Source organism: Streptomyces sp. LaBMicrA B280 (assembly GCF_049222185.1).
Lineage (GTDB): Bacteria > Actinomycetota > Actinomycetes > Streptomycetales > Streptomycetaceae > Streptomyces > Streptomyces murinus.
This window is the reverse complement of the sequence record NZ_JBMJCT010000015.1, coordinates 55,637-170,563: the sequence shown is the minus strand read 5'-3', so window position 1 is coordinate 170,563 and position 114,927 is coordinate 55,637. Positions and strand designations below refer to the sequence as shown.

The following is a 114,927-nucleotide window of genomic DNA, read 5'->3' as shown; positions in this document are numbered from 1 at the left end:
CGTCGAACACGACCGTGTTGACCGCGTCCACCGAGGCGGCGGTCTCGCTGATCTCGTCCAGCAGCGGGATGACCGCCCGCTTCAGCGGCATGGTCAGCGACAGCCCCGCCCACTCGGGCCCGAGCTTCTCGAAGAAGCCGGGCAGCTCCGCCTCGTCGACCTCGAACCGGTCGTACGACCAGCCGGTGAGGCCGAGTTCGGCGTAGGCGGCCCGGTGCAGCACCGGGGAGAACGAGTGGGCGATGGGCTTTCCGAGCACGGCGGCCCGGCGGGCGTCAGTTGCCCGAGCTGGCATTGAACTTGTCCTTGAGTTGCTGGAATTCTTCGTATGTCTTGGCGAATTCGGTATTGGTCGTACCGTCGGTCGCCACGAAATAGATCCAGCCGTCGTGGGTCGGATTCAGCGCCGCCTTGATCGCGTCCTCGCCGGGGTTTCCGATCGGACCGGGCGGCAAGCCCTTGTGGGTGTACGTGTTGTACGGGCTCTGGTTGCTGTTGATCTCCTTCTCGGAGATATGGATGTTGCTGGTGCCCTTGGCGTAGTTGTACGTCGAGTCGAACTGGAGCAGCTGGTTCGTCTCGGTGTTGGTGGGCTTCAGGCGGTTGTAGACCACCTCGGCCATCTTGCGGAAGTCCTCGTGCGTCTTGCCCTCGGCCTGGACCAGGCTCGCGACCGTGACCAGCTCGAACGCGTCATGCAGACCAAGGGACTTGGCCTTCGCGTCCAGCCCGTAGGCGGCGTACCGCTCCTTGGCCTGGGCCACCATCTGCCTGAGGATCGCGTCCGGCTTCATACCCTTGGCCGCCGGGTAGGTGCCCGGGAAGAGGAAGCCCTCCAGCGGGTCCTTCATCTCGGAGCTCTTCTGCGCCCAGGCCGGGATCCCGAGGCTGCTGTAATCCTTCTTCGCGATCTTCTCGGTGCTGCCGGCGGGCATTTCAAGCTTCTTGTCGATGATCTGGTAGACGGCGGAATTACGCTCGCCCGGCGTCACCATCACATTGTTCTGGCTCTTCGGGTCGAGCATCATGCGCACCGCGCTCGCGGCGGACATCTCCTTTTTCAGGAGATAGGCGCCGGCCTGGATCGAGTCACCGCCCGGTGTCGTGCCCTGGGCGTGCACGAACGCGTCGGCGCTCTTGACGACACCGGCCTCTTTCAGCCGCCGTCCGATGTCCCAGCCGCCCGCGCCCTTGGGGATCTCGACGGTCACCGTCACGCCGGTGCCGTCGCCCGCGTAGTCCGGGGCCGGGGCGAAACGATTTTGGTAGAACTTGTAGCCGTAGTACCCGACTCCGCCGAGGCCGCCGCCGAAGACCAGGACGACGACCATGCAGGCGCAGCCGGTGCGGCGTTTCTTGCTCTTGACGGGTTTTCTGCCTTTGCCGCCGCGCCGCTCCCTGCGGCCGGCCAGTTCGTGCTCCTCGCCGTCCTCGTCGTCGTCCCCGCCGCCCGCGAAGAAGGCGTGTTCCTCCTCCTCGTCGTCGGCGGGGGCCCCCGGATCGGGTTCGGCCTCGGGGCGCCTGCGGCCGGGGGGCTCCGGCGGGGGGTAGGCGTCCTCGGTGCCGTAGAGGTCGGGCTGTTCGGCGCCGTACGCCACGGGCTGCTGCCCGTAGGGGTCGCCGGGGTCGGCCGCGTAGGGCACCTGGCCGTGGGTGCCGGTCGCATCCCAGCCGCCCTGGTGAGGGCCGGGCTGCTGCGGGTGCTGCGGATACTGGCCCTGGTACTGGGGGTCGTACTGGGGATGGCCCTGGTCACCGTAGTACGGGTACTGCTGGCCGTCGTACCCGGGCTGGTGACCCTGGGTCCACTCACCGCCGTACTGCTGCTGCGGCTGCTGCGGGTACTGCTGCTGCGACAGGCCGCCGTAGGCAGCCTGATGCCCGGCGTACGCCTGCTGCCCTTCCCATCCGCCGTCCCCGTACAACGGGTCCTGCGGATGCCACGGTTCGGAGCCTGGGCCCCGGCCATACTCAGTCATCGATCCCCTAGAGCCGCGAGGCCGACGGTCACGCGGCCGGGGGCCGGCTTCCGCTCCGCCTCTTGCTGTGCGGCGGCTGTTCGAACGCCGCCGCATCGCGCGGAACGTTACCGTATCGCGATCAGATGACCACTTCGACGCCCTCGCCGGGTGGCTTACCTGACACCCGTTCGGATTCGAGGGCCTGCTGGAGGATGATCACGGCCGCGGCCTGGTCGATGACGGACCGGCCCTTCTTGGACTTCACACCCGAGGCGCGCAGTCCCTGCGAGGCCGTCACCGTGGTCATCCGCTCGTCCACGAGGCGGACCGGCACCGGCTTGATGCCCTTGGCCAGCTCCTGGGTGAAGACGCGGACCTTGACGGCGGCCGGCCCCTCGCCCCCCTTGAGGGAGCGAGGGAGACCGACGACTACCTCGATCGGCTCATACTCCGCCACCAGTTGACGCAACCGGCGGTGGGCGGCGGGGATGTCCCGGCCGGGGACCGTCTCCACCGGGGTGGCGAGGATCCCGTCGGGGTCGCACGAGGCGACCCCGATCCGGGCGTCCCCGACGTCGATCGAAAGCCGACGTCCTCTGCGCATTTCCGACCGTTTCCTTACTCGGATATCACTTGGCGGTCTCGGTGACGAGACGCTCGACGGCCTCGACGGCCTCGCCGACGGCGGCCGGGTTCTGACCGCCGCCCTGGGCGACGTCCGGCTTGCCGCCACCGCCGCCACCGAGGGTCTTGGCGGCCGTGCGCACCAGGTCACCGGCCTTCAGACCACGCTCGCGGGCGGCCTCGTTGGTGGCGATGACGGTCAGCGGCTTGCCGTTGTTCACCGTGAACAGGGCGACCACGGCGGCCCGGCCGCCCTGGATGCGGCCGCGCACATCGAGGACCAGCTTGCGCAGGTCGTCCGGTGTGGTGCCGTCCGGGACCTGCCCGGCGACCAGGGCGATGCCCCGCACGTCCTTGGCCGAGTCGGCGAGACCACCGGCGGCCTGGAGCACCTTCTCGGCGCGGAACTTCTCGATCTCCTTCTCGGCGTCCTTCAGCTTGCCGAGCATGGCGGAGACCTTCTCCGGCAGCTCCTCGGAGCGGCCCTTGAGCAGCTCGGTCAGCTGGTTGACGACCGTGTGCTCACGGGCGAGGAAGTTGTAGGCGTCCACGCCGACCAGGGCCTCGATCCGGCGCACACCGGAGCCGATGGAGGACTCGCCGAGCAGCTTCACCAGACCCAGCTGGGCAGTGTTGTGCACATGCGTGCCGCCGCACAGCTCCTTGGAGAAGTCGCCGATGGTGACCACGCGGACCCGCTCACCGTACTTCTCGCCGAACTCGGCGATGGCACCCTGCTTCTTGGCCTCGTCGATGCCCATGACCTCGGCGTGCACATCGAGGTCGCGGGCGAGGACCTCGTTGATCTTCTGCTCGACGTCGGTCATCACGGCCGTCGGCACGGCGGACGGCGAGCCGAAGTCGAAGCGGAAGCGGCCGGGCTGGTTCTCGGAACCGGCCTGGGCGGCCGTCGGACCGAGGGCGTCGCGCAGGGCCTGGTGGGTGAGGTGGGTGGCCGAGTGGGCGCGGGCGATGGCCTTGCGGCGGCGCACGTCGATGGTGGCCTGGGCCTTGGCGCCGACGGTCACCTCGCCGACCTGGACGACGCCCTTGTGCACGTACACACCCGGGACCGGCTTCTGGCAGTCGCGGATCTCGATCACGGCACCGGAGTCGGCCTTGATCCGGCCGGTGTCGCCGATCTGGCCGCCGCCCTCGGCGTAGAACGGGGTGCGGTCCAGGACGACCTCGACCTCGTCGCCCTCGGAGGCGGCGGGCGAGGAGACGCCGTCGACCAGGAGGCCCACGATGGTGGACTCGCCCTCGGTGTCGGCGTACCCGATGAAGTCGGTGGCGCCGGCGCTGTCGGCGATCTCGCGGTAGGCACCGAGGTCGGCGTGGCCGGTCTTCTTGGCCTGGGCGTCGGCCTTGGCGCGCTCCCGCTGCTCCTTCATCAGGCGGCGGAAGCCCTCTTCGTCCACGGCGAGGCCCTGTTCGGCGGCCATCTCCAGGGTGAGGTCGATCGGGAAGCCCCAGGTGTCGTGGAGCAGGAAGGCCTTCTCGCCGGACAGGACGCCGCCGCCGGACTGCTTGGTCTCGGTGACGGCGGTGTCCAGGATGTTGGTGCCGGCCTTCAGCGTCTTGAGGAAGGCGTTCTCCTCGGCGACGGCGACCTTCTCGATGCGCTCGCGGTCGGCGACCAGCTCCGGGTACTGCTGGCCCATCATGGCGATCACGGTGTCGACCAGGTTCTTGACAACCGGTCCGGTGGCGCCCAGCAGCCGCATGTTGCGGATGGCGCGGCGCATGATGCGGCGCAGCACATAGCCGCGGCCCTCGTTGCCCGGGGTGACGCCGTCGCCGATGAGCATCACGGACGTGCGCATGTGGTCGGTGACCACGCGCAGGGAGACGTCCGAGTCGTGGGCGTCGCCGTAGCGGACACCGGTCAGCTCGGTGGCCTTCTCGATGACGGCCATCGAGGTGTCGATCTCGTACATGTTCTGCACGCCCTGCAGAATCATGGCGAGGCGTTCGAGACCGAGGCCGGTGTCGATGTTCTTGCTGGGCAGGTCGCCGAGGATCTCGAAGTCGTCCTTGCCGGTGCCCTCGCCCCGCTCGTACTGCATGAAGACGAGGTTCCAGATCTCCACGTACCGCTCGTCGTTGACGGCCGGGCCGCCCTCGACGCCGAACTCGGGGCCGCGGTCGTAGTTGATCTCCGAGCAGGGGCCGCAGGGTCCGGGGACGCCCATGGACCAGAAGTTGTCCTTCTTGCCCAGGCGCTGGATGCGCTCCTTGGGCACGCCGACGACCTCGTGCCAGATCCGCTCGGCCTCGTCGTCGTCCAGGTAGACGGTGATCCACAGGCGCTCGGGGTCGAGGCCGTAACCGCCCTTGTCCTGGGGGCTGGTGAGCAGCTCCCAGGCGTACTTGATGGCGCCTTCCTTGAAGTAGTCGCCGAAGGAGAAGTTGCCGCACATCTGGAAGAACGTGCCGTGGCGGGTGGTCTTGCCGACCTCTTCGATGTCGGGCGTGCGCACGCACTTCTGCACGCTGGTGGCGCGCTGGAAGGGCGGCTTGACCTCACCCAGGAAGTAGGGCTTGAAGGGCACCATGCCGGCGGGGACGAGGAGCAGAGTCGGGTCGTCCGCGATGAGCGACGCCGAAGGGACGACGGTGTGACCGCGCTCCTCGTAGAAGCTCAGCCAGCGGCGGCGAATCTCGGCCGACTCCATCAGTGGTCCTCATTCCGGTTGTACGAGTGCATCGGGGATTCGATGTACTTCGGGTTGGTGCGGTTGGTGTTCGGGGTGTACTCGATGGCGGTGAGCCGCCGGGGCGCCGGGAGCGCGTCGTCCTGGATGCCGAGGGCCTCCTGGAGCTCGTCCTCCCGCTGGGCCATGTTGTCGCGGACGTCGAGCGCGAAGCCGACCGCGCGGTCCTTCAGGCGCTGACCCGTCTCCAGGGCCTTGTTGGCCGCGGTCGCGGCCAGGCTCTCGGGGGTCAGCTGCCGCAGCTTGCGGTTGACCTTGGTGGTGGCCCAGACACCGGCGGCGACGCCGGTGCCGAACCAGAAGGTACGACGGAACATGGCTCGGTCTCAGTCCCTCTTCCCGCGGAGGTTGCGCTTGCGTCGTGCGGCGGGGACCGTGCGGCCCACGATCACGGTACGCCGGGCCGAATTCCCGGGCACGTCCTCCTCCTTGCGGCCGCCGAGCGCCCTGCGGACGCCGTAGCCGAAGGCCGCGACCTTGACCAGCGGGCCGCCGAAGGTGGAGGCGACGGTGGTGGACAGGGCGGAGGCGTTGGAGGTGACCTCCTGGACGTCGGTGGCGATCGCGTCGACCCGGTCGATCTGGGTCTGCGCGGAGCGCACCGCCTGGGAGGCGTCCGCGAGCAGCGGCACCGCCTGGTCGGTCACGTCCGCCACGAGCTTGGTGGTCGCCTTGAGCGTCTGGGCCACCCTCGCGAGCGCCACCGCGAGGAAGGAGACCAGGATCGCCCAGAAGACGGCCACCAGGATCCCGGCCACCTCGCCACCGGACACTGTGCGCACCCGCTCCCTGAAACGTGCCTGAGCATCGGAAAAGTCGTGTCCCGAGCCTATCGCGCCGGGGCGGACGCTCCGTACCGGATTACCGGCGGGAACGGTGGAGTTACGGCAAGCGATTGTACGGAATGAACACGGTTCAGTACGCTCCGTGTCCCATGCGAGGTCCTCAGTGCCCAGAACCTTTCGCCGACGGCGAGCCGCCCCTTGGCCTGACCGGATTCGTCGGACGCACGGCGGAGACGGCGGGGCTCGCCGCGGCGTTGCGGTCGGCCCGGCTGGTGACGGTGACCGGGGCCGGCGGGGTGGGCAAGTCCCGGCTGGCCGCGCGGGTCGTGGCGGAGTGGGAGACGGCGCACGGCTGGGTGGAGCTGGCACCGGCGCACGACCCGGAGTTCGTGGAGTACGAGGTGGCGGAGGCTCTCGGGCTGACCGATCACACCACCCGGACGCCCCGCGAGACGATGCTGGAGCAGCTGGCCGCGCGCCCCACGCTGCTGGTCCTCGACGGGTTCGAGCATCTGGTGGCGGCCACCGCCGAGCTGGTCGCGCAGCTCCTGCGCGAGCTTCCCCAGCTGCGGGTGCTGGCGGTGGGCCGGCGCCCGCTGGGCCTCGCGGGCGAGCTGCTGTTCCCGCTGGCGCCGCTCGGCGCGGACGAGGCGGTGCGGCTGCTCGTGGACCGGGCCCGGGAGCAGGGGATCACGGTGTCCGACGAGCCCGAGGTGCGGGAGCTGTGCGCACGGCTCGACGGCATCCCGCTGGCGCTGGAGCTGGCGGCGGCGCGCCTGCGGGCGCTGTCCCCGGCGCAGCTGCTGGACCGGCTGGACGACCGGTTCCGGCTGCTGACCGGCGGCCGCCGCGACGCGCTCCCCCGCCATCGGACGCTGCGCACGGCGATCGGCTGGAGCCATGAGCTGTGCACCCCGCCGGAGCGGCTGCTGTGGGCGCGGCTCACGGTGTTCGCGGGGACCTTCGACCTGGAGGCGGTCGAGTACGTGTGCAGCGGGGACGGGCTGCCCGACACGGACGTCCTCGATGTGCTCTCGGAGCTGCTGGCCCAGTCGGTGATCGCCCGCGAGGAGACCGCGGCCGGGCCGCGCTACCGGATGCTGGACACCGTGCGGGCCTACGGCGCCGGCTGGCTGGAGGCGACCGGGGAGGCTGCGCGGCTGCGGCGGCGGCACCGGGACTGGTACGTGGGCCTGGCGACCTGGTGCGAACTGGAGTGGTTCTCGCCCCGGCAGCGGGAGGTGGCCGCACGGGTGGCGGTGGAGCTGCCCAGCCTGCGGGCCGCGCTGGAGTTCTGCCTCGGCGAGCCCATGGAGGCACATCTGGGGCAGTACCTGGCGGGGTCGCTGTGGTTCTGCTGGGTGGGCTGCGGGCGGCTGGCGGAGGGGCGGCGCTGGCTGGAGCGGAGCGTGGCGCTGGAGTCGGGCTACGAGCGGTCCCGGCTGAAGGCGCTGTGGGTGCTCGGGTACGTGGCGGTGCTCCAGGGCGACAGCGGGCCCGCCCGGCAGGCGTTGCGCGCGTGCCGGGAGCGGGCGGAGCGGTCGGCGGACGCGTCGGCGCTGGCGTACGCGGAGCACCGCACCGGCTGTCTGGCGCTGGTCACGGACGATCTGCCGCGTGCAGAAACGCTGCTGCGCTCGGCGCTGGCGCGCTATGCGGAGATCGGCGAGCTGAACAGCAATGTGCTCATGGGGCGCGTCGAGCTGGCGATGGCCCGCGCCTTCCGGGGGGATCTGCCGGAGGCGGTACGGCTGTGCGAGGACGTGCGCCGGGTGTGCGAGGAGCACGGGGAGCGCTGGGCGCGGTCGTACGCGCTGTACGTGCTGGCGTACGCCGCCTGGCGGGAGGGCGCGCCGGGGCGGGCTCGGGAGCTGCTGACCGAGTGCCTGCGCAACGCCCATGCCTTCGACGATCTGCTCGGCTCGGTGCTGACCCTCGAACTGCTCGCCCTGGTGACGGCGACCGAGGGCGATCCCGCGGAAGCGGCCGTCCTGCAGGGCGCGGCCGCCCGGCTGTGGCCCTCGGTGGGCCTGCCCCTCTTCGGTTCGGCGCACTACAACGCGCCGCACGTCCAGTGCGAGTCGGCCGCCCGCGGGGCGCTCGGGGACACCCGTTACGAGGAGTGCGTACGACGCGGGGGGCGCCTGGACCGGGAGGCCGCGGTCAGCCGGGCGCTGGGCCAAAAGGGGAGCCCGTCGTCGCAGGCTGCGGTACCGGCGCCGCGCGGGGCCGCACGGTGGGACGCGGTGCGCGCCCGCGGGGGCTGCGAGGCGAGGAAGGGCCGGTAGGGCGGGTGGCACCGCGTCCCCGCGTGCCGCCCTGGAAACGCGGAACCGCCGCCTCCCCCGCCCGGACAGGGCGGGGAAGACGGCGGGCCGGAGTGCGGTGCTGCGCCGGGGCTGGGATCAGCGGGCGTAGTACTCGACGACGAGCTGCTCGTCGCAGATCACCGGGATCTCCTTGCGGTTCGGCTCACGGTCCAGGCGGAACGCCAGGGCCTTGAGGTTCACCTGGAGGTAGCGCGGGGTCTCGCCGTCCGCGGCGAAGCCACCCTCACGGGAGATCTGGAAGAGCGTCTTGTCCTTGGAGCGGTCGCGGACCTGCACGACGTCGTCCGGACGGACACGGAAGGACGGCTTGTCGACCTTCTGGCCGTTGACCTGGATGTGGCCGTGGACGACCATCTGGCGGGCCTGGTAGATCGTGCGGGCGAGACCCGAGCGCAGGACCAGCGCGTCGAGGCGGCGCTCCAGCTCCACGATCAGGGCCTCACCGGTCTTGCCCTGGACCTTGGAGGCACGCTCGTAGGCGCGGACCAGCTGGCGCTCGGAGATGTCGTACTGAGCGCGCAGGCGCTGCTTCTCCAGCAGACGGACCTTGTAGTCCGAGTTCTGCTTGCGACCGCGGCCGTGCTCGCCCGGCGGGTAGGGGCGGGCCTCGAAGTACTTGACGGCCTTCGGGGTCAGCGCGATGCCGAGGGCACGCGACTTCTTGACCTTGGGGCGGGACTGGTTCGCCACTGTCTCAATCTCGTTTCGTAGTGTTCGGCTTGCCAGAGGTTTCGGGAGGTCGCATCCGCAGCCGGGAAGACCCGCCGGTCCACTGGGGACCCGCTGGGCAGCCGCTTCCCTGATCTGGGCACATACGTGCAGCACGCGAGTGGCCCACCGACCGCTCCGGGACTCCGGGTGATGGTGGGCTGCCCGCGACACCGTTCGACGGTGCGCGACGCTCCTGGAGTCCGTCCCCGGGGGGACAGGGTCTCCGGCCCGTTGTCCCGCTCTGACGGCACGGGACTGGGCGCTTCGGAGCATTCTACAGGCTGCTCAGGACCGTCGGCGACCGAGGTGCCTGCGGGTCCAGTCGACCGCGTCCGCGTAGCGCGCCTCGGCGCCGTGCCGGGTCGGCGTGTAGTACTCGCGGTCCTTGACCGTGTCCGGGGCGTACTGCTGCTCGGCGATGCCCTCGGGCAGGTCGTGCGGATACACGTATCCCTGCGCGTGGCCGAGTTTGGCGGCGCCCTTGTAGTGGCCGTCGCGCAGATGCGGCGGCACCGCGCCGGACAGGCCCTTGCGGACGTCGTCCAGGGCGGCGCCTATCGCGGTCGTCGCGGAGTTGGACTTCGGGGCGAGCGCGAGGGCGATGGTGGCGTGGCTGAGGGTGAGGGCCGCCTCGGGGAAGCCGATCATGGCGACGGCCTGGGCGGCGGCGACCGCGATGGGCAGCGCGTTCGGGTCGGCCAGGCCGATGTCCTCACTGGCGGAGATCATCAGGCGCCGGGCGATGAACCGGGGGTCCTCGCCGGCCTCGACCATGCGGGCGAGGTAGTGCAGGGCCGCGTCCACGTCGGAGCCGCGGATGGACTTGATGAGGGCGCTGGCGACGTCGTAGTGCTGGTCGCCGTCGCGGTCGTACGTGACCGCCGCGCGGTCCACGGTCTGCTCCAGGGTGGCGAGGGAGATCTCGCCCTCGCCCTGGTCGAGGGCGGCCCCGGCGGCGGCCTCCAGGGCGGTCAGGGCGCGCCGGGCGTCGCCGCCCGCGATGCGCAGCAGGTGCTCCTCGGTGTCCTCGGGGAGGGTGACCGCGCCCTTCAGACCGCGATCGGCGCCCAGGGCGCGCTTGAGCAGGCCGCGGATGTCGTCGTCGGTGAGGGGTTCGAGGGTGAGCAGCAGGGAGCGGGACAGCAGCGGGGAGATCACCGAGAAGTAGGGGTTCTCGGTGGTGGCCGCGATCAGGGTCACCCAGCGGTTCTCGACGGCGGGGAGCAGGGAGTCCTGCTGGGCCTTGCTGAAGCGGTGGATCTCGTCCAGGAAGAGGACGGTCTCGGTGCCGAAGCCGCCGGTGGCGCGGCGGGCACCGTCGATGACCGCGCGCACCTCCTTGACGCCCGCGGTGATCGCGGACAGCTCCACGAAACGCTTGTTGGTGGCCTTGGAGACCACATAGGCGAGGGTGGTCTTGCCGGTGCCGGGAGGGCCCCAGAGGATCACCGAGGACGGTCCGGCGGGGCCGCCGGAGCCCTCGCCGACCAGGCGGCGCAGGGGCGAGCCGGGCTTGAGCAGATGCTGCTGGCCCACGACCTCGTCGAGGGTGCGCGGGCGCATGCGCACCGCCAGGGGGCTGGCCGCCGGGTCCTTCTCCTGGCGTTCTTCTGCTGCGGCGGTGAAGAGGTCGGGTTCCACGCTGAAACCCTAAGTCACGGCACTGACAATGCGGCCCGGACCCGTGCCGGGACCGGGCCGCGGGTGAGGTCTCAGGCCCAGAGGGCGCTGCCCCAGCGGGTCAGGATCAGCATGGCGATGATGCCGCAGTGGGTGACCGGCAGCACCCAGGTGAACTCGCCGAGGAAGGAGCGCAGCCAGCGCGGCGCGGGCAGGAAGGCGTTGCGGACGTTGAACGAGGTGACGTACCAGAACATGGTGATCGTGGCGACCCAGGCCAGCGAGCACCACAGGCACAGCGCGTTGATCCGGTACAGCGACTCGAACTGGAGCCAGGTGACGAAGCAGACACCGAAGAGGGTGCCGAAGTTGAAGGTCAGCCAGTACCAGCGCGGGAAGCGGGCACGGGTCAGCAGGCTCATGCCGACGCAGATCACGATGCCGTAGCAGACCAGGCCGAGCATCGGGTTGGGGAAGCCGAAGGCGGCGGCCTGCTTGCTCTCCATCACGCTGCCGCAGGAGACCACCGGGTTCACGCTGCAACCGGGCGTGTAGGTCTTGCCCGCGACCTTGTACTCAAGGATCTTGAACTTGTCGAGCGTGATCACCCAGGCGGCCAGCAGTCCGGCCGCGCCGGTGACGACCAGCAGCAGGGCGAGGGCGCGGCTGGTGCCCGCGGTGCGGCCGTCGGCGGGGCGGTCGGGACCGGACACCGCGGAGACGTCGTTGACTGTCGTCTTGCTCATCACGCCGATTCCGTCACTTGAGAGTTGGACCATCTTCGGGCACCGGCCATTGTGCCGCACCCGTCTGTCCGTCCGCCGTTCGATGTGCATAAGAAGGCCCGCTCGGTGGTCACGGACCGTATGGTTCCGGCCGGAGCATCAAGGCCATGACAGCACACGCGAGCGAACGCACGGTGAACGTGCGGGGTCCGGACGGCCCGGCTCCCGGCATCCGGCACGCGAGGACCCGGTGCCCGGCGCGGCCCGGCGACGGACGGCCGCGTCCGGCGACCCCGGACGGAAATCGTCCGGCAGGACGAATCGGCACCCACCGGGTTGACGGCGGACCCGAGCGCGCCCCGGCACGGGCCGCCGACGCGGTGAGGGAGGGCGCCGGGGATGTCCCCGGCGCCCTCCCTCACTCACTCGCTGTCGGCCGCTAGCCGAGCCGCGACTCCAGCTCCGCCACGATCTCGTTGACACCGATCGCGCTCTGCTCGCCGGACTCCATGTCCTTCAGCTGGACGACGCCCTCGGCGAGGTCGCGCTCGCCGGCGACCAGGGTGTAGCGGGCGCCGCTGCGGTTGGCGTTCTTCATGGCGCCCTTGAGGCCCTTGCCGCCGTACGCGAAGTCCGCCGCGATGCCCACCTTGCGCAACTCGGTGACCTTGGCGAACAGGACGCGGCGGGCTTCCTCGCCGAGCGGGACGGCGTACACGGAGGTGGTGGACGGGAGGTCCAGCGCCACGCCCTCGGCCTCCAGGGCGAGGACCGTGCGGTCAACGCCCAGGGCCCAGCCGACGGAGGGCAGCGCGGGGCCGCCGATCATCTCGGACAGGCCGTCGTAGCGGCCGCCGCCGCCCACCGCGGACTGCGAACCGAGGCCGTCGTGCACGAACTCGAAGGTGGTGCGGGTGTAGTAGTCCAGGCCGCGGACCAGCTTCGGGTCGTCCTCGAAGACCACGCCCGCCGCCGTGATCAGCTCGCGGACCTCCTCGTGGTACGCCTTGCAGGCGTCGCACAGGTAGTCGCGCAGCAGCGGGGCGCCGGTGAGCTGCTTCTGGACCGACTCGCGCTTGTCGTCCAGGACGCGCAGCGGGTTGATCTCGGCGCGCCGCAGCGTGTCCTCGTCGAGGTCCAGGCCGCGCAGGAAGTCCTGGAGCGCGGCCCGGTACACCGGGCGGCACTCCTTGTCGCCCAGGCTGTTGAGCAGGATGCGGAAATTACGCAGGCCCAGCGAGCGGTACGCCTGGTCGGCCAGGATGATCAGCTCGGCGTCCAGCGCCGGGTCCTCCGCGCCGATCGCCTCGGCACCGACCTGGGAGAAGTGGCGGTAGCGGCCCTTCTGGGGGCGTTCGTAGCGGTAGTACGAGCCCGAGTACCAGAGCTTGACCGGGAGGTTGCCGGTCTTGTGCAGGTTGGCCTCCAGGGCCGCGCGCAGCACGGAGGCCGTGCCCTCGGGACGCAGGGCGAGCTTGTCGCCGCCCTTGGTCTCGAAGGCGTACATCTCCTTGGTGACGATGTCGGTGGACTCGCCGACACCGCGCGCGAACAGCTCGACGTTCTCAAAACCGGGGGTCTCGATGTAGCCGTAGCCGGAGTCGCGCAGCGGGGCGGCGATCGCCTCGCGGACCGCCAGGTACGTCGCGGAGTCCGGCGGGATCAGGTCGTAGGTGCCCTTGGGGGCCTGGAAGGTGCTCACGGAAGCTCTCTCGTCACATTCCTCGTCGGGGAGCCGCGGGGGCTCCCTGGCCGGCTGCCACTTCCCGCAGATAGGGGTTGGTGGCGCGCTCGCGGCCGATGGTCGTCTGGGGGCCGTGGCCGGACAGGACCACGGTGGAGTCGTCGAGCGGCAGGCACACCCGTGCCAGCGACCCGAACATGTCCGCCATGGATCCGCCCGGCAGATCGGTGCGTCCGATGGAGCCGGCGAACAGCAGATCCCCGGAGAAGAACACCGACGGCACGTCGGCGCTCTCGGGCATCCGGAAGGTCACCGACCCCTTGGTATGGCCCGGCGCGTGCGCGACGGAGAACTCCAGCCCGGCCAGCTCCAGCTTCGCGCCGTCCGCCAGCTCCCGTACGTCGTCGGGCTCGCCCACGGTCAGCTCGCCCATCAGGGGCATGCCGATCGAGCGGCCCAGCGCCTTCTCCGGATCGCTCATCATGAAGCGGTCCTCGGGGTGGATCCAGGCGGGCACGTCATGGGCGCCGCACACGGGGACGACCGAGGCCACATGGTCGATGTGGCCGTGGGTGAGGACGACGGCGACGGGCTTGAGCCGATGCTTCTTCAGCGCTTCCTCGACTCCCTCGGCGGCCTGGTGGCCCGGGTCGATGATCACGCACTCCTCACCGGCGGCGGGGGCGACGAGGTAGCAGTTCGTCCCCCAGGCCCCGGCGGGGAACCCGGCAATGAGCACGATCGTCCTTCGTTTCATCGGTGTGCCAGTGGTGACAAGGCGGCCTCGGCCGCAGTCAGAGCCTACCGGCGCTGCCGTTTCCTCAGCGAACCCATATACGGTACGGGGCTACACGCAGTGGTCGGCCCACGAGGACGCACGCGTACCGCTCGACACACGACACGCATGAGGAGAAAACCCGGTGGTCAGCCAGGAGCAGCGGCGGCGTCAGCTCGCCCGGGAGAAGTTCTTGCGGCAGCAGCAGCGACGCACCGAGTCGCGGCGCAAGGCCCGCGTGCGCAACTCCGCGATCGCGTCGGTACTGGGCGTGATCGTGATCGGCAGTGTGGCGCTCTACACGACCCATGTGCTGGGCGGCGACGACAAGAAGACCGACGCGGGCGCCAAGACGACGCCGAGCGCGTCCGCGAAGCCGAGCAAGGCGCCGGACCCGTGCCAGAAGCCGGCGGCGGGCTCGGTGAAGAAGCTCAGCTGGAAGAAGGAGCCGGCGATGTCGATCGACACGTCGGCGAAGTACACGCTGGACCTCTCCACGACGTGCGGTGACATCCCGATCGCGCTGAAGACGTCGGCGGCCCCGCACACGGTCAACTCCTTCGACTTCCTCGCGGGCAAGGGCTTCTTCGACCACACCAAGTGCCACCGGCTGACCACGCAGGGCATCTACGTGCTCCAGTGCGGCGACCCGCAGGGCACCGGCATGGGCGGTCCCGGCTACACGCTGCCGGACGAGAACCTGAAGGACGCCGGCCTGAAGAAGAACACCTATCCGGCGGGCACGGTGGCGATGGCCAACACCGGCCAGAAGCACACCGGTGGCAGCCAGTTCTTCCTGGTCTACAAGGACAGCCCGCTGCCGCCGCAGTACACGCCGTTCGGCACGATCTCGGCGTCCGGCATGAAGGTGCTGGACAAGATCTCGGCGGCGGGCGAGAGCACCGGTCAGGGTGACGGTGCCCCGAACGCGACCGTGGTGATCAACAAGGCGACGGTCACCAAGTCCTGAGGGCGGCCGGGGCCGTCGGTGGAATTTCGGTCGCGCTGGATGCGGACAGGGAACCCGCTGGTCGCCTATGTTGGCCGTGACGAAACTGTGGTCGATGCCCGGGGGCGCTGAGGCGCCCCGAGGCATCATGTGGAGGAGGCGCTGTGAGCAGCGACCCGTGGGGCCGCGTCGACGAGACGGGGACCGTGTACGTGCGTACGGCCGACGGCGAGCAGGTCGTCGGATCCTGGGCGGCCGGCTCCCCTGAGGAGGCGCTGGCCTACTTCGAGCGCAAGTACGAGGGCCTGGTTGTCGAGATCGGCCTCCTCGAGAAGCGAGTGCGCACCACCGACCTGTCGGCGAAGGACGCCCAGGCCGCCATCGACCATCTGCGCGAGCAGGTGGACGCGCATCACGCGGTCGGCGATCTGGCCGCGCTGCGCGGTCGGTTGGACAAGCTCGTGGAGACGGTCGAGGCGCGCCGCGAGGAGCGCAAGGTCCAGCGGGCCAAGCAGTCCGACGAGGCCCGCAAGGCCAAGGAGGACCTGGTCACCGAGGCGGAGCAGCTGGCGCAGTCCGACCAGTGGCGGGCCGCGGGTGAGCGGCTGCGGGCGCTGGTGGACACCTGGAAGGGGCTGCCGCGGCTGGACCGTAAGTCCGACGACGAGCTGTGGCACCGCTTCTCGCACGCCCGGTCGGCGTTCTCCAAGCGCCGCAAGGCGCACTTCGCGCAGCTGGACGCGCAGCGCGAGGACGCCCGCCGGATCAAGGAACGGCTGGTCGCCGAGGCCGAGTCGCTGTCGGGTTCCACGGACTGGGGTCCGACGGCGGCCCGTTACCGCGATCTGATGTCGGAGTGGAAGGCCGCGGGCCGCGCCCAGCGCGAGCACGAGGACGATCTGTGGAACCGCTTCCGCGGCGCCCAGGACGTGTTCTTCGCGGCGCGCAGCTCGGTGTTCGCCGAGCGGGACGCGGAGCAGGCGGAGAACCTGAAGCTCAAGGAGGAGCTGGCCGAGGAGGCCGAGAAGCTCCTGCCGATCGGTGAGCTGAAGGCCGCCCGGGCCGCCTTCCGTTCGATCAACGAGCGCTGGGAGGCCATCGGCCACGTCCCGCGGGACGCGCGCCCGAAGGTCGAGGGCCGGATGCACACGGTCGAGCGGGCGATCCAGGAGGCCGAGGAGGCCGAGTGGCGCCGGACGAACCCGGAGGCGCGGGCGCGTGCCGAGGGTCTGACCGGTCAGCTCCAGGCCGCCGTGGACAAGCTCGGGGCACAGATCGAGCAGGCCCGCGCCCAGGGCAACAACTCCAGGGCCGACAAGCTCCAGAAGGAGCTGGAAGGCCGCCAGGCGCTCCTGGACCAGGCTCTGAAGGGCCTCCAGGAGTTCGGCGGCTGATTCCCCTGTTGCCGTTGCGAAAGGGCCCCGTACGCGCGTACGGGGCCCTTTCCCGTGCTCCGTGGCACGGCGGGTGCGGCGGTTACGACCGGGTGCGTCCCGAGGTCACGCGGTAGACGTCGTACACGCCCTCCACGCCCCGTACGGCCTTCAGGACGTGCCCGAGGTGCTTGGGGTCGCCCATCTCGAAGGTGAAGCGGGAGGTGGCGACGCGGTCGCGGGAGGTCTGGACGGCGGCCGAGAGGATGTTGACGTGCTGGTCGGACAGCACGCGGGTGACGTCCGACAGCAGGCGGGAGCGGTCCAGGGCCTCGACCTGGATGGCGACCAGGAAGACCGAGGACTGGGTGGGCGCCCACTCGACGTCGAGGATGCGCTCGGGCTCCCGGGACAGCGAGTCCACGTTGACGCAGTCGCTGCGGTGCACGGAGACGCCGCTGCCGCGGGTGACGAAGCCGATGATCGGGTCGCCGGGCACGGGCGTGCAGCAGCGGGCCAGCTTGACCCACACGTCGTCGACGCCCTTGACCACGACGCCGGGGTCGGCGCTGGAACGGCGCTTGCGGCGGCCGCGGGACGGCGGGACCGTCTCGTCGATCTCCTCGGTGGCGGCCTCCTCGCCGCCGAGGGCCTGCACCAGCTTCTGCACGATGTTCTGCGCGGAGACATGGCCCTCGCCTATCGCCGCGTACAGCGCGGAGATGTCCGAGTAGCGCATCTCGTGCGCGAGCGTGATCAGGGAGTCGCCGTTCAGGATGCGCTGGATCGGCAGGTTCTGCTTGCGCATGGCCCGCACGATGGCGTCCTTGCCCTGCTCGATCGCCTCGTCCCGGCGCTCCTTGGAGAACCAGGCGCGGATCTTGTTGCGCGCCCGGGGCGACTTGACGAAGCCGAGCCAGTCCCGGGAGGGTCCGGCACCGGGCGCCTTGGAGGTGAAGACCTCGACCAGGTCGCCGTTGTCCAGGGTGGATTCCAGCGGTACGAGGCGGCCGTTGACCCGCGCTCCTATGGTGCGGTGGCCGACCTCGGTGTGCACGGCGTAGGCGAAGTCCACCGGGGTGGCACCGGCCGGGAGCGCTATGACGTCGCCCTTGGGCGTGAAGACGAAGACCTCGTTGCGCGACAGGTCGAAACGCAGCGACTCCAGGAACTCGCCCGGGTCCTCGGTCTCCTTCTGCCAGTCGAGCAACTGCCGCAGCCACGCCATGTCGTTGATGGCGTCCTTGTCCTTGCCGGCCGTCTTCGGCGCGTCGGTGCGCACCTTGGAGGCTCCGGCGACGGCCTCCTGCTTGTACTTCCAGTGCGCGGCGATGCCGTACTCGGCGCGGCGGTGCATGTCGAAGGTGCGGATCTGGAGTTCGACGGGCTTGCCGTTGGGGCCGATCACCGTGGTGTGCAGCGACTGGTACATGTTGAACTTGGGCATCGCGATGTAGTCCTTGAACCGGCCGGGGACCGGGTTCCATCGCGCGTGCACGGTGCCGAGGGCGGCATAGCAGTCGCGGACCGTGTCGACCAGGACACGGATGCCCACCAGGTCGTAGATCTCCGCGAAGTCGCGGCCGCGGACGATCATCTTCTGGTAGACGCTGTAGTAGTGCTTCGGGCGGCCGGTGACGGTCGCCTTGATGCGGGCGGCGCGCAGGTCGGACTGGACCTCGTCGGTCACTATGGCGAGGTACTCGTCGCGCTTGGGTGCCCGCTCGGCCACCAGCCGGACGATCTCGTCGTACATCTTGGGGTAGAGGATCGCAAAGGCGAGGTCCTCCAGTTCCCACTTGATGGTGTTCATGCCCAGGCGGTGGGCGAGCGGCGCGTAGATCTCCAGGGTCTCGCGCGCCTTCTTCTCCTGCTTCTCGCGCTTGAGGTAGCGCATGGTGCGCATGTTGTGCAGGCGGTCGGCGAGCTTGATGACCAGGACGCGGGGGTCCTTGGCCATGGCGACGACCATCTTGCGCACGGTCTCGGCCTGCGCGGCCTCGCCGAACTTGACCTTGTCCAGCTTGGTGACGCCGTCGACGAGCAGGGCGACCACGTCGCCGAAGTCGCGGCGCAGGTCCTCCAGGCCGTACTCGGTGTCCTCGACGGTGTCGTGCAGCAGGCCGGCCATCAGCGTGGCCGGGTCCATGCCCAGCTCGGCGAGGATGGTGGTGACCGCGAGCGGGTGCGTGATGTACGGGTCGCCGCTCTTGCGCTTCTGGCCGCGGTGCCAGCGTTCGGCGACCTGGTAGGCGCGCTCGATCTGGCGGAGGGTGGAGTTCTCGATCTTCGGGTCATTGCTGCGCACTATCCGCAGCAGCGGTTCCAGGACCGGGTTGTACGGGTTCGCGCGCTGGACGCCGAGCCGGGCCAGGCGGGCGCGGACGCGGTTGGAGGAGCCGGAGCGGCCGTTCTGCACGGCGGGCGGGCGCACCACGGGGGGCTGCGCGGGGCGCTCGGCGGGGGTCGCCGGTTTGGGACGCGAGGACTCCGCGGACTTCTCGACGGGCGCGGCCGGGGCGTGCTCGACCGCCCCGTGGGTGTCGTTCTTGGCGGTCGACACGTTGGGCGCGGGCTTGGCCGCGGGCGCCGAGGCGGGCTCGGGCTTGGCGGCGGTCAGTCTCTGGGCCTCGTCTGGCAAGAGGGCTCCTCGTGCACGTTCCGGGTCCGCTGGTCAGGCCCGGACACCCATGGTATCGAGCCTAAGGACTGGGTGCCGAGGAGCCCGCTTGCTGATCAGGGGCCCGAGCCCCGCTCGCGCCCCTGATCTCACTTAACCCGCTTGTCCAGCCCGCACAACAGCGCGCCGACCCGGCTTCACCTCCAGTTGAAGGTTGCCGTGCCCTTCACCTGGATCTCCTTCTCGGCGAGCACGTTCCCCCACGGCACGGTGAAGGAGCCGGACTTGCGACAGCCAAGGTCGTACCACTTCTTCTTGCCGTTGACGAATCCCTTGGCCTTGACGCAGACCTTGGTGCCCTTGAAGACGGCCCAGGAATAGCCCATCCGCAGCCCCGGACGCCCGAAGTGACCGCACCCGTCCTTAAGAGTCTGCCACTTCCACGGCACGGCAACCGCCCTGTTCCAATCGCTGCAGCTGGCCGCCGCAGAGCTGGGGGACTTGGCCTGCGAGTGGGCCGGAGCGGCGCCGGCAGTCGTCGCTCCGGCGCCGAGGGCGGCTACGGAGAGAAGCGAGACGACCCCCGTGGTCATCTTGCGTGACATGTTCATCGAATCCTCCTCTGCGGTGCCCTGGTCAGTGGCACCGGGAAGATCCCATCACTGCGACGCCTTGCCGAACATGAATTTGATGAACATCTGAGCTAATTGATGGGCTCTGCTGAAGACCAAGGAGGGCACCCCAGGATGCTTCGGGCGCCCTCCTTCTTGTGTTCGGCCCCTGCCTCTCAGCAGGCGGCTTCTCTCACACGGTGAGGAGCGCCTCCAGGGGGGCTCCGGCGAGGGTCGGTTCCAGCCGGGTGCGGGCGCCGAGGAAGCCCAGCTCCATCAGGACCGCGAGGCCCGCGACCTCGGCACCGGCGCGCTGGATGAGGTGGACGGCCGCCTCGGCGGTGCCACCGGTGGCCAGCACGTCGTCCACGATCAGGACGCGGTCGCCGGAGGTCAGGTCCTCGGCGTGCACCTCGATCTCGGCCGAGCCGTACTCCAGGTCGTAGGCCTGGCGCAGGGTGGCGCCGGGCAGCTTGCCGGCCTTGCGGACCGGGATGAAGCCCAGGCCCGCGCGGACGGCGACCGGAGCGCCGAGGATGAAGCCCCGGGCCTCCAGACCGACGATCTTGGTGGCACCGGTGGCGGTGGCGATGCCGGCGAGCGTGTCGGTCAGGGCGGTGAACGCGGCGGGGTCCGCCAGGAGCGGGGTGATGTCCTTGAACATCACTCCCGGCTCCGGGTAGTCCGCGACGTCACGGATGCGGCTGAGCAGCAGCTCCTGGATGTCGGTCATCGGCGCTTGCCCGCCTGCCGGCCGCGGCCACGGCCGCGGGAGGAGGGCTGGTTGCGCGGGCCGACCACGGCGGGCGCGGCGTCCTCGGCGTCGTCGCCACCGGCAGTGACGGGACCGTCCTCCGAAGCGGCCTGGGCGCGCTTGGCCATGATCCGCTTGGTGAGCGCCTTCATCGCGGGCTCGCGCTCCTTGAGGTCGGCGACCAGCGGGGTGGCGATGAAGATCGAGGAGTACGCACCGGCCGCGAGGCCGACGAACAGCGACAGCGAGATGTCGTTGAGGTCACCGGCGCCGAGGAAGCCGCCGCCGATGAAGAGCAGACCGGCGACCGGCAGCAGGGCGACGACCGTGGTGTTGATGGAGCGGACCAGGGTGCCGTTGATCGACCGGTTGGCGATCTCGCTGTAGGTGAAGCGGGTCTGCTTGGTGATGTCCTTCGTCTGCTCCTTGAGGCTGTCGAAGACGACGACCGTGTCGTAGAGCGAGTAACCGAGGATGGTCAGCAGACCGATGATCGTGCCGGGCGAGACCTCGAAGCCGACCAGGGCGTAGATACCGGTCGTGATGGTGATGTCGTGGATCAGCGCGACCAGGGCCGCGACGGCCATGCGCCATTCGAAGGCGATGGCCAGGTAGATCACGACGAGCACCATGAAGATCGCCAGGCCCTCCCAGGCCTTGTTGGCGATCTCCTGGCCCCAGCTCGGGCCGACCAGGTCGGCGGCGAGCTTCTCGGGGTTGAGCTTCAGGTCCTTGGCCAGGCTCTCCTTGACCTGGTCGGACTTGGCCGTGTCCAGGCCGGCGACCTGGATGCGCAGGCTGCCGTTGCCGAGCTTCTGCACGACGGCCTCATGGCCGGAGGCGTCCTTGGCGTACGACTCCGCCTGAGCGATCGAGGTGCTCATGTTGGTCGGTGTCGTGAAGACGGCGCCGCCCTGGAAGTCGATGCTCATGTTCAGGCCGCGCACCGCCAGGCCGAGGATGGCCGTGATGGTGATCAGGATGGAGACGCCGTACCAGATCTTGCGCTTGCCGATGAAGTCGTAGCTGATCTCACCGCGGTGCAGCCGGGCGCCGATGGAACCGAGTTTCGACATCGCTCACGCCTCCTTCGGGTCGACAGGGCCGGCGGGACCGGCGGGACGGCGGGTGCGGCGCAGCGGCGGCTTGCCACCGAGGCTCTTCGGGTCGAGGCCGGACCACTTGTGGCCGTTGCCGAAGAACTTCCGGCGGGCGAGCAGGGTCATCAGCGGCTTGGTGAACAGGAAGACGACGACCACGTCGAGCACGGTGGTCAGACCCAGCGTGAACGCGAAGCCCTGGACCTTGCCGACAGTCACGATGAACAGCACGGCGGCGGCGAGGAACGACACGAAGTCGGAGACCAGGACGGTGCGCCGGGCACGCGGCCAGGCACGCTCGACGGCGGGTCGCAGCGAGCGGCCCTCACGGATCTCGTCCCTGATGCGTTCGAAGTACACGATGAACGAGTCGGCGGTGATACCGATGGCGACGATGGCGCCGCAGACGGCCGGCAGGTTCAGCGCGAAATGGATGGCCGGACCGAGCAGCGACATGATCACGTACGTGAGGATCGCCGAGACGAGCAGCGAGGCCATGGCGACGAGCGACAGGCCGCGGTAGTAGACCACCAGGTAGAGCACGACCAGGGCGAGGCCGATGGCGCCGGCGAGCAGACCGGCGTGCAGCTGCTGGCCACCGAGCGCGGCGGTCACGGTGGTGACGGACTGCTCCTGGAAGGAGAGCGGCAGTGCGCCGTACGACAGCATGTTGGCGAGGCTCTGCGCCTCCTGCTGCGTGAAGTGGCCGGAGATGTATGCGCTACCGCCGGTGATGGCCAGACTGACATACGGGCTGGAGACGACCTCGCCGTCCAGGACGATGCCGAACTCGTTCTGCGGGGCCTGGTTCTTGGCCAGCTCACCCGTGATGTCGGCGAACTTCTTGGCACCCGCGGAGTTGAAGGTCATCTGGACCTGCCAGCCGGAAGCGCCCTGGGTGTCGAAGACGGCCTGGGCCTTCTTCACCTCGGTGCCGTCCACGCCAGCCGGGCCGAGCAGGTATTTGTACGGGTTCTTGCCAACAGTGCCGCAGGCAATGGTGGACTCGCCGGGCTTGGCGTCCTTGCCGGCCTTGGCGCGCTGATCGGGCTTGGAGCAGTCCAGGGCGGTGTACGCGGCCTGGAGCTTGGCGGTGTCCGTGCCGCCGGAGGCCGAGGGGGTCGGCTTCGCGGAGGAACCACCGGTGGGCGTCGCGCTCGGCGAGGGGCTGGAGCCGGCCTTGAGCGCGTCGGTGACCGCACGGCCCTGCGTGGTCGCGGAGGAGGTCGGGGACGTGCTCGACGACGAGGACGCCGAGGAGGACGGGGAGGAGGCCTTCTGCGAGGAGGAGGCGCTCGGGGAGGAGCTGGAGCCCGGCTTGGGCGAGGAGCCGGCGGTCGGGGAGCCACTCGGTGAGGGGCTGGCCGCGGCGCCGCTGGGCTCGCTGGCCAGAACCGGCCGGAAGTAGAGCTTGGCGGTGGTGCCGACCTGCTGCTGGGCCTCCTTGGAGTTGGTGCCCCGCGGGATGTTGACGATGATGTTGTCGGTTCCCTGGGTCTGCACCTCCGCCTCGGAGACGCCGAGACCGTTGACACGGCGGTTCATGATCTCGACCGCGGTGTCCATGTTGGCCTTGTTGACCGCGGACCCCTGGTCGGCCTTCGCCTTGAGCGTGATGCTCGTACCACCGGCGAGGTCGATGCCGAGACGCGGGGTGGTGTGCCCGGAGGCGAACATCCCTCCGGTGAGCGCCACGATGGCGATCAGGATCAGGGCCAGTGAGCGCCCTGGTTTGCCCTGGGCGCTCGAGCTCCGGCCCTTCTTAGGTGCTGCCACCTTCTCGTACTCCCTCTCGGGCCGCTCCGGCGCCCGGTCGGCGCTCGGCGGCCATGACATGGTGTCGGGCTCCCCGTGCGGGAAACAGACGCGCCCGGTGGTGCGCGGGGCGTGATTATGCCGCCTCGCGCACCACCGGGGCGTGACTACTTCGCGTCGGAATCGCCGTCGGACTTCTTCGGCTTGTCCTCCGTCGTGGCCTCTGCGGCCCCGGACTCGCCGGCGGTGTCCTCGTCCGCGTCCTTCTTACCGAGGTCGATCTTGTCGTCGGAGGCGGCGGCAGCGGCGGCAGATCCGTCGGTCTCGTCGGTCTCGGTGAGGGAGGAGGCGTCGTCCGGGACGATGTCGGCGTCGGACTTCAGGTCGTGCTCGATGCCGTGCACGATGCGGTTGTACTCGTCGTCGGTGAGGACGGCGCCGATCGCGTTCTTGGCGAAGAGGAGGTCGACACCGGGAGCGGCGTCGAGGAGGACGGTGTCCTCGTTGACCTCCTTGACCGTCGCGTACATTCCCCCGATCGTGCGGACACCGGAGCCGGGCTGCATCTCATTGCGCATCTGCGCGGCCTGAGTCTGCTTCTTCTTGGCAGAGCGCGTCATCAGGAACATGGCCGCGATGAGCACGATGAACGGGAGAAGGGTATACGGATTCACGGGACGGGATTTCCTTCGCGCGACCGCGACGGAGAGCGGCCTTTTCGGGGATGGGGGTGTGTCGGCGCCACCCACAAGGGCGGCATCGGCGGAGTCTAAGCGAGTCCGCACACATGGAACAACGCCCAGCATGGCACCTGGGTTCCGCACCGGGCCACTGCCGAAGCGGAGGGGCGCCCGGGGCCGGTGGTGTCACGTCCCGAACAGGTCCGGTTGTCCGTTTCCCGGTGTGGCGGAGCCGGGCGGGGTGAGACCGAGGTGCGTCCAGGCGGCGGGCGTGGCGACGCGGCCGCGCGGGGTGCGGGCCAGCAGTCCCTCGCGGACCAGGAAGGGCTCGGCGACCTCCTCGACGGTCTCCCGCTCCTCCCCCACCGCGACGGCCAGGGTGGACAGGCCGACGGGGCCACCGGCGAAAAGCTTCAGCAAAGCCTCCAGGACGGCGCGGTCCAGCCGGTCGAGGCCGCGTGCGTCGACCTCGTAGACGGCGAGGGCGGCCCCGGCGATCTCCCGGGTGATCGCGCCGTCCGCCTTGACCTGCGCGTAGTCGCGGACGCGGCGCAGCAGGCGGTTGGCGATACGGGGGGTGCCGCGGGAGCGGCCGGCGATCTCGGCGGCGCCGTCCGTGTCGATGCCGACGTCCAGGAGCTGCGCGGAGCGGTGCACGACGCGCTCCAGTTCGCGGGGCTCGTAGAACTCCATGTGCCCGGTGAAGCCGAAGCGGTCGCGCAGCGGGGGCGGCAGCAGACCGGCCCGGGTGGTGGCGCCGACCAGGGTGAACGGGGGCAGTTCGAGGGGGATGGCGGTGGCGCCGGGGCCCTTGCCGACGATGACGTCGACGCGGAAGTCCTCCATCGCCATGTAGAGCATCTCCTCGGCGGGCCGGGACATGCGGTGGATCTCGTCCAGGAAGAGCACCTCGCCCTCCTGGAGGGAGGAGAGGATCGCGGCGAGGTCGCCTGCGTGCTGGATGGCGGGGCCCGAGGTGATGCGGATGGGGGCGCCCATCTCGGCGGCGATGATCATCGACAGGGTGGTCTTGCCGAGGCCGGGGGCGCCGGAGAGCAGTACGTGATCGGCGGTGGCGCCGCGCGCGCGGGCCGCCCGCAGCACCAGGTCGAGCTGCTCGCGGACCTTCTCCTGGCCGATGAACTCGCCGAGGTCCTTGGGGCGCAGGGCGGCCTCGACGGCCTGGTCCTCGCGGTCGGCGGCGGAGCCCACCAGCCGCTCGGCGGCGGGCGTGTCGGCGGTGTCGGCCGTGTCGTCCCAGTTCATGTGGTGTGCCTCAACAGGGGTGGGGGTCAGCGGGCGCGGTTCAGGGTCTGCAGGGCGGCCTTCAGGAGCGGGCCGACCTGCGGGGTGCCGCCCGCCGCCTCGGCCTGCGGGGCCACGGCGGTCACGGCCTCCTCGGCCTCTCGGGTGGCGTAGCCGAGGCCGATGAGGGCCGCGTGCAGCTGGTCGCGCCAGCCCTGGGCGGCCGGGGCGCCGATGGCGGGGGCGGTGCCGACGGGGGCGCCGAGGCGGTCCTTCAGCTCCAGGAGCAGTTTCTGGGCGCCCTTCTTGCCGATGCCGGGGACCGCGGTGAGGGCCTTCTCGTCACCGGTGGCGACGGCGCGGCGCAGCGCGTCCGGGGAGTGCACGGCGAGCATGGCCTGGGCGAGGCGGGGGCCGACGCCGCTGGCGGTCTGGAGCAGGACGAAGACCTGGCGGGCGTCGTCGTCCGCGAAGCCGTACAGGGTCAGCGAGTCCTCGCGCACGACCAGGGAGGTGTGCAGTTTGGCGGGCTGTCCGAGGCGGAGCGTGGAGAGCGTGTCCGGGGTGCACTGGACGGACATGCCGACACCGCCGACCTCCACCACCGCGGCGTCGGGGGCGAGCGCGGCGACCGTGCCGCTGACGAAGGCGATCATGCCGTACGGCCTTTCGTGGCGTGGGTGGTGTGCAGGGCGACGGCCTGCTGGAGTCGGTTCTGGGCGGGGGCGCGCCAGATGTGGCAGATGGCGAGGGCGAGGGCGTCGGCCGCGTCGGCGGGTTTCGGGGGCGCGGCGAGCCGGAGCAGCCGGGTGACCATGGCGCCGACCTGGGCCTTGTCGGCGCGGCCCGAGCCGGTGACGGCGGCCTTGACCTCGCTGGGGGTGTGCAGCGCGACGGGGATGCCGCGGCGGGCGGCGCACAGCATGGCGACGGCGCTGGCCTGGGCGGTGCCCATCACGGTGCGCACATTGTGCTGGCTGAAGACGCGCTCCACGGCGACGAACTCGGGCCGGTGTTCGTCCAGCCATGTCTCGATGCCCCGCTCGATGGCGAGCAGCCGGTGGCTCAGCTCGGCGTCCGCGGGGGTGCGGACGACGCCGACGCCGATCATGGTGAGCGGGCGCCCGGCGACCCCCTCGACCACGCCGACCCCGCACCGGGTCAGTCCCGGGTCCACCCCCAGTACCCGCACGGGCCCCTCCCTCCGACCGCTCGATCACCTGTTTGTGCAGGCTATCGGGTGGCACTGACAACGCCGCGCACCAACGCCCCCGTCGGCGTCCGCACCGGCGCCCGACAACGCGACGGGCCGACGGGGGGTGTCCCGTCGGCCCGGTCGGTCAGCCGTACGCGTTACGCGTCGACCTTCTCCATGACCTCGTCGCTCACGTCGAAGTTGGCGAAGACGTTCTGCACGTCGTCGCTGTCCTCCAGGGCGTCGATCAGCTTGAAGATCTTCCGGGCGCCCTCCTCGTCCAGCTCGACCTGCATGGTCGGGACGAAGTTGGCCTCGGCGGAGTCGTAGTCGATGCCGGCCTCCTGGAGGGCGGTGCGGACCGCGACCATGTCGGTGGCCTCGCTGAGCACCTCGAAGGACTCGCCGAGGTCGTTGACCTCCTCGGCACCGGCGTCCAGGACGGCGCCGAGCACGTCGTCCTCGCTCAGCTCGCCCTTGGGGACGATGACGACGCCCTTGCGGTTGAAGAGGTACGACACCGAGCCCGGGTCGGCCATGTTGCCGCCGTTGCGGGTCATGGCCACGCGCACGTCGGAGGCGGCGCGGTTGCGGTTGTCGGTGAGGCACTCGATGAGCACCGCGACACCGTTCGGGCCGTAACCCTCGTACATGATCGTCTCGTAGTCGGCGCCGCCGGCCTCAAGACCGCCACCGCGCTTGATCGCGGAGTCGATGTTCTTGTTCGGGACCGACTGCTTCTTGGCCTTCTGGACGGCGTCGTAGAGCGTCGGGTTTCCTTCGAGGTCGACGCCGCCCATACGCGCCGCGACCTCGATGTTCTTGATCAGCTTCGCGAAGAGCTTGCCGCGCTTGGCGTCGATCACGGCCTTCTTGTGCTTCGTCGTAGCCCATTTAGAGTGGCCGGACATCTGCCTGTCTCCTTCGCGTTACCCATCTATGAACGAACGCCTGAGATCCTACAAGGACTCGGCACCGGCGTTGGCGCGCACCATGTCGACGAAAAGGGCGTGCACCCGGTGGTCGCCGGTCAGTTCCGGGTGGAACGACGTGGCGAGCGCGTTGCCCTGGCGGACGGCGACGACATGGCCGCCGTGCTCGGCGAGCACCTCGGTGTCCGCGCCCACGGACTCCACCCAGGGGGCGCGGATGAAGACGCCCTCCACAGGATCGCCCGCGACGCCGCGTACGTCGACGGCGGCCTCGAAGGACTCGTTCTGACGTCCGAAGGCGTTACGGCGCACGATCATGTCGATACCGCCGATGGTCTCCTGGCCCGAGCGCGGGTCGAGGATCTTGTCGGCCAGCATGATCATGCCGGCGCAGGTGCCGTAGACGGGCATACCGGCGCGCACCCGGGCGCGCAGGGGCTCCATCACGCCGAAGAGCACGGCCAGTTTGGAGATGGTGGTGGACTCGCCGCCGGGCAGGACGAGCCCGTCGACCTCGGCGAGTTCCTCGGGGCGCCGCACCGGCCTGGCCACGGCGTCCGCCGCGGCCAGGGCGATGAGGTGCTCCCGTACGTCGCCCTGGAGCGCCAGGACACCGATGACAGGAGTGTTCATGGGATGTGGATACCTGTGAGCCCCTGCTTACCAGCCGCGGTTCGCGTAGCGCTCGGTCTCGGGGAGGGTGTCGCAGTTGATGCCCACCATGGCCTCGCCGAGGTCGCGCGACGCGTCCGCGATGATCTTCGGGTCGTCGTAGAAGGTGGTGGCCTTCACGATGGCGGCGGCGCGCTTGGCCGGGTCACCGGACTTGAAGATGCCGGAGCCGACGAAGACGCCCTCGGCGCCGAGCTGACGCATCAGGGCCGCGTCGGCCGGGGTGGCCACGCCGCCCGCGGAGAACAGCACGACGGGGAGCTTGCCCAGCTCGGCGACCTCCTTGACCAGCTCGTAGGGGGCGCGCAGCTCCTTGGCGGCGGCGTACAGCTCGTTGTTGTCGCAGCCGCGCAGCTTGGCGATCTCGCCCTTGATCTGGCGCAGGTGGCGCACGGCCTCCACGACGTTGCCGGTGCCGGCCTCGCCCTTGGAGCGGATCATCGCGGCGCCCTCGGCGATGCGGCGCAGGGCCTCGCCCAGGTTGGTGGCACCGCACACGAACGGGGTGGTGAACGCCCACTTGTCGGAGTGGTTGACCTCGTCGGCCGGGGTGAGGACCTCGGACTCGTCGATGTAGTCCACGCCGAGGGACTGGAGGACCTGGGCCTCGACGAAGTGGCCGATGCGGGACTTGGCCATGACCGGGATCGAGACGGCCTCGATGATGCCCTCGATCATGTCCGGGTCGGACATCCTGGCCACGCCGCCGTCCTTGCGGATGTCGGCCGGGACCCGCTCCAGGGCCATGACGGCGACGGCGCCCGCGTCCTCGGCGATCTTCGCCTGCTCCGGGGTGACGACGTCCATGATGACGCCGCCCTTGAGCTGCTCGGCCATGCCGCGCTTCACGCGCGCGGTGCCGGTCTCGGGAGCCTGGTTCTCGGTGGTGGACACGGGCGACCTCACTGAAGGGAAAGAGGGTTCTCTGCTGCACCGAGGAAACGCGAGTGGACCAGGCCACAGCAAGGGCCAATGGAAAGCCGGTGGCTCGTTTTCGCTGGGAATGCCAGGTAAGAGGCGGTCAGGCGATCCGTTCCACCAGGGCGGCGGGGGGTTCGTCGTCCATCTCGAAGGCCAGCGGGAAGGGGGCGTGACCGGCCAGCCGGAACCAGCGGACCTTGCGGTGCTCGCGCAGCCTGCGGGCGGCGCCCACGGCGTCGTTGTGGAAGCGGCGGGCCATCGGGACCCGGCGCACGGCCTCGGCCAGCTCATGGGCCGCGTCCTCGCCGCCGGGCGCCTCGCGCAACGCCTCCACCTGGGCCGGTTCCGCGAACACCGCGCGCAGGGCCTGGCTCAGCTCGCTCTCGGCGACCTCCCGCTGCTCCTCCTCGGCCTGCCGGGCGGCGTGCGCGGCCTCGTACAGCACGATCGAGGCGGCCGGGTCGAGCACGCCGGAGGTGGCGAGTTCCTGGGCCACCGAGGCGCGGCGCAGCAACTGGGCGTCGAGCGCGGCGCGGGCGGCGTCCATCCGTACGTGCAGCCGGTCCAGGCGTCCTGCGGTCCAGCTCAGGTAGACGCCGATCGCGAGGAGGGCGACGAGGATCCAGATGAGGGTTGCGGTCACGCGGGAAGGCTATCGGCACCCCTCGGGCCCGCCGACCGCGCGCCCGGAAGGCACCTGTTTCACTCCCGTACGAGGTTTTGGTCCCGGACGACGTCCCAGCGCGGCCCTCGACCTCGACGCCGTCCGAGGTCTCAGCGCGGTCCGAGGTCTCAGCGCGGTCCGAGGGCTCAGTCCCGCGCCAGTCCGAACCGCGCCCGCAGCCCCGTCGACCGCTCGTCCGCCGCGACCGCCGTCGTGCCGTCCGTGACCGTCTCGTAGACGGACAGGATGTCCGCGCCGACCGTGGACCAGTCGAAGCGCCGCACATGGGCGCTGCCGCGGTCGGTCAGCGCGGCCCGGCGTTCCGGGTCGGCCAGCAGTCGTACGGCGGCGTCGGCGAGCGCGTCGGCGTCCTCGTTCGCGAAGATCTCGCCCGCCCGGCCCTGGTCGAGGACCTGGACGAAGGCGTCGAGGTCGGAGGCGAGCACGGGGGCGCCCGCGGACATGGCCTCGACCAGGATGATGCCGAAGCTCTCGCCGCCGGTGTTGGGCGCCACGTACACGTCCACGCTGCGCAGCAGGCGCGCTTTGTCCTCGTCGCTGATCATGCCGAGGAACTCCACCCGGGAACGCAGCTCCGCGGGCAGGCTCTCGACGGCCGCCTCCTCGTCGCCGCGGCCCGCGACCAGCAGCCGGGCGCCGGGCCGGGCGGCCATGATCTTCGGCAGGGCCTTCATCAGCACGGGCAGGCCCTTGCGGGGCTCGTCGATACGGCCGATGAAGCCGATCGTCTCCCCCTGCCACTCGGGTCTGGGCTCGGCCTCGGCGAAGAAGTCGACGTCGACGCCGTTCGGGATGACCACCGCGTCCCCGCCCAGATGCTCGACCAGGGTGCGCCGGGCGTACTCGCTGACCGCGATCCGGGCGCTGATCTTCTCCAGGGCGGCCTGGAGGATCGAGTACGCGGCGATCATCGCCCGCGAGCGCGGGTTGGAGGTGTGGAAGGTGGCCACGATGGGGCCCTGCGCGGCCCAGCAGGTGAGCAGGCCCAGCGAGGGCGAGGTCGGCTCGTGGATGTGCACCACGTCGAAGGCGCCGTCGTGCAGCCAGCGCCGTACCCGCGCGGCCGACAGGAAGCCGAAGTTCAGCCGGGCCACCGAGCCGTTGTACGGCACCGGGACCGCGCGGCCCGCCGAGACCACGTACGGCGGCAGCGGGGTGTCGTCGTCGGCCGGGGCCAGCACCGAGACCTCGTGACCGAGGCGGATGAAGTATTCGGCGAGGTCACGGATGTGGAACTGGACGCCACCGGGCACGTCCCAGGAGTACGGGCAGACGATCCCGATTCTCACGAGGGTCCCTTCGCGGGGTCGAGGTCGGCGAGCCACAGCCGCTGGAGCATGTGCCAGTCCTCCGGGTGCTCGGCGATCCCGGTGGCGAAGGCGTCGGCCAGGGCCTGTGTCATGGCAGACGACTTCTCGGCCCGGGTGCCTGACTCGGGCACCTCGATCGGGGGGTGGACCTGGCCCCGCATGACGGGCGAGTCGTCGTACCAGAGGGTGACCGGCAGCAGCAGGGCGCCGGTGTGCTGGGCGAGCAGGGCGGGGCCCGCGGGCATCCGGGCCTTCTCGCCGAAGAAGTCGACCTCGACGCCGGAGGCGGACAGATCGCGGTCGGCGACCAGGCAGACCAGGCCGCCGTCGCGCAGCCTGCGGGCCAGGGTGCCGAAGGCGGAGCCGCCGCTGTGCGGCAGCACCTCCATGCCGAGGCCCTCGCGGTAGGCGACGAAGCGGTCGTAGAGCGTCTCGGGCTTGAGGCGTTCGGCGACCGTGGTGAACGGGGTGCGCAGCTCGGTGGTGACCCAGGCGCCGGCCAGGTCCCAGTTGGCCAGGTGCGGCAGGGCGAGGATCACACCCTTGCCCGCGTCCAGGCCCTCGGTCAGGTGGTGGATGTCCTTGGGGTCGAAGCCCGTCCTGATCCGCTCGGGGCTCCAGGCGGGCAGCCGGAAGGACTCCATCCAGTAGCGCAGGTAGGAGCGCATCCCCTTGCGGGAGAGTTCCGCGAGGCGCTCGGGGCTCGCGCCGGGCACGACACGCGCGTAGTTCGCCTCCAGGCGCAGCACGCCCTTGCCGCGCTTCTTCCAGGCGAGGTCCGCGACGGTCCGTCCCAGGCGGGCGGCGGCGGGCTCCGGGAGCTTCTTGACGGTGCTCCAGCCCGCGCCGTACAGCGCGTCGCTGAGCCGGTCGGCGACGCTCACCGCGCCGCCTCGCTCGCATCCCGCGCGGCCGCCTCGGCCTCCGCCGACTCGCGGCGCACGGTGACGACCCGCTGGATCAGCGTGACGAGGCTGCCCGCGGCCACGATCCACAGGGCGATCGGCAGCAGCCACTGGATGCCCGGCACACCGAACGTGTGCAGACCCGCGAAACCGGCCGCGACCAGCGAGATCACCAGCCGCTCGGCCCGTTCGACCAGGCCGTTGACGGCGACCGGCAGCCCGATCGACTCGCCGCGCGCCTTGGTGTACGACACCACCTGGCCGCTGGCCAGGCAGAAGATCGAGACCGCGCACATCATGTTGTCGTCGCCCTGCCCCGCGTACCAGAGCGCGAAGCCGCCGAAGATCGCGCCGTCGGCGACCCGGTCCAGGGTGGAGTCCAGGAAGGCGCCCCAGCGGCTGGAGCGGCCCAGCTGGCGGGCCATGTTGCCGTCGACCAGGTCGGAGAAGACGAACAGGGTGATCACGACCGTGCCCCAGAAGAACTCGCCCCGGGGGTAGAAGACCAGCGCGCCCGCCACCACGCCCGCCGTGCCCAGCAGCGTGACCGTGTCGGGGCTCACCCCCCGCCGGATGAGAAACGCGGCGAACGGTGTGAGGACACGCGTGAAGAATGCACGCGCGTACTTGTTCAGCATGGCCTTCCCGACGGTTGGTGTCGCCGCGGCCCTGATGGCCGCCGGCTGGCCCATCGTAGCCACGCGCGCGTACGCGTGGCGGGCGGGCACCCGCGGCCCGTGCGCCGAGGTGGTGCGCCGGGCTCGCGCGAAGCCGCCCGGGAGCGCTGCGTACGAGACCCCACCGAGACCCACCGAGACCCGCCGAGACCCCGCCGAGGCCCCCCGCGGGGAACCGTACGGCCCCGCGCGGGGCGCCCGCGGCGGGATCGGATGCGTCGTGAGGTCCGTCGTATGGACGCGACGTGACGGGAGTGGAAAGCTCGAATAACCGCGGGCGTCGCCGAAGCCGCCGCAGCACGCGGTTCGCGTGTCCGCGCCCCGATGACCTCACCGTGCACGGGAGGCAGGATCATGGGCGACAAGACCCAGACACACCCCGGGGCCGCCGGCAGGGCTCTGACGGCCGACCAGCCCGCGTCCATACGGAATGTGGTGCTGGTCGGCCACTCCGGAGCGGGCAAGACGACCCTGGTGGAGGCCCTCGCGCTGACCGCCGGGGCGGTGAACCGGGCGGGCCGCGTGGAGGACGGCGGCTCCGTCTCCGACTACGACGAGATCGAGCACCGCCAGCAGCGCTCCGTCCAGCTGTCCCTGGTGCCACTCGCCTGGGACGGCATCAAGATCAACGTCCTGGACACCCCCGGATACGCCGACTTCGTCGGAGAACTGCGGGCCGGTCTGCGCGCCGCGGACGCGGCCCTCTTCGTCGTCTCGGCCTCGGACGGCGTGGACGGCTCCACCCGCATGGTCTGGGAGGAGTGCGCGGCCGTCGGGATGCCCCGGGCGATCGTGATCACCCACCTGGAGGCGGCCCGCGCCGACTTCGAGGAGACCACCCGGGTCTGCGCCGAGGCCTTCGGCGACGACGACCCGGACGCCGTCCTGCCCCTCTACCTGCCGCTGCGCGGCGCCGAGGGACCCGACGGACACGCGCCCGTCACCGGCCTGGTCGGGCTGCTCAGCCGCAAGCTGTTCGACTACTCGACCGGCGAGCGCAAGGAGTCCGAACCCGGCGCGGACCAGCTGCCGGACCTGGACGAGGCCCGTAACCGGCTCATCGAGGGCATCATCGCCGAGAGCGAGGACGAGACCCTCATGGACCGCTACCTCGGCGGCGAGCAGATCGAGATCAAGACCCTGGTCCAGGACCTGGAGCGGGCCGTGGCCCGCGGCACCTTCTTCCCGGTGCTCGCGGCCGCCCCCGCCGCCGACGGCGCCCGCCAGGGCCTGGGCACCGTGGAACTGCTCGACCTGATCACGGGCGGCTTCCCCACCCCGTTCGAACACCCGGTGCCCGGCGTGACCACCCTCGACGGCAGAGCCCGCGAGCTCAAACCCTGCGACACCGAAGGACCGCTGGCCGCCGAGGTCGTCAAGACCGCCTCCGACCCCTACGTCGGCCGCGTCTCCCTGGTCCGCGTCTTCTCCGGCACGCTGCGCCCCGACCAGACGGTGCACGTCTCCGGGCACGGCCTGACCGACCGGGGCCACGAGGACCATGACGTCGACGAGAAGATCGGCGCTCTGTCCATGCCCTTCGGCAAACAGCAGCGGCCCCTCACCCAGGCCGTCGCCGGCGACCTGGTGAGCGTGGCCAAGCTGTCCCGCGCCGAGACCGGGGACACGCTCTCCGCCAAGGACGACCCGCTGCTGATGGAGCCCTGGCAGATGCCGGACCCGCTGCTCCCGGTCGCCATCCAGGCGCACAGCAAGGCCGACGAGGACAAACTCTCCCAAGGACTGTCCCGGCTGGTCGCCGAGGACCCGACGATGCGCCTGGAGCAGAACCAGGACACCCACCAGGTGGTGCTGTGGTGCCTGGGCGAGGCGCACGCGGACGTCGCGCTGGAGCGGCTGCGCAGCCGCTACGGCGTCCAGGTGGACGTCGTACCGCACAAGGTCTCCCTCCGGGAGACGTTCGCGAACCGGGCGGCCGGGCGCGGCCGGCACGTCAAGCAGTCCGGTGGACACGGCCAGTACGCCATCTGCGAGATCGAGGTCGAACCGCTGCCCGGCGGCTCGGGCATCGAGTTCGTGGACAAGGTGGTCGGCGGGGCGGTGCCGCGCCAGTTCATCCCGTCCGTGGAGAAGGGGATCCGCGCCCAGGCCGCCAAGGGCGTCGCCGCCGGACATCCGCTCGTGGACGTACGGGTCACCCTGCTCGACGGCAAGGCGCACTCGGTGGACTCCTCCGACGCCGCCTTCCAGACCGCGGGCGCCCTCGCCCTGCGCGAGGCCGCCGCCGACGCGCGGATCCATCTGCTGGAGCCGGTCGCCGAGGTGGGCGTCCTGGTCCCCGACGACTACGTGGGCGCCGTGATGAGCGACCTGTCGGGCCGCCGCGGCCGGCTGCTCGGCACCGAACAGGTGGGCTCCGGACGCACCTTGATCCGGGCCGAGGTCCCCGAGTTCGAGATCGGCCGCTACGCCGTCGACCTGCGCTCGCTCTCCCACGGCACGGCCCGCTTCGACCGGGCGTACGCGCGGCACGAGCCGATGCCGGCGCAGATCGCCGAACGCATCCGCGAACAGGGCGGGGACGACGGGTAGTTCCCGGACACCGGGGCGGACGGCTTCGGCCGTCCGCCCTCCGCCTGTCGGTGCCGGCCGATACGCTGATCACCTGGGCACGTCCCGCGCCGGCCGTCCGGTTCCGGTACGACGACGGGCTCAACAGGTGTGCGGGGCAGGGAAGTCGGGAAGGCCGCAGGAGCGACACCGGCGGCGATGGGGGCGGGAATGTCGTTTGGAACGGAGTGGGACGGGCCCCAGGTGCCCGTCTCCGGCGACGGCCAGCAGGCGGCGACGGCCGCCCTGGCCTCCGCGGCCTACCGGGACGGCCCGGTCGACAAGATCAAGGACGCGGACAACGAGTGGCATCAGTCCACCGTCAAGGGCGGCAGGCTCGCCCTGTTCAGGCCCAACCTCGGCGAGGCGTTCTCGCGCGCCGTCGTGGACCGCATGCTCGGCGCCGGCCGCAAGCCGCTCATCCAGTCCTTCGGCTCCGAACCCCAGTTCGTGGTCGAGCACTGCCTGGCGGCCAACAACATCCGCCGGGAGCGCGACAACCGGCTGACGCTCGTGACGGTCCTGTGCGGCGTGCTCTTCCTGCCGGGGCTGATCGCCTGGCTGCTCGTCTTCCAGCTGCGCGCCTTCGTCGCCAAGCGGGACGACAAACGGGCCGGCACCCTGGCCACCACGCTGCTCCTCGGCGTGGGCCTGCTGGCCGCGCTGTTCCTGTGGAAGATGCCGTTCGGCGGCTTCTGGGGATGGTACGCACGGGCGGCCGTGGTGCTGCCCGTCGTCGGCTGGTACCTGGCCAAGCGGATCTGCGAGCGCACCGCCCAGGACCTGCGCTCCCGCTGGGACGGCCTGCTCTCGGGCAGCAGCGTCGGCATCAAGGTGCCCGAGGCGGTGCCGCGCGGCCCGGACCAGACCGCGGCCGACGCGCTGCGCGAGGCCCTGGCCCGGCTCACCGCCGAACAGCAGTCCAACTCGGTCTTCTACGCGGGCCCCAAGGGCATACTCGGCATGGGCACCCGCTGGGGCTCGTGGCAGCTCGCCGAGGAGCTGGTGTCCGACGATCCCGGCCGGGAGATCCACCCGTTCCGCAGCTGGGACGTCATCCGCGCGATCCATGACCAGCTGTCCCTGCTGGAGCGCGGCCCGCTGAACACCGGGGGCTTCCCCAAACCGTCGGTCAAGCACTGGATCGTCACCCCGATCCCGGAGGGCGCGGGCGCGGTGTCCCGGCCCGAGGGCGCCGACGTGGAGGCCTTCCAGGTCAAGCCGCACGCCATACAGGACATCTGCAACAAGCAGCAGTTCGGCAAGGGCGACCGGCACTACCTGGGCGTGCAGTGGACGCTGTGGGACGGCCAGCTGGTGATCACCATGATGATCACCGTCACCGTGCTGCACGAGACGCTGCGCATCGAGGTCACCGGCCATGCGCTCGGCCCGGTCAACGGCCTGTTCTGGGGCAAGCCGGAGGGCCGGACCAAGGAGGTCACCAAGACCTTCAAGTTCTGGGAGACCCGCAAGATCAACCTGCCGCTGATGACCACGGACGAGGTCGTACGGCTCGCCGTGCGCGCCCCGCTGGCCTGGTACCCGCCGCTGCTCAACTGGCTCGGCGGCTCGCTGGGCCTGCCCGAGCCGTTCGGTCTGCGGCACGCCTGGGCCGACCAGCCGTGGAAGCACCGCTTCATGGCCGACGACGCGCTGCGCGCGGCCACCCCGGTGCTGCGGGTCGTGCACTCGGCCGCGATCAAGGTCCTCAAGGACCACGGCGTCGACACGGAGAAGTTCGGCAGCCGCTCCTCGGTGCTCAGCGGGATGATCCAGGACCCGTCGCCGCGGAAGGCGGATCTGTACGACGCGTAGCGCGTCCGGCACACGCGGAGGGCGCCCCCTCGGAAAAAGGGGGCGCCCTCCGCGTTTCGCGAGGCGAGGCGGCCTAAGCGGGCCAGGCGTCCGCCAGCATCTCGCGAGTGTCGGCGAGGAGCTGCGGGAGGACCTTGGTGTGCCCGACGACCGGCATGAAGTTGGTGTCGCCGCCCCAGCGGGGCACCACGTGCTGGTGCAGATGGGCGGCGATGCCGGCGCCCGCCACCGCGCCCTGGTTCATGCCGATGTTGAAGCCGTGCGCCCCGGACGCGGTGCGCAGGGCGGTCATCGCCTGCTTGGTCAGCTCCGCCAGCTCGGCGGTCTCCGGCCCGGTGAGCTCCGTGTAGTCGGCCACATGCCGGTAGGGCACGGTCATCAGATGACCGCCGTTGTACGGATACAGGTTGAGGACGGTGTAGACATGTTCGCCGCGGCGGATGATCAGCCCGTCCTCGTCGGATTTGGCCGGGATCGAGCAGAAGGGGCAGCCGTCTCCGGCCTCCGGGCCGCTCGGCTTGTTCTCGCCCTGGATGTAGGCCATCCGATGAGGCGTCCACAGGCGCTGGAACGCGTCCTGCGTCCCCACGCCGATCTGCTGCTCCGGCTCACTCGTCATGCTACGCAGCATATGGCGTAAGGCCCCCGTACAGGCCAGGGCCCCCGGGGACCGCGGTCCGCCGGGGGCCCTTCTCGGCCAGGGTCAGACCTGGGCCCGCTCCGCCACGATCTCGGCGATCTTGGCGATGGCCTCGTCGACCGGGATGCCGTTCTCCTGGGAGCCGTCGCGGTAGCGGAAGGACACCGAGCCGTTCGACATGTCCTCGTCGCCCGCGATGACCATGAAGGGCACCTTCTGCTTCTGCGCGTTGCGGATCTTCTTCTGCATACGGTCGGAGGAGGAGTCCACCTCGACGCGCAGGCCCTGCTTGCGGGCCTGCGCGGCGAACTTCTCCAGGTACTCGACATGACCGTCGCCGATCGGGATGCCGAGCGCCTGCACCGGCGCCAGCCACGCCGGGAACGCGCCCGCGTAGTGCTCCAGGAGCACCGCGAAGAACCGCTCGATGGAGCCGAACAGCGCGCGGTGGATCATGACCGGGCGCTGCTTGGTGCCGTCGGAGCCGGTGAACTCCAGGTTGAACCGCTCGGGCAGGTTGAAGTCGAGCTGGATCGTCGACATCTGCCAGGTGCGGCCGATGGCGTCCTTGGCCTGGACGGAGATCTTCGGGCCGTAGAACGCGGCGCCGCCCGGGTCCGGGACCAGGGGCAGGCCCTGCTTCTCGGCGACCTGGCGCAGGGTCTCGGTCGCCTCCTCCCAGACCTCGTCGGAGCCGACGAACTTCTCCGGATCTTTGGTGGACAGCTCCAGGTAGAAGTCGGTCAGACCGTAGTCCCGCAGCAGGCCGAGGACGAAGGTGAGCGTCTTGTCCAGCTCCTCGGACATCTGCTCACGGGTGCAGTAGATGTGCGCGTCGTCCTGCGTGAAGCCGCGGGCACGGGTGAGGCCGTGCACGACGCCCGACTTCTCGTACCGGTACACGGTCCCGAACTCGAAGAGGCGCAGCGGCAGTTCGCGGTAGGAGCGGCCGCGCGCGTCGAAGATCAGGTTGTGCATCGGGCAGTTCATGGGCTTGAGGTAGTAGTCCACGCCCTCGTCGAGCTGCATGGGCGGGTACATGCCGTCGGCGTACCAGTCCAGGTGGCCCGAGGTCTCGAAGAGCTTCCCCTTCGTCGCGTGCGGGGTGTAGACGAACTCGTAGCCCTCCTCCTCGTGGCGGCGCCGCGAGTAGTCCTCCATGGTGCGGCGGATGATGCCGCCCTTGGGGTGGAAGACGGCGAGGCCGGAGCCGATCTGCTCCGGGATGGAGAAGAGGTCCAGCTCGGCGCCGAGCTTGCGGTGGTCGCGCTTCTCGGCCTCGGCGAGGAACTCCAGGTACGCCTTCAGCTCGTCCTTGGACGGCCAGGCGGTGCCGTAGATGCGCTGGAGCTGCTTGTTCTTCTCACTGCCGCGCCAGTACGCCGACGCGTTGCGCATCAGCTTGAACGCCGGGATGAGGCGGGTGGAGGGCAGGTGGGGACCGCGGCAGAGGTCCTTCCAGCACAGCTCGCCGGTCTTGGCGTCCAGGTTGTCGTAGATCGTCAGCTCGCCGGCGCCGACCTCGACGTCCGCGCCGTCGTCGTGCGAGGCGGAACCCTTGAGGCCGATCAGCTCCAGCTTGTACGGCTCGTCGGCCAGCTCCTCGCGGGCGGCCTCGTCGGTGACGACGCGGCGGGCGAACTTCTGCCCGCGCTTCTGGATCTCCTGCATCTTCTTCTCGATGGCCTTGAGATCCTCGGGCGTGAACGGCTTCTCGACGTCGAAGTCGTAGTAGAAACCGTCCTTGACCGGCGGGCCGATGCCCAGCTTGGCCTCGGGGAACAGCTCCTGCACGGCCTGCGCCATGACATGCGCGGTGGAGTGGCGCAGGATGTTCAGGCCGTCCTCGGAGGCGATCTCGACGGCCTCGACCTCGTCGCCGTCGGACAGTTCGTACGCGAGGTCCTTCAGCTCGCCGGCCACGCGCGCGGCGATGATCGAGCGCTCGCCCGCGAAGAGGTCGGCGGCCGTAGTGCCCGTCGTCACCACGCGTTCTTCCCGCTCGGAATCGCGTTGGATGATCACACGGACGTCTGACACCGGTCTCTCCTGACTGAAGGTGGGTGCGGCGCCATACCAGGAGCGCGCGCACAGGCGATCGTACCGACCCGAGGGCACCGACCGCGAAACGGTTACGGTCGGTCCCCGGCCCCTCACGCCTCCCCGCACGCCTCCTCGAAGAAGTCCAGGTTCTCCTGGAGGGATTTCAGCAGCCGGTCCCGCTCCGCCTCGTCCACCTGCACGGGTACGACCCCGGAGGCGCCGGTGAGCCTGCGGAAGCCGCCGCGCCGCTCCAGCCGGCCGTGCACCCGCACCGGGAGGCCGACGAGATGGGCGTGGCCCGCGATGCGGTAGTCCTCCTCGTCCAGGGTGACGCGGACGTGCGGCACCTCGGCGCCCGCGAGGACGCGCAGCCGTACGGTGCCCTCGCCGCGCGGGCCCGAGCGGCGCAGGCGCACCACCGCACCGGTGATCCGCACGGCCTCGGAGGGTTCCTCGTGCAGATAGCGGGCCGCGGCCTCGCGCAGCACGGGCAGGTCGCCGGGCGAGAACTCGACGGGTTCGGCGCCCGGGGCGCAGCCCTCGGGGACACCGGCGGCGGGTGCCCAGGCGACGGCGACCCCGGCGCCCTCGGTGCCCCGCACCAGCGCGCCGATCGCCTCGGTCAGCTCGCGGCTGACGCCGGCCTCGACGGCGCCGTCGAAGGCGTCCATGCCGCCGGTGGCGCGCCGGTAGTCGATGGCCTCGCGGGCGGCGTACAGGGCCTGGTGGAGGCGGACGGCGAGGGGGCGGGCGACGGCCACGGGCGCGAAGGCGGTCAGCCGGCCGTCCTCGGCGGCGGGGCCGACGAGGACGTCGTCGAGGAGGGCGGTGGCGGCGCGGCGGTGGCGGGCGCCGTGGTAACCGGCCCGGGCGCGGGTGGCGAGCGCGGCGGCGAGCAGCAACTGGCGCCCGGCGTCGCGCAGTTGCTCCTCATGCCCCCAGGAGGCGGCCCCGGCCGGGCCGCTCGGGGTGTCGCGCCACCAGCGGATCTCGTCGCTGGGTACGGCGAGGCAGATCAGCACCTCGCGGGCGGCGGGGGTGTCGCTGCGGGCGAGGGCGTCCAGGGCTTCGGCGAGCAGGTCGTCGCTGTCGGGGTAGGCGCGGTCCTCGGGCACCAGCAGGCTGGTCCCGGTGCCGCCCGGTCCCGGCGGGGTCCAGCGGCCGTAGCGTCCGGCGGCCCCGCCGCGCCGCTGCCAGCCGTGTCGGCGCAGCAGCGCGGCGAGGACGGCGGGGTCGACGTCGGCGGGGTTCGGCGGGCGGTGCCAGGGGAGGGCGCCCGGCCGCGGCGGCTCCGGTTCCTCGTGGGGACGGATCCTCATGGTCTGCCTCCCGTCCCGACGCGGGTCATGATCTCGCACAGCGCCCGGTCGTCGAAGATGCGTGTGGTCGGTATCCGCACGGTGGTCCGGGTCCGGCCGGTGAGGGGATGGCCGGCCAGGTTGACCCAGTAGCAGCAGTGCCTCAGGTCGAGCCGGTCGTGGCCGGCGCGCAGCCAGTCGTCCTGGGCGCGCGGTACCAGCATCACGACGAGGATCTTGTGCACCGAGACGGGTGTGCGGGCGAGCTTGCGCAGATGGTCGTTGTCGAGGGTGAAGGAGAAGGTGCGGCCCGGGGGGTGGGGCGGTATCTGGTACGTGGCCTTGAGCTGGACCTTGATGGTGACCTCGTCGTCGACGGTGTGGCCGGGCGCGCTGTGGCTGACGTGCCAGTCGATGCCGTTGTCCGGGAAGGGCTGGGACAGCGAGCAGCCGGCCGCGGCGGCGACCGCGTGCAGATAGCCGACCTGGAGTGTCTCCATGCAGGCGGTGGTGGCGAGCGAGCCGCGGACGGTGCCCGTGCGCTCGGGCAGCAGCCCACCGCGCTCGGGCTGCAGAGTGGCCATGACCAACAGCCTTCCGAGCCAAGAGTTTCCCCGCTACGGGCTGCTGAACTGCAAAGACCCGTACTCCTGTTGTCTCCTTCCGGCGTACGGCGCAAACGGCCCGGGTATCACCAAACGGGCAGAAGACGGGACGTCATCTGCCGTGGGTGAACGAGGAGTTGGGTTGGGATGACGTACTGGTACGAGGGGCCGTTGGCCGCCTTCGACACGGAGACCACGGGTGTGGACGTCGAGACCGACCGGATCGTGTCGGCCGCCGTCGTCGTCCAGGACGCGCCGGAGTCCCTGCCCCGCGTCTCGCGCTGGCTGGTGGACCCGGGGGTTCCGGTGCCGGCGGGGGCGACGGCGGTGCACGGGCTGACGGAGGAGCACCTGCAGCGCAACGGGCGCTGGCCGGCGCCGGTGGTGTTCGAGATAGCCGAGCAGCTGGCGGAGCACGCGGCGCGCGGGCGCCCGCTGGTGGTGATGAACGCGCCGTTCGATCTGACGCTGCTGGACCGGGAGTTGCGGCGGCACCGGGCGTCGTCGCTGGAGCGGTGGTTCCCCTCGGTGCCGCTGCGGGTGCTGGATCCGCGGGTGCTGGACAAGCATCTGGACCGCTATCGCAAGGGGCGCCGCACGCTGACGGACCTGTGCGCGCATTACGGCGTGGAGCTGGAGGGGGCGCACGACGCGGCGGCGGACGCGCTGGCCGCGCTGGAGGTGGTGCGCGCGCTGGGGCGCCGCTTCGCCACCCGCCTCGAGCGGCTCTCCCCCGCCGAGCTGCACACCCTCCAGGCCAACTGGCATGCCGCCCAGGCCCGGGGCCTGCAGTCCTGGTTCGCCCGCAACGGCTCGGACGAGACGGTTCACACGGAGTGGCCGCTGCGGCCGGAGATGCCGGCGGCGGCGTAGGGCCCGCGATGCGTCGACGAGTGGGTGCGGGCGTCGCGTCGGCACGGGTGTGCGTGGAGTGATCACCGCGGGGGCCGTGTCGCGTCCCGTCGCGTCCCGTGCGCGAGGCCCCCGGACGAGGGGTCAGGTCGTGCGCGTCGCCTGGTCCGGCGCCGCCTCGCCGAGGGAGCGGGCGCCGTCGCCCGGGGTGTCGCCGGGCTGTTCGAGGCGCAGGTCGCGCACGCCGGGCGCCAGCGCGGTGCCGACGCAGACGGCGGCGACCAGGACGGCCGTGAGCGCGAAGGGCAGTCGGGGGCCCCAGGCGTGCAGGGCGATCGGGGCGAGGATGACGCCGAGGGGCTGCGCGGCGAGCGAGACCAGCCAGTCGTAGGAGCTGACCCGGGCGAGCACGTGCTGCGGGATGGCCGTCTGCACCGCGGTCTGCCAGGTGGGGTTCAGGAAGCCGAGGCCGGCCATGGCGATGCCGTACCCGGCCACGAGCACGGGCACCGGGGCCCCGGTCGCGAAGCAGGCCAGGGGCACGGCGTAGCTCGCCAGGACCAGGTTGCCGGCGAGGATCGGGCGCCGGGGGCGGGCGCGTCCGGCCAGCAGCGAACCGGCCAGCAGGCCGATGCCGCCGGCCTGTGTCACGGCGATCCAGGTGCCCTGTCCGCCGAGCCGGGTGACCGCGACGAGCGGGCCGAGGGTGAGCAGGATGTTGGCGGCGAAGTTCCAGGTGGCGTGCGCGATCAGGCTGATCCAGTACCAGTCGCGGGCGCGCACCTCGGCCCAGCCCTCGACCAGGCCGACGAGGATCGCGCGGCGGGCGCCCGGCGCCGGTCCGTCCCCGCTCAGGCGGACGAGGAGCATCATGGCGGCGCTGACGGCGAAGGCGGCGGAGTCGAGGACGAAGACCCAGCCGATGCCGACCGCCCAGATCAGCGCCCCGGCCAGGGCGGGTCCTGCCAGCTGGGAGATGCTCTTGGCCACGCCCATCAGCGAGTTGGCCTTCTGCCGCCGCGGTCCGGGGCCGGGCACGGCCCGGGTGACGAGCGGTGCGAGGTTGGGCAGGCTGACGGCCGAGGCCACCCCCGCCACGGCCTGGGCGGCGGCGATCAGCGGGATCGAGGGGTGGCCGCCGATCAGTTGGACGGCGACGAGGGCCTGGGTGACGACCCGGGTGAGGTCGGCGCCGAAGGCCACCCAGCGGGTGTTGTAGCGGTCGGCCATGACGCCGGCCACGGGCAGCATGAGCAGCCGGGCGCCCAGGGCGCAGCCGAGCACCACGGCCAGATCGGTCGCCGAGCCGGTCACCTCGATCACGGCGAGGCTCAGGGCGGTGGGCACCAGCGCGTCGCTGAGCGTGGACATGGTGCGGCTGACGAAGAGCAGCCGGAAGGCACGGAGCCGGAGTGGATGAGTCACTCGGGCATCCTGCCGCCCCCCGGCCCGCGGTCGAAGGGGATTCGCCACCGCATCACCGGTGCGCGGCCGCCCAGTTGCCCGGGGCCGCGCGCCCGTCACCAGGAGCCGCCCCGGCAACAAAAAGAGCCGGTCCGCTGTGCGGACCGGCTCTTTCCCGGTGGGCGATACTGGGTTCGAACCAGTGACCTCTTCGGTGTGAACGAAGCGCTCTCCCACTGAGCTAATCGCCCGGGAACGCACTGAACAATACAGGTCCCGACGCCGATCCTTCAAACCGCTCGCAGCCGGCGCAGCAGTCCGCGCCGTCCGGCGCGCATCATCAGGCGGTGGTTGGCGCGGAAGACCGCGCGGCCGGGCACGGCCAGACGCCGGAGCAGGGGTTTGCGGACGTCGACCTCCTGCTCGTAGACGGCGAGCGTCCCGGAGCCCGCGGCGGTGACCGTCCAGCGCGCCCAGCCCTCGATGTCACCGCTCATGGCGATCTCCAGGATCCCGGCGGCCGGATCGCGGCGCCGCTCGTGCGCGGTGAAGGTCATGGCGTACGGCAGTGCCGAGCGGATGGTGAAGATGCCGGTGGCGTCGTCGAGCCGGGTCACCGAGCGCACCTGGGGCCACCAGCGGGGGTAGTCCTCGGGTTGCTCCAGGGCGGCGAAGACGGCGGACGGTGGCACGGGCAGGTGCCATGGGCTGTGGAAGCGGTAGTGGTTCCAGTCCATGCGGGGAGTCTGCCCGCACCCGGGCGGCCGACCCGCGCCGGACGCTGAGAAGGGCTCAGATTGCTTACCGTTCACCGGTGTTGGCACAACGCGGAATTCCCCGCTCCAGGCGTGGCGCGCGGGAAAGTCCGCGGCTTTCCGGAAATCCCGGACGGTTTCGGCCAGTTGTGGGTGACCGGAACTTCTCCCGCCGGGTGACGGTTCGTCACGGCTTACGAATACGACGACGGCCCATCCGCTTCTTTCGCGGATGGGCCGTCGGTCCGGGGTGGGCGATACTGGGTTCGAACCAGTGACCTCTTCGGTGTGAACGAAGCGCTCTCCCACTGAGCTAATCGCCCGGGCACAGGAAGAAGATTACCCCATGTCAGGCGGTGCCTTCGACCAGCGGTCCGGCCGGGGTGCGCGCGGGGCGGTGCGGGCGGCTCACCTGCCCTTGATGTTCCAGGGCGGCACGAGGCCGAAGCGCCACAGATAGATCGAGCCCAGCACCGCGATGATCACCGCCCCGGTCACGGTCAGCGCGATGTTGCGGCGGCGCACCTCGGGCTCCAGGGCACGCTGTGCCGCCTCGGTGACCTTGCGTTTGGTCCAGCGGAGCACGATCTGGGCCCAGACGAACTCGGTCGCCCAGATCGCCATGCCGGCGAAGATCACCACCCAGCCGGGTCCGGGCAGCGCGAGCATGGCGACGCCGGCGATCACGACCGCGAGGCCGATCACGAAGACGCCGGCCTGCCAGCCGCGGTGCAGCAGTCTGCGCGCCTTGATGAATTCCGGCGCGCGGGACCCGAGCCCAGGTTGGTCACTCCCCGTATTCATACCGACAACGCTACCCGAGTGATTCACATCACCGGAATGGTCGTAGATCCGGTACGAGTTCTCGGCCGGAAGAGTGTCGTAAACGCACGCAAAACCCTCAGAGGGGTTTACAACGGCACCGTAGGTGGCATGTCGATTTCGCCGACGTGCGAATCCCCGAGCGCACACTGAGCGAAAGGCCCTGGCGCTTATGAACACCACGGTCAGCTGCGAGCTGCACCTGCGCCTCGTTGTGTCGAGCGAGTCCTCCCTGCCTGTCCCCGCAGGCCTGCGGTACGACACGGCCGACCCCTACGCCGTGCACGCCACCTTCCACACCGGAGCCGAGGAGACCGTCGAGTGGGTGTTCGCCCGCGACCTCCTCGCCGAGGGGCTGCATCGGCCCACCGGAACCGGAGACGTCCGCGTCTGGCCGTCCCGCAGCCATGGTCAGGGCGTTGTCTGCATCGCCCTCAGCTCCCCTGAGGGGGAGGCCCTGCTCGAGGCGCCCGCACGGGCCCTCGAGTCCTTCCTGAAGCGAACCGACGCCGCCGTGCCGCCCGGCACGGAGCACCGGCACTTCGATCTGGACCAGGAGCTCTCCCACATCCTGGCGGAAAGCTAGCCCGCCCCGCTGAGCAGCCCGGCGCCGTCCACTCGGGGAGACGGCTCGGGCCAGAACCGCATACGGCACGGGCCGGCGCCGTCACCGTGAGCGCTCACGGAGCGGCGTCGGTCCGTCCGCGCGCGTCCGCGTGCCGCCGTGGCGGCCCGTGACGGGCGTACGGCGGCTTCCGGGAACTCCTGGGCCCCCGGCGGCGTTCCACCGGCAGCTGGGGCCGGGCAGGGCCCGTGCGGCGGGCGCGTTGTCGCTACCATCGGCCAGCATCGGCGGGCGCCTGCCCGACCCCCAGGCCAGGGAGCGAAACGTGCTGATCACCCATGACACCCGGTGCGCCCTCGACACCGTGGTGGACCTGGTGAACACCGCGCCGGAGGACGAGACGGCGCCGGAGGGGCTGCCCGATGTCCCGGCCCTCGCGGAATTCGTACGGACCCACCAGGTCAGCGAGGTCGGCGTGGTGTCCTCCGCCGACCTCTCGGCCGTGCTGGCGGTCCGGGCGCGGTTCGCGGCGATCTTCGCGGCCCCGGACGCCAGAAGCGCCGCCGGGCTGATCAACGAGCTGGTCGCGGCGGCGAGCACCACCCCGCGGCTGACCGACCACGACGGCTATGACTGGCATGTCCACTACTACGCCCCGGGTTCCTCCGTGGCCGACCACCTCGCCGCGGACTGCGGCATGGCCCTGGCCTTCTTCGTCGTCGCCGGTGAGGAGGAGCGGCTGCGCCGCTGCGAGGCCCCGGACTGCCGCCGTGCCTTCGTGGACCTCTCCCGCAATCGCTCCCGCCGCTACTGCGACAGCCGCACCTGCGGCAACCGTCTGCATGTGGCCGCCTACCGGGCGCGCCGGAAGGAAGCGACCGGCTGACCCGCCCTGCTCCGAGCGGGTGAATCCGGCCCTGGCCGGTGCCCGGTCGACGGCGGTCGCGGTCCGCGGGCGACGTCGGTCCCGGCGGGTGGCGCCGGGACGGACGTGTACGGCTCACAGCAACAGCAGATCGTGCAGCGCAGCCATGAGGATCAGACACCCGATCACCGCAAGGAAGATCATCAGCGGTGGCTGGGAAAGGGCGAAGAGGCACCCGCGCGGCTCGTCCTTCGGCGGCGCGGCCTCGCTCTGTGTCGTATCCAGCATCTCGCGGCCGATGATGGCCTACCCGGAACCCCGTAAGCGATCAAGACGCACGATCTTGCGGGAGTTCGCCGAATCCCATGATCTTGCTTCCGGCTCGCTTCGGCTGGTGAACGATTCCGGACGTCCGCGGACTCACTGTGACGATCCGGCGAGTCATGTGACTGTCATATGCCGTGCTTCTTGAGGATCGCCTCGATGTCGCTGAAGTCGTCGCCGGACGCCGGGCGCTCACCCTTGCCCTGGCCCTGGCGCAGGGCCGGGGTGGAGGAGGCGGGTGCCGTGGTGCCCGGGCGTGTCGACCCGCTGCCGGCCGACAGGTCGCGTTCCGCGCCCGCGCCGGTCCTGCGGCGCTCCACCGCGCGGGTGGCGGCGAACAGCAGCCAGGCCGCGGCCAGCACGCCGAAGCCGGCCCAGGCGGTGGGGCTGAGGGCGGTGTCCGAGAGCCAGCCCACGACGCCGGTCATCACCAGGCCGACCGGCACCAGCGAGTAGGCCGCGATGCGGGCCGCCGCCAGGAAGCGTCTGCGGTAGGCCGTGACCACCGCGATACCCAGGCCCGCCGCGGACACGGCGGAGCAGACTGTCTCGGCGATCATCCGGTCCTCCAGGCGGGCTCGGTCGGGTGGCGGCGGTACGGCGGAAGCGGCACCCCGGCACGGCCGACGTGCGCTTCGTCCCTTCCATCCTGCACCGCCCGGCCCGTGCGGGGCCATGGTCCCGGCCAGGGATCAGGGTGATCTCCGGGTCGCCTCCTCCCCGGGTGCCGGTGGACGGGCACGCGGCGGGGGCGGCGGCGCCGAACCCCTGAGGGGCGCCGCGGACCCGCGCCCGGGTCCGGATTGGGGTGGTCGTGGCCGGCCTGGGAGACTGGGCGTATGAGCGACTCCTCCCCCGTGCGCGCCGACGCCGTCGTCCTCGACGTCTGGTGCGAACTCCAGTGCCCCGACTGCCGTACCGCCCTCGACGACGTGCGCGCGCTGCGTGCCCGGTACGGCGACCGGCTGGACGTACGGCTGCGGCACTTCCCGCTGGAGCGGCACAAGCACGCCTTCGCCGCCGCGCAGGCCGTCGAGGAGGCGCTGGCCCAGGGCGACGGCTGGCCGTACGTGGAGGCCGTCCTGGCGCGGGTCGACGAGCTGGGTGCTGCGGGAGAACCCCTCCTGGTCGAGGTGGCCCGTGAACTCGGCCTGGACGCCGAGGAGTTCGACACCGCGCTGATCGACGGCCGGCACATCCTGATCGTCGACGCCGACCAGGCCGAGGGCAAGGCGATCGGCGTGACCGGCACCCCGACGTACGTCATCGGCGGCGAGCGGCTGGACGGCGGCAAGAGCCAGGAGGGGCTGCGCGCCCGGATCGAGGAGATCGCGGACCGGCTGCTGGCCGAGCGGGAGGGCTGAGGCCCCCCGGGTCCGGGAGGCCAGGAGGGCTGAGGCCCCCCGGGTCCGGGAGGCCAGGAGGGCTGAGGCCCCCGGGTCCGGGAGGCCGGGCGGCACCGTGCGGCGCCGCCCCGTCTACAGCAGCGGCTTCGACAAGGAGTACGTCACCGTCTCGTAGCCGAGCGACTCGTACAGCCGCTCCGCCGGGGTGTTGCCCGCGAACACGTTGAGGCCGAGGAGCGGTCGGCCGGACGCCAGTGCCTGGCGTTCCGCGAGGAGCATCAGGGCCCTGCCGTACCCCCGGCCGCGCTCGGCCTCGGCGGTCTCGACGTCGTACACGTACGCCCGGTCCTCCCGCAGGGCCAGCCACAGGGTGCCGACCGGGGTTCCCGCGCGCTCCAGGACGCTGAGGAGCATGCCGTCGGTCGCGAGGCCGTGCGGCAGCAGCCGGGCCTGGTCGTCGAGGGCCTTGGCGCGGGCGACGGGCTCGGGCACGCCGCGCTCGGCCCAGTTGCGCAGGTAGCGCTCGTGCTCGCGGGCCTGCCACCGGGTGAACTCGGCCTCGGTCATGGGCCGTTCGCGGAGCTCCGGCGGCAGCGCGGGCGGGGCGGCGCCGAGGCGTTTCGCCATGCCCCGGTTGCGCAGGGTGTAGCCGAGGGCGTCGAAGAGCCGTAGCGCGCCGTCCGCCGCGGCGGCGGGGATGACGGTCTCGATCTGCCGGCAGCCCCAGCCGCGCGCCACCTCCTCCGCGGCGAGCCCGGCGATCGTCCCCCGGCCGCGGCGGCGGTCCCCCTCGGCGATCCGCAGCTCGTCGATGCGCCCCACCGTGTCCCCGAGGGTCGGCGAGGTGCCGAGGCGGATCTCGCCGACGGGACGGCTGTTCACGCACACCTGATAGCGGCGCGAACGCGTGCCGTCGGGATGCTGCTGAAGCGGCTCGGCCGGCCGCAGGGTCGTGGTCATCACACCTGTTCTACCCACGTGTTCCCCCCACGGCACGGGCCGGGTGGCGCGTCAGCGCGGGTCGAGGTCCTGCCCCGACCGCTCCTCGAAGATCCGCATCGCCTTGGCGGTCACCGGGCCCGGCGCGCCCGGGAGTTCGCGGTCGTCCACCCGGTGCACCGCCTGGATGTCGCGCAGGGTGGAGGTCAGGAAGATCTCGTCGGCGCGGTCCAGCACGTCGAGCGGGAGGTCGGTCTCCTTGGCGCCGGTCCATTCGACGGCGAGGGCGCGGGTGATGCCGGGGAGGCAGCCGGAGGAGACCGGCGGGGTGTGGATCTCGCCGTTCAGGACGACGAAGACGTTCGAGCCGGTGCCCTCGCACAGTTGGTCGACCGTGTTGGCGAACAGGGCCTCGGAGGCGCCCCGTTCGTGGGCGCGGGCGAGGGCGACGACGTTCTCGGCGTACGAGGTGGTCTTCAGGCCGGTCAGCGCGCCGCGCTCGTTGCGGGTCCAGGGGACGGTGATCACGGCCGTGCTGTCCGGGCGGCGGGCGGTCTCGCCGAGGGCGACCACCAGGGTCGGGCCGTGCTCGCCGCGGTCGGAGCCGAGCGGGCCGTGGCCGCCGGTGTAGGTGATCCGCAGCCGGCCGAGCGGCATCGGGTTGGCCGCGAGCACGGCGGCGCACGCCTCGCGGATCTCGTCGTGGTCGGGGTCGGGCAGCCCGAGGCCCCGGGCCGAGCGGGTCAGCCGGTCGAGGTGCCGGGTCAGCGCGAAGGTCCGCCCCTCGGCCGCCTTGACCGTCTCGAAGATGCCGTCACCGACGGTCAGCCCGTGGTCGAACACGGAGACCCGGGCGGAATCCGCGTCCCGCAGCCCGCCGTCCAGCCAGATCCTCATGCGCACACCTCTCCACTCGCCTCGTACGACCCCGACGCTACCGCGAGCAGCCGGGACGCCTTCAGTTCGGTCTCCCGCCACTCCCCCTCCGGGTCCGACCCCCAGGTGATCCCGGCGCCGGAGCCGAAACGCAGGACGCCCTCGGCGCGGTCGATCCAGAAGGTGCGGATGCCCACGGCCAGCTCGGCGGTGCCCCGGTCGGCGTCCACCCAGCCGATGCCGCCGCAGTAGGGGCCGCGCGGCACCGGCTCCAGGGCCTCGATGATCCGCAGGGCGCTGGACTTGGGGGCGCCGGTGACGGAGCCGGGCGGGAAGGCGGCGCCGAGCAGCTCGGGCCAGCCGGCGTCGGCGCGCAGCTCGCCGCGGACGGTGGAGACGAGGTGGACGAGCCCGGGGTGCTTCTCCACCACGCACAGGTCGGGGACGGTGACGCTGCCGGTGGCGCAGACGCGCCCGATGTCGTTGCGGACCAGGTCCACGATCATCACGTTCTCGGCGTGGTCCTTCTCCAGCAGGTCCGCCTCGGTGCGGCCGGTGCCCTTGATGGGGCCCGACTCCACGGTGCGGCCGGAGCGGCGCAGGAACAGTTCCGGGGAGGCGGTGGCGAGCTCCACGCCGTGCGCGGGCAGCCGGATCGTTCCCGCGTACGGCGCCGGGTTGCCGCGGGCCAGCAGGGCGGTCAGGGCGTCCACGTCGGCGCCGGGGTCGATCGGCGCGCTGAGCACGCGGCAGAGGTTGGCCTGATAGACCTCCCCGGCGGCTATGTGGGCGCGGATACGGCGGACGGCCGCGGTGTAGGCGGCGCGGTCCAGGGAGGTGGCCCAGTCCCCCACCGCGGGGCCGTGCCAGGCGCCGGGCGCCGGGGCGGGCACCGGGGCGTGCCGGACGTCCGCGAAGCGTGCGCAGGTCAGACGGCCCTCGAAGTCCGCGCACACGGCCCAGAAGCCGGTGGACTCCAGGGCGGCGGGGTCGCTGGTGACATCGAGGAGGCCGGTGGCGAGTCGGTCGCCGAAGCGGGCCAGGGGGGCGAGGCCAGGAGCATGGTGGAGCACGTGCCCGAGTCTAGGTGGGTGTCCCGGAGGTGACCCGGGGATGTCCCGGAGGGGCCCCTGACCACCGGGTCCGCCGGGCGCACCGCAGCACGCTGCGCAAACGCGTTTTTGTACTGGCCCGGGAATCCGCTAGAGTTCAACACGTCGCCGGGACGCGGAAGCGGACCGAAACGACAAGCGGACGTAGCTCAGTTGGTAGAGCGCAACCTTGCCAAGGTTGAGGTCGCGAGTTCGAGCCTCGTCGTCCGCTCGAAGGAAGAAGGGGTCATCCCGATCCCCTACACTCCTGGTGGAGTGGCCGAGAGGCGAGGCAACGGCCTGCAAAGCCGTCTACACGGGTTCAAATCCCGTCTCCACCTCCAAGGACGATTAGCTCAGCGGGAGAGCGCTTCCCTGACACGGAAGAGGTCACTGGTTCAATCCCAGTATCGTCCACTGGATCCCCGGTCCGTCCGGAGATCCCGGGTCTCTCGAAGATCCACCCCGCGCGATTAGCTCAGCGGGAGAGCGCTTCCCTGACACGGAAGAGGTCACTGGTTCAATCCCAGTATCGCGCACTGACCGTGATCCCCGGATCACTGTCCGCGGACGATTAGCTCAGCGGGAGAGCGCTTCCCTGACACGGAAGAGGTCACTGGTTCAATCCCAGTATCGTCCACACACCGAGAAGCCCCCGGCCGTTTCCACGGCCGGGGGCTTCCGCGTGGGCCTCAGCTGGAGAACAGCATGTGCGTGAAGCTCCGGCGGTGGTGGTCGTGGTGGCCATGGCCGTGGTGGCCGTGCTCGTAGTGACCACCGCCGTGACCGCCGCCATGGCCGCCGTAGGGGGCGCCCCAGGCGGGCGCGGACGGGGCGGGGTAGCCCCCGGGGGCGGCGGGCGGGGCCGGCGGGACGGGCTTGGACCACTGGGACTCCAGCTGGGTCAGCGTCTCCAGCTCGCCGTAGTCGAGGAAGATGCCGCGGCACCCGCCGCACTGCTCGATCTGGACGCCGCTGCGGTTGTACGTCTGCATGGGTGCGTGGCACTTCGGACACTGCATCGTCGGCTCAACTCCTCGCCGGTCGGTACTGCTTGGTGGTTCCCCAGCACAGACTCCGTTTCACCGCCGGTGGTTGCGATGTCTTTACGGAAGATGCCGGTCACCGTGCGGGCATACGGGCGCAGGCGTCGACGACGGCCTGTTCGACCTCGTCCAGCGGACGGTCCGCCGTGAGCGCCTTGGTGATCGCCAGGGCCGCCGTCTGGACGGTGAGGGCGCGGGCCGGGACGTCCAGGGCGGGCCACGGGTCACCGGTCGCGGGCACGGCGGGGCCGTTCGCCTCCTGGTAGGCGGTCAGGAAACGGGTCCAGTCGTCGGGCGGGAGGAGTCCGCAGGCGAACCAGGCGGCGGGGCGGGCGAGGTCCCAGGCGGGGACGCCGAGTCCCAGGTCGTCCACGTCGATCAGCCGCCAGGGGCCGTCGGGGGCGGGGTGCCGGACGAGTTGGCCGAGGTGCAGGTCGCCGTGGCAGAGGAGGGCGGGTCCGGGCATCGGGGCCTCGGCGCGGGCCCAGGCGGGGAGGGCGGCCCAGGCGTCGAGGACGGGGCGCGCCGGGGCGTTACTGTTTCGCGGCAGCGCGAAAGGTCGTACCGCGCACGGCGATCCGGGGGTGGCGAACGGTGGGCTGGTGGGAGGTGAACGCGGACACGCTCGCGCGCAGCCGGTTCGTGATCTCGCCGCTCGCGGAGACGTTCGCGCGGCTGAAGCTGCTGCACGCGGGCGAGCCGGCGCATCCCGGTGAGCGGGACTGGCTGCGAACCCATCTGCCCGCGTACCAGGCCCTGTTGGCCGCCGATCCGGTGACGGACCGGCTGGTGCGGGCGGGCCTCGGCCGGGAGTGGATCGCCGACTTCCTCACGCCCACGCCCCGCGACGGGGAGGAGTTCGCCGCGGAGGTCGCCCGGGTGCGCTCGGTCGCGCCGGACCTCGCCCGCGGGCAGCTGCGCACCGCCCTGGCCGGTCCGCTGCCCGCCGTGCTGGACCGGGAGGACCTGCCCGAGCGGGCGGCCGCGCTCCTGGAGTGGGTGTGGCGGGCGGCCGTACGGCCGTACTGGGAGCGGCAGCGGCGGGTGCTGGAGGCGGATGTGGTCGCGCGGACCGCGCAGGCCGGGCGGGGCGGCTGGGTGAGCGTGCTGGACTCGCTGCGGCCCGGCCGCACCCGGTGGCTCGGCCAGAACCGGCTCCAGGTCAATCTGCACGCGTACCCGCCGCGGACGGTCTCCGGCGCCGAGATGCTCTTCGTGCCGGTCACCCCGCAGCGGCACGGCTGGGTGTCCTGGGACGACGGGGAGCGGTACGCCCTGGTCTACCCCTGCGCGGGCGTCCTCGCCGACGCCGGGGCCCGCCCGGTCCCGGCCGCCCTCGGGGCCCTGCTCGGCCCGGCCCGCGCGGGCGTCCTGGCCCTCCTCGACTCCCCCATGACCACCAGCCAGCTGACGGCGGTGACGGGGCAGGGGCTCGGCTCGGTGGGGCGGCATCTGAAGGTGCTCCGGGAGGCGGGGCTGGTGGTGGGGCGCAGGACCGGGCGGTCGGTGCTGTACGGCAGGACGGCGGCCGGGGACACGGTGGTGGCGGCGGCCGCGCCCGCCGAGCCGGGGTGACCGGCGCCGCCCCGAGGACATCTCGGCCGCATACCATCGCGCCCATGACCACTGTGCTGAACACCGAGATCGGCGCCCTCACCGGCGGCGCCGCGAACCTGCCGCAGTACGCGGGCAAGGCCGTCCTCATCGTGAACGTGGCCTCCAAGTGCGGCCTGACCCCGCAGTACGCGGGCCTGGAGAAGCTCCAGGAGCGCTACGCCGAGCGCGGCTTCACCGTGCTGGGCGTGCCCTGCAACCAGTTCCTCGGGCAGGAGCCGGGCAGCGCCGAGGAGATCGCCGAGTTCTGCTCGGCGACGTACGGCGTGACCTTCCCGCTGACCGAGAAGGTGGAGGTGAACGGCGCGGACCGGCACCCCCTCTATGAGCGCCTGGTGGGCTTCGCGGACGCGGCGGGCCACAGCGGCGACATCCGCTGGAACTTCGAGAAGTTCCTGATCGGCCGGGACGGCACCGTCGTCGCCCGGTTCTCGCCGCAGGCCGAGCCGGAGTCGGCGGAGGTCCTCGCGGCGATCGAGGCCCAGCTCGGCTGACCACGCTTGACCTTGCCCCTGGGGCAAGGCGGAGCGTCGCTGTCGCCGGGCGGAGAGGAACCGCCCGGCGACGGAGGATGACATCGGTGCACGAGGAGCTGCTCACCATCGGGGCGTTCGCCGCGCGGGCCCGGCTGTCCGCCAAGGCCCTGCGGCTGTACGACCGCCTCGGCCTGCTCGCCCCGGCGTACGTCGACGAGTCGAGCGGCTACCGCTACTACCGCGCCGCCCAGGTGGAGCGCGCCCGGCTGGTCGCCCTGCTGCGCCAGCTGGACATGCCGCTGGCCCGGATCGCCGAGGTGGCCGGGGCCGAGGGCGCGGCGGCGGCCGGGCTGCTGGACGCCTACTGGGCGGACGTGGAGGCCCGGGTGGCCGGGCAGCGGACCCTCGCCGAGTACCTCCGTGGACGGCTGTCCGGGAGGAGTGACGAGATGCACCAGAAGTTCACGGTCGAGACGGTGGACGTGCCGGCGCGGGTGGTGATCACCGAGTCGCGGCACACGCTGGCGGACGAGCTGCCGGCCTGGATCGGCGGCGCGCTGGACCGGCTGGAGACGGCGGCGCGGGAGTGCGGGGGCGTGGCGGCGGCGCCGTTCGTCGTCTATCACGCCGAGGTGTCGATGGAGAGCGACGGGCCCGCACAGGCGTGTGTGCCGGTGGCCGACGAGGCGGCGGCGCGGGCCTGGGCCGGGCGGCGGGGGCGGGGCCGGGAGACCGGGGTGCGGGTGGAGCCGGCGGCCCGGCTGGCGTACGTCCGGATCACCAAGGCGCAGGTGGCCCATCCGCAGATCCTCGCCGCGTTCGAGGCGGTGGAGGAGTGGCTGGGCCGGGAGGGGCTGGAGCCGGCCGGGCCCTGCCGGGAGATCTACTTCGCCGACTGGGCGGCGGCGGGGCCCGAGGACCCGGTGTGCGACGTGGCGTTCCCGGTGCGCTCCCGCTGAGGCGGCCCGGCCCCGCCGGGGCCGGGCACGACCGAGCCCTCTCGGCGAGGACGGCGTCTGGTCGAGAGGGCTCTTGGGTGGTGCGTGTGCAGTTGTGATCGTCGCCGGAACGAGGATCAGGATCGTCGCCGGAACGACGATCGGGGACGAGGCCCGCGAGCCCCTTACGCCTTGACCGAGTCCACGAAGGCGTTCCACGCGGCGGCGGGGAAGGCCAGGGTCGGGCCCTCGGCGACCTTGGAGTCACGGACGGCCAGTTCGGCGGTGACGGGCGACTTGACCTCCACGCAGGCGCCGTTGCCCGCGGAGTAGGAGGACTTCAGCCACGTCTCCGAAGCGCCCTGAATCAGTGCCATGTCCACTCCTGTGTGCGAGTTGCGATAGTGCGGGTTCGCGCCAATCCCGATGTCCGATTGGCGTGATCGACGCTACCGGGCAACTGCTCTGGCCGGAGGGGCCGTTCACTCGACCGGATGGCATATTCCAACGTGCCTTCCACGGGAGCGCGCCCACCCTGTAGGATCACGCGCCCTCCGTGGCCGGGCCCTATTCCGTGTACCGCCGCGCCCTCTCGTCGATCAGCTGCCGGGACGCCTCCACGCTGAGGGACTGGGCCCGCAGATGCTCGTACATCACGGCGTACTTCTGCACGTCCTGGGCCTTCTCCAGGTACAGGTCGCTGGTGACGCCCTCCAGGTAGACCACGCTGGAGTCGGCCGCGTCGGCGAACTCCAGGATCGCGTACTGGCCGTTGAGCCCCGGATGCGCGCCCACCTCGAACGGCATGACCTGCACGGTGACATGGGGCAGCTCGGACAGCTTCAGGAGATGCTCCAGCTGCTCGCGCATCACGCGCTTGCCGCCGACGACCCGGTGCAGCGCGGCTTCATCCAGGACGATCCAGAGCCGCAGCGGTTCCTTCTCGGTGGTGATCCGCTCCTGGCGGCGCATGCGCACGCCCACGCGCTTCTCGATCTCCGCGGCCGAGGTCTCGGGCAGCGCGCCGCGCACCAGCGCCTCGGCGTACGCCGGGGTCTGGAGCAGACCGGTGACGATCTGGGGCTCGTAGACCCGCAGCGACTCGGCGTCGGTCTCCAGGCCGATGTAGACGCTGTAGGGGATGTCCCCGAAGGTGTGCCACCAGCCCTGCTGTCTGGAGTCCCGGGCCATCTCCATCAGCGAGTCCACGACCCGCTGGTCCTCGACCTCGTAGACGCCGCACAGATCGCGCACATCGCGCTGGCTGATGCTGCGGCGGCCGTTCTCCAGACGGCTGATCTTCGACTGGGACACAAGCAGACGCTCGGCGACCTCTTCGGCCGTCATGTTCTTCTGCTCGCGGAGTTTTCGAAGCTCCTGGCCCAGCCGGCGCCGCCTAACGGTGGGATTGACATTGGACGCCACGGGACGCGCACCTCCGGCTGCTGCCTGCACTGACACTTTCCGTATCTGCTGCTGAGCAGATTGCCACCAAGGCGCTCGCCAGCGCTGGGAAATGCTCGATATGCGGCACGCACAGGTGTCTGTTCGGGTGCCCGTTCGCGCCGGCCGCCCGGGACCCGCGCGGTTCCGGATACGGCCGAGCGGGGTGGCGGGACCCGGAGGTCTCGCCACCCCGCTCGGCCTGCGGCTCCCGAACCGGGCTCCTGGGGACGGTCGTTGCGGCGCGGTGGATCAGTGGGCCACGGCGCGGGCCATGGACCCGTGCCGCTGCTGCATCGGCACCCCGTGCGCCGGTTCGACCGCGGGCCGGGGTCCCGGGCCCGCCGGTCGGCCCGGGGCGGCCGGGGCGCGGCGCGGCTGTGCGGCCGCGCCGTTCTGCACGTCCATCACGGCGTGCGCGACGAGCCCGCCCATCGGATCGTGCCGGATCAGATCCCGCAGCCGGGAACGGGACGATCGGCCCTCGTTGCCCGGATACAGATGCTTGCCCAGCCCGACGGCGTGCGCCAGGGCGGCGAGCGCCGCGGTCCGCGGGTCCGGCGGTACGCCGGTGCGGATCGCGGAGTCCAGCCGGCCGCGGATCTCCCGGCTGATGGCCGTCTCCGTCGCCTGGTAGCGCGTCGTCGGCAGCACTCCGCACATCTGGCCCGGCACCGCGGCGACCATGCCGCACCGCTCCAGATGCGAAAGGTACGTCTGGCGCAGCCCCAGCCGGGGCCCGCCGATCCAGTGGACGGCTCGCACCGGGGCGCCGCGCCTTCGCAGCAACTCCAACGCGCAGTCCAGAGTTGGATCTCCTGTCGGCCGTGGCACCACCACGGCGATACGATCCCCGTCTGGGGCTATCCGTCCGGCCAGCGCCAGCTCCACTAGCTGTGCACCGGCCAGACCGAGGTCGAGCGACTGCGGCTGTGCAGTGGTACCCGTGGTCGGGTCCAGTGCCAGCAGCAGAAGCTCCTCCGGAAGTGTTCTGCGGCTCCTGCCCATCCATGCCTCCCCGCGTGGATGAATGACAGGGTGACCCCTCTCACATTGGTCTGTCGAGGGTGCGTGACCGGTTCGTGAGGGAACCGGTAGGTATGTCGTTCTCGTCTACCACAGGGGCCAAGCCCTCACACAGGACACTGGTACATGGTTCGGACAGGGCGCGCGCGTAGGCGTGCGGGGCATGAGGAGGCATCGGTGGCGGGCGAGTCCCCCGACAGGTCGAAGCAGCGCGAGTCGTCGGCAGGAGCGACGTCGGGGCACGCGGATTCGGTTCCCGAGGCCCGCGATCCCCGCCTCGCGGTGGCCCGGGGCGGGTCCGGTGGGAGCGCCGGGGCTGGTGCCGGTGCCGGTGCCGGGCAAAAGGATTCCTCGAACGGCGGCACGGACACCGCGACGAAGGTGTTCCGCACCCCCGCGGTCGAGGAGGACACCGCCCTGCGCAACGCGGTCTCGTCGTGGGTCCGGGACGCGGACGAGCCGGAGACGTCAACGGACGCTCCCGCGAAGGACGCTGAGGGCGCCGAGGGCGCGGCGGCCGACGTGGACGCCGAGGGCGACGCGGACGCGAAGGACGACGCGGATGCGAAGGGAGCGACGGGCGCGATAAGCGACGGCGCTGCCGGGAGCGACGCGGAAGCGGACGCGGCTGACGCCGGCTCCGGTGCGGACGCGAAGGGCTCCGCCGACGAGGCGGAGGCTCCGGCGGGCGACGACGCGGACGCCGGAGCGAAGGCCGGTGCCGGGAGCGGGAAGGCGGGTGCCGACGGCGGCGACGGCGGCTCGAAGGCCGACGCCCATGGCGACGCGGAGGGCGAGAAGGCCCCGGCGGGCGCCGACGCGGCCGAGGGTTCGAAGCCGGACGCCGACGCGAAGGACGACTCCGGTACGAAGGCCGGTGCCGGTGCCGATGCCGGTGCCGATGCCGAGGAGAAGGCTTCCGGCGACTCCGCCGCTGCCGCCGCCGCCCGCGCCAAGGCCGCCGCCGAGACGGCCGACGCCGAGGCGGAGGCCCTGGCGGACGCCGCGGGTGCGAAGGCGGACGCCGACGCCGACACCGACCCGAAGAGCGACGCCGACACCGACCCGAAGGGCGACGCCGAGGCCGAGCGCGGCGCCGAGGCCGAGGCTGTCGATGCCGAGGCCGGGGAGACCGGCGACGGGGCCGCGGATGCCGACGCCGAGGAGGACCCGCAGGAAGCGCCCGCGGGCGAGGGCGAGAGCCGCGCGGACGGTGCGGGTGGGAAGACGGCCGACGGCGAGGCCGAGGGCAAGTCCGGCGGAGCGGGTGCCGTCGACCAGCCGACCGCCATCTTCAAGGCCGTACGCCCCAAGGACCAGGTCGACCAGCCCACGACCATGCTCAAGGTCGGCAAGGGGGCGAAGCAGGACGAGCCGGAGGCCGAGCGCACCAGCAAGTTCGTCGCGCTCAAGGACGACGTACGGCACAAGCCCAAGCCCGCGCCGGCCGACGAGACCACCGCCGTCCCCCAGATCGGCCCCGAGCGCACCACCCAGCAGCCCCTGCCCCCCAAGCCCCCGCTCGACCTCCTCGCGGAGCTGACCAACACCCCGCCGCCCCCGGAGACCCCGGTCCGCACGGCCCTGCGGCGGGTCAAGATCTGGACCCCGCTGGTCCTCCTGCTGGTGATCATCTTCGCGGTCGTACAGACTCTGCGCCCCCTCCCGTCCCCCACCCTCGCGCTGACCGCGAAGGACAGCTACACCTTCGACGGCGGCCGGGTGAACCTGCCGTGGCCGGGCGAGGGCCAGGGCTGGATGGACGGCGACGGCATCGGCACGATGGGGAACTTCGGCAAGCAGACCCCCGTCGCCATCGGCTCGGTCGCCAAGACGATGACCGCGTACATCATCCTGCGCGACCACCCGCTGAAGCCGGGCCAGGAGGGTCCGAGGATCAAGGTGGACGCCACGGCGGAGAAGGAGGCCGGCTACAGCAAGGACGGCGAGTCGACCCTCGACACCGTGCACGCCGGCGACACCCTCACGGAGAAGCAGGCCCTGTCGGCCGTCATGATCCCCTCCGCCAACAACATCGCCCGGCTGCTGGCCCGCTGGGACGCGGGCTCGGAGGCGGCGTTCGTGAAGAAGATGAACGCCACCGCCAAGGAGCTGGGGATGACCGGCACGACGTACACCGACCCCTCGGGCCTGAAGGAGACCACCGTCTCCACCGCCCAGGACCAGGTGAAGATCGGCCGCGCGGTCGTCAAGATCCCCGCCCTGGTCGCCATCACCAGCGCCGCCAGCTGGACCGACCCCTCCGGCCGCAACTGGCGGAACTACAACGATCTCCCGATCCTGGTCGGCGCCATCGGCATCAAGACCGGCAGCACCACCGCGGCCGGCGGCAACCTCCTGTTCGCCGCCCGCAAGAAGGTCGGCGGCCAGACGGTGACCGTCGTCGGCGCGATCCTCGGCCAGCACAAGCCGTCGATCCTGGACACGGTCAACGCGGTCAGCAAGACCGCGCTGGTCGCCGCCGAACACGCGCTGACCTCGGCGAAGATCCTGAAGAAGGGCGATGTGGTCGGCTACGTGGACGACCGGCTCGGCGGGCAGACCCCGATCGTGGTCACCCAGGACGTCACCGCGGTCGGCTGGTCGGGCCTGAAGGTCAAGCTGTCCTTCGCCTCCGACACCGTCCCGCACACCGCGAAGGCCGGCAGCCAGGTCGGCACCCTCACGGTCGGCGACGGCACCACGGCCGGGGTCAAGGTCCCGGTGGCGCTCCAGCGGGATCTGGCCGAGCCCGGCTTCGGCGCGAAGCTCACCCGCATCGGCTGACCGCACGTCCCGCACACCCGTCGCGCACCCCGTCACGGCGCCCCACCCGGGCGCCCCGTGGCGGGGTGCGTGCTAGCGTCGCGAATCGGGGCAGGTCGCCGGTTCCCGGGACACGGCCGCGAACTGGACGGGAAGCGGCCGGGAACACCGGAGAAAACGGCCGAGAACAGAAGACGGGACACGGGGAGTGCCTTCAGGTGGCCACTACGGAGCCGACACGCGCCGACGACGCCGGACCGGGCCCGGAAAACGGCCCACGAATACGCCCGTCCACGCCTGACGTGGACACCGGCGCGAACGTCCGTACGACCGACCGTGCGGGCGGCCGCACGGACGAGGTACCCGGCGTACCCGGTGGCCGCCTCACGCGCCTTCTCGCGCCCCTCGAACCCCTTCGCGCCCGTATGCTGCGCCACCCCGTCCTCTGGGTCACGGTGCTCGCGGGCGTGCTGCACATCATCTGGTTCTTCACGTTCGCGAACAGCGGCGGCGATCTCGCGGCGCAGGACGCCTGGGCGGAGTTCGTCGGCCGGCACCCGGACTCGGCGTACAACCTCGCCTGGTACGGGGGCATGCACCCGGTGTCGTACAGCGTGGTGTCGCCGTATCTGATGGCGGTCCTCGGCGTCCGTACGACGATGATGATCGCCGGCACCGTCTCGGCGGGCCTGCTGACGCTGATCCTCATCCGCAGCCGGGCCGTGCGCAACCCCCTGTGGGTCTCGATGGCCGGGGTCTTCGCGCTGCTGTGCAACGCGATGTCGGGCCGGGTGACCTTCGGGCTCGGCACGATGATCGCGCTCGGCGCGGTGGCGGCGGTGTTCTGCTGGCCGTACCGCTGGCGGCACAGACGCTGGGCGAAGGCGGCGGTGGCGGCCCCCCTGGCCGGGCTCTCCACCATGGCCTCGCCGGTCTCCGGGCTGTTCGTCGGCCTTGTCGCGGTCGCACTGTTTTTGCAGAAGCGACGGCCGGGCGCGTGGGCGCTCGGGCTGGCCCCGGCGGCGGTGGTGGCCGCGTCGTACTTCCTCTTCCCCTTCTCCGGCACCCAGCCGATGACGATCGGCTCGTCGAGCCTGCCGCTGCTGTACGGCCTGTTCTGCCTGTTCCTGGTGCCGAAGGAGTGGATCACGGTCCGGCTGACGGCGGCCGTCTACAGCGTCATGGTGGTGGCGGTGTGGGTGGTCAGCTCGCAGATCGGTTCGAACATCTCGCGGCTGCCGATGCTGTTCGCGGGCGCGACGCTGATCGCGGCGCTGCCGTTCACCGTGCCGAAGTCGCGGAAGTGGTACGCGACGGTGGTGGCGTTCCTGGGCTTCGTCGGGTGGATCGGCTATAAGTCGGTCGACGACATCGTGCACACGACCCCGACCGCGTCCTGGGCGCACGAGCTGGCCCCGCTGGTCAACCAGTTGCAGAAGGTCGGCGCGGAGCGGGGGCGCGTGGAGGTCGTACCGGCGCGTTCGCACCGCGAGGCGTCCGCGCTCGCGCCGTACGTCAACCTGGCGCGGGGCTGGAACCGGCAGGCCGACATGGAGCGCAACCCGCTCTTCTACGACGACACGCTCAACTCGGCGAACTATCACGAGTGGCTCCAGCGGTGGGCCGTGCACTTCGTGGTGCTGCCCAAGGACAACCCGGACGGGGACGGCGGCGAGCGCGAGCGGCAGCTGCTGCGGCGCGGGATGCCGTATCTGACGCAGATCTGGGGCGACGCCAACTGGCAGCTGTTCCAGGTGACCGACCCGACCCCGCTGGCCGAGCCGAACGCGCGGGTGGACCGGGCCGAGCAGGGCGAGATGACCCTGGACGTGCGCAAGGCCGGCCGGATCCTGATCCGGATCCCCTACTCCCCCTGGCTGAGCGTGGTCGACGCGCACGGCAAGAGCCTGAAGGGCCCGCAGGTGATCCCCTCGCCGCCGGGCACGGAGAAGAAGTACCGCAACGTCAACGGGTGCCTCATGGAGACTCCCGAGGACACGAACGGCGACAAGTGGACGATGCTGATCGCGCCGCGTGCGGGCACGTACCGGCTTGCCGCCCCGTACCAGCTGCCCCGGGGCACGCCGTGTCCCGACGCCCTGAAGTAGGGGCCTGGGGTCCGGACGAGAGGGCCTAGCGCGGATACCGGGCCAGCCACCCCGGTGCCGAGCCCGCCGGGCCGTGCAGGGCGGGGCCCTGGGTCATCTCCATGGCGAAGTCGTCGGCGAGTTCGAGGAGGGTGGGGCGGCCCTCCAGCTCGGCGAGCCAGGCCGGGGGCAGCGCGGTCTCGCCGTGGAGGGCGCCCAGCAGGCCGCCGGTGAGGGCGCCGGCGGCGGCCGAGGGGCCGCTCTGGTTGACGGCGAGGCACAGGCCGTGCCGTACGTCCTCGCCGACCAGGGCGCAGTAGACGGCGGCGGCGAGCAGCCCGTCGGCCGTACCCTCGCCGGTGAGTTCCTCCACCCGCGCGGGGCTCGGCATGCCCTGCCGTACCGCGCCGAGCGCGTGCTGGAGGGCGTCGGAGACCGGCTGGTGGCCGGGGCGGGCGGCGAGCAGGGCGAGGGCCTGCTGCACGGCGCCGTCCAGGCTCTCCCCGCGGGCGAGTCCGTGCACGATCACGGCGTACGCGCCCGCCGACAGACAGCCGACCGGGTGGCCGTGGGTCTGCGCCGCGCACTCCACCGCGAGCTGCACGACGAGTTGGGGCTCCCAGCCGACCAGCAGCCCGAAGGGGGCGGAGCGGGCGACCGCCTCCGGCCCCTGTTCGGCCGGGTTCTTGGGCTTGTCCAGCGTGCCCATCCTGTCGTCGCCGAACCCGATGAGCAGCGACCTGCTCGGCCCCCGGCGCGCGTACAGCCACTCCTCGCGGGCCAGCCAGCCGTCCTCCGCGCGGCGCTCGTCCGGTCCCCAGTCCCGCTGGGTGGCGGCCCAGCGCAGATACGCCCGGTGCAGATCGGTCGGCGGATGCCAGGCGCCGGTGTCGCGGCGCACCTGTGCGCGGATCAGCCCGTCCACGCTGAACAGGGTCAGCTGGGTGTGGTGGGTGATGGTGCCGCGCCGCCCGTGCCCGGCGGTGAGGTCGAGCAGCCCCTCGGGGCCGTGGGCCGCGCGGATCTCCTCCAGGGTGAGCGCGTCGACGGGCCCGCCGAGCGCGTCGCCCACGGCGGCCCCCAGCAGGGTGCCGCGCACCCTGCTGCGAAAGTCCTGCTGCTCGGCACGGCCCCAGACGGCACCGGTCGTCGTCGCCACCCAGACCCTCCTCAGGCACCGTCCGCCCGCACGACGGTCCGCACTCTAATCGACCGTGCGGTGGGCCCCCGGTGGGCCAGGGCGACCCTCACGGGTCATTCACGTCCATCGATGACCGCTTCGACACCGTCCAGGATGCGATCCAGCCCGAATTCGAGCGGATCGATACCGTCCGGTTGAAATGCGCCGTCCGCGATGGCCTTGGTGAGCGCGGGGAAGCGTTCGGCGTGCCGCGCGAGCAGGTCGGCGGCGAGCCGGTCCCACTCGGCCGACGGCTCCTCCTCGTGGTCCGCCTGCTGCTGGGCGACGTTGCGCACCAGCCCGATCAGCAGCAGGAAGACGCGGTGCCGCCGGGCGCCGTCGAGACCGGTGGGTTCGAGGGCGGCGAGCGCCGCGTCCAGCCAGCGCAGCTGCCGGGGGCCGAGGACGCGGCGGCGCAGGGCGGTGGCGGTGAGCAGCCAGGGGTGGGCGGCGTACACGTCCGCGCACTGCCGGGTCCACGCGCGTACGGCCTCCCGCCAGTGCCCGTCCTCGCTCTCCGGCATCTCGGGCCCCTCCCCCATCACCTCCTCCACCATCAGCTCGACCAGCTCGGTCTTGCCGGGGACGTACCGGTACAGGGCCATCGCCGACACCCCGAACCCGGCGGCGACCTTGCTCATGGAGACGGCGTCGAGCCCTTCCCGGTCGGCCAGTTCGGCGGCGGCGGCGGCGATCCGCCGGGGGGTCAGCTTCGGCTTGGGCCCCCGGGTGGGCCGCTCCTGCTCGCCCCAGAGCAGGGCGAGGACGGCACGGGGATCACGCGCCTCGTCCTGCTGCCCCTTGTTCCGTACGCCGTCCCGTACGCCGTCCCGCTCGGCCACGCCCCGCTCCCCAACTCCCCTGCGGCACCAGCCCCTTGACCGGCACCCCGCCAACTGTATATACCGTAAACCGCCGCCTTACAGCTGACGGCATAAACAGTTTAGGGGGAACACATGCTGCTGACCTACCGCGCCCTGAAACGCCGCGCCCTCGCCAAGTCCCTCCGGATCACCGCCCCGAACGGCATCGACGAGTCGTCGTACGTCCGTATCGGCGGCCTCGATCAGTGGATCTCCGTCCGGGGCGAGGACCGGTCCAACCCCGTGCTCCTGGAACTCCACGGCGGCCCCGGCGCCTCGAACCTGATCTTCACGCCGCGCACCCGCGCCTGGGAGCGGCACTTCACGATCGTCCGCTGGGACATGCGCGGCGCGGGCCGGACCTTCGCGGCGGGCGGCCCGGACGGCCGGGGCGAGCTGACCCTCGACCGCCTCTACGCGGACGCGCTGGAGGTCACCGACCATGTCCGCGCCCGCCTCGGCGTGCCGAAGGTCGTCCTGCTCGCCAACAGCTTCGGCACCGTCACCGGCCTGCGCCTGGCCCGCGACCACCCCGAGCGCTACTCGGCGTACGTCGGCACCGACCAGAACATCATCGCGGGCGGCACGGGCACCCCCGCCTACGACGACCTGCTCGCCCGGCTGCGCGGCGCCGGCAAACGGGGGCAGCTGGCCCGCCTGACCGCGATGGGCCCGGACCACGCGGCCTGGTCCCCCGAGGAGTGGTCCTTCTACGCCAAGACGGTGACCACGACCGACCCCCTGACCTACGACACCATGAAGACGGTCGTCATCCGCTCCCTCTGGTTCTCCCCCCTGCACACCCTGCGCGACCTGCGCTCCTACCTGAAGGGCATGACCTTCTCCGAACAACTGGGCCCGCAGGCCCTGTCCGTGGACGAATACGCGGAGGGCACCGCCTTCCACCTCCCCGTCTTCCTCTTCCAGGGCGCCGAGGACGTCCTGACCCCACCGGAACCGGCCCGCCACTTCCACGACCGCCTGACGGCCCCCCTCAAGGACTTCGCCCTCATCCCGAACGCCTCCCACTTCGCCGCCTTCCGCCACCCGGACGTGTTCCTGGAACTGCTGCTGGGGAAGGTGCGGCCGGTGGTGACGGACTGACGGACTGACAGGCGGCGGATGCGTGACGTGGAGCCGACCTTGACCCGGGGCCTCGACGACTGATCGGCTTGCCGTCCGAGATGCGTCGGGGTTCGGGGGTCGGGGGTCTCATGAGATTCGGACGAGGTACGGGGCCCGCCGCGGTCGCCGTCGTCGGGGTGGTCACGACGACGTTGGCCGGGCTGGTGACGAACGTGGTGTCGGCGCAGTCCCGTTGGCCCAGCTGGCTGCGCTGGTTACAGGTCCACCCTTGGCTGTCGTTCGTCATCCTGGGGGCCGTCACCGCCGGGCTCGCGGCGCTGCTCGCCGTGCTGGACGACCGCCATGGCGGAGAAAGGCGGACCGCGGGGACCGGCGGCGCCACCGATCCGCCCGGCGCCGCCCTCGTCCTGCGGTCGCTGCCCCGCGACACCACCGCCTTCACCGACCGGACCACCGAGCTGGCCACCCTGGAGAGCTCGGTGAGCAGCGCGCAGGAGAGCGGTACGGCACTGCCGGTCCACCTGATCGACGGCATGCCGGGCGTCGGCAAGACAGCACTCGCCGTGCACGCAGCGCATGTGCTGTCCGAACGCTTCCCGGACGGACAGCTCTTCCTCAACCTCAACGGCCATACACCCGGCCGCACTCCGGTGCAGCCCGGCGAGGCGCTGGCCGCCCTGCTCACCGCGGCCGGGGTCCCCTCGCATCAGATCCCGGTGGGCGACGACATCGGCGCGGTCACCGAGGCGCGGGCCGCGATGTGGCGCGGCAGGCTGGCGGACAAGAGGGCGCTGCTGATCCTCGACAACGTCTCCGGTTACGGGCAGTTGGAGCCGCTGCTCCCCGGTGGTGGGGACTGCCTGGTCCTCGTGACCAGCCGGAAGCGGCTGGCCCTGCACGAAGAGGTGGTCCTGCCGGTGGACGCGCTGCCGCCCGAGCACGCGGTGGATCTGTTCGTACGGCTCAGCGCCCGTCCGGCCGACGAGCTGGACCACGGCGTGCTCGGCGAGTTGGTGCGGCTGTGCGGACATCTCCCCCTGGGGGTCTCCCTGCTCGCCGCCCGGCTCCGGCACCACCCCTCCTGGAGCGCCGGGGATCTGCACGAGCGGCTGGTTGCGGCGCAGGACCGGCTCGGCGAACTGCGGTCCGGTGAGCGCGCCATCACCGCGACCTTCGACCTCTCCCACCGGGATCTCCCCCCGGACCGGCAGCGTTTCTTCCGGCGGCTCGGCCGCTATCCCGGCACCGATCTCGACGCGTACGTCGGCGCGGCCCTCGCCGAGGTCTCGGTCGCCGAGGCCCGCCGCCACCTGGACGGTCTCTATGACGGCCACCTGATCGAGGAGCATCCTGGAAGCCGATACCGGCTGCACGACCTCCTGCGTGACTACGCCCGCGGTCTCGCGGCCGAGGGAGGCGGCATGGACCAGGCCCAGTCCGTCGAGCGCGTGTGCGCGTACTACCTCTCCGCGCTGGCCGTAGCGAACGGGCACCTCGTCCGCAGCGGCGCACCGCTGCCGCCGCCCCCGCCCGACGGTGCCCGGCACATGGAGACCCCGGCCCTCGGCTCCCGAGTGGACGCCCTCGGCTGGCTGGAGAACGAGCGCGCGAACATCCTGGCCTGCATCCGCCGGGCGCACAGCCTCTCCCTGTACGACTCCGTGGTGCGGCTGTCGGTGGCCATGGCCCCCTTCCTCCGCCAGGCCGGTCCCTGGGACCAGGCCGTCGGCCTCCACCGCACCGCCGCCGAGGCCGCCCGCCGGACCGGCGACGAACAGGCGCTGGCGGACGCCCTCGCCGAACTGGGGGTCGTGCGACGGTTCATGGCCGCCTACCCGGAAGCCCTCGCGGCCCTGGACGAGGCGGCGTCCCACTACGACGCCGTGGGGGACCTGCGCGGCAAGGCGGACGCCCTCAACCAGCTCGGCATCGTCCGGTACCTGACCGCCGACAACGAGCACTCGGCCCGCGCCCAGACCGAGGCCCTCGCTCTCTACCGGCGGCTGGACCACCGGCTCGGCCAGGCCAACGCGCTCGCCGATCTGGGCATGGTGTGGCGGCAGATGAGCCGGTTCGACGCGGCGACGCGGGCCCAGCGCGAGGCCCTGTCGATCTACCGCGAACTCGGCGACCGGTACGGCGAGGCCAACTCGCTGCGGGACCTGGGCGTCGTGCACTGCCTCCTGGGCGCCTACGAACTGGCCGCGCGCCACCACCAGGAGGCGTTCGACATCTACGTCGCCCTGGACGACCGCGAGCATCAGGCGTACGCCCTCAACGAGCAGGGAGTGGTGTGGCGGCTGACCGGCGATCCGGAGAGAGCACGCGCGGCGCACCGCCGGGCCCTGACGCACTTCACGGAGCTGGGCGACCGGTACGGCAGGGCGAACAGTGTGCGTCTGCTGGGCGTGGTGGAGCGTGCGTCCGGTGACCCGAGCGCGGCGCTGCCGCTGCTGGTGGAGGCCCTGGACGTCTGCCGTGCGCTCGGCAGCCACGGCGGTGAAGCCGCAGCCCTGAGTGAACTTGCCGTGGTACGCGGCATGTTGGGACAGCGGGACGAAGCCGTCGAGGCGTTCGGGCGAAGCCTGGAGATTCTGCGCACCCTCGGCGACCGGTGCGGCGAGGCGGAAGTCCACAACAACTGGGGAACGCTGCTCGCCCCCATCTCCCCGGATGCCGCCCGGGAGCACTTCCAGCGGGCGCTGGAGATCGCGAGGGAGGTGGGGAGCCCGCTGGAGGAGGCACGGGCCTCGGCGGGCATCGAGCGCTGCGATCCATCGCCCGACCGTGGCTGAAATGCCCGTTCTGACCTGACTGTTGAAGCTGCTACGTTGCCGAGCCCCGGCTCGTTCCTCACGAGGAGTGCTGCATGCCGTCACCCGCGAACGCCATCGAGCCGTGTGCCGTTCCGGGCGGCGAACCGGCAACCCCCGACGCCACGGTCCTGGACCGCGTGGCCGCCCGCGTCCGGCGGCGGCTGGCGGCCGAGCGGTCCGAGACGAGTGAGTTCGGCGACGGCACCCACGCGGCCTCGCTCATCCTGCCCTTGCCCCGGTGAGCGCGCCCGTTCGATGACCGGGCCAGAAATCCCCGTTCCTTTCCGGACATTCATCCTCAAGGTCGCCAACCGCTGCAACATCGACTGCGACTACTGCTTCGTCTTCCACTCCAAGGACCAGGCCGCCAGGCGGCTGCCCGCGCGTATGGACCTGGACGTGGCGCGGGCGGCCGCCCGGCGGATCGCCGAACATGCGGCGGCCCATGAGCTGCGGTCCGTCGATGTCGTCCTGCATGGCGGGGAGCCGCTGCTGGCCGGCCTTCCGCATCTGGCCGCTCTGCTGGGCGCCGTCCGGGACGGCGTACCGAGCCGCACCGCGGTCCGCTTCGAACTCCAGACCAACGGCACCTTGTTGGCACCCGCGTGGCTGGACCTCTTCGAGCAGTACGGTGTGACGGTGGGCGTCAGTCTCGACGGGCCCCCGGCCGCGAACGACCGCCACCGGCTGACCCACAGCGGTCGGTCGAGCACCGCCGCCACCGTCCGCGGCATCGAACTACTGCGTACCCGGCCGCACTTGTTCGCCGGCATCCTCGCCGTCGTGGACCTGGCCAACGATCCGGTCGAGGTCCACGACCACCTGGCGGCCTTCGAGCCGCCCGTGATCGACTTCGGGCTGCCCCACGCGACCCACGACGACCCGCCGCACCGCACCGATCCGAACGTGCCCGAGTACGGGCTCTGGATGAGCCGGGTCTACGACACCTGGCTCGACCGGCCCCAATGGCGGCACAGCATCCGGATGCTGGAGGACATCGTGGCCCTCGGCTCCGGTGTGCACGGGTCGGTGGAGACGGTCGGTCTGGCCCCGCCGACCAGCGTCGTGATCGAGTCCGACGGCTCGATCGAGGGCGTGGACACCTTGCGGTCCGTCGAGGAGGGCGCGTCGTGGCTCGGACTCGATGTCTTCCGGCACCCGTTCGACGAGGCGCTGTCGCACCCGAGGATGCTGCACCGCGCGTACGGCCTGGCCGCGCTCGCCGATCAGTGCCGGAGCTGCCCTCTCGTGGCCGTGTGCGGCGGGGGCTACCTCCCGCACCGGTTCAGCTCCGGCGCCGGGTACCGGAATCCGTCCGTCTACTGCGCGGACCTGGAGTACCTGATCCGGCATGTCCAGCATTCCCTTCGGCGGCACGGCTGGGCGCCGGGCGCCGTACCGCCGCGGGGCGATCCCGCGTTGGAGCGTACGAAGTGACCGAGGAACGACAGGAGACGCGGATGACCGCGACGATCCGTCCCGCCGAGAAGCGGGACGTCCCCGCCCTGGCCGAGCTGATCGAGGAGATCGAGCGGTTCTACGGGGCGGCCGACACTGACATCCAGCCACTGGAGGAACGCCTCGCCCAGGTGGAGGAGGCCCTTTTCGGGTCCCCGCCGCTGGCCGCCGCCCTGCTCGTGGAGGACGACGCGGGGGACCTGGCCGGTCTGGCCGCCTACTCCTTTCTCTGGCCGGCGGCCGGCTCCTCGCACTCCCTGTTCCTGAAGGAGCTGTACGTCCGCGACAGCCTCCGCCGAGCGGGCGTCGGCGCCCGCCTCATGGAAGAGCTCCGCGCCGTCGCCGCCGCGCGGCCCGGATGCGGTCGGCTGGAATGGATGACCGACCGGGACAACCCGGGCGCGCGCGCCTTCTACCGGTCCCTCGGGTTCGCCGAGTACGAGGGGAAGGTCGTCTACCGGGTGGATCCGCGTACGAGGTGAGCGGGAGGCGTGGCGAGGGCTCCGCTACGGGTTCCGGCCAGGCGAAGCCGCCGCTCACTCCGCATAACGCGCCCGCACCGCGGCGCGGGCCGATTCCAGGGTGGTCAGGCGGGGGAGGAGGCGGAGGTGGTCGGGGCCGGGGGTGGTCAGGAGTTCGGTGAGGAGGGTGACCGGCCAGGACAGGGCGTCCCAGTCCGTGTCGGCGGCCAGGACGCGGGTCAGGGCCGCGTCGGCGGTGGGCCAGTCGCCGAGGGCGCAGGCCGCCACGCAGCGGGGGAAGTCCTGGAGGACGCCGTCCGGTGCGGCCGTCGGCAGGAGTCGTAGCAGCTCCTGCCACCAGGGGCGGGCCGCTTGCTGGCCGTCGGAACCGGCGACCGCCAGGGCGAGGTGGAGCACGCCCGCGAACGGATCGCGCGGACGGATGCGCTCGGCCTCCGCTCTCGCCGCCGCCCACTGACGCGTGTGCCGGTACGCCCACGCGCGCGCCGCCTCAAGACCGGGGACGCCCGAGCGGTCGGCCTCGGCGAGCCGTTCGCCCGCCTCCCGCCAGCGGCCGCAGCGCATCAGCAGGTGCACGGCCTGGACCTGGGCCCAGCCGTCCGACGCGTCCAGCGCGACGCATCGGTCCAGGTCGGCCAGGGCTCGTCCGGTGCGGCCGACCGCCAGGGCGGCGTGGGCGCGTTCGCTCAGTGCCCAGCCGTACTCGGGGTCGACGGCGATCGCCCGGTCCAGGTGCTCGAAGGCCCGCGGGTACTCCCCCCGTGCGCTGTGGATGGCACCCAGGAGCGCCAGGGCCGAGGCGGTGTCGGGGCACAGCTCCAGCGCCCGGCGCAGCTGCGGCACGGCCTCGTCGTACCGCTCGGCCTGCCAGCAGGCGGCGCCCAGTTCCACCCGGACCGACACCTCTTCCGGTGCCGTCGCGACGGCGCGCCGCAGCCCGGGCAGCGTTTCCTCCACCTGACCGAGCCGGCGCTTGCACCTGGCCCAGTGCACCCAGGTCCAGACTTCGTCGGGGGTCAGCTCGACGGCGCGGTCCAGATCGGCGAGTGCCTCCTCGTACCGGCCCAGTTGGTGGTAGGCCACCCCGCGGGTCGCCAGGGACCAGGCGTGGTCCGGGCTCAGTTCCAGGGCGCGGCTCAGCTCCTGGACGGCGTCCTCGTAGCGGCCCGCGCGCCGGTGGGTGTCGCCGCGTTCCGCCGCCACCGACGCGTCCCGCGGCGCGAGGGCCGCGAGCCGGTCCAGGTCCGTGAACGCCTGATCCCACTCCGCCCGGTCGGCATGGATCCGCGCGCGGTGGATCAGGGCCCAGTGGTTGTCCGCCTCGCGGGCGAGCACGCGCTCGATGTCGATGAGGGCGGCGTCCGCGCGCCCCAGCTCGTACAGGCAGACCGCTCTCGACGCGAGGGAGAGGATGTCCCCCGGGTGCAGAGCGAGGGCGCGGTCCAGATCGGCGAGGGCCTCCTGCGGCCTTCCGGCCTCCAGCCGGGTCCGCCCGCGCGTCTGAAGAGTCGGCACGTCGTCGGGTGACAGGGTGTCCGCCCGGTCCAGGTCCGCCAGCGCGGCCGGGTGGTCCGCGAGCAGCGCATGGGCGCGAGCGCGGGCGAAGTACAGGCCGGACAGGGCCGCGTCGGGCAGGGACAGGTGCTCGCCGAGCGCGACGCACTGGTCGTGCTCGGCCAGCGCTCGCCGGTGCTCACCGTCGATCATCAGCTGGATGCCACGGATCCCGTGCGCCATGGTGCGGCCGAGGGTGTCGAGCCCGGGGCGGGACAGCAGCAGGTCGACGACGGCTCGGGTGCCCCGCTCGTCGTCCGCGAGGGCCTCCCGCAGTAGCCGCCCCCACTCCCGCAGCTCCGCGTCGTCCGCCGCCGTCCCCGCCTCCTCCAGCATCCGGGCCCAGTGCCGGCTCTCCGCCTCCTCCGCCATACAGGTCTCGGCCACCCGCCGCAGCGCGTCGGCCAGTTCCGCGCGCGGCCGGGCGCACAGGAGGTGGTACGTCTGCTCCAGCCGCAGCTCACGCCAGCGTCGCTGGGTCCACGCCTCCCCCACGCGGAGGCCCTCGATCTCCGTCCCGCACCAGTTGCCGTACACCACCGCCAGCGCCTCATGGCGCTCCCGCCACTCCTGCGGGGACCGCCCCCGCAGCAGCCGCAGCATCGTCTCCCGCACCAGGTCGTGGTAGCGCAGCCGGCCGCGGCGGTCGTCCACGAAGGGCAGGCCGCTCAGCCAGCCGAAGAGGGCGTCGGACTCGGGGTCGGCCACGACCGCGCGGAACACGTCCAGGTCCAGGCTCCTCGGCAGCGCGCACGCCAGTGCCACCGCCCGGCGGGCCGGGTCCTGCTCCCACTTCAGGAACCGTTCGACGGCCGTCGCGCTCGGGTCGCCGACGTCCGCCGAGTCGGCCGGACGCTGTTCCGCCAGGGTCGAGACCAGCAGCGGGAGTCCGCCGGTCAGCCGCAGCACCTCCGCCACCACCGGTTCGGCCAGCACACCGCGGTCCGCGAGCAGTCCGCGGGCCTCCGCCTCCGTGAAGGGGCCCAGCGGGATCTCCGTCATGAAGTCCGCGAAACCTCCCCAGCGGGCCCGGTCGAACGGCTGCTGACCCGCCGTGACCACGATGACATTGGCCGGCAGGGTGCCGTACCGGTCGCTGGTCATCAGGTCGTGCAGCCAGTGGGCGAGGAAGGGGCCGGTGCGCTCGTACGTGTCGAAGAAGAGGGCGATCCAGGGGACCGTGGACGCGGCCGATTCCAGTTCGTCCAGCAGTTTCGGGGTCAGGGTCCGTTCCGGTGACAGCACCAGCTGTACGTCGTCCTGGCTGCCGAACCGGGCACTCAGGCCCTGCCTCAACCGGTCGGCCGCCTGGGCGACCTGGGCCGGGTCGACCGCGCCCGCGAAAGGCGCGGCGCCGGGTATCAGGCCCAGGCCCACCAGCCCCGCCCGCACCGCCGTGGCCGTCACCGGGGACGGGCCCTTGGGGGTCACGGAGTCCAGCCCGGCGGCCACCGCCTCCGCCTCGTGCCTGCGTTCCCGGTACGACGTCAGCGCGCGGTCGAGCTTCTTGAACTCCACGTCCTGGCGGGCGAATTCGCGGCTCAGGACCGCCAGCGCCTCGGGGACGCTGCCCACGCCCTCGTCCACGTACGCCGTCAGCGCGCCGCGTTCGCGCGCCGTCTGCTCCAACTCCCGCACCAGGAAGGTCTTTCCGACGCCCGCCTGGCCGTGGATGTGGAAGAGGAAGCGATGGCGTTCGTCCTCGGGCGGCAGGTCCAGGTTCGCGCGGAACGCCGCCCGTTCGCCGCCCCGGCCGATGAAGCCCGCTCGTCTGCGCCGTCCGATCAGCTCCTGCATCGACGGCCGTGCCCGCACCATCCGAACGCCCACCCTTCCCCCACAGGCCCCTTTCCATGATGGCGCAATGGCCACGCGCCAACCGGCCCTGCACAGGGGAGAATCCAGCCATGACCACCACCGACCCCACACGGCACTCCAGACACTCCAGTCAGGCACTGGCCGCCGGTGTACTCACCGGGATACTCGCGCTGTACATCGCCCTCGTCGCCTTCGGCAACATCACGGACTTCGGGACGAACCAGCAGTTCGTACGGCATGTGCTGGCGATGGACAGCACCTTCAAGGACCACGATCTGATGTGGCGGGCGATCACCGGCAGCGCGCTCCAGGACACCGCCTACGTCCTGATCATCGCGTGGGAGACGGTGGCCGCGCTGGTCCTGATCTGGGGCACGTACCTGTGGGCGGCGCGCCGGGACGACGCGTTCGCGCGGCGCGTTTCCACCTATGGACTGCTGATGATGCTGCTGCTTTTCGGCGCCGGGTTCATCGCGATCGGCGGTGAGTGGTTCGCGATGTGGCAGGCGAAGGCGTGGAACGGCGAGGATTCCGCCACCCGCGTCTTCCTGCTCAGCGGGGTGGCGTTGATCGTCAATCACCTGCCGGGCGGCGGGGAGTCCGGCAAGGGATCCCCGGCTACTTAACCACCGCCACCTTCGTACCCAGATCGCCGAAAGCCCACAGGGCGGCGCCGTCCTGCTTGCGCATGCGGATGCCGCCCAGTTTCTTGCCCTCCGCCGGGGGCGGCGAGGCGCCGTCCAGGGCGTTGGAGAAGGCTATGTTCACGCCGTCGACCATGGCGACGTACATGATGTGCTCGATCGGGACACCGTCCGAGCCCGTTTTGGACTGGGTGCGGTTGATGATCGAGTAGCGGCCGGGCGGCAGGGTCACCGTGCCCGGCCACACCTCGAACGTCTTGATCTCCTTGCCGGTCGCGTCGACCAGCCACAGCCGCTTCGCCGCGGGCGAGTACACGATCCTGCGGCCGTCCCCCGAGTCCGGCGGCAGCGCGGGCGGGCCCGCCGGGGGCTTCGGCTTCGCCGAGCCATGGGTGGCCGCCGACGCCGATGTGCTCGGCTTCACGCTCGCGGCCGTGGGATGCGGCCCGTGCTCCGCCTGCACGGCGAGGGCGACGACGGCCACGGTCGCCCCCACCGTCAGACCGGAGACCCAGGCCCAGGAGGGCAGTCGGGCAGCCACGGGTACGCATCTCCTCCGCTATGGGTCCCCCACACGGTCCGGGGGTCGGATCATCGTACTCAGTCGCCCCCGCACCGCGTACCGGTCGCCCCCGCACCGCGCAACGGTCGCCCCCGCACCGCGCACCCGAAGCTCAGTCGAGCACCGGCAGCAGTTCGGGGAGGTGGCCGTCGGAGGCCGCCGCCGTCTGCCGCCGCTCGTCCGGCACCTCGCCGTAGAGCGTCGTCCGCGGTTTCGCCGGGCGTCCTGCCGCCTCCGCGACGGCCACCAGATCGCGGACGGACTTGTACGAGCCGTACGACGAGCCCGCCATCCTGGAGATGGTCTCCTCCATCAGGGTGCCGCCCAGGTCGTTCGCGCCGGAGCGAAGCATTTCCGCCGCGCCCTCGGTGCCGAGTTTGACCCAGCTTGTCTGGATGTTGGGGATCCAGGGGTGCAGCAGGAGGCGGGCCATGGCCGTCACCGCGCGGTTGTCCCGGGTGGTCGGGCCGGGGCGGGCGATGCCTGCGAGGTAGACCGGCGCGTTGGTGTGGATGAAGGGGAGGGTGACGAACTCGGTGAAGCCGCCGGTCTCCCGCTGGATCCCGGCCAGGGTGCGCAGATGGCCGAGCCAGTGGCGGGGCTGGTCGACATGGCCGTACATCATCGTGGAGGAGGAGCGGATGCCCAGTTCGTGGGCGGTCTTCACGACCTCGATCCAGGTGGCCGCGGGCAGCTTGCCCTTGGTGAGGATCCAGCGGACCTCGTCGTCCAGGATCTCCGCCGCCGTGCCGGGGATGGTGTCGAGGCCCGCCTCCTTCGCGGCCGTCAGCCACTCCCGGACGGACATGCCGGTGCGGGTGGCGCCGTTCACGACCTCCATCGGGGAGAAGGCGTGCACATGCATGCCGGGGACGCGCTCCTTGACCGCCTTCGCGATGTCGAAGTAGGCGGTGCCGGGCAGGTCGGGGTGGATGCCGCCCTGCATGCACACCTCGACCGCGCCGACCTCCCACGCCTGCTGGGCGCGGTCGGCGACCTGGCTCAGGGAGAGGGTGTAGGCGTCGGCGTCGGTACGGCGCTGGGCGAAGGCGCAGAAGCGGCAGCCGGTGTAGCAGACATTGGTGAAGTTGATGTTGCGGGTGACGATGTACGTCACGTCGTCGCCCACCACCGACCTGCGCACGTCGTCGGCGATCCGGCACAGCGCGTCCAGCGCCGGGCCGTCCGCGTGCAGGAGGGCGAGGGCCTCGGTGTCGGTCAGCCGGGTGGGGTCGTCGGCGGCGGTGCGCAGCGCCTCGCGCACATCGGTGTCGATGCGCTGCGGCGCCATCCCGGGGGCGGCCGCCTCGCGCAGGGCGTCCCAGTCGCCGTACACCTCGTCGTAGTCGGCACGGCGGTCGGTCGTACGGCCCTGTGTGTCGATGGTGCGGTGCAGATCGGTGCGGCCGGTGGGCGTGAAAGTGTCCTCGGGCTCCTGCCAGGGCAGCCCCGCGGGGAGGGCGCCGGGGCGGGCCAGGCCGGTCTCCGGGTCGGCGAGGGCGGCGACGTGCGGGCGCAGCCGGGGGTCCAGCCAGGGCTCGCCGCGCCGGACGAACTCCGGGTAGACGCAGAGGCGTTCGCGCAGTTCGAAGCCGGCCGCGCGGGACCGCCCGGCCAGTTCCTCGATCTGCGGCCAGGGGCGTTCGGGGTTGACGTGGTCGATGGTCAGGGGCGAGACCCCGCCCCAGTCGTCGATGCCGGCGCCGATCAGCCGCTCGTACTCGCCCTCGACCAGGTTCGGCGGGGCCTGGAGGCAGGCGGCGGGGCCCATGATGTGCCGGGCGACGGCGATGGTGGCGACCAGTTCGTCCAGTTCGGCGTCCGGCATGCCGCGCATCGCGGTGTCCGGCTTGGCGCGGAAGTTCTGGATGATCAGTTCCTGGATGCCGTGGTAGGCGCGGGAGACCTTGCGCAGCGCGAAGAGGGATTCGGCGCGCTCCTCGTACGTCTCGCCGATGCCGATCAGCAGCCCGGAGGTGAAGGGGACGGAGGAGCGGCCCGCGTCCTCCAGGACCCGCAGGCGTACGGCGGGCTCCTTGTCCGGGGAGCCGTGGTGGGGGCCGCCGGGCTCGGACCACAGGCGGGTGGCCGTGGTCTCCAGCATCATGCCCATGCTCGGCGCGACCGGCTTCAGGCGCTGGAAGTCGGTCCAGCTCATGACGCCCGGGTTGAGGTGGGGCAGCAGGCCGGTCTCCTCCAGGATGCGGACGGAGATGGCGCGGACATAGGCGATGGTGTCGTCGTAGCCGTGCGCGTCGAGCCACTCGCGGGCCTCGGGCCAGCGGTCCTCGGGCTTGTCGCCGAGGGTGATCAGCGCTTCCTTGCAGCCGAGCGCGGCGCCCTTGCGGGCGATGTCCAGGACCTCGTCGGGGGACATGAACATGCCGTGCCCGGCGCGGCGGAGCTTGCCGGGGACGGTGACGAAGGTGCAGTAGTGGCACTTGTCCCGGCACAGCCGGGTCAGCGGGATGAAGACGCTCTTCGAGTAGGTGATGACGCCGGGACGGCCCGCCTGTTCGAGGCCCGCGTCGCGCACCCGGGCGGCGGAGGCGGCGAGGTCGGTCAGGTCCTCGCCGCGGGCCTGGAGCAGCACCGCGGCCTCGGCGGCGTCGAGGGCGACGCCGTCACGGGCGCGTTTGAGGGCGCGACGCATGGAGTTCTCGGTGGGGCGGCCGGGTCCTGGGGTCGCGGGAGTCGTCATGCCTCCACGATACGTAGGGGAAGATCAGGACGGACGGGGGACGAGCGGCGGCCGCGCGATGGCGGGAACCCGGTCTCCTTTTCTTCTGGGGAAGTTCACGTCCGGCCCGCACAATGAGGCCCATGTGTGACGACACGCACGATCACGCCCGGGGAATCGCCAGGCGCGCGCTGTTCGTGACCGGCGGCGCCGCCGCCCTTACGTTGGGGACCGTGAACTTCGCGGCAGCGGACGGCCAGGGTCAAGGTCAGGGACCGGGCCAGGGCCAGAGCCAGGAGACGCGGACGGTGCGGGGCACCCTGCCGCCCGGTGCCCCCGACTTCGTGTACGTACCGGTCGAAGTGCCGTCCGGTGTACGCGAGTTCCGGGTCTCCTACACCTACGACCGGCCCTCGGTCCCGGCCGGCACCCAGGGCAACGCGCTCGACATCGGCCTCTTCGACCAGCACGGCACCGAGCTGGGCGGCAAGGGCTTCCGGGGCTGGTCGGGCGGCGCCCGCACGGAGTTCTTCGTACGGGCCGACGACGCGACCCCGGGCTATGTGCCGGGACCGGTGCGCGCGGGCACCTGGCACATCGCACTCGGCCCCTACACGGTGGCGCCACAAGGACTGTCGTACGAGCTGACGATCACCCTGACCTCTGGGGAACCCGGCGAGACCCCCCGCCCGGTGTACCCGCCGTCCCGGGCCAAGGGGCGGGGCCGGGCCTGGTACCGGGGCGACTGCCATCTGCACTCCTGGTACTCCGACGGCCGCCGCACCCCCGCCGAGATCGCGGCCCTCGCCCGGGCGGCGGGCCTGGACTTCATCAACTCCTCGGACCACAACACCCATACGTCCCACCCCCATTGGGCGGACGAGGCCGGTGACGACCTGCTCATCATGCTCGGCGAGGAGATCACCACCCGCAACGGGCATGTGGTGGCGCTCGGCACCGAGCCCGGCACCTTCGTGGACTGGCGCTACCGTGCCCGCGACAACCGCTGGGCCCGTTTCGCCCGCGACATCCGCCGCGCCGGGGGCCTGGTCGTACCGGCCCATCCGCACGCCACCTGCGTCGGCTGCGGCTGGAAGTTCGGCTTCGCGGAGGCGGACGCGGTGGAGGTGTGGAACGGCCCCTACACGCCCGACGACGAGGTGACCCTCGCCGAGTGGGACAACCTGCTGGTCGCCGCGGTACGGCAGGGCCGCCCCTGGCTCCCGGCGATGGGCAACAGCGACGCCCACCGCGACCCGGACGCGGTCGGGCTTCCGCAGACCGTCGTCCTCGCCGACGATCTGACCCGCCAGGCCGTCCAGGAGGGCATCCGCGCGGGCCGCTCCTACGTCGCCGAGTCCCGGCACGTCACCGTCTCCCTCACCGCCACGGGTGGGCGGGGGCGGCAGGCGGGCATCGGGGAGCGGCTGCCGCTGCCCGCCGACGCCCCGGTGACCGTCCGGCTCGCCGTCACCGGCGCGCCCCGCTGCACCCTGCACCTCGTCACCGACGAGGGCACCCTGTACACGAGCGAGCCCCTGCCGGTGTCGGGCGCGGGTGAGATCGAATGGCGTACGACCCCCTCCTACGCGGCGTACGTCCGCGCCGAGGTCCGCCACGAGACGGCGGCGGGGCCGGTGCCGGGGGCGCTGGCGGCGTTCACCAACCCGGTCTTCCTCGGGGCTTCCTGACACGGCGCTTCCGGTGCCGGTGGGGCGGGCGGTTTGCGGCATCCTGGGCCGAGCAACCGCCCGTCCCGCAGGATTCCGCAGGAGGTTCAGGAGCCATGACCGGCCGAGCAGACCGCAAGCATCACCTCGTGACCAGTTTCCAGCGCCGGCTCAATCCGCTGATCCGGCGGCTCCCGCTGCAGACCGTGCTGGAGACGACCGGGCGGGTGTCCGGGGCGCCGCGGCGGACGCCGGTGGGCGGGCGGCGGGTCGGCGGGGCGTTCTGGCTGGTGTCGGAGTTCGGGCACAGATCGCAGTACGTGCGCAACATCGAGGCCGACCCCAGGGTACGGGTGCGGATCGCGGGGCGGTGGCACCACGGCACGGCCCATCTGCTGCCGGACGACGACCCCCGCGCCCGGCTGCGGGGTCTGCCCCGGCTCAACAGCACGGCGGTCCGGGCCCTCGGCACGGATCTGCTGACGATCCGGGTGGATCTGACGGACTGAGGGCGGACTGCTCGGGGGGCGGGCCGTTTACCGGCGGTCCGTGGAGACCTGCTGGACCGCCGCCCGACCGCCCGGGGTGGACCCGAGGTGCGGGCAACGGGAAGACTGCCCAGGTGAAGCTCACCACCGCGCCGTCCGCCGTCGAACCCGCCCGGGACTTCCCCGAGTTGTCGGCGCACGGCCGCACCGCCGTCCGGCTGCATCCGCGTCGCGGCATCCCCGGGCCGTACGACAGCCACATCGGCGGGCCCCTGCTCTGGCCGGTCGCCGAGGCGTGGCCGGAGTGCGCCGAGCACCGGGACGTCAACGGCCGGGCCTCCACGCTGCCGCTGGTCGCGGTGGCCCAGTTGACGGCCGCGGACTTCCCCGAGCCGCGCTTCCCCGAGGGCACGGACCTCGTCCAGCTGCTGTGGTGCCCGGAGTGGCACGACCAGCCGCACCCGGCGGGCTGGGGCCAGGCCTGCCGCCTGTACTGGCGCCGGGCCGACGCGGTCACAGACCGTCTCGCCGAGCCGCCGGACCCCGAGGAGCACGGGGACCACGGGCCGGACATGATCCCGCGCGCCTGTGTCCTGCACCCGGAGCGGATCACCGACTACCCCGGCGGCGAGGAGCTGCCGCCCGGCCTCGCCGAGCGCTTCGGTGCCTGGCTGGAGGAGCGGGGCCTGCCGGACGACCTCACCGCCGTGCCCGGCCACAAGCTCGGCGGCTTCATGAACTGGTGCACGACGGGCCGGCCGGACGCCCTGGAGTGCGGGACGTGCCGGGCCCCGCTGGAGCTGTTCCTCCAGTTCGACACCGCCGAGTGGGCGCTCGGCTCCTGGGGGCCCGACGGCGCCCCGCACCGGTTCCGCCCGCTGGAGGAACGCGAGCGGGAACCGACGGACGAAGCCGGGGACCCGTCCCGCGAGCCGGTCGGCATGACCGTGGGCCGGGGCGGCCACGGGGCCCTGTTCGTGTGCACCACGAGCCCCCGGCACCCGGCGTCCTTCTTCACCCAGTGACCGGCACGCCTCACCCCGGGCCGGAGTTCTCCTTCCAGCTCACCCGCATATCGCCCGTGCAGTCGGCGAGGAGGGCCGAGAAGACATGGAACCCGTCTTTTACAAGGATGGGTATCTTTGGCAGGAAATGAATGGTGGCCATAGCAACTGTCCTGGTATTAATGGCTTTTCTGCTGTTGCCAGCGCTGCTCGCGATGTCGGTTGACGCTGGTGGGGGCGTATCTGTAGGAGTTTTTAGGCGGGGGTTGTCGTGACGGGGTGGGACATCAGTCCCGGCGGGGTGGAGTCCGTTCTGTCGTTGGTGGGACTTGCGGCCGACGATCTGGGCAAGGACGTCAAGGGCTACGGGGCGAGTGCCGAGGAGGCGGCGCAGTCCGCGGGCACGATCAGCGGTCCGTACTGCGGTGGTCCGCCGGTGGGGCCGGTGGGTGCCGCGGTCGCGAACTTCGTCACGGACACCGAGAGTTCGGTCACGTTCATGGCGGCCCGGATCAGGAAGACGATGCACGGGACGGTCAAGGCGACCGGTGCGTACGTCGACGGTGACCTGGTGATGGCCACCCGTGCCCAGCGTGAGGCGGCGAAGGCTCCTACTCCGACTGAGCTTCGAGCCGTGGCCGGGCACGCGGAGCACGGACAGGGTGGGGGCGCTCCGTGACGGCCGCGATCGATCCGGGCCAGATCCCGCAGTACACCGGTGACTTCGACACCCTGACCAAGGCGGTCACCGATCTGCGTAAGCGTGCCGTCGGCATCCGCGGCGCGGGCCAGGACGTCCACTCGCGCTTCCAGGCGACAGCCGCGTACTACCAGGCGCCGGAGGCCGATCAACTGCTCTCCTCCACGCAGCCGGTGATGGACACGGCGGACGAGTTCGCCGGCCACATCGAGTCCCTCGCCGACGCCCTGGACACCTTCGTCAGTGAGGCGAAGCCGCACGCGGACCGCTTGCAGCATCTGAAGGGACAGGCGATCGCCTTCGTCGCCGACGTGGAGGGCGACGACGACTGGACGAACGACCAGCACAAGGTCGACACGCACAACGCGCTGATGGACGGTGTGGCGGAGGCCGTCGTGGGCTTCCGGAAGGCGGAGCACGACGCGGCGGTCACGATCGGCGCCATCAGCCCGGCCGTGTGCCGTCCCGTCGGCGACGAGGGCGGCACGTACGGCATGAGCGCCAAGACGCTCGAGTCCATGCCCGACCTGCCGTGGGGCGCTCCGGTGTCCCGTACCTACGAGCGCTGGAGTCTGGGCTGGTGGGGCCATGGGACCAAGAGCTGGGCGTGGGACGGCATCGTCAAGGACAGCCTCTGGGGCGGCTTCGTCGGCCTGGGCACCTTCGAGGACAACATGCTGGGCGTCAACGGCTCCGATGCGCGGCAGCAGACGTGGGACGGTCTCAGACGCACGGTTGTCGGCGCGTACGCCTACGGCATGGACGCGGTGGGCCTGGGTGATCACCTGTCGGACTGGCAGCACGGCAGCGAGGCGTACGCGAAGGACTTCGGCAAGCAGTTCATCGACTACGACGAGTGGCAGGAGGATCCGGCCCGGGCTCACGCCGTCACCAGCTTCAACCTTCTCACCCTGGTCGGGGGCGCGGGCGGGGCGCTCGCCAAGCTGGGCAGGACAGGCAGGTTCGCCGAAGCCGCCGGCACGGTGGCCGAGGTCGGCAATGCCCTCGATCCGGTCTCCGGCGCCGCGCGGGCGGCCAGAGCCCTGTCCGACCTGCCGAAGGTCTCCGAGGTGCTGACCAACGTCAGCGAACACCTGCGGCTGCCCAGAACCAGGTTCCCCGACAGCGCCCTCGACCTCAGCGACCGGTACCGGGTCGACAAGGACGGCCGTCTCATCCCGATCAACAGAGATGGCACGCCGAACCTCGCCGAGGCCCCGCACGAGCCTGCCGCCGCCGAGCGTGTGTCTCCCACCGGACCGATCGACCGGGAACTTGCCGGCGTCGGAGGCCGCACGTCCGACGCCGCCCCCCATGGCACCGCTCACGCAGGAGGTGACGCCGGACCCCACGCACCCACCGCCGCGCACCACCCCGGCCATACGGGCCATGGCGGTGCGGGGACGAAGACGGCACCTACCACCCCCCACGGCGCGACCGGCGGTGCCCATGGAACCGGCCACGACTTCGGAAGCCACGGCGGGCATCACGGCCCCGGAATGGGACATGGCAGTGGTGAAGGCCCACACCATGACCCGACAGCCCGCCACGGCCAGCACGTCCCCGAGCCAAGCGGCCACATTCCCGAGGAGACTTTCGGCCACGTACTCAAGGGCGAGTTGAAGTACGGAAAGGACGGCCAGCCGAAGGTCGTCGGGTACCATTTTCGGCCGGGCGGCCGTGACCCCTACGGTATAAAGGTGCCGAAGATCCTCAAGGTTGACCACAGGACGGGGCTGACGCAGGGCCGCGTGTGGATGCGCGACCCGCGTACTGGCAACTGGGTGATGAAGCGGGCCAAAACGACCTTCTTCCCACCGACATGGACGGAACGCGATGTCCGGCGGGCGATGACCAAAGCCTTCGAAAATGGAAGAGTCGTGAATCCCGAAATTCACATGTGGCAAGGCGAATACAAGGGGATCACTTTTGAAGGCTATTTCGACCCCGTCACGGGTGACGCAAAGACCGTCTACCCGATCATGCCGGATTAATTAACAGAGGAGGACAGAGGAGTGATCCGCACTCAATACTACACGCGGGACAATAAATCCAGGACGCCACAGTTCAACGGCCCTACGGAACTAACCATCCTTGGGGTCTGGGTGAGTGGAGACATTCAGCTTTCTGGTTATTCTATTCTGGAAGCTATCGACCTGGCCAGACAGGCGCAGGCGAATCCGGATTTCACTCCGGAGGAGATGGACGGGAACGCCTACACCGCGACCTTCAGCCATCAGGTTCTGGCGATCGAAAACCACTTCCTGGAGCATGTGCGGGGCGAGTTCTCGATGGATGCGGCGCTGGCGGTCCTACTCGACTTCTGGGACTACTATGCACGGGCCTGCCCTGACGAAGTCGCACCCTTCTGGAAGCAATACGTGGAGGAAAACAGTCGGGACCCGCTCGCGGGACTTCGGGATGTCGCCTCATGACTCGGGCCCAGCGCTGCTTGGAGTTCGGGTAAGGCTCACTTTGAATCCCGCGGTACAGGCTGGTGACGAAGAATGAGCAAGGCGCGAACATCTCTCGACAGGGGATGCTTCTCGGAGGTATTTCTTGATCGCCCCGTACCCGCTATAGCTGTCTGGAATTTTCGACCGTGCGGTCGTGGGTGCTGGCACTGAGCGCCGTAGTGCCGCCCTCTCTGACAGGAAGCGCAATATGTCCCAAGACGTCATCGCCCTCACCCCGCGGATGCCGGACGTCAAAACGCTGCTGGCCGCGCTGCACGCGGGCGGGCCGGATCTGCGGGTGAACCGGGTGGGTGGTGGGGCAGTCGCCCAGTTGTGCACGGAGGACGGACAGTTTCTGGTCTCTGTGGAGGCGCCCCGTTACCTACAGGTGCCGGGCGAGACGGAGCGGCTGCTGGGGCCGGGTGTGCGGACGGACGCGCCGGTGTGGTGGACCGAGGTGCGGGCGTCCAGCGCCGTCCCCGAGGCCAGGCAGCTCGCCGGTTCGGTGGCGGGCCGGCTGACGACACTGCTCGGCGGCGCCACATGGCCGGCGGAAGCCGCCCGTACCGACGTCGTGACCGTCCCGGCCACGGGCGTGGCGACGGAACCGCCCGCTGAGCCGGGCGTGCTGTCCGACGCGGACGTGTTCACCGACCGGAGCGTCATCGTCATCCACGACCGTCCCGTCGTCGCCGCCACGACATGGCTGACCGAGGCGGTGCGCACCACGGGAGCGGGGCGGCGGGAACTGTATGTCGTCACGTCCCCCCGCACCCGGCTGAGCCTGCCCGCCCGTACCCTCCTGGAGGGCGTGCCCGCGCGCTGGGTCGTACGCCACCCGGAGCAGGGCTACTACGACGGCCTGTCCGGAGCCGTACTGCGCTGGCGCGACGGACGTTTCGCCCCGGCCACCGACGACGGCCCCCGGATCGCGGACGCCTTCCAGCCTCCGCCCGGCACGGGCGGTGAGCGGCAGTTGCTGCTGTCCGTCCGCACCGTCCATCCCGCCCACGAACGCCTCGTACTCGGTGGCGCCGTGGAGGAGGCCTGGCAGGCCCTCACCGGATCGCCGCCGGCCGGATGGGCCGGCGCCGAACCCGTCAACGTCCCCTGGTCGCCCCGGCAACTGACCGAACTGGCCCGCAGCCGGGCCCGCCAGGGCCGGCCCACCTGGGCGGTCGCCGCCGGAGCTGCCGACCGCCCTGCCATAGCCACCGTGCGTATCGCTCACACACCGCAAGGCGTGGAGGAGCACACCACCCTGGCCCTCGGCTACACCGCCGGTGAACGGGCACCGATCGAACTACTGCCCCGGCTCGCCGAATCCCTCGTCGTCAGGCACAACCTCGCCGCCATGGTCAGTGAACTGCGCGCGGGGCGGGCGGACTTGACCACGCCGGCCCACTACGAGCCGCCGCCGATCCCCGTCTCCCTCACCCTCGGCCCCGACACCGTGGCCGCCCTCGGCGCCGGTCACGCCCACAAGGCCCTGCCAGGCCACACCCCCACCCGGCTCGGCCACACCCCCACCCGGCTCGGCCCCACCACTCGCCCAGCCCTGCACTACCCGCTCGGCGACGGCGCCGACCCCACCGCCTGGCGGCGCCTACGACACCTCGACGAACACCTGCGCCCGCAGATATGACGCGACGTGACGCCCTGCCCTGATTCCGCTGTTCCAGCGGAGTCGGTCACCCCGGCCAGACGATCGACTGCACCTCGCTGTACGCGTGCAGGGCGTACACCCCCACGTCGCGGCCCACTCCGCTCTGTTTGAAGCCGCCGAAGGGGGCCTCCATGTTGCGGGCGACGGTGTTGATGGCGACGCCGCCGGAGCGCAGGCGGCGGGCGACGCGGAAGGCGCGGGAGATGTCGGCGGACCAGACGTAGTCGATGAGGCCGTAGTCGGAGTCGTCGGCCAGGGCCACGCCCTCGTCCTCGTCCTCGAAGGGGATCACGGAGACGACGGGCCCGAAGATCTCCTCGCGCGCGACCCGCATGTCGCTGGTGCAGTCCGCGAGGAGGGTGGGGCGGACGTAGAAACCCCGCTCCAGGGGCGGGCGTTCGCCGCCCGTCACCACCACCGCGCCCTCCTTGCGGCCCAGTTCGACGTACGACTCCACGCGGGCCCGGTGGTCGGCGGAGATGAGCGGGCCGACGACCGTGGCCGGGTCGCGGGGGTCGCCGATCGGCAGGCGGCGGGCGTAGGCGGCCAGTTGTTCGACGAGGCGGTCGTACACCGGGCGCTGGGCCAGGACCCGGGTGGGCGCCGTGCAGATCTGGCCGCTGTAGAAGGAGAAGGTGGTGCCGATGCCCGCGACGGCGGCGGACAGATCGGCGTCGGCGAACACCAACGCGGCGCCCTTGCCGCCCAGTTCCATCAGCTGCCGCTTCATGCCCCGGCCGCACACCTGCGCGATGCGCCGGCCGACGGCGGTGGAGCCGGTGAAGCTGACCATGTCGACGTCGGGCGAGGCCACCGCCGCCTCGCCGACGGCGGTGGCCCGGCCGGAGACGACGTTCACCACACCGCGTGGCACCCCGGCCTCCGCCAGCGCCTCGGCCATCCGGTAGACGGACAGCGGGTCCTGCGGGGCGGGTTTGACCACGACTGTGTTGCCCATGGCGAGTGCGGGGGCGATCTTGCCCGCGGGGTTGGCCCAGGGGTTGTTGTAGGAGGTGACGCAGGTGACGACGCCCACCGGCTGCCGGATCGCCAGCGCGCTCATGACGGCCGCGCCGCCCATCGGCCCGGCCTCGTTGAGCTGCGGAGGGACGGGCCACTCGGCGGGCTCCACCCGGGCGTAGCGGCGGAAGCGGGCGGCGGCCACCCCCACCTGGAGGGCGCGGGCGGTCGCCGTGGTGGCCCCCGTCTCGGCGCGGGCCAGGTCGGCGTAGGGCACCAGGCGGGCCCGGATGATCTCCGCCGCGCGGCCGAGCAGCGCCGCCCGCTCCTCGGGGCGGGTCCGCGACCAGGGCCCGAACGCCTCCCGGGCCGCCGCGCAGGCCGCCCGGACCTGCTCGGGCGAGGCCTCGGGGGCGAGGCCGACGGTCTCCTCGGTGGCGGGGTCGGTGACCGGGTAGTGGCCGAGGTCCGGCTCGGTCCACTCCCCCCCGATGAAGAGCCGCCCGCCGGTGGAGTGCCGCCGGTCTGGAAGGAACCGCTCGCTCATCGGGTGCTCACCGTCCGGGTGTCCCGCCCCGAGCGCAGCACCCTGCCCGGTACGGCCCCGCTCACCACGTCGTCCCGGATCGCCTCCACCCCGCCGACCCATACGGCCCGTACCCCGATCGCCCGCGCGTCCAGCCGGGGGCTGTCCCCCGGCAGATCGTGCACCAGCCGGGCCTGCCCCGCGTCGATCCGCTCCGGGTCGAGGAGGACCAGGTCGGCGTGCCAGCCGCGCTGGATCTGCCCGCGCTCGCGCAGCCCGAACAGCCGTGCCGGGTCGTCGGTCAGCATCTTCACGGCCTGCTCCAGGGCGACGAGTTTCCGGCCGCGCAGGCAGTCCCCGAGGAAGCGGGTGGTGTACGGCGCCCCGCACATCCGGTCCAGATGGGCGCCCGCGTCGGAGCCGCCGAGCAGCACGTCCTCGTGCCGCCAGGTCTCGGCGCGCAGGGCCCAGGAGGCGGGGTCGTTGTCGGTGGGCATCGGCCACAGGACCGTACGCAGCCGGTCGTTCGCGCAGATCTCCACCAGGCAGTGGAAGGGGTCCTGCCCGCGCTCCTCCGCGATGTCCCGGACGACCCGGCCGCCGAGGCCCCGGTTGGCGTCGCTGTAGGTGTCGCCGATGACATAGCGCCCGAAGTTCGCCAGCCGCCGGAAGACGCCCGCCTCCTTGGAGCGGGCCCGGCGCAGCAGTTCGGCCCGGACGTCGGGGTCCCGCAGCCGCTCGATGCGTTCGGGGACCGGGAGCCCGAGGATCTCGCCCCAGCCGGGGATGAGGTTGAGGGCGCAGAAGGTGCCGAGGGACATGTTCATCGGGGTGAGGATCGGCATGGTGAGGGCGACGATCCGGCCGCCCGCCTTCCGGGCCCGTTCGCTCGCGCCGAGCTGCCGGGGCACGCGTTCGGGCACGGCGGCGTCGACGGTGAGGACGTTCCAGTTCAGGGGGCGTCCGGCGGCCGCGCTCATCTCCGTCAGCAGATCGATCTCGGCATCGCTGAACTGGTCGAGGCACCCGGCGACGATCGCCTCGATCTGGGTGCCCTCGTGCTCCCCGACGGCCCGGGACAGCGCGATCAGCTCCGCGGGTCCGGCGTGCCGGGAGGCGACGGGGCGGCCGTCCCCGTCGGAGTGGGTGCGGGACTGCGTGGTCGAGAGCCCCCAGGCACCGGCGTCCATGGCCTCACGCAACAGCCGTACCATCGCGGCCAGTTGCTCCTCGTCCGGCTGCCCGCCGACGGCGCCCGGGCCCATGACGTACCGGCGCAGGGCGCAATGCCCCACCATGAAGCCGACGTTGACCGCCGTGCGCCCCTCCAGCGCGTCGAGGTAGTCCCCGAAGGTGTGCCAGTTCCAGGGCGCGCCCCGCTCCAGCGCGACCAGGGACATGCCCTCCACCTTGGACATCATCCGCCGGGTGTAGTCGGCGTCCTCGGGGCGGCCGGGGTGCAGCGGCGCGAGCGTGAACCCGCAGTTCCCGGCGGCCACGGTCGTCACCCCGTGGTTGAGGGAGGGCGTGGCGTACGGGTCCCAGAACAGCTGGGCGTCGTAGTGGGTGTGCGGATCGACGAAGCCGGGGGTGAGTACGAGTCCCCGGGCGTCCTCGCTGGTGCGGGCCTCGGCGTCGATCCGGCCGAGGGCGGCGATCCGCCCGTCACGCAGGCCGACGTCGGCGACGTAGGCGGGGTTGCCGGTGCCGTCGACGACGGTGGCGTCCTTGATGAGGTGATCGAGCATGTTCCCTGGAACCCCCTCAGACCGCCTGGCGGAACCGCGACGTCCGGTGCACCGGGTCCGTGTCGATCTTTGGGATCACGTGCTCCCCGATCAGCCTGATCGTCTGGAGCGTCTCCTCCTTCGGCACCCCCACCGGCAGCCCGAAGCTGAGCTGGTCCGCGCCCGCCTCCTCCCACCGCTCGCACTGCCGTCGTACCTCCGCGGGGTCGCCGCAGATCAGCAGCTCCTCCTCGATCAGCAGCTCCACGAACTCCGGGGTGTACGGCGGCAGCGTCTCGGGCCACACCGGGAAGCCCTCGGGCCGCGGGAACGTGTCGTGGTAGCGGAAGACCAGCGAGGGCAGATAGTGCAGCCCGCCGTTCACCGCGATCTCGATCGCCTCCGCGTGGGTCGGCGCGCAGATCGCCGTGGTCGTCACCATCACGTTGTCGTTGACGAACTCCCCCACCGGCTCGGCGTCCACGACCGCCGTCTTGTACTGCTCCAGCACCCACTCCATGTCGGCGACCTTCTGGATGCTGAAGCCGAGCACGCCGAGCCCCTTCTTCGCGGCCATGGCGTACGACGCCGGGGACCCCGCCGCGTACCACATCGCCGGGTGCGACCTCCCGTACGGCTTCGGCAGGACCTTGCGCGGCGGGAGCTGCCAGTGCTTGCCCTGGAAGCCCTCGTACTCGTCCTGGAGCCACATCTTCGGGAACTCGGCGATCGTCTCCTCCCAGATCTCCTTGGTGTGGTTCATGTCGGTGATGCCGGGCAGGAAGCCGAGGATCTCGTGGCTGCCGGCGCCCCGCCCGCTGCCGAACTCGAAGCGGCCTTCGGTGAGATGGTCGAGCATGGCGACCTTCTCGGCGACCTTCACCGGGTGGTTGACGGGGGCAAGCGGGTTGAAGATCCCGGAGCCGAGGTGGATGCGGTCGGTGGCGTGTGCCAGGTAGCCCAGGAACACGTCGTTGGCGGACAGGTGGGAGTACTCCTCCAGGAAGTGGTGCTCGGAGGCCCACGCGTACTTGAAGCCGGACCGGTCCGCCTGGATGACGTACTCGGTCTCCTCCATCAGCGCCTTGTGCTCGGCGAGCGGGTCGGTCTCGGCGCGCTTGCCGACGTATCCCTGTACAAAGAGCCCGAATTCCACGGCGGTTCACCGTCCCAGAGGTTGAGAGATAGGAACTGACACTCCGTCAGATTGAGGCCGACTGTCGCACCGGCCACCGCGACCGTCAATAGCCGACGCCCGCCAGCCAGCCCCCGTCGATCACGAAGGGCTGTCCGGTGATGTACGAGGAGTCGTCCGAGGTGAGGAAGAGCGCGAGCCGGGCCACCTCCTCGGGGCGGCCCACCCGGCCGAGCGGCACCAGCTTGCGGTACAGCTCGTCCAGCGCCCGGTTCAGCTCCTCCGGGTCGGCGTCCGGGTCCAGGCGGGCCGGGTTGGACATGGGGGTGTCGATGGCGCCGGGGCAGATCGCGTTGACCCGTATCCGCCGGGCGGCCAGCTCCAGCGCGGCCACCCGGGTCAGTCCCAGGACGGCGTGCTTGGTCGCCGCGTACGTGCCCACGGCCGGCATGCCGGTCAGCGCCGTGTAGGAGGCGGTGTTGACGATCGTGCCGCCCTCCGGCAGCTCCGGCGCCACCGTCTTGATGCCGAGGAAGCAGCCGACCTGGTTGACCTGGACCACCCGCATGAACTCGTCCAGCGGGGTGTCCACGAGGGCGTTGAAGCGCAGGATGCCCGCGTTGTTGACCAGCCCGTCGATCCGCCCGTACGCCTCCTTGGCCGCCGCGACGGCCGCCCGCCAGCCGTCCTCGGAGCCGACGTCCAGGTGGACGTAGCGCGCCCCGATCTCCTCGGCCAGCGCCTGCCCCTGGTCGTCCAGCACATCCGCGACGACGACCCGCGCGCCCTCCGCCCGGAAGAGCCGCGCCTCCTGCTCGCCCTGCCCGCGCGCCGCGCCGGTGATGACGACGACCCGCCCGTCCAGTTCGCCCATGACGCTCCTCGTCAGTCGGTGAGCAGCGGCGCGACGGTGGCCCCGAACGCGCCGATCTGGTCGATGAGTTCGGCCCGGCTCCGGCTGCGGAACCGCACCTGGATCTGGTCCACGCCCATCGCCGGGTACGCCCGCAGCGACCCGGCGATCTCCTCGGGCGTCCCGGTGAGGGTGTGCGGTCCGACGTCCCGGCCCGGATCGCCCACGTACAGCGCCTCGGTGATCGCGCCGACGGTGAACTCGCCTTCCAGGGCCGCCTCTTCACGCAGCCTTCGGATCCGGGCGAGCTGCCCTGGCAACCGTGCGCGCGGGTCCCCCTGCGGCAGCCAGCCGTCGGCCTTCAGCGCGGCCCGGCGCACGGCGGCGGGGGACGAGCCGCCGACCCAGAGGGGGACGTGCCGCTGGGCCGGGCGGGGGCGCTGGCCGAGGTCGGCGAAGTCGTACCGCTTCCCGTGGTGTTCGGGGAACTCCGCGGGCCCGAGCGCGGCCCGCAGCGCGTCGATCGTCTCGTCCAGGACCGCGCCCCGTCGCTCGAACTCGGCGCCGAGTGCGTCGAATTCCTCCCGCACGTGTCCGGCGCCGACCCCGAGGATCAGCCGGCCGCCGGAGAGCTGGTCGAGGGTGGCGTACTGCTTGGCGGTGAGCAGCGGGTGGCGCAGGCCCACCACGGCGACATGGCTGAGCAGCCGGACGCGTTCGGTGACGGCGGCGAGATGGGCGAGGGTGGCGACGGGGTCGTACCAGACCGTGCCCATGGCCGGGGCGAGGCGGCGCGGTACGGCCACATGGTCGCAGCAGGCCAGATAGCCGAAGCCGGCCCGGTCGGCGGCACGGGCGACCGCCACCAGATCGGCGGGCCCGGCACCGGCCTCCCACGCCTCGGCGTACAGGGTGCTCTGCGACTGCACCGGCAGCTGGATGCCGTAGGCGAGGCTCACGCGGGCCCCCGCCACAGGCCGTCCGAGGTCAGCCCAAGCAGCTCGATCGCGTTGCCCCGCACGATCCGTTCCACCACGCCCGCCGGGAGATGCCCCATCTGGGCCTCGCCGACCTCGCGGGACTTGGGCCAGGTGGAGTCGGAGTGCGGGTAGTCGGTCTCGTACAGGACGTTGCCGAGGCCGATGGAGTCGAGGTTGCGCAGGCCGAAGGCGTCGTCGAAGAAGCAGCCGTACACATGCTCGGCGAACAGCTCGGACGGCGGCCGGGTGACCTTGTCGGCGACCCCGCCCCAGCCGCGGTTCTCCTCCCACACCACGTCGGCGCGCTCCAGGATGTACGGGATCCAGCCGATCTGGCCCTCGGCGTACATCACTCTGAGGTTCGGGAAGCGCTCGAACTTGCCGCTCATCAGCCAGTCGACCATGGAGAAGCAGCAGTTGGCGAAGGTGATGACGGAGCCGACGGCGGGCGGGGCGTCGGCGGAGGTGGAGGGCATCCGGCTGCTGGAGCCGATGTGCATGGCCACGACCGTGCCGGTCTCGTCGCAGGCGGCGAGGAAGGGGTCCCAGGCGTCGGTGTGCACGGAGGGCAGGCCGAGGTGCGGGGGGATCTCGGAGAACGCGACGGCCCGCACCCCGCGCGCCGCGTTCCGCCGCACCTCGGCCGCCGCCAACTCCGGGTCCCACAGGGGGATGAGGGTGAGCGGTATCAACCGGCCGTGCGCGGCGGGGCCGCACCACTCCTCCACCATCCAGTCGTTGTAGGCGCGCACACAGAGCAGGGCCAGCTCGCGATCGCGCGCCTCGGTGAAGGTCTGGCCGCAGAAACGGGGGAAGGTCGGGAAACACAGCGCGGACTGCACATGGTTGACGTCCATGTCGGCGAGGCGCGCGGGGACGTCGTAGGAGCCGGGGCGCATCTGCTCGTAGGTGATGACCTCCAGCCGCACCTCGTCGCGGTCGACGCCGACGGCGGTGTCGAGGCGGGTGAGGGGGCGGCGCAGGTCCCCGTAGACCCACCAGTCGCCGAGCGGGCCCGCGTCGCCGGGCTCGCCCATGACCGGCCGGAAGCGGCCGCCGAGAAAGGTCATCTCCTTGAGCGGGGCGCGCACGATGCGGGGCGCGGTGTCCCGGTGGCGCGCGGGCAGCCGGTCCTGCCAGACGCCCGCGGGTTCCACGGTGTGGTCGTCCACGGAGATGATCAGCGGAAACGTGCTCGCGTGGGTGTCCATGGCGCCCACGGTAGCGCCGATCTGACGGACCGTCAGCTGTTGTGGGGGCCCCGGTATGTGCGAAGAGCGTGTGTGGGGTTTGTGGACTGCCGCCCGGCGGTCTGTGATCGGCGTCTCGCACGGCTGACGCAACCACCCGGAACAAGGCAAACTGACGGGGTTGTCTGTGATGCCTAGGGGGCGAACGCATGGACGGTCGGCCGCGAGTGCCTGAGCAGCGGCGTCCCGGCTCCGCGAGAAGCGCGGAGCCGGAGGCGCTGAGGTTCGGCGTGCTCGGTCCGGTGCGGGCCTGGCGCGGCGAGGAAGCCCTGAGCACGGGCTCCCCCCAGCAGCGGGCCCTGCTGGCCGCCCTGCTGCTGCGCGAGGGCCGTACGGCCACGGCGGCGGAGCTGATCGACGCGCTGTGGGGACCCGAACCGCCGTCGCAGGCGCTGGCGGCCGTCCGCACGTACGCGTCCCGGCTGCGCAAGGCCCTGGACCCCGGTGTGCTGGTGAGCGAGTCCGGCGGGTACGCGGTGCGCGGGCTCGGCGAGGGCGCGCTGGACCTCGCGCGGGCGCAGGACCTCGGCGCGGAGGCGGAGAAGGCGCGCGGCGCCGGGGATCTGACCCGGGCCCGGTCGCTGCTCAACGAGGCGCTGGACCTGTGGGACGGCGAGCCCCTGGCCGGGGTGCCCGGACCCTACGCGGAGACGCAGCGGGTGCGCCTGGAGGAATGGCGGCTCGGCCTGCTGGAGTCCCGCCTGGACATGGACCTGGAGCAGGGCTGCCACGCGGAGGCGGTGTCCGAGCTGACGGCGCTCACCGCCGCGCATCCGCTGCGGGAGCGGCTGCGCGAGCTGCTGATGCTGGCGCTGTACCGCAGCGGGCGGCAGGCGGAGGCGCTGGCCGTGTACGCCGACACGCGGCGGCTGCTCGCCGAGGAGCTGGGCGTCGACCCGCGCTCCGGGCTGCGCGAGCTCCAGCAGCGCATCCTGCGGGCCGATCCGGCCCTCGCGGAGCCCTCCGCGCCGGTCGCGGAGCCGCCCGCGGCGCCGGTGCGTCCGGCCCAGCTGCCCGCGTCCGTACCGGACTTCACGGGCCGCTCCGCCTTCGTGGACGAGCTCAGCGCGGTGCTGGCGTCGGCCGTGGAGACGGAGGGCAGCGTGATGGCGGTCTCCGCGATGGCGGGGATCGGGGGCGTCGGCAAGACGACGCTCGCGGTGCATGTGGCGCACCGGGCCCGTGCCTCCTTCCCGGACGGCCAGCTCTACGTCGACCTCCAGGGCGCGGGACCCCGCCCCGCCGAGCCGGAGACGGTCCTGGGCTCCTTCCTGCGCGCCCTCGGCACCGCGGACTCGGCGATCCCGGACTCCCTGGAGGAGCGGGCGGCGCTGTACCGCTCCGTCCTCGACGGCCGCCGGGTCCTCGTCCTGCTGGACAACGCGAAGGACGCGGCGCAGGTACGGCCGCTGCTGCCGGGCACGGAGGGGTGCGCGGCGCTGGTCACCTCCCGGGTGCGGATGGTGGGGCTGGCCGGGGCGCATCTGGTGGACCTCGATGTCATGTCCCCCGACGAGGCGCTGGCCCTGTTCACTCGGATCGTCGGCGCGGAGCGGGTGGGCCCGGAGCGGGACGCCGCGCTCGATGTCGTCGCCGCGTGCGGCTTCCTGCCCCTCGCCATCCGCATCGCCGCGTCCCGGCTCGCGGCGCGGCGCACCTGGACGGTCTCGGTGCTCGCCGCGAAGCTGGCCGACGAGCGGCGCCGCCTGGACGAACTCCAGGCCGGGGACCTCGCGGTGAAGGCGACCTTCGAACTCGGCTACGGCCAGCTGGACCGCGTCCAGGCCCGCGCCTTCCGCCTCCTCGGCCTCGCCGACGGCCCGGACATCTCCGTGGCCGCCGCCGCCGCGGTCCTCGATCTGCCCCCGGAGTCCACCGAAGACCTCCTCGAGTCCCTCGTCGACACCTCCCTCCTGGAGTCCGCCGCCCCCGGCCGCTACCGCTTCCACGACCTGGTCCGCCTCTACGCCCGCGCCTGCGCGGAGCGCGACGAACAGCCGCCGAGCGAGCGGGGGGCGGCGATGTCGAGGTTGCTGGACTTCTATCTGGCGACGGCGGCGGGGGTGTACGCGATCGAGCGGCCGGGGGACCGGCTGGTGGATCATCTGGAGGCGACGCAGCATCCAGGGCTGTCCTTCGGCGACTCCAAGGGCGCCATCGACTGGCTGCACGCCGAGGGGGACTGCCTGCTGGCGTGTGTCCGGCAGAGCGCCGGCCAGGGCATGCTCAGACGGTCCGTCGATCTGCTGTGGGTGGCCAAGGACCTGGCCGAGTCGGGTGCCAACGCCTACCAGTACGAGACGACCGCCATCGCCGTGCGGGACATGGCGCGTGACGCGGGCGACCAGCGGGCCGAGGGCCGTGCGCGCACCGCTCTGACCAACGCGCTGCTGGTGTCCGACCGGTTCAACCAGGCCGATGAAGAGGCCCGGCTGGCCATCCAGCTGGCCCAGGCGGCGAACGATCTCGCACCGTGCTGCTGGGTTCCCAACGACCGCGGCATCATCGCCCTCTACCAGGGCCGCAACGACGACGGAGCCCGGCATCTGCGGGAGGCGATCGCCAACTACCGCGCCGATGGCAACCTCCCGGGTGAGGCGAGCGCCCTGTGCAACCTCTCGCGGATCCACGTCAAGCTCGGGCGGCTGGAGAGCGCGGTCGAGCTGGCACGGCAGGGCCTGGCCGTCTACGACCAGCTCGGCATGACGCTGCGGGTGGCCAACGCGCGGCTCGCCCTGGGCATCGCGTTGAACGCCGCGGACCGGGGCGGCGAGGCACTGGACCAACTGCACGAGGCGCTGCGGCTGTTCCAGGAGAACAGGCAGCGCCTGTGGGAGGGAACGGCCAACTTCCGTATCGCAGAAGCCCACTTCGCCTGCGGTCAGTACGCGCTGGCGGCGCGCCACGCCGAGCAAGCTCTTGCGCTTCGCGTCATCGGAGGTGATTGGATGCGGGCCAACGTGCTGACGACGCTGGGGCAGACACTCAGCCGCCTCGGCCAGACGGACCGGGCCCGCGCGTGCTGGCAGGAGGCGCTCGCCGAGCACGAGCGGTCGGGCGCGGCCGAGGCCGAGCAGGTGCGGGCTTTCCTCCGCCCCGCCGCGGCGGCCTGATCGGCGGCACCGGTCCGGCGTTCATTGTTTGTTTATCGCCGCACTCCATCCTCATGAGTGCCGGTTCGTCGCGGCGGGGGGCCAGACGAACCGGCGCTTGGTCTCACCGTTAGGGTGACGGCCTCCAAATCCGTCCGGCGGCACCCGGGGGAGTCGCCGGACGGTTCAATCGCCCTTTCAGGACGCCGACAGGAAGTTGCCGACGATGAGCGAGACCGCGAAGAAGAAGATCAGCACCATGGAGAACCACGCCGGCAGCCCGGACTCCGGCGCCACCGTCAAGCCGCTGGAGAACCACGCCGGCGCCGTGACGGGCAACGAAACCATCAAGCCGCTCGAGAACCACGCGGGTCTCGTGGCCGAGGACATCGTGAAGCCGGCGGAGAACCACGCCGGTTCCGAGAAGGCGTAAGCACTCTCCCCCGACGGGGGGCGGCTCGGGGGAGCCGCAACGGGGGATGGGTCCGGGGGACCGTAACGGGGGGACGGCCCGACGGGGGCCGGTTCAGGGAAACGGTCCAAGGGGGCCGCAACGGGGGATCGGCCGCGGCGGCGCGGAGGGGGAGCCGCCGCGGCCGACGTGTGTCCGGGGGCGGGACGTACCCGGGACGTACCCGGCCGGTACGCCCGCCCCTCGGCTCACCCGGACGCCTCCCCCCGCCCCCGCAGCACCCCCTTCACCACCTTCCCGCTCGCGTTCCTCGGCAGCTCCGGGACGAACTCGACCTCCCTGGGCACCTTGTAGTTCGCCATCGCGTGGCGGGACCAGGTGATCAGGGCGGTGGCGGTGAGGCGGGAGGCGGGGTGGCGGACGACGTAGGCCTTGGGGACTTCGCCGAGGCGGGGGTGCGGGATGCCCACCACGGCGGCGTCGGCGACCTCGGGGTGGCCGGAGAGCAGGCGTTCTATCTCGGCGGGGTAGGCGTTGAAGCCGCCGACGGTGAACATGTCCTTCAGGCGGTCCGTCACCCGCAGGTTGCCCGCCGCGTCCAGCACCCCGATGTCGCCCGTGCGCAGCCAGCCCTCCGGCGTGATCGCCTCCGCCGTGGCCGGACCGTCGGCGTCGTAGCCGCGCATGACGTTGAAGCCCCGCACCCAGATCTCGCCCGGCGTTCCCGCGGGGACCGCCGCACCGGCCGGTGACACCACCCGCACCTCCACCCCGGGGATGGCCCGCCCCGACGTCGCCGCGATCACCGAGGGCTCGTCGCCTCGCCGGCACATCGTGACCACCCCGGTCGCCTCCGAGAGGCCGTAGGCGGTGAGGACCGTGCCGACGCCCAGCTCCGTGCGCAGGCGCTCCACCAGGCTCAGCGGGATCATCGCCGCGCCGGTCACCACCAGCCGCAGGGCGGACAGGTCGTGCGCGGCGAGGGCGGGGTGGTCCAGGAGGGACTGGTGCAGGGTCGGGGGGCCGGGGAGGACGGAGACGCGTTCGGCCGTCATATGGGCCAGCGTGGTGTCCACGTCGAACACCGGCTGCGGGATCATCGTCGCCCCGCGCATCAGACACGCGAGCACCCCGGCCTTGTAACCGAACGTGTGGAAGAAGGGGTTGATGATCAGGTAGCGGTCCGCCGGCCGCAGCCCCGCCAGATCCGCCCATGTCTCGTACGCCCGCAGCGTCTGGCCGTGCGTGATCACCGCGCCCTTGGGACGGCCCGTCGTGCCCGAGGTGAAGACGATGTCCGACACCGAGTCCCCGGACAACGCGGCCTCCCTGGCAGCGACTTCGGCCCGCGACACCCCCCGGCCCGCGGCCAGGAACGCGCGCCACGTCCGGAACTCCGGTGGCGCCTCACCCGACAGCACCACCACCTCCCGCAGCGACGGCACCCCCGGCAGCGGACCGGACCCGGCGCCGGAACCCGCCGCGCGGCGCAGCGCCGCCACGTACGACGTGCCGAGGAACGGCCCGGTCACGAACAGCAGCCGCGCCCGGCTCCCGCGCAGCACGTCCACCGCCTCGGCGCCCTTGAAGCGGGTGTTCAGCGGCACCAGGATCCCGCCCGCCGACACCGCGCCCAGGGCCGCGACGATCCAGTCGAGGGAGTTGGGGGCCCACACGGCCACCCGGTCGCCCGGCGCCACCCCGCTCGCCAGACAGGCGGCCGCCGCGCGCTCGACCCGGGCGCCCAACTCGGCGTAGGTGATGCGGGTACGGCCCTCCACCACCGCCTCCTGAGAGGCGTACCGCGCGGCCGACCACCGCACCAGGGCCGGGATGGTGTGCCACTCGCCCATGATCGGCCTCCCCGATCGCACGGAACCCGTAGCTGCCGAGTCCCCGCAGCTGACTCATCGTCAGGTTAGCTGTAATCTGACGGACTGTCAGCTACGGGAAGGGGGCCCACGCCATGGCGGGGACGGGACTCAAGGACGCCACGGCCATCGTCGGGATCGGGCAGACCGCGTTCGCCAGACACCTTCCGGAGGACGAGCGGACGCTCGCCTGCCGGGCCGTGCTCGCCGCGCTGGACGACGCCGGGATCGCGCCCGGCGAGGTCGACGCCGTGGCCTCGTACACGATGGAGGAGACGGACGAGGTGGAGCTGGCGAAGGCGGTGGGGTTCGGGGACCTCACCTACTTCGGCAAGGTGGGGTACGGAGGCGGCGGTTCCTGCGCCACCGTCGCCCACCTCGCCGCCGCCGTCGCCACCGGTCAGGCCGGCGTGGGCGTCGCCTGGCGCTCCCGCAAGCGCGGCAGCGGGCCCCGGCCGTGGACCGGCGCCACCGGCCAGCTGCCCACCCCCGCCCAGTGGACCCGGCCCTTCGGGCTGCTGCGGCCCGCGGACGAGACGGCCATGCTGGCGCGCCGGTACATGCACGAGTACGGCGCCACCCGCGACCACCTCTTCAACGTCGCCCTCGCCTGCCGCAACCGGGCCAACCAGAACCCGGCCGCCGTGATGTACGACCGCCCGCTCACCCGCGAGATGTACATGACCTCCCGCTGGATCAGCGAGCCCCTCTGCCTCTTCGACAACTGCCTTGAGACGGACGGGGCGTTGGCGTGCGTCGTCGTCGGGCGGGAGCGGGCCCGGGACTGCCGCCGCAGACCCGTGTACGTCCACGCCGCCGCCCAGGGCCTGCCCGCCCAGCACCACGGCATGGTCAACTACTGGAACGACGACCCGCTCACCGGCCCCTCCTGGACCACCGCCCGCCATCTGTGGAAGCACGCCGACCTCACCCCGGACGACGTGGACGTGGCCCAGATCTACGACGGGTTCAGCATCCTCGTCCCGCTCTCCCTGGAGGGCTACGGCTTCTGCGGACGCGGCGAGGGCGGCGCCTTCACCGAGCAGGGCGCCCTGGAGATCGGCGGGCGGCTGCCCCTCAACACCGGGGGCGGCGGGCTCTCCGAGGGCTATGTGCATGGCTTCAACCTCATCACCGAAGGGGTGAAGCAGCTGCGCGGCACCAGCACCGCGCAGGTCCCCGGCGCCGCCACCTGCCTGGTCACGGCGGGCGAGAGCGTCCCCACCTCCGCGCTGCTGCTGAGGAGTTGAGCCCATGCTGCTGAAACCGGTCACCGACGCCGACGGCGCGCCCTTCTGGGAGTACGCGGCCCGCGGCGAACTGCGTGTACAGAGCTGCGGGGAGTGCGGCGAGCCCCGCTTCCCGCCCCGGCCCTGCTGCCCGGTCTGCCACTCGTTCGCGAGCGAGTGGCGGCTGATGTCGGGGCGCGGACGCGTGTGGTCGTACGTCGTCCCGCACCCGCCGCTGCTGCCCGGCTACGCGGAACAGGCGCCGTACAACGTGGTCGTGGTGGAGCTGGCGGACGCCCCCCGGATCCGGCTGGTCGGCAATCTGGTCACCGGGGCGGGGGCACCGCTCGGCTCCCTCGATCCGGGGCGCGTCCGGATCGGCGCCCGGGTGCGGGCGGTCTTCCACGAGGGGCTGCCGCAGTGGGTGCTCGCGTGAACACCGTGCGCCTGGCGGCCGACGAGGGCACCGGGGTCGCCGTCGTCACCCTGGACCGGCCCGAGCGGCTCAACGCCATCGACCTGGAGACGGTCCGGCAACTCCGGGAGGTGTGGGGCAGGTTGCGGTTCGACGACGCCGTGCGGGCCGTCGTGCTCACCGGGGCCGGGGAGCGGGCGTTCTGCACGGGGATCGACCGGGACACCGTCGTACCGCAGCCGTCGTCGCCGTACGCGCAGGACGATCCGCTGCTGGGCGTCGGGCCGAAGGCGAACGGGCTGTGGAAGCCGGTCGTCGCGGCGGTGCGCGGGATGGTGTGCGGCGGGGCCTTCTATCTGCTGGGCGAGTGCGAGTTCGTGGTCGCGGACCGCACCGCGGAGTTCTTCGATCCGCACACCACGTACGGCATGGTCAGCGCGTACGAGTCCGTGCTCATGGCCGAGCGGATGCCGTACGGGGAGGTGGCCCGGATGATGCTCATGGGCACGGCCGAGCGGATCTCCGCCGAGCGGGCGCACGCGATCGGGCTGGTGTCCGAACTCGCGGCGGACGGCGACCCGTTGGCGGCCGCCGTGCGCTGCGCCGAGGTGGTCGCCGGGTATCCGCCGACGGGGGTGCAGGGCACCGTGCGGGCCCTGTGGGCGGCGCGCGAGGCCGCCCGCGCGCAGGCGTTCGCCCAGGCCCCGCACCTCATCGCCCTCGGCAACCTCCCGCCCGACCGGCAGGCGGAGCTGTTCGCGGCCCGGCGGCGGGAGTCCCGGGTGCGGTGAAGCGCGTCAGGCCGTACGAGCCGTCCCCGTGCCCTTCTCCGCGTCCAGCGCGTACACACAGCGGTCCTTGCTGCACGCGTACACCACGCCGTCCCTGACCACCGGGGAACCGGTGATCTCGCCGCCGGTGGCCAGCTTCCAGCGGAGCCGGCCGTCGTCGGCCTTGAGGGTGTAGAGCAGATGGTCGGTGGAGCCGAAGTGGATCCGGCCCTCCGCGACCACCGGGGCGCCCACCACGTCCCCGCCCGCCTGGAAGCGCCACTTGGGGGTGCCGGTGACCGCGTCCAGGGTGTACAGGCCCTTGCCGCTGCCGACATGGACGTGTCCGGCGGCCACCAGGACCGGCTCGACGGAGGAGCGGGCCTCGGTGGCGATGCGCCAGCGGTCGCGGCCGTCGGTGGCGTCGAGGGCGTAGACCGTGCCGAGGTAGTCGGCGAGGTAGACACCGCCGCCGGTGACCGCGGGACCGGGCGCGAAGGCGGGCGGGCTCAGGAAGACCGCGGGCGCCTCGAAGTGCCACCGCACCATGCCGCTGACCGCCTCGACGGCGAGGACCCGGCTGCCGGCGGAGAGGTACACATAGCCGTCGGGCGCCGGGGTGATCCGGACCGGGACACCGCCGCAGGAGGCCGCGTCGCCGATCGGGTACGCCCAGCGCTCCTCGCCGGTGCGGGCGTCCAGCGCGCGCAGCCGGGCGTCCTGCCAGACGTAGACCGTGCCGTCATGGACGAGCGGGCCCGCCTCGGGGGTCTCGAAGTCGGTCTGGCAGCCGCTGATCTCCCACAGCCGCTGCCCGTTCGACGCCTCCCAGGCCTGGACGCCGCCGCCCCGGGTGCCGGTGACGACGGTGCCGTGGTCGGCCTTGAGGGAGTACACCCAGGCGTCCGTGGACAGCCGCCACAGATCGGTGCCCTCGCGGGCGTCCAGGGCGAACAGGGTGGGGCCGTCGGAGGCGTGCACCCGGCCGTCCGCGACCGCCATGGACCAGGCCACGTCCCGCGTCTTGAAGCGGCGCCGGCCGGTGCCCACATCGAGGGCGTGCACCTCGAAGGAGGTGACGTAGACGAGGTCGCCGTCGACGGAGGGGGTGCCCCAGACGTCGTTCGACATGCGGAAACGCCAGGGGCGCCAGCCGCTCGTCTGCTCCGGGGGGCCGGGCGGGGCGGCGGGCACGGCGGGGTCGGCACCGGCCACTCCGGGGCGCGGCCGGGACCAGTTGGCGACCAGTCCGGCCTCCGGCGGGGGCGCCTTGACGGCGGCGGCGCGGGCGTCGGCGACCCGCGGTCCCGGACCGATCGGGACCGGGGCACCGGCCAGCCGGACCGGGCCGGTGTCGGGGGCGGCGGCCGGGGCCGCGAAGGAGGCCGACGGGAGGGGCGGGTCGTACGCCGGGGGCGGCGGGACGGCCGGACCCGCGGTGGAGATCGGACGACGGTCTCGCGGCGGTCGTGCTCCTTGCCGCCGTAGCGGTAGCCGTCGACGGTGAACAGGACGACGGGTTCGACCTGCTGGAAGCGGTCGAGGACGGAGCGGGCGCCGAAGTCGGGGGCGCTGTTGTGCAGCCGGGCGAGGAGCGTGGCCACGGCTTCCCAGGGTGCGGCGGCGGGGGTGTCGGGGTCCACGGGGGTGCCGTACGGCCAGGAGGTGATCAGGCGGTCGTGCAGTTCTTCCGCGGTGGGGGCGAGTGGGGGCAGCAGAACACCGGGGAGCCGGGCGGCCGTCTCCAGGCGCCGGGTCAGCCGGGCGGGGTCGGTGCCGGGGGCGTGCGCCTTGACGACGGTGTCCCCGAGGCGCAGGACGGTGGCGTCGGGGCGGTCGGCGAGGGTGGTGGGGGCGGCGGGGGTGCCTGCGGCGCGGATGTGTGCCGTGAGCGCGGGGAGGATGGTCACGGGGCCTCGGGTGGTCAGGGGGTAAGTCACTCGGCTGGTCAGGGGGTAAGTCAGAGGTACGACGGTGGGGTGAGGGGGGCCGGTTCCGGTGCGGAGGCGCCCTGAGGGGGAACCGCGCGAGCGGCCACCACGGACCCGCACCCGGCGGCGAACCGCGCCGCACCGCGCCCGGAAAACGGCGATGCCGGCGCAGCTCCCCAGCTGCGCCGGCATATGTGCCGTCCGCCGCACCCCCGTCCCCACGGGGTTTCATGGATGGATGTCCCCGCCCGAACCGCTCTTTCGGGCCTGGGGTCGCCGCTCAGCGCCCCAGCATCGCACCCACGGACGACGCCTGTGTGGCCACCGTCTCCCAGCCGTCGAAGACGAGCAGGAGCAGGGCCGCCAGGGGAAGGGCCATGAGCGTCGCCACCAAGGGGTGGCGGCGACCCGCGCGGCGGGGTGCGAACGTGGAGCGTCGCGGTGCCGGGTGGGCCATGGTCCCTCTCCTGACCGTCTCGTGTTGTCGCTACGGCTGCGGTCCGCACAGCCTGTCTGCACAGCGGCGGATGTCCGACCTCGGGGGACGAGCGCTGCACCCGCCGCTTGACCTCAAATCTAGGCGCGGGGCCGGAACCGGGCGTCATGCCCTCGTACCGATTGGCGGGCCTCCCGGAGGATGAGCCCCCGGCCGCGGTCTACTCCCCAGGGTGGAGAGCCGGTCCCCGGTCTCGGGGTCATCCCTGAGGGGTCGCCCCCCGTGTCGGGCATGTCGGATGCGGGCGGCGGCCCCGGAGCGCGTGACTTCGATCACTCGGGACGGTCATGGGCCGGCTGCCGTGCGCGGCTCGGGCGCCGGTCGGCGGCGGGTGGGACGGGGCGTCCCCGGTGGGTCGCGGGAAGGGCGGAGAGGGAGGTGGCCGCTGGTCGCGACGGGGTCAACGTCCCCTTGGTCAAGCCTGGTTGACGGTGACGGTCGGTCAAGAAGGCGCCGGGGACCGCCGTCCTGACCGCATCTCAGCTCACCGGCGTGGCGCGCACAATCCGTCGCGCCGAGAGGGCGCGGCCTCTGCGCGCGGGCGGCCCGGGAAACGTAAGCTGTGCCACGTCAGAGGGACCGGGCAGCGGGGATGAACATGGCGATGATGCGCCTGAGGCGCGAGGACCCGCGCGTCGTCGGCTCGTTCAGGCTTCACCGACGGCTCGGCGCGGGCGGGATGGGCGTGGTCTACCTCGGCTCCGACAAGAAGGGCCAGCGGGTCGCGCTGAAGGTGATCCGGCCCGATCTCGCCGAGGACCAGGAGTTCCGCTCGCGTTTCGCGCGCGAGGTCTCCGCGGCCCGCCGGATCCGGGGCGGTTGCACGGCCCGGCTGGTGGCCGCCGACCTGGAGGCCGACCGCCCCTGGTTCGCCACCCAGTACGTCCCCGGACCCTCGCTGCACGACCGGGTCGCCGACGAGGGCGCGCTCTTCGCGGCCGACGCGGCGGCGATCGGCGCGGCGCTGTCCGAGGGCCTGGTCGCGGTGCACGAGGCGGGGGTGGTCCACCGGGACCTGAAGCCCTCCAACATCCTGCTGTCCCCCAAGGGGCCGCGGATCATCGACTTCGGCATCGCCTGGTCCACCGGCGCCTCCACCCTCACCCATGTGGGCACCGCCGTGGGCTCTCCCGGCTTCCTCGCGCCCGAGCAGGTGCGCGGCGCGGCCGTCACCCCGGCCACCGACGTCTTCTCGCTGGGCGCCACCCTCGCCTACGCCTCGACCGGCGACTCCCCCTTCGGACACGGCAGTTCGGAGGTGATGCTGTACCGGGTGGTGCACGAGGAGCCGCATCTGCACGGCGTGCCGGACGCGCTCGCCCCGCTGATCCGGGCCTGTCTCGCCAAGAACCCCGAGGACCGGCCGAGCACGCTGCAACTGTCGCTGCGGCTCAAGGAGATCGCGGCCCGCGAGGCCCAGGGCCTGACCGAGGTACGGCCGCCCTCCCCGCGCGCCGCGGAGGCGGACCGGCCCACCGGGCGGCTCGTCGACACCTACCCCGAACCCCAGCGTGCCGCGCGCCGCCAGGCCCCCGGCACACCGTTGCCGCGCGAGATCGCCGGCCCGGCGCCCGCGGCGGTGCCCGGCGTCCGGCGCCGCGCGCCACGAAGACCGGGCTGCGCCCCGCCAACCCCCGGCTGCTGCGTCAGCGCCTGACCGTGTTCTTCGTGGTGACCCTGCTGGTGGCCCTCGGTATCGCCCTGGCCCAGGGCTGCCAGGGCCCGGCCCGGGGCCTTGGCGACGGGTTCGGGGGCGCGTACGACGGGAGTGCCGGGAGGGGCGTGTCGCAGTCGCGGCAGCCGCCGGCCGACCGCGCGCCGTCGGCCGGGGACGAGCGGTCGTACGACGGCCCGTACGGGTCCTCCCGGGTGGGGGAGGCTCCCGTTCAGGACCGGGGTCGTCCCGTCGCCACCGCGTAGAAGGCGACCGCGGCCGCCGCGCCCACGTTGAGCGAGTCGACGCCGTGGGACATCGGGATACGGACCCATTCGTCGGCGGCGACCAGGGCCTGCGTGGACAGGCCGCCGCCCTCGGCGCCCAGCATCAGCGCGACCCTGTCCATGGTGTGCGGGGCGGCCTCGTCCAGGCTGCGGGCCTTCTCGTCCGGGGTGAGGGCGAGCAGGGTGAAGCCGGCCTCGCGGACCTGCTCCAGGCCCTTCGGCCAGTTCTCCAGGCGGGCGTAGGGCACCGAGAACACCGCGCCCATCGACACCTTGACGCTGCGCCGGTACAGCGGGTCGGCGCAGTCGGGCGAGAGCAGCACGGCGTCCATGCCGAGGGCGGCCGCGGAGCGGAAGATGGCGCCGATGTTGGTGTGGTCGTTGACCGACTCCATGACCACCACGCGGCGGGCGGAGCCGAGCAGTTCGGCGGCGGTGGGCAGCGGCTTGCGCTGCATGGAGGCGAGGGCGCCGCGGTGCACGTGGTAGCCGGTGACCCGCTCGGCGAGTTCGGGGCTCACGGCGTAGACGGGGGCGGGGAGTTCGTCGATGACGTCGTGCATGACGTCGATCCACTTGGCCGAGAGCAGCATGGAGCGCATCTCGTAGCCGGCTTCCTTGGCCCGGCGGATGACTTTCTCCCCCTCGGCGATGAACAGACCCTCGGCGGGCTCGCGCTTGCGGCGCAGCTCGACGTCGGTCAGGTCCGTGTAGTCCGAGAGGCGCGGGTCGTCCGGGTCCTCGACGGTGATGAGATCGGCCACAGGGTGATACTGCCTTGTCCTGGGTGTGGTGCCAACGGCTGGGTAGAGGTGCGTTACCCGAGGTTACGCGTGATCAAGGGGGTATTCGGTCAGACGGCCCGCTCGGGGCCCTCGGTCACGACCTCGCCGATGACGATGACCGCCGGGGGCCTCACGTCCTCGGCGCGGACGGTCTCGGCGACCGTGGCGAGGGTGGCGTCGACCCGGCGTTGCGCGGCCGTCGTCCCCTCCTGCACCAGGGCGACCGGGGTCTTGGGGGACTTGCCGTGGGCGATGAGCGTCTCGGCGATCTTCCCGATCTTGTCGACGCCCATCAGGATCACCAGGGTGCCGGTGAGCGCCGCGAGCGAGGGCCAGTCGACCAGCGAACGCGCGTCGTCGGGGGCGACATGGCCGCTGACGACCGTGAACTCATGGGCGACGCCCCGGTGGGTGACCGGGATGCCGGCCGCGCCGGGCACCGAGATGGAGCTGGAGATGCCCGGGACGACGGTGCAGGGGATGCCGGCCTCGGCGAGCGCCTGGACCTCCTCCATGCCCCGCCCGAAGACGAAGGGGTCGCCGCCCTTGAGCCGGACGACGGACCTGCCCTGCTTGGCGTGCTCGATCAGCGCGTTGTTGATGGCCTCCTGGGCCATGTAACGGCCGTACGGGATCTTCGCCGCGTCGATCACCTCGACGTGCGGCGGGAGTTCGGCGAGCAGGTCGCGGGGGCCGAGCCGGTCGGCGATGACGACGTCCGCCTCGGCGAGCAGCCGACGGCCGCGGACCGTGATCAGGTCGGGGTCGCCGGGACCGCCGCCGACGAGCGCGACGCCGGGGGCGCGGGTGCGGTGGTGGGGGGCGACGAGGGTGCCGTCGCGCAGGCCCTCGACGACCGCGTCGCGGATGGCGGCGGTGTGCCGGGGGTCGCGGCCGCGGGCGTCCGTGGTGAGGACGGCGACGGTGACGCCCTCGCTGGTGCCGGTGGCGGGGGTCCAGGCGGTGGCCCGGTCGGCGTCGTCGGAGCGGACGCACCAGACGCGGTGCCGCTCGGCCTCGGCGGAGGCGGCGGTGTTGGCGTCGGGGTCGCTGGTGGCGATGAGCGCGTACCAGGCGTCGGCGAGGTCGCCGTCCTCGTAGCGCCGCCGGTGCCAGGTGATCTCGCCGGTGTCCGCCATCGCCTCGACGGAGGGGGTCGCCTCCGGGGAGACGACGACGATGTCCGCGCCGGCCGCGATCAGGGCGGGCAGCCGGCGCTGGGCGACCTGTCCGGCGCCGAGGACGACCACACGGCGGCCGGAGAGGCGCAGACCTACGGGGTAGGCGGGGTGTTCGGCCATGGCTCCTCCGGGGGCGTTGTGATGGCCCTGACGTGCGGATTTTACGGTGACGGAGGGCGGTGACGGGACGGGTGTCCGGGGGCTGGGCAGGTGGGGGGGGGGGGGGGGGGGGGAAAAAACCCCCCCCCCCCCCCCCCCCCCCCCCCACCCCACCACCCCCCCCCCCCCCCCCCCCCCCCCCCCCCCCCCACCCCCCCCCCCCCCCCCCCCCCCCCCCCCCCCCCCCCCGGGGGGGGGGGGGGGGGGGGGGGGGGGGGGGGGGGGGGGGGGGGGGGGGGGGGGGGGGGGGGGGGGGGGGGGGGGGGGGGGGGGGGGGGGGGGGGGGGGGGGGGGGGGGGGGGGGGGGGGGGGAAGAAGAAAAAAAAAAACACCCCCCCCCCCCCCCCCCCCCCCCCCCCGGGACCGCGGTGCCGTAGCACCTACTTCTCGGTGACTCCCGCCGAGTCGAACGTGGCCACCTCGTGCATCGCTCTCGCCGCGCTCTGCACCAGCGGCAGCGCGAGCAGGGCGCCGGTGCCCTCGCCGAGGCGGAGGTCGAGGTCGACCAGGGGGCGCAGGCCGAGCTTGTTGAGGGCCGCGACATGGCCCGGCTCGGCGCTGCGGTGGCCGGCGATGCAGGCCGCGAGGACCTCGGGCGCGATGGCGCGGGCCACCAGGGCCGCGGCACCGGCGCTCACGCCGTCCAGGATGACCGGGGTGCGCAGGGACGCGCCGCCGAGCAGCAGGCCGACCATCGCCGCGTGCTCGAAGCCGCCGAGGGCCGCGAGGACGCCGATGGGGTCGGCCGGATCCGGCTGGTGGAGGTCCAGGGCGCGGCGGACCACCTCGGTCTTGCGGGCCAGCGTCTCGTCGTTGATGCCGGTGCCGCGGCCGGTGACCTCGGCCGGGTCGGTGCCGGTGAAGACGGAGATCAGCGCGGCGGACGCGGTGGTGTTGGCGATGCCCATCTCGCCGGTGAGCAGCGCCTTGTTGCCGGCCGCGACGAGATCGCGGGCGGTCTCGATGCCGACCTCGATGGCGGCCTTGGCCTCCTCGCGGCTCATCGCGGGCCCGGCGGTCATGTCGGAGGTGCCGCCGCGGATCTTGCGGGGCAGCAGTCCGGGGGTGGCGGGCAGGTCGGCGGCGACGCCGACGTCCACGACGCACACCTCGGCGCCGACCTGGGCGGCGAAGGCGTTGCAGACCGCGCCCCCGCCCAGGAAGTTGGCCACCATCTGACCGGTGACCTCCTGGGGCCAGGGGGTGACGCCCTGGGCGTGCACGCCGTGGTCGCCCGCGAAGATGGCGACGGCCGCGGGCTCCGGGATCGGCGGCGGGCACTGCCGGGACAGGCCCGACAGCTGTGCGGAGATGATCTCCAGCATGCCGAGCGCGCCGGCCGGCTTGGTCATGCGCTTCTGTCGCTCCCACGCCTCGCCGAGGGCCTTGGCGTCGAGCGGGCGGATCTGGGCGACGGTCTCGGCAAGCAGGTCGTGGGGTTCCTCTCCGGGCAGGGCGCGGCGGCCGTACGTCTCTTCGTGCACCACCCAGGACAGGGGGCGTCGCTTGGACCAGCCTGCCTGCATCAGCTCGGGCTCGTCCGGGAACTCGTCGACGTACCCGACGCACAGGTAGGCGATGACCTCCAGGTGCTCGGGCAGGCCGAGGGCCCGCACCATCTCGCGCTCGTCGAAGAAGCTGACCCAGCCTACGCCCAGGCCCTCGGCGCGGGCGGCGAGCCAGAGGTTCTCGACGGCGAGCGCGGCGGAGTACGGCGCCATCTGGGGCTGGGTGTACCGGCCCAGGGTGTGCCGGCCGCCGCGGGTGGGGTCGGCGGTGACGACGATGTTCACCGGGGTGTCGAGGATCGCCTCGATCTTCAGTTCCTTGAACTGCTTCGCCCGGCCCTTGGGCAGCGACTTCGCGTACGCCTCGCGCTGGCGCACGGCCAGTTCGTGCATGGTGTTGCGGGTCTCGGCGGACCGGATGACGACGAAGTCCCAGGGCTGCGAGTGGCCGACGGAGGGCGCGGTGTGCGCGGCCTCCAGGACGCGCAGCAGCACCTCGTGCGGGATGGGGTCGTCGCGGAAGCCGTTGCGGATGTCGCGGCGCTCGCGCATCACCTTGAGCACGGCCTCGCGCTCGGCGTCGTCGTAGCCGGGGGCGGCGGGGCCGCTGGGCCCCGGCGCGGGCGCCGGTGCCTCCTCGGCCGGGAGCTCCCCCTGCTCGGCGACGGGCTCCGGGGCCTCGGCGTGCGGTACGGCCTCGGCCTCCCGGGGCGCGGGCACGGTGGCCCCCGGCACGGGGCCCTGGGCGGGCAGGACGAGGGGGTGCGGCGGGGTCGGCGCGAGATGCGGCGCGCTCGGCACCTGCCCCTCCACCGGCACGAACTCCCCGAGCGGCGGCTCGGGGACCGGCTCCGGGAGAACTCCGGGCCCCTGCTCGGCGGGAGCGGGCATCACGGGGGCGTCCGTCGGCGCGGGGAACCGCTCGGCCGGGGCCTCGGCGGGCATCTCGGCCTCGACGGGCACCGGAGCCTCGGCGGGCGCCGGGACGGCCTGCGGCTGCTCGACGGCGACGGGGGCGACGGGCGCCGGTTCGGCGACGGCCTGCGGCTGCGCGGCCTCGGCCGCCTCGGTGACGACGGCTGCCTGCGGGTCCGCGGCCACGGCGGCGACGGGCGCCGGGGTGACGTCCGCGGGCTGCTGGGGGGCGGGTACGGCGGGGTCGCCGACCGGAACGGGCTCGGCGACGGGAGCCGCCTGGGCCACCGCCGGGTCCTGAGCCACCGGCTGCGCCAGCGCCTGCGCCGGGGGCTCCGGCTGCCGCGGGACGCCGGGCACGGCCGGGGCGTCCTGGACGACGGGCTCCACCGGCTGCGGGACCTGGACCTGCTGGACGTCCGGGGCGGGGGCGGCGGGCGCCTCGACGGCCTGTGTCTGCTCGACCGGGGCGGGCTGGGCCGCCTCGGTGACGGGCTCGACCGGCTGGATCACCTGGACGGGCGGGGCGGCGACCGCTTCGGCGGGGGCGGGCTCGACGGGCTCGGCGGCCCGCGCGGGCTCGACGGGCTCAGCCGTGACTGGCTCGACCGGCTCGACCTGCTGGGCGGCCGCCACGCCGGGAGCCACGGCTTCGGGGACCTGCTGGGCGTCCGGCAGCGGGACGGCGACGGCCTCGACCGGCTCGGTGGCCCGCACGGGCTCGACGGCGACCGGCTCGACCGGCTGAACGGGCTCGGCGACCGGCGCGGCGGCACCGGGCACCTGAGCCTCGGCGGGCACCGGGACGGCCTGCGGCGCACCCGTCACGGGAGCCACCGCCTCGACGGCCTGCGCCTCCTGGACCGGCTGCGCGGGCACGGCCGCTTCCGCGACCTCGATCACCTGGGCGTCCGGCACCGGCACGCTCTGCGCGCCTTCGGCCATCATCTGCGGGGAAACCTCGGGTTCTCCCGGAACCTGCGGCGCCCGCACACCGTCCTGACTGTCGACGGGTCCCGGACCGTCCTGGCCCGGTACGGCCTGCTCGGGGGCGGGCACCTGCGCGGCGACCTCACCGGCGGCCTCCGGATCAACCGTTTCGGCACCCGGCACCTGCTCGGCGACCGCCACGGCCTGCGCATCCGGCGCCTCGGGAACGACGACGACCGCGTCCGGAACCGCACCCGGCGCCTCGGCGTCGGCGGCCGGCTCGGCGATCGGCTCCGGCGCCTCGACGGCGACCGGCACGGCCTCGGCCGCGGCCACCGGCACCCCGATCACCTGGACGGCGACCTGTCCGGTCTCCGGCGCGCCCGGCACCGGGGCCGCGTCCGGGGCGGTCTCCACCGCGCCCGGTACCTGCCCGATGACCGGCGCCGCCACGGCCGTACCCGCCGGGGCCGCGCCCCAGGGGGCCGCGCTCTGCGGCCCCATCTCCCGCAGGGGCTGGGCGTCGAGGTACTCGGGGCCGCGGTCGGCGAGGGAGCGGACCGGTCCCGCGGAGGTGTCGGGGATGAGCGGGCCGAGGTGCAGCGGGCGGCGCGGCGCCGGGGTCTCCTGCGCGGACGGCAGGCGGACGCCGCCCAGGTCCACGGAGCCCGTGTCGTGGCCGGAGGCCTCGTGCAGGGTCTCGACCACCGGCTCCGGAGCGGGCGGCGGCACTTCGTTGCCCCATGCGCCCTGGGCGCCCGGCAGCAGCAGGTCTTCGTCCTCGGCGGGAGCCTCGGAGAGGTAGGTGTACGCGCCGTGCGCGGTGACGCCCGGCTGCTCCACCATGCCTGCGCTCTCCGGCTGTCCCTCGCCCGGGACCTGGCCGGTGTCGGTCATGCGTACCCCTCGCCCCATCGGTTAGTGCTCCTACGACCAGCTCACCCGGAACGGCACACCGACCGCCCCATAGTGAAGAACGAGCGTCCGTGCCCAGCGGCACGAACGACCCGCCGGAAAAGGCGACAAAGCCATTCAGTGGCATTGTCCCGGTCGTTGCGCCGTCGCGACAGCATGATCCGCGACAGGCCGCTGTGGACTACGCCACGTTGCGCGTCCACGGGTGCGCCGTACCACCCCGACCCAAAACGGGCGTGCGTTCCGGACATTGGCGAACGAAGTTCCGGGCCACCGGTGCGGTACAACGATCGGCCAGCCTACCGCGCGCGGTACGACTACCGGATCACGGGGCGATCGGACAGTACGCCGCTGAGCAGGAACGCGACGTTCCGTTCGGTCTCCCGCCAGGCCCGGGTGTCGAGTTCGACGGACTGGAGCAGGGCGCACTCGACGCGGTACCCGTGCTCGGTCAGGTCGCGGCCGACGAGTTCGGCCGCGTCGCGGGTCGCGGCGTGGGCGACGATGCGCTGCGGGCGCCGGTCGGCGACCGCCGAGACCACGGCCGCTCCCCCGCCGCCGACCCGGACCACATCGGGTTCGGGCAGGTCCTCCAGGACGTGCGGGGCGCTGCCGTGCACCACCTGGAGCTGGACTCCGTAGCGGCGGGCGGCGCCGTCGGCGCGGGCGCAGGCGGCCGGGTCACGGTCGACGGCGATGACGGCGGCTCCGGCGCGTGCAGCGTCCACGGCGAACGCGCCGGAGCCGCAGCCGATGTCCCAGACGAGGTCGCCGACCCGGGGCCCGAGGCGGGCGAGTTGGGCGGCGCGCAGCAGCTCGGTCTCGCCCTCGCCGAGCGCGCCGCCGTCGCCGTACGCCTCGTCGGGCTGGACCCAGCCGCGCGGGCCGGTGCCCGGGTCCCGGCCGGCGATCCAGCCGCCGTCCTCGGCCGCGCTCACCGGGCCGCCGATGACGATGACGACGTTGGGGTCGCGCCAGGTGTGGTCGGGGGCGTTGTCGGAGGTGACGACGGAGACCTGTTCGCGTTCGGTGCCCAGTTCCTCGCAGATGACGAAGGTGCGGTGGACGCCCGCGAGGAGGAGGCCGAGTTCGGCGGGGCCCGCGCCCGGTGAGGTGAGGACGGCCACCTTGGCGTGGGCGCGGCAGACGTTCACGGCCCGGCGCAGGGTGCGCGGGTGGGCGACGACGACCTGGGCGTCGTCCCAGGGCATCCCGGCCCGGGCGAAGGCGGCGGCGACGGAGGAGACCCCGGGGACGACCTCCACCTCCAGGCCGAACTCCGGTGCGCGCAGGGTGCGTACGACGCCGAAGAAACCGGGGTCGCCGTCGGCGAGCACGACCGCGGTGCCGCGGTGGCCGGCGATGCGCCGGGCGGCGAGCGCGACGCTGCCGAGACGGATGCGTTCGGCGAAGGGCGGGATCTCAGGCAGTGCCAGATGGTGGGCCGCGCCCGCCACGAGGGTGGCGGCGCCGAGCGCGGAGCGTGCCGCCTCGGTCAGCGGCGAGCCGTCCCAGCCGATCACCGTGACCCGGTCGGCCATCGTCGTCCATCTCCAGGTTTTCGCAGGTCGTCAAGGGTGCGGGGCCCGTGGGCGGGCTCCGTGAGGGTACCCGGTCGGGCGGCCGTGGCGGGGATCAGTTCCAGTCGGCGTACGACGTGAAGCCGCCGGTGTCGGCGAGCTGCTCGTCGGTGCCCTCCAGGTCCTCCGGCAGCAGGCTCCACACGATGAAGTCGGTGCGCAGATCGGCCCAGCCGCCGTCCTCGGTGCGTACATGGACTATGCACGCGTTGCGCAGCACGCCCTCGCTGATGCAGCCGATCTTCTGGGCGACCTGCTGGGAGGCGGCGTTGTCGGCGGCGGTGCGCAGTTCGATGCGCTCGAAGCGCTGGTCGCCGAAGAGCCAGCGGGCGGTGGCGAGCGCCGCCTCGCAGGCGTAGCCCTCGCCGCGGGCCCAGGGGGCGATGATGTACGACAGTTCGGTGGCGCGGATGTGCCAGTCGGTGCGGGTCAGCCGGACGACGCCGACCAGGCGCTGGGTGAGGAACTCGGTGACGGCCAGGTCGAGTCCGCGGCCCGCGGCGCGTTCGGCGGGCGCGTCCTCGCCGATCCAGCGCCGGGCGCCGGACTCGGTGAACGGCTGGGGCACATCGGTCCAGGCGGCGACCTGCTCGTCGTTCATCATCTCGGCCAGGGCGGGTACGTCGTCCTCGTCGAGGGGGCGCAGCACCAACCGCTCCGTGCTGATGGAGATGTTGGGGAAGGTGCTCGTCATGCGCCGCTCCGTAACCTTCGGAAGTACCTGCTGAACTGCCCAGCATGCAGCATGAAACCACTGAACCGCACGACGGGGTCCACTCCCGGTGAGGGAGCGGACCCCGTGCGTCGCGATGCCGTGCGCTGCCGGTGGCCGGATCAGAAGGACGGGATGACCGAGCCCTGGTACTTGTCCTCGATGAACTTCTTGACCTCGGGCGAGGTGAGGAGCTTGGCGAGCTTCTTGACCCGGGGGTCGTTCTCGTTGCCCTTCTTCACCGCGAGGAAGTTGCCGTAGGGGTTGTTCTTCGCGGACTCCAGGACGAGGGCGTCCTTGGCGGGCTTGAGGCCCGCGGAGATGGCGTAGTTGCCGTTGACGACCGCCGCGTCCACGTCGTCCAGGGAGCGCGGGGTCTGGGCCGCCTCGACCTCCTTGAACTGGAGGTGCTTGGGGTTCTTGGCGATGTCCTCGGGGGTGGCGTCGTTGCCGGCGCCGGACTTGAGGGTGATGAGCCCGTTGTCGGCGAGCAGCTTCAGGGCGCGGCCCTCGTTGACGGCGTCGTTGGGGACGGCGACGGTCGCACCGCTCTTCAGGTCGCCCGCCTTCTTGACCTTGTGGGAGTACAGGCCGAGGGGCTCCAGGTGCACCGTGACGACGGGCACGATGTGGGTGCCGCGCTTCTTGTTGAAGTCGTCCAGGTACGGCTGGTTCTGGAAGTAGTTGGCGTCCACCGAGCCGTCCTCGGTCGCCGTGTTCGGCGTGATGTAGTCGGTGAACTCCTTGACCTGGAGGTCGAGTCCGGCCTTCTTCGCGAGGTTCTTCTCGACGAAGTTCAGGATCTCGGCGTGCGGGACCGGGCTGGCGGCGACGACCAGCGGCCCGCTGTAGTCGTGGGAGGCGGAGGACTTGCCTGAGCCGCAGGCGGTCAGCCCGAAGGCGAGGGCTCCGGCGGCGAGGACGGCGGTGGTGAGCTTGGCGGTGTTACGCACGAAAAGTGCCTTTCCTTATGGGTGGTGCGACCCCGGATGAGGGGGTGT

General features: G+C 72.1%; 94 protein-coding genes, 7 tRNA genes and 3 pseudogenes (1 of these 104 running past the window's edge). 38 read left to right on the top strand and 66 right to left on the bottom strand.

The genetic code is table 11. The features are described 5' to 3' along the window. From ACLF5H_RS15985 to ACLF5H_RS15960, 6 genes are all read right to left on the bottom strand, one after another. On the bottom strand, nt 1-295 hold the beginning of the coding sequence (locus ACLF5H_RS15985) for a shikimate dehydrogenase (protein WP_421676738.1). The gene continues 545 nt to the left of window position 1, outside the view; 295 of the gene's 840 nt are visible here — the first part of the coding sequence; it begins with the start codon at nt 293-295; its stop codon lies off the left edge, out of view. Continuing rightward, on the bottom strand, nt 276-1,979 hold the full coding sequence (gene mltG, locus ACLF5H_RS15980; protein WP_421676737.1) for an endolytic transglycosylase MltG: 1,704 nt from the start codon (nt 1,977-1,979) through the stop codon (nt 276-278). The genes ACLF5H_RS15985 and mltG overlap by 20 nt, the downstream gene beginning before the upstream one ends. A gap of 121 nt (nt 1,980-2,100) precedes the next feature. Next, complete coding sequence (gene ruvX, locus ACLF5H_RS15975) at nt 2,101-2,565, bottom strand: Holliday junction resolvase RuvX (protein WP_421676736.1); 465 nt, start codon at nt 2,563-2,565, stop codon at nt 2,101-2,103. Nucleotides 2,566-2,590: 25 nt separating this feature from the next. After that, the gene (alaS, locus tag ACLF5H_RS15970; protein WP_421676735.1) at nt 2,591-5,263 is read right to left on the bottom strand and encodes an alanine--tRNA ligase; all 2,673 of its coding nucleotides are present in this window, start codon (nt 5,261-5,263) and stop codon (nt 2,591-2,593) included. Further along, entirely contained in the window at nt 5,263-5,619 is a 357-nt protein-coding gene (locus tag ACLF5H_RS15965) for a hypothetical protein (protein ID WP_421676734.1), read from the bottom strand. The genes alaS and ACLF5H_RS15965 overlap by 1 nt, the downstream gene beginning before the upstream one ends. Before the next feature lie 9 nt (nt 5,620-5,628). Further along, entirely contained in the window at nt 5,629-6,084 is a 456-nt protein-coding gene (locus tag ACLF5H_RS15960) for a DUF948 domain-containing protein (RefSeq protein ID WP_086808818.1), read from the bottom strand. A 152-nt stretch (nt 6,085-6,236) separates the two neighbouring features. Here ACLF5H_RS15960 and ACLF5H_RS15955 point away from each other — a divergent pair, with 152 nt between their 5' ends. Continuing rightward, nucleotides 6,237-8,375: an ATP-binding protein gene (locus ACLF5H_RS15955; RefSeq protein WP_421676733.1), complete on the top strand. Its 2,139-nt coding sequence runs from the start codon at nt 6,237-6,239 to the stop codon at nt 8,373-8,375. A gap of 117 nt (nt 8,376-8,492) precedes the next feature. Here ACLF5H_RS15955 and rpsD read toward each other — a convergent pair whose 3' ends face one another. The 5 genes from rpsD to ACLF5H_RS15930 all read right to left on the bottom strand — a co-directional run bounded on the left by rpsD (nt 8,493) and on the right by ACLF5H_RS15930 (nt 13,896). Further along, nucleotides 8,493-9,107, bottom strand: a complete 615-nt coding sequence (rpsD, locus tag ACLF5H_RS15950) for a 30S ribosomal protein S4 (RefSeq protein ID WP_037651039.1) — start codon at nt 9,105-9,107, stop codon at nt 8,493-8,495. 306 nt (nt 9,108-9,413) lie between these two features. After that, nucleotides 9,414-10,769: a replication-associated recombination protein A gene (locus ACLF5H_RS15945; protein ID WP_421676732.1), complete on the bottom strand. Its 1,356-nt coding sequence runs from the start codon at nt 10,767-10,769 to the stop codon at nt 9,414-9,416. 71 nt (nt 10,770-10,840) lie between these two features. Next, a complete protein-coding gene (locus tag ACLF5H_RS15940; RefSeq protein ID WP_421676731.1) occupies nt 10,841-11,494 on the bottom strand; it encodes a vitamin K epoxide reductase family protein in 654 nt (217 codons plus the stop codon). A 418-nt stretch (nt 11,495-11,912) separates the two neighbouring features. Next, nucleotides 11,913-13,175, bottom strand: a complete 1,263-nt coding sequence (gene hisS / locus ACLF5H_RS15935; RefSeq protein ID WP_421676730.1) for a histidine--tRNA ligase — start codon at nt 13,173-13,175, stop codon at nt 11,913-11,915. 13 nt (nt 13,176-13,188) lie between these two features. After that, the gene (locus tag ACLF5H_RS15930; RefSeq protein WP_421676729.1) at nt 13,189-13,896 is read right to left on the bottom strand and encodes an MBL fold metallo-hydrolase; all 708 of its coding nucleotides are present in this window, start codon (nt 13,894-13,896) and stop codon (nt 13,189-13,191) included. A 181-nt stretch (nt 13,897-14,077) separates the two neighbouring features. Here ACLF5H_RS15930 and ACLF5H_RS15925 point away from each other — a divergent pair, with 181 nt between their 5' ends. Continuing rightward, nucleotides 14,078-14,902 carry a peptidylprolyl isomerase gene (locus tag ACLF5H_RS15925; RefSeq protein WP_421676728.1) on the top strand — a complete coding sequence of 275 codons (825 nt, stop codon included), beginning with the start codon at nt 14,078-14,080 and terminating at the stop codon, nt 14,900-14,902. 143 nt (nt 14,903-15,045) lie between these two features. Continuing rightward, the gene (locus tag ACLF5H_RS15920; RefSeq protein WP_421676727.1) at nt 15,046-16,275 is read left to right on the top strand and encodes a DUF349 domain-containing protein; all 1,230 of its coding nucleotides are present in this window, start codon (nt 15,046-15,048) and stop codon (nt 16,273-16,275) included. Between the two features lie 82 nt (nt 16,276-16,357). On the opposite strand, the gene relA is transcribed toward ACLF5H_RS15920, so the two are convergent. From relA to pgsA, 16 genes are all read right to left on the bottom strand, one after another. Continuing rightward, a complete protein-coding gene (gene relA, locus ACLF5H_RS15915) occupies nt 16,358-18,895 on the bottom strand; it encodes a GTP pyrophosphokinase (RefSeq protein ID WP_421676726.1) in 2,538 nt (845 codons plus the stop codon). Nucleotides 18,896-19,071: 176 nt separating this feature from the next. Beyond that, nucleotides 19,072-19,485: a hypothetical protein gene (locus ACLF5H_RS15910; protein WP_358671845.1), complete on the bottom strand. Its 414-nt coding sequence runs from the start codon at nt 19,483-19,485 to the stop codon at nt 19,072-19,074. Between the two features lie 193 nt (nt 19,486-19,678). Then, nucleotides 19,679-20,218, bottom strand: a complete 540-nt coding sequence (locus ACLF5H_RS15905; RefSeq protein WP_358671844.1) for an adenine phosphoribosyltransferase — start codon at nt 20,216-20,218, stop codon at nt 19,679-19,681. Next, nucleotides 20,215-21,315, bottom strand: coding sequence for a protein translocase subunit SecF (secF, locus tag ACLF5H_RS15900; protein ID WP_085562533.1), 1,101 nt, complete (start codon nt 21,313-21,315; stop codon nt 20,215-20,217). The genes ACLF5H_RS15905 and secF overlap by 4 nt, the downstream gene beginning before the upstream one ends. Nucleotides 21,316-21,318: 3 nt before the next feature. Next, nucleotides 21,319-23,115 (bottom strand): protein translocase subunit SecD, encoded by a 1,797-nt coding sequence (gene secD, locus ACLF5H_RS15895; protein WP_421676757.1) that lies wholly within the window; start codon nt 23,113-23,115, stop codon nt 21,319-21,321. Between the two features lie 146 nt (nt 23,116-23,261). Next, on the bottom strand, nt 23,262-23,768 hold the full coding sequence (gene yajC, locus ACLF5H_RS15890) for a preprotein translocase subunit YajC (protein WP_421676725.1): 507 nt from the start codon (nt 23,766-23,768) through the stop codon (nt 23,262-23,264). A gap of 192 nt (nt 23,769-23,960) precedes the next feature. Further along, nucleotides 23,961-25,040, bottom strand: a complete 1,080-nt coding sequence (gene ruvB / locus ACLF5H_RS15885; protein ID WP_421676724.1) for a Holliday junction branch migration DNA helicase RuvB — start codon at nt 25,038-25,040, stop codon at nt 23,961-23,963. A gap of 26 nt (nt 25,041-25,066) precedes the next feature. Continuing rightward, the gene (ruvA, locus tag ACLF5H_RS15880; protein WP_421676723.1) at nt 25,067-25,675 is read right to left on the bottom strand and encodes a Holliday junction branch migration protein RuvA; all 609 of its coding nucleotides are present in this window, start codon (nt 25,673-25,675) and stop codon (nt 25,067-25,069) included. Continuing rightward, a complete protein-coding gene (ruvC, locus tag ACLF5H_RS15875) occupies nt 25,672-26,211 on the bottom strand; it encodes a crossover junction endodeoxyribonuclease RuvC (RefSeq protein WP_421676722.1) in 540 nt (179 codons plus the stop codon). Before ruvC ends, ruvA begins: the two co-directional genes overlap by 4 nt. Nucleotides 26,212-26,372: 161 nt before the next feature. Then, nucleotides 26,373-27,125: a YebC/PmpR family DNA-binding transcriptional regulator gene (locus ACLF5H_RS15870; RefSeq protein WP_421676721.1), complete on the bottom strand. Its 753-nt coding sequence runs from the start codon at nt 27,123-27,125 to the stop codon at nt 26,373-26,375. A gap of 48 nt (nt 27,126-27,173) precedes the next feature. Then, nucleotides 27,174-27,779 carry a pyridoxal 5'-phosphate synthase glutaminase subunit PdxT gene (gene pdxT, locus ACLF5H_RS15865; RefSeq protein ID WP_421676720.1) on the bottom strand — a complete coding sequence of 202 codons (606 nt, stop codon included), beginning with the start codon at nt 27,777-27,779 and terminating at the stop codon, nt 27,174-27,176. A gap of 27 nt (nt 27,780-27,806) precedes the next feature. Next, complete coding sequence (gene pdxS, locus ACLF5H_RS15860) at nt 27,807-28,712, bottom strand: pyridoxal 5'-phosphate synthase lyase subunit PdxS (protein WP_085562525.1); 906 nt, start codon at nt 28,710-28,712, stop codon at nt 27,807-27,809. Between the two features lie 127 nt (nt 28,713-28,839). Further along, nucleotides 28,840-29,382, bottom strand: a complete 543-nt coding sequence (locus tag ACLF5H_RS15855; RefSeq protein WP_159699711.1) for a hypothetical protein — start codon at nt 29,380-29,382, stop codon at nt 28,840-28,842. Nucleotides 29,383-29,549: 167 nt separating this feature from the next. Beyond that, complete coding sequence (locus ACLF5H_RS15850) at nt 29,550-30,713, bottom strand: glycosyltransferase family 4 protein (RefSeq protein WP_421676719.1); 1,164 nt, start codon at nt 30,711-30,713, stop codon at nt 29,550-29,552. After that, entirely contained in the window at nt 30,710-31,618 is a 909-nt protein-coding gene (locus ACLF5H_RS15845) for a phosphatidylinositol mannoside acyltransferase (RefSeq protein ID WP_421676718.1), read from the bottom strand. The genes ACLF5H_RS15850 and ACLF5H_RS15845 overlap by 4 nt, the downstream gene beginning before the upstream one ends. Further along, on the bottom strand, nt 31,615-32,331 hold the full coding sequence (pgsA, locus tag ACLF5H_RS15840) for a phosphatidylinositol phosphate synthase (RefSeq protein WP_421676717.1): 717 nt from the start codon (nt 32,329-32,331) through the stop codon (nt 31,615-31,617). Before pgsA ends, ACLF5H_RS15845 begins: the two co-directional genes overlap by 4 nt. A 339-nt stretch (nt 32,332-32,670) precedes the next feature. Between pgsA and ACLF5H_RS15835 the strand changes: the two genes are divergently transcribed. Together ACLF5H_RS15835 and ACLF5H_RS15830 are read left to right on the top strand one after the other, a co-directional pair. Next, a complete protein-coding gene (locus ACLF5H_RS15835; protein WP_421676716.1) occupies nt 32,671-34,869 on the top strand; it encodes an elongation factor G-like protein EF-G2 in 2,199 nt (732 codons plus the stop codon). Nucleotides 34,870-35,058: 189 nt separating this feature from the next. Beyond that, entirely contained in the window at nt 35,059-36,705 is a 1,647-nt protein-coding gene (locus ACLF5H_RS15830; protein WP_421676715.1) for a hypothetical protein, read from the top strand. A gap of 73 nt (nt 36,706-36,778) precedes the next feature. Here the strand turns inward: ACLF5H_RS15830 and ACLF5H_RS15825 are convergent, their stop codons facing one another. The 4 genes from ACLF5H_RS15825 to ACLF5H_RS15810 form a co-directional block, all read right to left on the bottom strand. Next, on the bottom strand, nt 36,779-37,336 hold the full coding sequence (locus ACLF5H_RS15825) for an HIT family protein (RefSeq protein WP_421676714.1): 558 nt from the start codon (nt 37,334-37,336) through the stop codon (nt 36,779-36,781). 72 nt (nt 37,337-37,408) lie between these two features. Then, entirely contained in the window at nt 37,409-39,385 is a 1,977-nt protein-coding gene (gene thrS / locus ACLF5H_RS15820) for a threonine--tRNA ligase (RefSeq protein ID WP_421676713.1), read from the bottom strand. Between the two features lie 113 nt (nt 39,386-39,498). After that, nucleotides 39,499-40,707, bottom strand: coding sequence for a hypothetical protein (locus tag ACLF5H_RS15815; RefSeq protein WP_421676712.1), 1,209 nt, complete (start codon nt 40,705-40,707; stop codon nt 39,499-39,501). Further along, a complete protein-coding gene (locus ACLF5H_RS15810) occupies nt 40,704-41,270 on the bottom strand; it encodes a DUF4365 domain-containing protein (protein WP_037651085.1) in 567 nt (188 codons plus the stop codon). The genes ACLF5H_RS15815 and ACLF5H_RS15810 overlap by 4 nt, the downstream gene beginning before the upstream one ends. A gap of 168 nt (nt 41,271-41,438) precedes the next feature. On the opposite strand from ACLF5H_RS15810, the gene ACLF5H_RS15805 reads away from it, so the two are divergent. Further along, on the top strand, nt 41,439-42,164 hold the full coding sequence (locus tag ACLF5H_RS15805) for a 3'-5' exonuclease (RefSeq protein ID WP_421676711.1): 726 nt from the start codon (nt 41,439-41,441) through the stop codon (nt 42,162-42,164). Between the two features lie 123 nt (nt 42,165-42,287). Here ACLF5H_RS15805 and ACLF5H_RS15800 read toward each other — a convergent pair whose 3' ends face one another. The 5 genes from ACLF5H_RS15800 to ACLF5H_RS15780 all read right to left on the bottom strand — a co-directional run bounded on the left by ACLF5H_RS15800 (nt 42,288) and on the right by ACLF5H_RS15780 (nt 45,106). After that, on the bottom strand, nt 42,288-43,568 hold the full coding sequence (locus ACLF5H_RS15800; RefSeq protein ID WP_421676710.1) for an MFS transporter: 1,281 nt from the start codon (nt 43,566-43,568) through the stop codon (nt 42,288-42,290). Nucleotides 43,569-43,726: 158 nt separating this feature from the next. Next, nucleotides 43,727-43,798 (bottom strand) — tRNA-Val (locus tag ACLF5H_RS15795). A 39-nt stretch (nt 43,799-43,837) separates the two neighbouring features. Next, nucleotides 43,838-44,284 carry an SRPBCC family protein gene (locus tag ACLF5H_RS15790; protein ID WP_421676709.1) on the bottom strand — a complete coding sequence of 149 codons (447 nt, stop codon included), beginning with the start codon at nt 44,282-44,284 and terminating at the stop codon, nt 43,838-43,840. Between the two features lie 269 nt (nt 44,285-44,553). Then, nucleotides 44,554-44,625, bottom strand: a tRNA-Val gene (locus ACLF5H_RS15785). A gap of 85 nt (nt 44,626-44,710) precedes the next feature. Continuing rightward, complete coding sequence (locus tag ACLF5H_RS15780; protein ID WP_421676708.1) at nt 44,711-45,106, bottom strand: TIGR02611 family protein; 396 nt, start codon at nt 45,104-45,106, stop codon at nt 44,711-44,713. 190 nt (nt 45,107-45,296) lie between these two features. Here ACLF5H_RS15780 and ACLF5H_RS15775 point away from each other — a divergent pair, with 190 nt between their 5' ends. Together ACLF5H_RS15775 and ACLF5H_RS15770 are read left to right on the top strand one after the other, a co-directional pair. Then, entirely contained in the window at nt 45,297-45,710 is a 414-nt protein-coding gene (locus ACLF5H_RS15775; RefSeq protein WP_004002642.1) for an SsgA family sporulation/cell division regulator, read from the top strand. Nucleotides 45,711-46,014: 304 nt separating this feature from the next. Then, a complete protein-coding gene (locus ACLF5H_RS15770) occupies nt 46,015-46,575 on the top strand; it encodes a CGNR zinc finger domain-containing protein (RefSeq protein ID WP_421676707.1) in 561 nt (186 codons plus the stop codon). A gap of 114 nt (nt 46,576-46,689) precedes the next feature. Here the strand turns inward: ACLF5H_RS15770 and ACLF5H_RS15765 are convergent, their stop codons facing one another. Continuing rightward, the gene (locus ACLF5H_RS15765) at nt 46,690-46,842 is read right to left on the bottom strand and encodes a hypothetical protein (RefSeq protein WP_164932512.1); all 153 of its coding nucleotides are present in this window, start codon (nt 46,840-46,842) and stop codon (nt 46,690-46,692) included. A 164-nt stretch (nt 46,843-47,006) separates the two neighbouring features. Beyond that, complete coding sequence (locus ACLF5H_RS15760; protein WP_421676706.1) at nt 47,007-47,438, bottom strand: hypothetical protein; 432 nt, start codon at nt 47,436-47,438, stop codon at nt 47,007-47,009. A gap of 279 nt (nt 47,439-47,717) precedes the next feature. Here ACLF5H_RS15760 and ACLF5H_RS15755 point away from each other — a divergent pair, with 279 nt between their 5' ends. Continuing rightward, a complete protein-coding gene (locus tag ACLF5H_RS15755; protein WP_421676705.1) occupies nt 47,718-48,242 on the top strand; it encodes a DsbA family protein in 525 nt (174 codons plus the stop codon). Between the two features lie 114 nt (nt 48,243-48,356). Here the strand turns inward: ACLF5H_RS15755 and ACLF5H_RS15750 are convergent, their stop codons facing one another. The 3 genes from ACLF5H_RS15750 to ACLF5H_RS15740 are packed head-to-tail and all read right to left on the bottom strand — an operon-like array spanning nt 48,357 to nt 51,112. Next, nucleotides 48,357-49,184 carry a GNAT family N-acetyltransferase gene (locus tag ACLF5H_RS15750; RefSeq protein WP_421676704.1) on the bottom strand — a complete coding sequence of 276 codons (828 nt, stop codon included), beginning with the start codon at nt 49,182-49,184 and terminating at the stop codon, nt 48,357-48,359. A gap of 51 nt (nt 49,185-49,235) precedes the next feature. Further along, complete coding sequence (locus tag ACLF5H_RS15745) at nt 49,236-50,060, bottom strand: aminotransferase class IV (RefSeq protein ID WP_421676703.1); 825 nt, start codon at nt 50,058-50,060, stop codon at nt 49,236-49,238. Then, the gene (locus tag ACLF5H_RS15740; RefSeq protein WP_421676702.1) at nt 50,057-51,112 is read right to left on the bottom strand and encodes a chorismate-binding protein; all 1,056 of its coding nucleotides are present in this window, start codon (nt 51,110-51,112) and stop codon (nt 50,057-50,059) included. The genes ACLF5H_RS15745 and ACLF5H_RS15740 overlap by 4 nt, the downstream gene beginning before the upstream one ends. 177 nt (nt 51,113-51,289) lie before the next feature. On the opposite strand from ACLF5H_RS15740, the gene ACLF5H_RS15735 reads away from it, so the two are divergent. The 5 genes from ACLF5H_RS15735 (at nt 51,290) to ACLF5H_RS15715 (ending at nt 51,770) form a co-directional block, all read left to right on the top strand. Beyond that, nucleotides 51,290-51,362 (top strand) — tRNA-Gly (locus tag ACLF5H_RS15735). 38 nt (nt 51,363-51,400) lie between these two features. After that, nucleotides 51,401-51,474, top strand: a tRNA-Cys gene (locus tag ACLF5H_RS15730). Nucleotide 51,475: 1 nt separating this feature from the next. Then, nucleotides 51,476-51,547: transfer RNA gene (locus ACLF5H_RS15725), tRNA-Val, on the top strand. 50 nt (nt 51,548-51,597) lie between these two features. Continuing rightward, a tRNA-Val gene (locus ACLF5H_RS15720) sits at nt 51,598-51,669 on the top strand. 29 nt (nt 51,670-51,698) lie between these two features. Then, nucleotides 51,699-51,770: transfer RNA gene (locus ACLF5H_RS15715), tRNA-Val, on the top strand. Between the two features lie 52 nt (nt 51,771-51,822). Here the strand turns inward: ACLF5H_RS15715 and ACLF5H_RS15710 are convergent. Both ACLF5H_RS15710 and ACLF5H_RS15705 read right to left on the bottom strand, forming a co-directional pair. Next, entirely contained in the window at nt 51,823-52,152 is a 330-nt protein-coding gene (locus ACLF5H_RS15710) for a zf-TFIIB domain-containing protein (protein WP_421676701.1), read from the bottom strand. A 100-nt stretch (nt 52,153-52,252) separates the two neighbouring features. After that, nucleotides 52,253-52,789 (bottom strand): annotated as a pseudogene (locus tag ACLF5H_RS15705) (phosphotransferase family protein); the annotation flags it as partial. Between ACLF5H_RS15705 and ACLF5H_RS15700 the strand changes: the two are divergent. The 3 genes from ACLF5H_RS15700 to ACLF5H_RS15690 all read left to right on the top strand — a co-directional run bounded on the left by ACLF5H_RS15700 (nt 52,771) and on the right by ACLF5H_RS15690 (nt 55,225). After that, complete coding sequence (locus ACLF5H_RS15700; RefSeq protein ID WP_421676700.1) at nt 52,771-53,751, top strand: ArsR/SmtB family transcription factor; 981 nt, start codon at nt 52,771-52,773, stop codon at nt 53,749-53,751. The pseudogene ACLF5H_RS15705 and the gene ACLF5H_RS15700 sit on opposite strands and share 19 nt — an antisense overlap. A gap of 44 nt (nt 53,752-53,795) precedes the next feature. Then, the gene (locus ACLF5H_RS15695) at nt 53,796-54,284 is read left to right on the top strand and encodes a glutathione peroxidase (RefSeq protein ID WP_421676699.1); all 489 of its coding nucleotides are present in this window, start codon (nt 53,796-53,798) and stop codon (nt 54,282-54,284) included. A gap of 77 nt (nt 54,285-54,361) precedes the next feature. Continuing rightward, nucleotides 54,362-55,225 (top strand): MerR family transcriptional regulator, encoded by an 864-nt coding sequence (locus tag ACLF5H_RS15690; RefSeq protein ID WP_421676698.1) that lies wholly within the window; start codon nt 54,362-54,364, stop codon nt 55,223-55,225. Nucleotides 55,226-55,389: 164 nt separating this feature from the next. Here ACLF5H_RS15690 and ACLF5H_RS15685 read toward each other — a convergent pair whose 3' ends face one another. The 3 genes from ACLF5H_RS15685 to ACLF5H_RS15675 all read right to left on the bottom strand — a co-directional run bounded on the left by ACLF5H_RS15685 (nt 55,390) and on the right by ACLF5H_RS15675 (nt 57,655). Next, complete coding sequence (locus tag ACLF5H_RS15685; RefSeq protein ID WP_145485970.1) at nt 55,390-55,581, bottom strand: DUF397 domain-containing protein; 192 nt, start codon at nt 55,579-55,581, stop codon at nt 55,390-55,392. 190 nt (nt 55,582-55,771) lie between these two features. After that, on the bottom strand, nt 55,772-56,629 hold the full coding sequence (locus ACLF5H_RS15680) for a helix-turn-helix domain-containing protein (RefSeq protein WP_421676697.1): 858 nt from the start codon (nt 56,627-56,629) through the stop codon (nt 55,772-55,774). A gap of 270 nt (nt 56,630-56,899) precedes the next feature. After that, nucleotides 56,900-57,655, bottom strand: a complete 756-nt coding sequence (locus tag ACLF5H_RS15675; RefSeq protein ID WP_421676696.1) for a GOLPH3/VPS74 family protein — start codon at nt 57,653-57,655, stop codon at nt 56,900-56,902. 399 nt (nt 57,656-58,054) lie between these two features. On the opposite strand from ACLF5H_RS15675, the gene ACLF5H_RS15670 reads away from it, so the two are divergent. Beyond that, complete coding sequence (locus ACLF5H_RS15670; protein ID WP_421676695.1) at nt 58,055-60,460, top strand: D-alanyl-D-alanine carboxypeptidase; 2,406 nt, start codon at nt 58,055-58,057, stop codon at nt 60,458-60,460. Nucleotides 60,461-60,657: 197 nt separating this feature from the next. After that, on the top strand, nt 60,658-62,547 hold the full coding sequence (locus ACLF5H_RS15665) for an MFS transporter (protein ID WP_421676694.1): 1,890 nt from the start codon (nt 60,658-60,660) through the stop codon (nt 62,545-62,547). A 25-nt stretch (nt 62,548-62,572) separates the two neighbouring features. Here ACLF5H_RS15665 and ACLF5H_RS15660 read toward each other — a convergent pair whose 3' ends face one another. Together ACLF5H_RS15660 and ACLF5H_RS15655 are read right to left on the bottom strand one after the other, a co-directional pair. Beyond that, nucleotides 62,573-63,685 (bottom strand): ADP-ribosylglycohydrolase family protein, encoded by a 1,113-nt coding sequence (locus ACLF5H_RS15660; protein WP_421676693.1) that lies wholly within the window; start codon nt 63,683-63,685, stop codon nt 62,573-62,575. Between the two features lie 95 nt (nt 63,686-63,780). Next, on the bottom strand, nt 63,781-64,548 hold the full coding sequence (locus ACLF5H_RS15655; protein ID WP_421676692.1) for a TetR/AcrR family transcriptional regulator: 768 nt from the start codon (nt 64,546-64,548) through the stop codon (nt 63,781-63,783). Between the two features lie 114 nt (nt 64,549-64,662). Here ACLF5H_RS15655 and ACLF5H_RS15650 point away from each other — a divergent pair, with 114 nt between their 5' ends. The 5 genes from ACLF5H_RS15650 to haaN all read left to right on the top strand — a co-directional run bounded on the left by ACLF5H_RS15650 (nt 64,663) and on the right by haaN (nt 70,411). Beyond that, a complete protein-coding gene (locus ACLF5H_RS15650; RefSeq protein ID WP_421676691.1) occupies nt 64,663-65,673 on the top strand; it encodes an alpha/beta fold hydrolase in 1,011 nt (336 codons plus the stop codon). Between the two features lie 110 nt (nt 65,674-65,783). Further along, on the top strand, nt 65,784-68,450 hold the full coding sequence (haaT, locus tag ACLF5H_RS15645; RefSeq protein WP_421676690.1) for a cyclophane-containing RiPP biosynthesis TPR protein HaaT: 2,667 nt from the start codon (nt 65,784-65,786) through the stop codon (nt 68,448-68,450). Nucleotides 68,451-68,524: 74 nt separating this feature from the next. Beyond that, on the top strand, nt 68,525-68,713 hold the full coding sequence (haaA, locus tag ACLF5H_RS15640; RefSeq protein ID WP_421676689.1) for a HaaA family cyclophane-containing RiPP peptide: 189 nt from the start codon (nt 68,525-68,527) through the stop codon (nt 68,711-68,713). Nucleotides 68,714-68,726: 13 nt separating this feature from the next. Beyond that, nucleotides 68,727-69,908 (top strand): FxsB family cyclophane-forming radical SAM/SPASM peptide maturase, encoded by a 1,182-nt coding sequence (locus ACLF5H_RS15635; protein ID WP_421676688.1) that lies wholly within the window; start codon nt 68,727-68,729, stop codon nt 69,906-69,908. A 23-nt stretch (nt 69,909-69,931) separates the two neighbouring features. After that, entirely contained in the window at nt 69,932-70,411 is a 480-nt protein-coding gene (haaN, locus tag ACLF5H_RS15630; protein WP_421676687.1) for a cyclophane-containing RiPP N-acetyltransferase HaaN, read from the top strand. A gap of 54 nt (nt 70,412-70,465) precedes the next feature. On the opposite strand, the gene ACLF5H_RS15625 is transcribed toward haaN, so the two are convergent. Further along, nucleotides 70,466-73,783, bottom strand: coding sequence for a tetratricopeptide repeat protein (locus tag ACLF5H_RS15625; protein WP_421676686.1), 3,318 nt, complete (start codon nt 73,781-73,783; stop codon nt 70,466-70,468). A gap of 89 nt (nt 73,784-73,872) precedes the next feature. On the opposite strand from ACLF5H_RS15625, the gene ACLF5H_RS15620 reads away from it, so the two are divergent. Continuing rightward, nucleotides 73,873-74,409, top strand: a complete 537-nt coding sequence (locus ACLF5H_RS15620; protein ID WP_421676685.1) for a DUF2165 domain-containing protein — start codon at nt 73,873-73,875, stop codon at nt 74,407-74,409. Here the strand turns inward: ACLF5H_RS15620 and ACLF5H_RS15615 are convergent. Both ACLF5H_RS15615 and ACLF5H_RS15610 read right to left on the bottom strand, forming a co-directional pair. Then, nucleotides 74,402-74,968 (bottom strand): L,D-transpeptidase, encoded by a 567-nt coding sequence (locus tag ACLF5H_RS15615; protein WP_421676684.1) that lies wholly within the window; start codon nt 74,966-74,968, stop codon nt 74,402-74,404. The genes ACLF5H_RS15620 and ACLF5H_RS15615 overlap by 8 nt on opposite strands. A gap of 133 nt (nt 74,969-75,101) precedes the next feature. After that, nucleotides 75,102-77,690 carry a bifunctional FO biosynthesis protein CofGH gene (locus tag ACLF5H_RS15610; protein WP_421676683.1) on the bottom strand — a complete coding sequence of 863 codons (2,589 nt, stop codon included), beginning with the start codon at nt 77,688-77,690 and terminating at the stop codon, nt 75,102-75,104. A 122-nt stretch (nt 77,691-77,812) separates the two neighbouring features. Between ACLF5H_RS15610 and ACLF5H_RS15605 the strand changes: the two genes are divergently transcribed. The 7 genes from ACLF5H_RS15605 (at nt 77,813) to ACLF5H_RS15575 (ending at nt 85,632) form a co-directional block, all read left to right on the top strand. Next, on the top strand, nt 77,813-79,360 hold the full coding sequence (locus ACLF5H_RS15605) for a CehA/McbA family metallohydrolase (protein WP_421676682.1): 1,548 nt from the start codon (nt 77,813-77,815) through the stop codon (nt 79,358-79,360). Between the two features lie 95 nt (nt 79,361-79,455). Beyond that, on the top strand, nt 79,456-79,848 hold the full coding sequence (locus tag ACLF5H_RS15600; RefSeq protein ID WP_421676681.1) for a nitroreductase/quinone reductase family protein: 393 nt from the start codon (nt 79,456-79,458) through the stop codon (nt 79,846-79,848). Between the two features lie 113 nt (nt 79,849-79,961). Continuing rightward, entirely contained in the window at nt 79,962-80,852 is an 891-nt protein-coding gene (locus ACLF5H_RS15595; protein WP_421676680.1) for a DUF1963 domain-containing protein, read from the top strand. A gap of 250 nt (nt 80,853-81,102) precedes the next feature. After that, on the top strand, nt 81,103-81,510 hold the full coding sequence (locus ACLF5H_RS15590; RefSeq protein ID WP_421676679.1) for a DUF6507 family protein: 408 nt from the start codon (nt 81,103-81,105) through the stop codon (nt 81,508-81,510). Next, complete coding sequence (locus tag ACLF5H_RS15585) at nt 81,507-83,525, top strand: EndoU domain-containing protein (RefSeq protein ID WP_421676678.1); 2,019 nt, start codon at nt 81,507-81,509, stop codon at nt 83,523-83,525. The genes ACLF5H_RS15590 and ACLF5H_RS15585 overlap by 4 nt, the downstream gene beginning before the upstream one ends. A 21-nt stretch (nt 83,526-83,546) precedes the next feature. Beyond that, nucleotides 83,547-83,966: a hypothetical protein gene (locus ACLF5H_RS15580; protein WP_421676677.1), complete on the top strand. Its 420-nt coding sequence runs from the start codon at nt 83,547-83,549 to the stop codon at nt 83,964-83,966. Between the two features lie 229 nt (nt 83,967-84,195). Then, on the top strand, nt 84,196-85,632 hold the full coding sequence (locus ACLF5H_RS15575) for a DUF6177 family protein (RefSeq protein ID WP_421676676.1): 1,437 nt from the start codon (nt 84,196-84,198) through the stop codon (nt 85,630-85,632). A 46-nt stretch (nt 85,633-85,678) separates the two neighbouring features. Here ACLF5H_RS15575 and ACLF5H_RS15570 read toward each other — a convergent pair whose 3' ends face one another. From ACLF5H_RS15570 to ACLF5H_RS15545, 6 genes are all read right to left on the bottom strand, one after another. Next, nucleotides 85,679-87,160, bottom strand: a complete 1,482-nt coding sequence (locus tag ACLF5H_RS15570; protein ID WP_421676675.1) for an aldehyde dehydrogenase family protein — start codon at nt 87,158-87,160, stop codon at nt 85,679-85,681. Continuing rightward, nucleotides 87,157-88,887 carry an N-acyl-D-amino-acid deacylase family protein gene (locus ACLF5H_RS15565; protein ID WP_421676674.1) on the bottom strand — a complete coding sequence of 577 codons (1,731 nt, stop codon included), beginning with the start codon at nt 88,885-88,887 and terminating at the stop codon, nt 87,157-87,159. Before ACLF5H_RS15565 ends, ACLF5H_RS15570 begins: the two co-directional genes overlap by 4 nt. Before the next feature lie 16 nt (nt 88,888-88,903). Beyond that, entirely contained in the window at nt 88,904-90,022 is a 1,119-nt protein-coding gene (locus ACLF5H_RS15560) for an LLM class flavin-dependent oxidoreductase (protein WP_421676673.1), read from the bottom strand. An 85-nt stretch (nt 90,023-90,107) separates the two neighbouring features. Next, on the bottom strand, nt 90,108-90,875 hold the full coding sequence (locus tag ACLF5H_RS15555; RefSeq protein ID WP_421676672.1) for an SDR family NAD(P)-dependent oxidoreductase: 768 nt from the start codon (nt 90,873-90,875) through the stop codon (nt 90,108-90,110). Between the two features lie 11 nt (nt 90,876-90,886). After that, nucleotides 90,887-91,828 (bottom strand): TIGR03619 family F420-dependent LLM class oxidoreductase, encoded by a 942-nt coding sequence (locus ACLF5H_RS15550; RefSeq protein WP_421676671.1) that lies wholly within the window; start codon nt 91,826-91,828, stop codon nt 90,887-90,889. After that, the gene (locus ACLF5H_RS15545) at nt 91,810-93,045 is read right to left on the bottom strand and encodes an amidohydrolase family protein (RefSeq protein ID WP_421676670.1); all 1,236 of its coding nucleotides are present in this window, start codon (nt 93,043-93,045) and stop codon (nt 91,810-91,812) included. Before ACLF5H_RS15545 ends, ACLF5H_RS15550 begins: the two co-directional genes overlap by 19 nt. Before the next feature lie 188 nt (nt 93,046-93,233). Here ACLF5H_RS15545 and ACLF5H_RS15540 point away from each other — a divergent pair, with 188 nt between their 5' ends. Together ACLF5H_RS15540 and ACLF5H_RS15535 are read left to right on the top strand one after the other, a co-directional pair. Further along, nucleotides 93,234-96,197, top strand: coding sequence for an AfsR/SARP family transcriptional regulator (locus ACLF5H_RS15540; protein ID WP_421676669.1), 2,964 nt, complete (start codon nt 93,234-93,236; stop codon nt 96,195-96,197). Nucleotides 96,198-96,402: 205 nt separating this feature from the next. After that, entirely contained in the window at nt 96,403-96,609 is a 207-nt protein-coding gene (locus ACLF5H_RS15535) for a hypothetical protein (protein WP_199378253.1), read from the top strand. Between the two features lie 227 nt (nt 96,610-96,836). Here ACLF5H_RS15535 and ACLF5H_RS15530 read toward each other — a convergent pair whose 3' ends face one another. Continuing rightward, nucleotides 96,837-98,441, bottom strand: a complete 1,605-nt coding sequence (locus tag ACLF5H_RS15530) for a FadD3 family acyl-CoA ligase (protein ID WP_421676668.1) — start codon at nt 98,439-98,441, stop codon at nt 96,837-96,839. 113 nt (nt 98,442-98,554) lie between these two features. On the opposite strand from ACLF5H_RS15530, the gene ACLF5H_RS15525 reads away from it, so the two are divergent. Genes ACLF5H_RS15525 through ACLF5H_RS15515 form a run of 3 tightly spaced genes read left to right on the top strand, consistent with a single transcriptional unit; the run spans nt 98,555 to nt 100,894 of the window. Then, nucleotides 98,555-99,709, top strand: coding sequence for a lipid-transfer protein (locus tag ACLF5H_RS15525; protein WP_421676667.1), 1,155 nt, complete (start codon nt 98,555-98,557; stop codon nt 99,707-99,709). 7 nt (nt 99,710-99,716) lie between these two features. Continuing rightward, nucleotides 99,717-100,124, top strand: a complete 408-nt coding sequence (locus ACLF5H_RS15520) for a Zn-ribbon domain-containing OB-fold protein (protein ID WP_421676756.1) — start codon at nt 99,717-99,719, stop codon at nt 100,122-100,124. Further along, nucleotides 100,121-100,894, top strand: coding sequence for an enoyl-CoA hydratase/isomerase family protein (locus ACLF5H_RS15515; protein ID WP_421676666.1), 774 nt, complete (start codon nt 100,121-100,123; stop codon nt 100,892-100,894). The genes ACLF5H_RS15520 and ACLF5H_RS15515 overlap by 4 nt, the downstream gene beginning before the upstream one ends. Nucleotides 100,895-100,900: 6 nt before the next feature. Here ACLF5H_RS15515 and ACLF5H_RS15510 read toward each other — a convergent pair. Together ACLF5H_RS15510 and ACLF5H_RS15505 are read right to left on the bottom strand one after the other, a co-directional pair. Continuing rightward, nucleotides 100,901-102,355, bottom strand: a pseudogene (locus ACLF5H_RS15510) (PQQ-binding-like beta-propeller repeat protein); the annotation flags it as partial. Between the two features lie 729 nt (nt 102,356-103,084). Then, on the bottom strand, nt 103,085-103,261 hold the full coding sequence (locus ACLF5H_RS15505) for a hypothetical protein (protein ID WP_421676665.1): 177 nt from the start codon (nt 103,259-103,261) through the stop codon (nt 103,085-103,087). A 631-nt stretch (nt 103,262-103,892) separates the two neighbouring features. Here ACLF5H_RS15505 and ACLF5H_RS15500 point away from each other — a divergent pair. Beyond that, nucleotides 103,893-105,220: pseudogene (locus ACLF5H_RS15500) on the top strand (serine/threonine-protein kinase). On the opposite strand, the gene ACLF5H_RS15495 reads toward ACLF5H_RS15500, so the two are convergent. The 6 genes from ACLF5H_RS15495 to ACLF5H_RS15470 all read right to left on the bottom strand — a co-directional run bounded on the left by ACLF5H_RS15495 (nt 105,187) and on the right by ACLF5H_RS15470 (nt 114,879). Next, complete coding sequence (locus ACLF5H_RS15495; RefSeq protein WP_421676664.1) at nt 105,187-106,005, bottom strand: TrmH family RNA methyltransferase; 819 nt, start codon at nt 106,003-106,005, stop codon at nt 105,187-105,189. The pseudogene ACLF5H_RS15500 and the gene ACLF5H_RS15495 overlap by 34 nt on opposite strands. 89 nt (nt 106,006-106,094) lie before the next feature. Further along, nucleotides 106,095-107,327, bottom strand: coding sequence for a uroporphyrinogen-III C-methyltransferase (cobA, locus tag ACLF5H_RS15490; RefSeq protein WP_421676663.1), 1,233 nt, complete (start codon nt 107,325-107,327; stop codon nt 106,095-106,097). Nucleotides 107,328-107,746: 419 nt separating this feature from the next. Next, nucleotides 107,747-111,616, bottom strand: a complete 3,870-nt coding sequence (gene cobT, locus ACLF5H_RS15485; protein WP_421676662.1) for a nicotinate-nucleotide--dimethylbenzimidazole phosphoribosyltransferase — start codon at nt 111,614-111,616, stop codon at nt 107,747-107,749. 335 nt (nt 111,617-111,951) lie between these two features. Next, entirely contained in the window at nt 111,952-113,175 is a 1,224-nt protein-coding gene (cbiE, locus tag ACLF5H_RS15480; RefSeq protein WP_421676661.1) for a precorrin-6y C5,15-methyltransferase (decarboxylating) subunit CbiE, read from the bottom strand. 94 nt (nt 113,176-113,269) lie between these two features. After that, complete coding sequence (locus ACLF5H_RS15475) at nt 113,270-113,908, bottom strand: GNAT family N-acetyltransferase (protein ID WP_421676660.1); 639 nt, start codon at nt 113,906-113,908, stop codon at nt 113,270-113,272. A 140-nt stretch (nt 113,909-114,048) separates the two neighbouring features. Next, complete coding sequence (locus tag ACLF5H_RS15470; RefSeq protein ID WP_421676659.1) at nt 114,049-114,879, bottom strand: MetQ/NlpA family ABC transporter substrate-binding protein; 831 nt, start codon at nt 114,877-114,879, stop codon at nt 114,049-114,051. Nucleotides 114,880-114,927 lie beyond the last annotated feature (48 nt).

Coding starts and splice junctions, on each gene's coding strand:
- haaA (WP_421676689.1), top strand. CDS start 68,525: ATGCCGTCACCCGCGAACGCCATCGAGCCGTGTGCCGTTCCGGGCGGC.
- ACLF5H_RS15710 (WP_421676701.1), bottom strand. CDS start 52,152: ATGCAGTGTCCGAAGTGCCACGCACCCATGCAGACGTACAACCGCAGC.
- ACLF5H_RS15570 (WP_421676675.1), bottom strand. CDS start 87,160: ATGAGCGAGCGGTTCCTTCCAGACCGGCGGCACTCCACCGGCGGGCGG.
- ACLF5H_RS15535 (WP_199378253.1), top strand. CDS start 96,403: ATGAGCGAGACCGCGAAGAAGAAGATCAGCACCATGGAGAACCACGCC.
- cobA (WP_421676663.1), bottom strand. CDS start 107,327: ATGGCCGAACACCCCGCCTACCCCGTAGGTCTGCGCCTCTCCGGCCGC.
- ACLF5H_RS15685 (WP_145485970.1), bottom strand. CDS start 55,581: ATGGCACTGATTCAGGGCGCTTCGGAGACGTGGCTGAAGTCCTCCTAC.
- ACLF5H_RS15830 (WP_421676715.1), top strand. CDS start 35,059: ATGTCGTTTGGAACGGAGTGGGACGGGCCCCAGGTGCCCGTCTCCGGC.
- ACLF5H_RS15650 (WP_421676691.1), top strand. CDS start 64,663: ATGCTGCTGACCTACCGCGCCCTGAAACGCCGCGCCCTCGCCAAGTCC.
- haaN (WP_421676687.1), top strand. CDS start 69,932: ATGACCGCGACGATCCGTCCCGCCGAGAAGCGGGACGTCCCCGCCCTG.
- pgsA (WP_421676717.1), bottom strand. CDS start 32,331: ATGGGCCAGCCGGCGGCCATCAGGGCCGCGGCGACACCAACCGTCGGG.
- ruvA (WP_421676723.1), bottom strand. CDS start 25,675: ATGATCGCCTTCGTCAGCGGCACGGTCGCCGCGCTCGCCCCCGACGCC.
- ACLF5H_RS15780 (WP_421676708.1), bottom strand. CDS start 45,106: ATGAATACGGGGAGTGACCAACCTGGGCTCGGGTCCCGCGCGCCGGAA.
- ACLF5H_RS15755 (WP_421676705.1), top strand. CDS start 47,718: ATGAGCGACTCCTCCCCCGTGCGCGCCGACGCCGTCGTCCTCGACGTC.
- ACLF5H_RS15525 (WP_421676667.1), top strand. CDS start 98,555: ATGGCGGGGACGGGACTCAAGGACGCCACGGCCATCGTCGGGATCGGG.
- ACLF5H_RS15610 (WP_421676683.1), bottom strand. CDS start 77,690: ATGACGACTCCCGCGACCCCAGGACCCGGCCGCCCCACCGAGAACTCC.
- mltG (WP_421676737.1), bottom strand. CDS start 1,979: ATGACTGAGTATGGCCGGGGCCCAGGCTCCGAACCGTGGCATCCGCAG.
- secF (WP_085562533.1), bottom strand. CDS start 21,315: ATGTCGAAACTCGGTTCCATCGGCGCCCGGCTGCACCGCGGTGAGATC.
- ACLF5H_RS15955 (WP_421676733.1), top strand. CDS start 6,237: ATGCGAGGTCCTCAGTGCCCAGAACCTTTCGCCGACGGCGAGCCGCCC.
- pdxT (WP_421676720.1), bottom strand. CDS start 27,779: ATGAACACTCCTGTCATCGGTGTCCTGGCGCTCCAGGGCGACGTACGG.
- ACLF5H_RS15940 (WP_421676731.1), bottom strand. CDS start 11,494: ATGAGCAAGACGACAGTCAACGACGTCTCCGCGGTGTCCGGTCCCGAC.
- ACLF5H_RS15530 (WP_421676668.1), bottom strand. CDS start 98,441: ATGGGCGAGTGGCACACCATCCCGGCCCTGGTGCGGTGGTCGGCCGCG.
- ACLF5H_RS15870 (WP_421676721.1), bottom strand. CDS start 27,125: ATGTCCGGCCACTCTAAATGGGCTACGACGAAGCACAAGAAGGCCGTG.
- ACLF5H_RS15765 (WP_164932512.1), bottom strand. CDS start 46,842: ATGCTGGATACGACACAGAGCGAGGCCGCGCCGCCGAAGGACGAGCCG.
- ACLF5H_RS15810 (WP_037651085.1), bottom strand. CDS start 41,270: ATGGCCACTCTGCAGCCCGAGCGCGGTGGGCTGCTGCCCGAGCGCACG.
- ACLF5H_RS15505 (WP_421676665.1), bottom strand. CDS start 103,261: ATGGCCCACCCGGCACCGCGACGCTCCACGTTCGCACCCCGCCGCGCG.
- ACLF5H_RS15745 (WP_421676703.1), bottom strand. CDS start 50,060: ATGAGGATCTGGCTGGACGGCGGGCTGCGGGACGCGGATTCCGCCCGG.
- alaS (WP_421676735.1), bottom strand. CDS start 5,263: ATGGAGTCGGCCGAGATTCGCCGCCGCTGGCTGAGCTTCTACGAGGAG.
- ACLF5H_RS15635 (WP_421676688.1), top strand. CDS start 68,727: ATGACCGGGCCAGAAATCCCCGTTCCTTTCCGGACATTCATCCTCAAG.
- ACLF5H_RS15545 (WP_421676670.1), bottom strand. CDS start 93,045: ATGGACACCCACGCGAGCACGTTTCCGCTGATCATCTCCGTGGACGAC.
- ACLF5H_RS15620 (WP_421676685.1), top strand. CDS start 73,873: ATGACCACCACCGACCCCACACGGCACTCCAGACACTCCAGTCAGGCA.
- ACLF5H_RS15690 (WP_421676698.1), top strand. CDS start 54,362: ATGACATCGGTGCACGAGGAGCTGCTCACCATCGGGGCGTTCGCCGCG.
- ACLF5H_RS15825 (WP_421676714.1), bottom strand. CDS start 37,336: ATGCTGCGTAGCATGACGAGTGAGCCGGAGCAGCAGATCGGCGTGGGG.
- ruvX (WP_421676736.1), bottom strand. CDS start 2,565: ATGCGCAGAGGACGTCGGCTTTCGATCGACGTCGGGGACGCCCGGATC.
- ACLF5H_RS15675 (WP_421676696.1), bottom strand. CDS start 57,655: ATGGGCAGGAGCCGCAGAACACTTCCGGAGGAGCTTCTGCTGCTGGCA.
- ACLF5H_RS15605 (WP_421676682.1), top strand. CDS start 77,813: ATGTGTGACGACACGCACGATCACGCCCGGGGAATCGCCAGGCGCGCG.
- ACLF5H_RS15555 (WP_421676672.1), bottom strand. CDS start 90,875: ATGGGCGAACTGGACGGGCGGGTCGTCGTCATCACCGGCGCGGCGCGC.
- ACLF5H_RS15815 (WP_421676712.1), bottom strand. CDS start 40,707: ATGAGGATCCGTCCCCACGAGGAACCGGAGCCGCCGCGGCCGGGCGCC.
- ACLF5H_RS15695 (WP_421676699.1), top strand. CDS start 53,796: ATGACCACTGTGCTGAACACCGAGATCGGCGCCCTCACCGGCGGCGCC.
- ACLF5H_RS15600 (WP_421676681.1), top strand. CDS start 79,456: ATGACCGGCCGAGCAGACCGCAAGCATCACCTCGTGACCAGTTTCCAG.
- ACLF5H_RS15575 (WP_421676676.1), top strand. CDS start 84,196: ATGTCCCAAGACGTCATCGCCCTCACCCCGCGGATGCCGGACGTCAAA.
- ACLF5H_RS15750 (WP_421676704.1), bottom strand. CDS start 49,184: ATGACCACGACCCTGCGGCCGGCCGAGCCGCTTCAGCAGCATCCCGAC.
- ACLF5H_RS15540 (WP_421676669.1), top strand. CDS start 93,234: ATGGACGGTCGGCCGCGAGTGCCTGAGCAGCGGCGTCCCGGCTCCGCG.
- ACLF5H_RS15835 (WP_421676716.1), top strand. CDS start 32,671: ATGGGCGACAAGACCCAGACACACCCCGGGGCCGCCGGCAGGGCTCTG.
- ACLF5H_RS15805 (WP_421676711.1), top strand. CDS start 41,439: ATGACGTACTGGTACGAGGGGCCGTTGGCCGCCTTCGACACGGAGACC.
- cbiE (WP_421676661.1), bottom strand. CDS start 113,175: ATGGCCGACCGGGTCACGGTGATCGGCTGGGACGGCTCGCCGCTGACC.
- haaT (WP_421676690.1), top strand. CDS start 65,784: ATGAGATTCGGACGAGGTACGGGGCCCGCCGCGGTCGCCGTCGTCGGG.
- ACLF5H_RS15965 (WP_421676734.1), bottom strand. CDS start 5,619: ATGTTCCGTCGTACCTTCTGGTTCGGCACCGGCGTCGCCGCCGGTGTC.
- ACLF5H_RS15475 (WP_421676660.1), bottom strand. CDS start 113,908: ATGACGAGCACCTTCCCCAACATCTCCATCAGCACGGAGCGGTTGGTG.
- ACLF5H_RS15775 (WP_004002642.1), top strand. CDS start 45,297: ATGAACACCACGGTCAGCTGCGAGCTGCACCTGCGCCTCGTTGTGTCG.
- ACLF5H_RS15905 (WP_358671844.1), bottom strand. CDS start 20,218: ATGACCGACATCCAGGAGCTGCTGCTCAGCCGCATCCGTGACGTCGCG.
- ACLF5H_RS15565 (WP_421676674.1), bottom strand. CDS start 88,887: ATGCTCGATCACCTCATCAAGGACGCCACCGTCGTCGACGGCACCGGC.
- ACLF5H_RS15760 (WP_421676706.1), bottom strand. CDS start 47,438: ATGATCGCCGAGACAGTCTGCTCCGCCGTGTCCGCGGCGGGCCTGGGT.
- ACLF5H_RS15625 (WP_421676686.1), bottom strand. CDS start 73,783: ATGGTGCGGGCACGGCCGTCGATGCAGGAGCTGATCGGACGGCGCAGA.
- ACLF5H_RS15910 (WP_358671845.1), bottom strand. CDS start 19,485: ATGAACATGTCACGCAAGATGACCACGGGGGTCGTCTCGCTTCTCTCC.
- ruvB (WP_421676724.1), bottom strand. CDS start 25,040: ATGAACTGGGACGACACGGCCGACACCGCCGACACGCCCGCCGCCGAG.
- cobT (WP_421676662.1), bottom strand. CDS start 111,616: ATGACCGACACCGGCCAGGTCCCGGGCGAGGGACAGCCGGAGAGCGCA.
- ACLF5H_RS15790 (WP_421676709.1), bottom strand. CDS start 44,284: ATGGACTGGAACCACTACCGCTTCCACAGCCCATGGCACCTGCCCGTG.